Annotated in this window: 92 protein-coding genes, 2 tRNA genes and 1 riboswitch (2 of these 95 cut by a window edge); of the genes, 43 read left to right on the top strand and 51 right to left on the bottom strand. The window is 63.8% G+C overall.

Annotation, left to right across the window (positions count from 1 at the left end; genetic code table 11):
- Positions 1-16,870 carry the 5' portion of a non-ribosomal peptide synthase/polyketide synthase gene (locus EEB12_RS00745; protein ID WP_141487261.1) on the bottom strand. It extends 9,707 nt beyond the left edge of the window, so only the first 16,870 of its 26,577 coding nucleotides appear in the window; the start codon lies at positions 16,868-16,870; its stop codon lies off the left edge, out of view.
- 279 nt (positions 16,871-17,149) lie between these two features.
- On the bottom strand, positions 17,150-17,506 hold the full coding sequence (locus EEB12_RS00740; protein WP_020907776.1) for a hypothetical protein: 357 nt from the start codon (positions 17,504-17,506) through the stop codon (positions 17,150-17,152).
- 189 nt (positions 17,507-17,695) lie between these two features.
- On the opposite strand from EEB12_RS00740, the gene EEB12_RS00735 reads away from it, so the two are divergent.
- Complete coding sequence (locus EEB12_RS00735) at positions 17,696-18,034, top strand: RNA polymerase-binding protein RbpA (protein ID WP_019748472.1); 339 nt, start codon at positions 17,696-17,698, stop codon at positions 18,032-18,034.
- A gap of 358 nt (positions 18,035-18,392) precedes the next feature.
- On the opposite strand, the gene EEB12_RS00730 is transcribed toward EEB12_RS00735, so the two are convergent.
- The 6 genes from EEB12_RS00730 to EEB12_RS00705 all read right to left on the bottom strand — a co-directional run bounded on the left by EEB12_RS00730 (position 18,393) and on the right by EEB12_RS00705 (position 25,094).
- Complete coding sequence (locus EEB12_RS00730) at positions 18,393-19,571, bottom strand: PrsW family intramembrane metalloprotease (RefSeq protein WP_019748474.1); 1,179 nt, start codon at positions 19,569-19,571, stop codon at positions 18,393-18,395.
- Positions 19,568-20,221, bottom strand: coding sequence for a hypothetical protein (locus EEB12_RS00725; RefSeq protein WP_241896109.1), 654 nt, complete (start codon positions 20,219-20,221; stop codon positions 19,568-19,570). The genes EEB12_RS00730 and EEB12_RS00725 overlap by 4 nt, the downstream gene beginning before the upstream one ends.
- 136 nt (positions 20,222-20,357) lie before the next feature.
- Positions 20,358-21,188 carry a hypothetical protein gene (locus tag EEB12_RS00720; protein ID WP_080910378.1) on the bottom strand — a complete coding sequence of 277 codons (831 nt, stop codon included), beginning with the start codon at positions 21,186-21,188 and terminating at the stop codon, positions 20,358-20,360.
- A 92-nt stretch (positions 21,189-21,280) separates the two neighbouring features.
- A complete protein-coding gene (gene lnt / locus EEB12_RS00715; protein WP_141487848.1) occupies positions 21,281-22,849 on the bottom strand; it encodes an apolipoprotein N-acyltransferase in 1,569 nt (522 codons plus the stop codon).
- Positions 22,850-22,886: 37 nt separating this feature from the next.
- Positions 22,887-24,521 carry an amidohydrolase gene (locus EEB12_RS00710; protein ID WP_021333480.1) on the bottom strand — a complete coding sequence of 545 codons (1,635 nt, stop codon included), beginning with the start codon at positions 24,519-24,521 and terminating at the stop codon, positions 22,887-22,889.
- A 12-nt stretch (positions 24,522-24,533) separates the two neighbouring features.
- Positions 24,534-25,094 (bottom strand): FxsA family protein, encoded by a 561-nt coding sequence (locus EEB12_RS00705; RefSeq protein ID WP_003944915.1) that lies wholly within the window; start codon positions 25,092-25,094, stop codon positions 24,534-24,536.
- Positions 25,095-25,344: 250 nt separating this feature from the next.
- On the opposite strand from EEB12_RS00705, the gene EEB12_RS00700 reads away from it, so the two are divergent.
- Positions 25,345-26,004: a hypothetical protein gene (locus tag EEB12_RS00700; RefSeq protein ID WP_037134396.1), complete on the top strand. Its 660-nt coding sequence runs from the start codon at positions 25,345-25,347 to the stop codon at positions 26,002-26,004.
- 37 nt (positions 26,005-26,041) lie between these two features.
- Here the strand turns inward: EEB12_RS00700 and EEB12_RS00695 are convergent, their stop codons facing one another.
- Positions 26,042-26,701 carry a response regulator gene (locus tag EEB12_RS00695; RefSeq protein ID WP_003945024.1) on the bottom strand — a complete coding sequence of 220 codons (660 nt, stop codon included), beginning with the start codon at positions 26,699-26,701 and terminating at the stop codon, positions 26,042-26,044.
- 57 nt (positions 26,702-26,758) lie between these two features.
- Positions 26,759-27,922, bottom strand: coding sequence for a sensor histidine kinase (locus EEB12_RS00690; RefSeq protein ID WP_181447555.1), 1,164 nt, complete (start codon positions 27,920-27,922; stop codon positions 26,759-26,761).
- Positions 27,923-27,960: 38 nt separating this feature from the next.
- Here EEB12_RS00690 and EEB12_RS00685 point away from each other — a divergent pair, with 38 nt between their 5' ends.
- Genes EEB12_RS00685 through EEB12_RS00670 form a run of 4 tightly spaced genes read left to right on the top strand, consistent with a single transcriptional unit; the run spans position 27,961 to position 32,539 of the window.
- Positions 27,961-28,728 carry a TSUP family transporter gene (locus EEB12_RS00685; protein WP_019748481.1) on the top strand — a complete coding sequence of 256 codons (768 nt, stop codon included), beginning with the start codon at positions 27,961-27,963 and terminating at the stop codon, positions 28,726-28,728.
- Positions 28,729-28,758: 30 nt separating this feature from the next.
- Complete coding sequence (locus EEB12_RS00680; protein ID WP_029538132.1) at positions 28,759-30,279, top strand: TldD/PmbA family protein; 1,521 nt, start codon at positions 28,759-28,761, stop codon at positions 30,277-30,279.
- On the top strand, positions 30,276-31,634 hold the full coding sequence (locus tag EEB12_RS00675) for a metallopeptidase TldD-related protein (RefSeq protein WP_141487260.1): 1,359 nt from the start codon (positions 30,276-30,278) through the stop codon (positions 31,632-31,634). The genes EEB12_RS00680 and EEB12_RS00675 overlap by 4 nt, the downstream gene beginning before the upstream one ends.
- Complete coding sequence (locus EEB12_RS00670) at positions 31,634-32,539, top strand: TIGR01777 family oxidoreductase (RefSeq protein WP_141487259.1); 906 nt, start codon at positions 31,634-31,636, stop codon at positions 32,537-32,539. The genes EEB12_RS00675 and EEB12_RS00670 overlap by 1 nt, the downstream gene beginning before the upstream one ends.
- A 5-nt stretch (positions 32,540-32,544) precedes the next feature.
- Here EEB12_RS00670 and EEB12_RS00665 read toward each other — a convergent pair whose 3' ends face one another.
- A complete protein-coding gene (locus tag EEB12_RS00665; protein WP_065455754.1) occupies positions 32,545-32,925 on the bottom strand; it encodes a PPOX class F420-dependent oxidoreductase in 381 nt (126 codons plus the stop codon).
- A 203-nt stretch (positions 32,926-33,128) separates the two neighbouring features.
- Here EEB12_RS00665 and EEB12_RS00660 point away from each other — a divergent pair, with 203 nt between their 5' ends.
- The gene (locus EEB12_RS00660; RefSeq protein ID WP_020907786.1) at positions 33,129-34,784 is read left to right on the top strand and encodes a GMC oxidoreductase; all 1,656 of its coding nucleotides are present in this window, start codon (positions 33,129-33,131) and stop codon (positions 34,782-34,784) included.
- Between the two features lie 39 nt (positions 34,785-34,823).
- Here the strand turns inward: EEB12_RS00660 and cobN are convergent, their stop codons facing one another.
- Entirely contained in the window at positions 34,824-38,444 is a 3,621-nt protein-coding gene (cobN, locus tag EEB12_RS00655) for a cobaltochelatase subunit CobN (protein ID WP_029538136.1), read from the bottom strand.
- Between the two features lie 63 nt (positions 38,445-38,507).
- Positions 38,508-38,593: riboswitch (cobalamin riboswitch) on the bottom strand.
- 74 nt (positions 38,594-38,667) lie between these two features.
- On the opposite strand from cobN, the gene cobG reads away from it, so the two are divergent.
- From cobG to EEB12_RS00615, 8 genes are all read left to right on the top strand, one after another.
- Complete coding sequence (gene cobG, locus EEB12_RS00650) at positions 38,668-39,810, top strand: precorrin-3B synthase (RefSeq protein WP_019748488.1); 1,143 nt, start codon at positions 38,668-38,670, stop codon at positions 39,808-39,810.
- Between the two features lie 19 nt (positions 39,811-39,829).
- Positions 39,830-40,456 carry a precorrin-8X methylmutase gene (locus EEB12_RS00645; protein WP_007729839.1) on the top strand — a complete coding sequence of 209 codons (627 nt, stop codon included), beginning with the start codon at positions 39,830-39,832 and terminating at the stop codon, positions 40,454-40,456.
- A complete protein-coding gene (cobJ, locus tag EEB12_RS00640; protein WP_019748489.1) occupies positions 40,453-41,940 on the top strand; it encodes a precorrin-3B C(17)-methyltransferase in 1,488 nt (495 codons plus the stop codon). The genes EEB12_RS00645 and cobJ overlap by 4 nt, the downstream gene beginning before the upstream one ends.
- A gap of 26 nt (positions 41,941-41,966) precedes the next feature.
- Positions 41,967-42,326, top strand: coding sequence for an HNH endonuclease (locus tag EEB12_RS00635; protein WP_019748490.1), 360 nt, complete (start codon positions 41,967-41,969; stop codon positions 42,324-42,326).
- Positions 42,323-42,727, top strand: a complete 405-nt coding sequence (locus EEB12_RS00630) for a hypothetical protein (RefSeq protein WP_141487258.1) — start codon at positions 42,323-42,325, stop codon at positions 42,725-42,727. Before EEB12_RS00635 ends, EEB12_RS00630 begins: the two co-directional genes overlap by 4 nt.
- A gap of 223 nt (positions 42,728-42,950) precedes the next feature.
- The gene (locus EEB12_RS00625) at positions 42,951-43,520 is read left to right on the top strand and encodes a dihydrofolate reductase family protein (RefSeq protein WP_021333484.1); all 570 of its coding nucleotides are present in this window, start codon (positions 42,951-42,953) and stop codon (positions 43,518-43,520) included.
- Positions 43,521-43,602: 82 nt separating this feature from the next.
- Positions 43,603-44,634 carry a helix-turn-helix domain-containing protein gene (locus EEB12_RS00620; RefSeq protein WP_019748494.1) on the top strand — a complete coding sequence of 344 codons (1,032 nt, stop codon included), beginning with the start codon at positions 43,603-43,605 and terminating at the stop codon, positions 44,632-44,634.
- Positions 44,624-45,382: a nucleotidyl transferase AbiEii/AbiGii toxin family protein gene (locus EEB12_RS00615; RefSeq protein WP_029538141.1), complete on the top strand. Its 759-nt coding sequence runs from the start codon at positions 44,624-44,626 to the stop codon at positions 45,380-45,382. The genes EEB12_RS00620 and EEB12_RS00615 overlap by 11 nt, the downstream gene beginning before the upstream one ends.
- Positions 45,383-45,595: 213 nt before the next feature.
- Here the strand turns inward: EEB12_RS00615 and EEB12_RS00610 are convergent, their stop codons facing one another.
- From EEB12_RS00610 to EEB12_RS00570, 9 genes are all read right to left on the bottom strand, one after another.
- Complete coding sequence (locus EEB12_RS00610; protein WP_037134312.1) at positions 45,596-46,378, bottom strand: alpha/beta hydrolase; 783 nt, start codon at positions 46,376-46,378, stop codon at positions 45,596-45,598.
- A gap of 201 nt (positions 46,379-46,579) precedes the next feature.
- Positions 46,580-47,095, bottom strand: a complete 516-nt coding sequence (locus tag EEB12_RS00605) for a DUF1990 domain-containing protein (protein WP_029538145.1) — start codon at positions 47,093-47,095, stop codon at positions 46,580-46,582.
- Entirely contained in the window at positions 47,095-47,454 is a 360-nt protein-coding gene (locus EEB12_RS00600) for a VOC family protein (RefSeq protein ID WP_019748498.1), read from the bottom strand. Before EEB12_RS00600 ends, EEB12_RS00605 begins: the two co-directional genes overlap by 1 nt.
- A 10-nt stretch (positions 47,455-47,464) precedes the next feature.
- Entirely contained in the window at positions 47,465-48,106 is a 642-nt protein-coding gene (locus EEB12_RS00595) for a ScbR family autoregulator-binding transcription factor (RefSeq protein ID WP_019748499.1), read from the bottom strand.
- A 159-nt stretch (positions 48,107-48,265) separates the two neighbouring features.
- On the bottom strand, positions 48,266-49,186 hold the full coding sequence (locus EEB12_RS00590; RefSeq protein WP_230091155.1) for a HAMP domain-containing protein: 921 nt from the start codon (positions 49,184-49,186) through the stop codon (positions 48,266-48,268).
- Positions 49,187-49,331: 145 nt separating this feature from the next.
- On the bottom strand, positions 49,332-50,078 hold the full coding sequence (locus EEB12_RS00585) for a cobalt-precorrin-6A reductase (RefSeq protein ID WP_019748501.1): 747 nt from the start codon (positions 50,076-50,078) through the stop codon (positions 49,332-49,334).
- Between the two features lie 23 nt (positions 50,079-50,101).
- On the bottom strand, positions 50,102-50,851 hold the full coding sequence (gene cobM, locus EEB12_RS00580; RefSeq protein ID WP_019748502.1) for a precorrin-4 C(11)-methyltransferase: 750 nt from the start codon (positions 50,849-50,851) through the stop codon (positions 50,102-50,104).
- Positions 50,848-52,131 (bottom strand): bifunctional cobalt-precorrin-7 (C(5))-methyltransferase/cobalt-precorrin-6B (C(15))-methyltransferase, encoded by a 1,284-nt coding sequence (locus tag EEB12_RS00575; RefSeq protein WP_019748503.1) that lies wholly within the window; start codon positions 52,129-52,131, stop codon positions 50,848-50,850. Before EEB12_RS00575 ends, cobM begins: the two co-directional genes overlap by 4 nt.
- On the bottom strand, positions 52,128-52,889 hold the full coding sequence (locus tag EEB12_RS00570) for an SDR family NAD(P)-dependent oxidoreductase (protein WP_019748504.1): 762 nt from the start codon (positions 52,887-52,889) through the stop codon (positions 52,128-52,130). Before EEB12_RS00570 ends, EEB12_RS00575 begins: the two co-directional genes overlap by 4 nt.
- A gap of 30 nt (positions 52,890-52,919) precedes the next feature.
- Between EEB12_RS00570 and EEB12_RS00565 the strand changes: the two genes are divergently transcribed.
- On the top strand, positions 52,920-53,345 hold the full coding sequence (locus EEB12_RS00565; protein WP_019748505.1) for a PPOX class F420-dependent oxidoreductase: 426 nt from the start codon (positions 52,920-52,922) through the stop codon (positions 53,343-53,345).
- Here EEB12_RS00565 and EEB12_RS00560 read toward each other — a convergent pair whose 3' ends face one another.
- Positions 53,346-54,482: a M24 family metallopeptidase gene (locus tag EEB12_RS00560; protein WP_141487257.1), complete on the bottom strand. Its 1,137-nt coding sequence runs from the start codon at positions 54,480-54,482 to the stop codon at positions 53,346-53,348.
- A 37-nt stretch (positions 54,483-54,519) separates the two neighbouring features.
- On the opposite strand from EEB12_RS00560, the gene EEB12_RS00555 reads away from it, so the two are divergent.
- Positions 54,520-55,485 carry a 5'-3' exonuclease gene (locus EEB12_RS00555; RefSeq protein WP_029538151.1) on the top strand — a complete coding sequence of 322 codons (966 nt, stop codon included), beginning with the start codon at positions 54,520-54,522 and terminating at the stop codon, positions 55,483-55,485.
- Positions 55,486-55,489: 4 nt separating this feature from the next.
- Here EEB12_RS00555 and EEB12_RS00550 read toward each other — a convergent pair whose 3' ends face one another.
- The 7 genes from EEB12_RS00550 to pafA all read right to left on the bottom strand — a co-directional run bounded on the left by EEB12_RS00550 (position 55,490) and on the right by pafA (position 64,107).
- Positions 55,490-56,323 carry a DUF4333 domain-containing protein gene (locus tag EEB12_RS00550; protein WP_020907805.1) on the bottom strand — a complete coding sequence of 278 codons (834 nt, stop codon included), beginning with the start codon at positions 56,321-56,323 and terminating at the stop codon, positions 55,490-55,492.
- Positions 56,324-56,375: 52 nt separating this feature from the next.
- A complete protein-coding gene (locus EEB12_RS00545; RefSeq protein ID WP_031331528.1) occupies positions 56,376-59,087 on the bottom strand; it encodes a DEAD/DEAH box helicase in 2,712 nt (903 codons plus the stop codon).
- 48 nt (positions 59,088-59,135) lie between these two features.
- Positions 59,136-60,164: a twin-arginine translocase subunit TatC gene (tatC, locus tag EEB12_RS00540; protein WP_019748510.1), complete on the bottom strand. Its 1,029-nt coding sequence runs from the start codon at positions 60,162-60,164 to the stop codon at positions 59,136-59,138.
- Positions 60,165-60,237: 73 nt separating this feature from the next.
- The gene (gene tatA, locus EEB12_RS00535) at positions 60,238-60,513 is read right to left on the bottom strand and encodes a Sec-independent protein translocase subunit TatA (protein WP_003944836.1); all 276 of its coding nucleotides are present in this window, start codon (positions 60,511-60,513) and stop codon (positions 60,238-60,240) included.
- 134 nt (positions 60,514-60,647) lie between these two features.
- A complete protein-coding gene (locus tag EEB12_RS00530; RefSeq protein WP_021333486.1) occupies positions 60,648-61,625 on the bottom strand; it encodes a helix-turn-helix transcriptional regulator in 978 nt (325 codons plus the stop codon).
- Complete coding sequence (locus EEB12_RS00525) at positions 61,625-62,638, bottom strand: helix-turn-helix transcriptional regulator (protein WP_019748512.1); 1,014 nt, start codon at positions 62,636-62,638, stop codon at positions 61,625-61,627. The genes EEB12_RS00530 and EEB12_RS00525 overlap by 1 nt, the downstream gene beginning before the upstream one ends.
- A gap of 110 nt (positions 62,639-62,748) precedes the next feature.
- Complete coding sequence (pafA, locus tag EEB12_RS00520) at positions 62,749-64,107, bottom strand: Pup--protein ligase (RefSeq protein WP_007729869.1); 1,359 nt, start codon at positions 64,105-64,107, stop codon at positions 62,749-62,751.
- A 144-nt stretch (positions 64,108-64,251) separates the two neighbouring features.
- Between pafA and EEB12_RS00515 the strand changes: the two genes are divergently transcribed.
- Positions 64,252-65,670: a phosphatase PAP2 family protein gene (locus EEB12_RS00515; protein ID WP_021344323.1), complete on the top strand. Its 1,419-nt coding sequence runs from the start codon at positions 64,252-64,254 to the stop codon at positions 65,668-65,670.
- A gap of 37 nt (positions 65,671-65,707) precedes the next feature.
- On the opposite strand, the gene prcA is transcribed toward EEB12_RS00515, so the two are convergent.
- The 4 genes from prcA to dop form a co-directional block, all read right to left on the bottom strand.
- Positions 65,708-66,475, bottom strand: a complete 768-nt coding sequence (prcA, locus tag EEB12_RS00510; RefSeq protein WP_019748514.1) for a proteasome subunit alpha — start codon at positions 66,473-66,475, stop codon at positions 65,708-65,710.
- On the bottom strand, positions 66,472-67,350 hold the full coding sequence (prcB, locus tag EEB12_RS00505) for a proteasome subunit beta (RefSeq protein ID WP_019748515.1): 879 nt from the start codon (positions 67,348-67,350) through the stop codon (positions 66,472-66,474). Before prcB ends, prcA begins: the two co-directional genes overlap by 4 nt.
- Positions 67,347-67,541 carry a ubiquitin-like protein Pup gene (locus EEB12_RS00500; RefSeq protein ID WP_003944925.1) on the bottom strand — a complete coding sequence of 65 codons (195 nt, stop codon included), beginning with the start codon at positions 67,539-67,541 and terminating at the stop codon, positions 67,347-67,349. Before EEB12_RS00500 ends, prcB begins: the two co-directional genes overlap by 4 nt.
- 147 nt (positions 67,542-67,688) lie before the next feature.
- On the bottom strand, positions 67,689-69,188 hold the full coding sequence (gene dop, locus EEB12_RS00495) for a depupylase/deamidase Dop (protein WP_019748516.1): 1,500 nt from the start codon (positions 69,186-69,188) through the stop codon (positions 67,689-67,691).
- A gap of 58 nt (positions 69,189-69,246) precedes the next feature.
- Here dop and EEB12_RS00490 point away from each other — a divergent pair, with 58 nt between their 5' ends.
- Positions 69,247-69,804, top strand: coding sequence for an NUDIX hydrolase (locus EEB12_RS00490; RefSeq protein WP_021333487.1), 558 nt, complete (start codon positions 69,247-69,249; stop codon positions 69,802-69,804).
- 50 nt (positions 69,805-69,854) lie between these two features.
- Here EEB12_RS00490 and EEB12_RS00485 read toward each other — a convergent pair whose 3' ends face one another.
- Both EEB12_RS00485 and arc read right to left on the bottom strand, forming a co-directional pair.
- Entirely contained in the window at positions 69,855-70,532 is a 678-nt protein-coding gene (locus EEB12_RS00485; RefSeq protein WP_003944961.1) for a TIGR00266 family protein, read from the bottom strand.
- Positions 70,533-70,650: 118 nt separating this feature from the next.
- Positions 70,651-72,426, bottom strand: coding sequence for a proteasome ATPase (gene arc / locus EEB12_RS00480; protein WP_003944870.1), 1,776 nt, complete (start codon positions 72,424-72,426; stop codon positions 70,651-70,653).
- Between the two features lie 195 nt (positions 72,427-72,621).
- Here arc and EEB12_RS00475 point away from each other — a divergent pair, with 195 nt between their 5' ends.
- Positions 72,622-73,146 carry a hypothetical protein gene (locus EEB12_RS00475; RefSeq protein WP_021344326.1) on the top strand — a complete coding sequence of 175 codons (525 nt, stop codon included), beginning with the start codon at positions 72,622-72,624 and terminating at the stop codon, positions 73,144-73,146.
- A 64-nt stretch (positions 73,147-73,210) separates the two neighbouring features.
- Here EEB12_RS00475 and EEB12_RS00470 read toward each other — a convergent pair whose 3' ends face one another.
- Complete coding sequence (locus EEB12_RS00470; RefSeq protein WP_007729892.1) at positions 73,211-74,134, bottom strand: tRNA (adenine-N1)-methyltransferase; 924 nt, start codon at positions 74,132-74,134, stop codon at positions 73,211-73,213.
- A gap of 138 nt (positions 74,135-74,272) precedes the next feature.
- Here EEB12_RS00470 and EEB12_RS00465 point away from each other — a divergent pair, with 138 nt between their 5' ends.
- A complete protein-coding gene (locus tag EEB12_RS00465; RefSeq protein ID WP_372436839.1) occupies positions 74,273-75,163 on the top strand; it encodes a RecB family exonuclease in 891 nt (296 codons plus the stop codon).
- A 1-nt stretch (position 75,164) separates the two neighbouring features.
- Positions 75,165-75,974 carry a thioesterase family protein gene (locus EEB12_RS00460; RefSeq protein WP_019748522.1) on the top strand — a complete coding sequence of 270 codons (810 nt, stop codon included), beginning with the start codon at positions 75,165-75,167 and terminating at the stop codon, positions 75,972-75,974.
- A gap of 46 nt (positions 75,975-76,020) precedes the next feature.
- Here EEB12_RS00460 and hisG read toward each other — a convergent pair whose 3' ends face one another.
- The 6 genes from hisG to metH all read right to left on the bottom strand — a co-directional run bounded on the left by hisG (position 76,021) and on the right by metH (position 83,344).
- Entirely contained in the window at positions 76,021-76,872 is an 852-nt protein-coding gene (gene hisG / locus EEB12_RS00455; RefSeq protein WP_003944905.1) for an ATP phosphoribosyltransferase, read from the bottom strand.
- A gap of 97 nt (positions 76,873-76,969) precedes the next feature.
- Positions 76,970-77,233 (bottom strand): phosphoribosyl-ATP diphosphatase, encoded by a 264-nt coding sequence (locus EEB12_RS00450; RefSeq protein ID WP_003944933.1) that lies wholly within the window; start codon positions 77,231-77,233, stop codon positions 76,970-76,972.
- 59 nt (positions 77,234-77,292) lie between these two features.
- On the bottom strand, positions 77,293-78,153 hold the full coding sequence (locus EEB12_RS00445; RefSeq protein WP_410055702.1) for a pseudouridine synthase: 861 nt from the start codon (positions 78,151-78,153) through the stop codon (positions 77,293-77,295).
- A 57-nt stretch (positions 78,154-78,210) separates the two neighbouring features.
- A complete protein-coding gene (locus EEB12_RS00440) occupies positions 78,211-79,071 on the bottom strand; it encodes a rhodanese-related sulfurtransferase (RefSeq protein ID WP_003944828.1) in 861 nt (286 codons plus the stop codon).
- 12 nt (positions 79,072-79,083) lie between these two features.
- Positions 79,084-79,782: an HAD family hydrolase gene (locus EEB12_RS00435; protein WP_141487255.1), complete on the bottom strand. Its 699-nt coding sequence runs from the start codon at positions 79,780-79,782 to the stop codon at positions 79,084-79,086.
- Positions 79,775-83,344, bottom strand: a complete 3,570-nt coding sequence (gene metH / locus EEB12_RS00430) for a methionine synthase (protein ID WP_020907816.1) — start codon at positions 83,342-83,344, stop codon at positions 79,775-79,777. The genes EEB12_RS00435 and metH overlap by 8 nt, the downstream gene beginning before the upstream one ends.
- A 168-nt stretch (positions 83,345-83,512) precedes the next feature.
- Here metH and EEB12_RS00425 point away from each other — a divergent pair, with 168 nt between their 5' ends.
- From EEB12_RS00425 to EEB12_RS00395, 6 genes are all read left to right on the top strand, one after another.
- On the top strand, positions 83,513-84,367 hold the full coding sequence (locus EEB12_RS00425) for a PAC2 family protein (RefSeq protein ID WP_223257810.1): 855 nt from the start codon (positions 83,513-83,515) through the stop codon (positions 84,365-84,367).
- On the top strand, positions 84,364-85,524 hold the full coding sequence (locus tag EEB12_RS00420) for an MFS transporter (RefSeq protein WP_020969675.1): 1,161 nt from the start codon (positions 84,364-84,366) through the stop codon (positions 85,522-85,524). The genes EEB12_RS00425 and EEB12_RS00420 overlap by 4 nt, the downstream gene beginning before the upstream one ends.
- 146 nt (positions 85,525-85,670) lie before the next feature.
- Positions 85,671-86,756 (top strand): hypothetical protein, encoded by a 1,086-nt coding sequence (locus EEB12_RS00410; RefSeq protein ID WP_141487254.1) that lies wholly within the window; start codon positions 85,671-85,673, stop codon positions 86,754-86,756.
- Between the two features lie 33 nt (positions 86,757-86,789).
- Positions 86,790-88,295, top strand: a complete 1,506-nt coding sequence (locus EEB12_RS00405) for a TIGR02677 family protein (RefSeq protein WP_141487253.1) — start codon at positions 86,790-86,792, stop codon at positions 88,293-88,295.
- Positions 88,292-89,734, top strand: coding sequence for a TIGR02678 family protein (locus EEB12_RS00400; protein WP_021344333.1), 1,443 nt, complete (start codon positions 88,292-88,294; stop codon positions 89,732-89,734). The genes EEB12_RS00405 and EEB12_RS00400 overlap by 4 nt, the downstream gene beginning before the upstream one ends.
- On the top strand, positions 89,731-93,906 hold the full coding sequence (locus EEB12_RS00395) for a TIGR02680 family protein (RefSeq protein WP_046378586.1): 4,176 nt from the start codon (positions 89,731-89,733) through the stop codon (positions 93,904-93,906). Before EEB12_RS00400 ends, EEB12_RS00395 begins: the two co-directional genes overlap by 4 nt.
- A gap of 57 nt (positions 93,907-93,963) precedes the next feature.
- Here EEB12_RS00395 and mshC read toward each other — a convergent pair whose 3' ends face one another.
- Both mshC and EEB12_RS00385 read right to left on the bottom strand, forming a co-directional pair.
- Positions 93,964-95,205: a cysteine--1-D-myo-inosityl 2-amino-2-deoxy-alpha-D-glucopyranoside ligase gene (gene mshC / locus EEB12_RS00390; protein WP_020969678.1), complete on the bottom strand. Its 1,242-nt coding sequence runs from the start codon at positions 95,203-95,205 to the stop codon at positions 93,964-93,966.
- 10 nt (positions 95,206-95,215) lie between these two features.
- Positions 95,216-97,405, bottom strand: coding sequence for an MMPL family transporter (locus tag EEB12_RS00385; protein WP_258537309.1), 2,190 nt, complete (start codon positions 97,403-97,405; stop codon positions 95,216-95,218).
- 30 nt (positions 97,406-97,435) lie between these two features.
- Between EEB12_RS00385 and EEB12_RS00380 the strand changes: the two genes are divergently transcribed.
- Positions 97,436-97,897 carry a MarR family winged helix-turn-helix transcriptional regulator gene (locus EEB12_RS00380; protein WP_003946187.1) on the top strand — a complete coding sequence of 154 codons (462 nt, stop codon included), beginning with the start codon at positions 97,436-97,438 and terminating at the stop codon, positions 97,895-97,897.
- On the opposite strand, the gene EEB12_RS00375 is transcribed toward EEB12_RS00380, so the two are convergent.
- From EEB12_RS00375 to EEB12_RS00360, 4 genes are read right to left on the bottom strand one after another with little or no spacing between them, the layout of a single operon-like run.
- Positions 97,894-98,700, bottom strand: a complete 807-nt coding sequence (locus tag EEB12_RS00375) for an SCO1664 family protein (protein ID WP_141487251.1) — start codon at positions 98,698-98,700, stop codon at positions 97,894-97,896. The two genes, EEB12_RS00380 and EEB12_RS00375, sit on opposite strands and share 4 nt — an antisense overlap.
- A gap of 4 nt (positions 98,701-98,704) precedes the next feature.
- A complete protein-coding gene (locus EEB12_RS00370) occupies positions 98,705-99,304 on the bottom strand; it encodes a DUF3090 domain-containing protein (protein WP_019748537.1) in 600 nt (199 codons plus the stop codon).
- Positions 99,305-99,359: 55 nt separating this feature from the next.
- Positions 99,360-100,055 carry a histidine phosphatase family protein gene (locus tag EEB12_RS00365; RefSeq protein WP_019748538.1) on the bottom strand — a complete coding sequence of 232 codons (696 nt, stop codon included), beginning with the start codon at positions 100,053-100,055 and terminating at the stop codon, positions 99,360-99,362.
- 58 nt (positions 100,056-100,113) lie between these two features.
- Positions 100,114-100,959, bottom strand: a complete 846-nt coding sequence (locus tag EEB12_RS00360) for an undecaprenyl-diphosphate phosphatase (protein WP_019748539.1) — start codon at positions 100,957-100,959, stop codon at positions 100,114-100,116.
- A gap of 228 nt (positions 100,960-101,187) precedes the next feature.
- Between EEB12_RS00360 and EEB12_RS00355 the strand changes: the two genes are divergently transcribed.
- From EEB12_RS00355 to EEB12_RS00335, 5 genes are all read left to right on the top strand, one after another.
- Positions 101,188-102,123 carry an aldo/keto reductase gene (locus EEB12_RS00355; protein ID WP_003946175.1) on the top strand — a complete coding sequence of 312 codons (936 nt, stop codon included), beginning with the start codon at positions 101,188-101,190 and terminating at the stop codon, positions 102,121-102,123.
- Between the two features lie 92 nt (positions 102,124-102,215).
- Positions 102,216-102,902, top strand: coding sequence for a heme oxygenase (biliverdin-producing) (locus EEB12_RS00350; protein WP_141487250.1), 687 nt, complete (start codon positions 102,216-102,218; stop codon positions 102,900-102,902).
- On the top strand, positions 102,899-103,906 hold the full coding sequence (locus tag EEB12_RS00345; RefSeq protein WP_069146600.1) for a hemin ABC transporter substrate-binding protein: 1,008 nt from the start codon (positions 102,899-102,901) through the stop codon (positions 103,904-103,906). Before EEB12_RS00350 ends, EEB12_RS00345 begins: the two co-directional genes overlap by 4 nt.
- A 63-nt stretch (positions 103,907-103,969) precedes the next feature.
- A complete protein-coding gene (locus tag EEB12_RS00340) occupies positions 103,970-105,067 on the top strand; it encodes a FecCD family ABC transporter permease (protein ID WP_019748543.1) in 1,098 nt (365 codons plus the stop codon).
- Positions 105,064-105,927, top strand: coding sequence for a heme ABC transporter ATP-binding protein (locus tag EEB12_RS00335; RefSeq protein ID WP_141487249.1), 864 nt, complete (start codon positions 105,064-105,066; stop codon positions 105,925-105,927). The genes EEB12_RS00340 and EEB12_RS00335 overlap by 4 nt, the downstream gene beginning before the upstream one ends.
- Here EEB12_RS00335 and EEB12_RS00330 read toward each other — a convergent pair.
- Complete coding sequence (locus tag EEB12_RS00330; protein WP_020969683.1) at positions 105,908-106,330, bottom strand: hypothetical protein; 423 nt, start codon at positions 106,328-106,330, stop codon at positions 105,908-105,910. The genes EEB12_RS00335 and EEB12_RS00330 overlap by 20 nt on opposite strands.
- Before the next feature lie 183 nt (positions 106,331-106,513).
- Between EEB12_RS00330 and EEB12_RS00325 the strand changes: the two genes are divergently transcribed.
- The 3 genes from EEB12_RS00325 (at position 106,514) to EEB12_RS00315 (ending at position 108,933) form a co-directional block, all read left to right on the top strand.
- The gene (locus EEB12_RS00325) at positions 106,514-107,539 is read left to right on the top strand and encodes a hypothetical protein (RefSeq protein WP_141487248.1); all 1,026 of its coding nucleotides are present in this window, start codon (positions 106,514-106,516) and stop codon (positions 107,537-107,539) included.
- Positions 107,539-107,787, top strand: a complete 249-nt coding sequence (locus EEB12_RS00320; protein WP_003946171.1) for a DUF5703 family protein — start codon at positions 107,539-107,541, stop codon at positions 107,785-107,787. Before EEB12_RS00325 ends, EEB12_RS00320 begins: the two co-directional genes overlap by 1 nt.
- Before the next feature lie 75 nt (positions 107,788-107,862).
- Positions 107,863-108,933 (top strand): quinone-dependent dihydroorotate dehydrogenase, encoded by a 1,071-nt coding sequence (locus EEB12_RS00315; protein ID WP_070797042.1) that lies wholly within the window; start codon positions 107,863-107,865, stop codon positions 108,931-108,933.
- Positions 108,934-108,991: 58 nt separating this feature from the next.
- Here EEB12_RS00315 and EEB12_RS00310 read toward each other — a convergent pair whose 3' ends face one another.
- Positions 108,992-109,528 (bottom strand): YbhB/YbcL family Raf kinase inhibitor-like protein, encoded by a 537-nt coding sequence (locus EEB12_RS00310; RefSeq protein ID WP_007733394.1) that lies wholly within the window; start codon positions 109,526-109,528, stop codon positions 108,992-108,994.
- A gap of 65 nt (positions 109,529-109,593) precedes the next feature.
- A complete protein-coding gene (locus tag EEB12_RS00305) occupies positions 109,594-110,946 on the bottom strand; it encodes a M20/M25/M40 family metallo-hydrolase (protein ID WP_003946170.1) in 1,353 nt (450 codons plus the stop codon).
- A 118-nt stretch (positions 110,947-111,064) separates the two neighbouring features.
- Between EEB12_RS00305 and EEB12_RS00300 the strand changes: the two genes are divergently transcribed.
- From EEB12_RS00300 to EEB12_RS00275, 6 genes are all read left to right on the top strand, one after another.
- Positions 111,065-111,150: transfer RNA gene (locus EEB12_RS00300), tRNA-Leu, on the top strand.
- A 162-nt stretch (positions 111,151-111,312) separates the two neighbouring features.
- Positions 111,313-111,398, top strand: a tRNA-Leu gene (locus tag EEB12_RS00295).
- Positions 111,399-111,506: 108 nt separating this feature from the next.
- A complete protein-coding gene (locus EEB12_RS00290) occupies positions 111,507-113,048 on the top strand; it encodes an SDR family NAD(P)-dependent oxidoreductase (protein ID WP_242459822.1) in 1,542 nt (513 codons plus the stop codon).
- A gap of 157 nt (positions 113,049-113,205) precedes the next feature.
- Positions 113,206-113,637, top strand: coding sequence for a universal stress protein (locus tag EEB12_RS00285; RefSeq protein WP_021344350.1), 432 nt, complete (start codon positions 113,206-113,208; stop codon positions 113,635-113,637).
- Positions 113,638-113,681: 44 nt separating this feature from the next.
- Entirely contained in the window at positions 113,682-114,932 is a 1,251-nt protein-coding gene (locus EEB12_RS00280) for a saccharopine dehydrogenase family protein (RefSeq protein WP_021344351.1), read from the top strand.
- 152 nt (positions 114,933-115,084) lie between these two features.
- On the top strand, positions 115,085-115,343 hold the beginning of the coding sequence (locus EEB12_RS00275; protein WP_019748551.1) for a malate synthase G. The gene runs 1,925 nt beyond the window's last position; 259 of the gene's 2,184 nt are visible here — the first part of the coding sequence; the start codon lies at positions 115,085-115,087; its stop codon lies off the right edge, out of view.

Genomic DNA, 115,343 nt, shown 5'->3' with positions numbered 1-115,343 from the left:
TGGTCGTGTAGTAGTCGACGACGACCAACCGGCCACCGTGCAGCAGTGGCCCCCACAGCTCCCAGACGGAGAAGTCGAATGCGTACGAGTGGAACATCGTCCACACGTCCGTGTTGTCGAACCCGAATGTCGGGGAGGTGTTGTCCATCAGAGTCAGGACGTTTCGGTGGCTGACCTGGACTCCTTTGGGGCGCCCTGTGGATCCGGAGGTGTAGATGATGTACGCGATCGCGTCGGGCAGAAGTGGTGTCGTCCGGTCCGCGTCGGTGATGCGATGTGGCGCGGAGTGATCGAGGCGTACCGCGATCTCCGGCGATCCGAGTTCGACGATGTCGATGCCGGATTCGATGATCTCCGAAGGTAGGTCGCTTCGGAAGTCTCCGGTCGTGACCAGGCATACCGGCCGCGCGTCGTCGAAGAGGAATCGCATGCGCTCGGCCGGGTAGGTGATGTCGACCGGCAGGTATGCCGCCCCGGTTTTGATGACGGCGACGAGGGCGAGCACGAGATCGGTGGTTCTGGGCATCGCAACGGCAACCACGGATTCCGGACCGATACCGCGGCCGATCAGGAGCCGCGCCAGGCGGTTCGCGCGCCCGTCCAGTTCGGCGTACGTCATGGCGCCGTCGCTGTCGTTGACCGCGGTCGACGACGGATGTGCTGCAACAGCTTCGAAGAATCGGTCCGCGATGTTGTCGGCCGGAGCCGGTTCGGCGTGAGTGTTCCACTCGGTCAGCATCTGTCGACGCTCGCCGGCGCCCACGACGTCGATGTCACCGGTAGGAGTCGACGGCTCTCGGGAGACCGCCTCGAGGAGGGTGAGCAGCCTGCGTGAGAACGATTCGATCAATTTACCGTCGAACAGGTCTGTGGCGTAGATGAATTCGGCGTCGATTCCATCCGTTCCGCCATCCGCGTCGTAACGCTCGGTGACCGAGAGTTGCAGATCGAACTTGGCGACGGGTAGGTCGAACTCCACTCCCGAGACCGACAGCCCTGGCAGTTCGAGTTGCGGTAGCGCATTGTTACGGAACTCGATGAGGACCTGGAACAACGGAGTGTGCGACGTCGAGCGTTCCGGGGCGAGTGCGTCGACCAACCTTTCGAAGGGCAAGTCGGTGTGTTGGAACGCGCCGAGGTCGCCTTCGCGAACCTGGGCGAGTACGTCCTCGAACGACGCGTCGGGCGTGATCTGTGTCCGCAGCACAAGAGTGTTGACGAACATTCCGACCAGGTGATCGAGTTCGGCCTCGCCGCGCCCGGCGACAGGTGTACCGATGGCGATGTCCTCGGTACCGGCCAGGCGTGCCGCAAGTACCGCCAGTGCTGCGTGCATGACCATGAACATGGTGCTGCCGTGCTCGCGGGCCAGATCGGTCAGCGCCCGATGGGACTGCGGCGATACCGCGAACCGGTGAACAGAGCCGACCATGGACGGCTTTGCCGGACGTGGGAACGACGTCGGCAGGGCGATCGGCTCGCCCAGTCCCGCGAGTCGGTCCTTCCAGTAATCGAGCTGACGGGTCAGAGCCGAGTCCGGATCTTCCTCGGAGCCGAGCACTTCGTGCTGCCACACAGCGAAGTCGCCGTACTGCACGGCCAGTTCCGACCAGCTCGGCGCACTGCCGGCGCTGCGGGCCGCATAGGCCGCTGCCACGTCCGCTGCCAGGGGGTTCATCGAGAACCCGTCGGCGACGATGTGGTGGACGACGATCACGAGTACGTGCCTGCGCTCGTCCCCGTCGACGCGCAGGACCGCGCAGCGGATCGGAACTTCGGCCGAGGCGTCGAAGCCTGCCGAGGCCAGCTCGAGGATTCGATCGGACACTCTGGCAGCAGTGACGATTTCCGGCTCCAGGATCGGCATGACCTCGACGCTGGACATCACCTGCTGCACCGGCTGTCCGTCGATCGAGGGGAACTTCGTCCGCAAGCTCTCGTGGCGACCCAATACGTCCGCTACCGCGGCCTGCAATGCGGCGAAGTCCAGATCGCCGTCGAGGCGCACTGCCAGGGGAACGTTGTAGGCCGGCGAGGTCACGTCGAACTGGTTGAGGAACCACATCCGCTTCTGTGCCAATGACACGGGCAGTGGATCCGGGCGAGATCGCCGAGTCAACGGTGGTCTGGGGTTCTCGCCGCGGCCGACACTCTCCGCCAGACGAGACAGCTGCCGAACTGTCGGAGACTCGAACAATCCTCGAACGCCGATGTCGGTGCCGAGAAGTGCGTTGACGCGGGCGATGACGCGGGTCGCGGTCAGTGAGTTTCCGCCGATGTCGAAGAAGTGAGTGTCGATACCGATCGGGGACACTCCGAGCACGTCCTCGAAAACGCCCACCACCAGCCGTTCGAGCTCGGTCGCCGGTGCAGCGAGTGTTTCGGGATCGGTGTCGAAGCGAGGCGTCGGAAGAGCAGCCCGATCGACCTTGCCGACGCCGGTCAGTGGTAGCTCGTCGAGCACGACGACGCTCGCTGGCACCATGTGTGCCGGCAGTAGCTCCCGTGCCGCCGCCCGGATGTCCTCGGCGCTCACCGGGCGTTCGTCGTCGCAGACGACATATGTCGCCAAGGCCTGCTCGTCGGAGGGTCCGCGCACCGCCAATGTGACCGCGTACTCCACACCGGGCAGCTGACCCAACGCCGTGTCGACCTCGCCGAGTTCGATACGGAACCCGCGGATCTTGACCTGGAAGTCGCTGCGTCCGAGGTACTCGATGGTGCGGTCACTGCGCCAGCGCACCACGTCTCCGGTGCGGTACATCCGCTCCCCCGGCTCGCCGTACGGGTTGGCGACAAATCGTTCGCTCGTCAGCGGTGAACGCCCGTGATAGCCGCGCGCGAGTCCAACTCCGGCGACATACAGTTCGCCCGGAACTCCGACGGACACCGGTTGAAGTCTGCGATCGAGGACGACCTCGCTGAAGCCGCGGTTCGGCGGCCCGAGATAGACCTTCTCACCGGCTGGGATGGGGTCACTGAGGTTGCAGGAGATGGTGGTTTCGGTGGGTCCGTAGACGTTGACGAACGATCTTCCCGGCGCCCAGGTGCGCACCAGGTCCGCCGAGGGCGCCTCGCCACCGACCGTGATGGTGGTCAGTTCGTCGAGTCCCTCGGGATCCACCGACGTCAGCGCTGCGGGCGTGATGAACGCGTGCGTGACATGTCCCTCTCGGAGAACGTCGGCCAGTTCGGCCCCTCCGTAGACGGTGGTGGGAGCTACGACCAGTTCGCCGCCGACGGCGAAGGCGAGCAGATACTCGAGAACGGAGGCGTCGAAACTCGGCGAGGCGAAATGCAGTGCGCGTGAATTCTCCGTGAGACCGTAGCGATGACGCTGTTCGTCGGCGAAGTTCTCGAGACCGGTGTGCGTGACGACGACACCCTTGGGCCGGCCGGTCGAGCCCGAGGTGTAGATGAGGTAGGCAGTGTTCTCCAGCCGCGGGGTTCCCCGGCGCTCGTCTTCGCGTAGCGGTGACGTGGACACTCCGGAGAGCCGAGTGGCGTTCTCCGGGTCGTCGAGTTCGAGCCACTTCGTTGCGCCACCGCCGGCCGGTGCGTGTGCAGCCGTGGTCATTCCGAGCGATGATGCCGAGTCCTCGAGCATGAACGAGATCCGGTCACTCGGGTAGCGAGAATCGATCGGCACGAAGGCGGCGCCGGTCTTGGTGATCGCCCAGACCGCTGCGACGGATTCGAAGGACCGTTCCACACAGATCGCCACCCGTGAGTCCGGGCCCGCGCCTTCCGAGATGAGCACGCGCGCCCACTGATTCGACGCCTCGTCCAGCTCTCGATAGGTCATCTTTCTGTCACCACAGGACAGTGCGACCCGTTCGGGGAATCTGCTCGCGGTGTCCGAAAAGATGCGATCGAGTGTCCTTACCGAGCGGCCTTGCCGGCCGCGCGCGGGAACCAATTGCTGCACTTGCGAATCCGGCATCAAACGCAGTTTCGCCAGCGGAAGATCCGGTTGTGCGGCGATCAGTTCGAGGGTGCGGAGCAGCCGGTCCGCGATCGCGTCGATGTCGTGATCGCCCAGGACTCCCGGGAAATACTCGAATTTGAGCCGCAGTCGCCCGTCTGCCGCAGAGGCAACGATCGCGAGTGGATAGTGCGCGGCATCCTCGGCGTCGTGGACGTCGAGAACGTGCATTCCGGCGATGTCGGTGCCCGAGGAGAGTCCACCGCGGTCGACGGGATACGACTCGAACACAGTCAGCGTGTCGAACGATGCAGCGGCCCCCACTGCCGAAGTGATGTGCGAAAGCCCCACATGATGGTGATCGGACAACCGCGCCTGTTCCGCTTGGACACGAACGCACAGCGCTGCCAGTGACTCTCGCGGGTCAAGGCGAACTCGGACGGGGACAGTGTTGATGAACAAACCCACCATCGACTCGACGCCGGACACCTGGGGTGGTCGGCCGGAGACGGTTCCACCGAAGACGACGTCGTCGCGGCCGAGGAGTTCGGCGAGCACGATTCCCCAGGCCACCTGGATCAAGGAGGCTGTCGTCAGGCCACGGGAGCGGACGAATCCACGCAGAAGTTCCGTCTCACGTTCTCCGAGGGCTGTGGTGGTCGAGCGTGAGGTGGCGCCGTCCTCGTCGACGGCGTGAGTTCCGGTGAGCAGCGTCGGGTCGCCGAGTCCGCGGAGTGCTTCGCCCCAGGCTTCGATCGACACGCTGTCGTCGCGAGTGCTGATCCAGCTCAGATAGTCCCGGTAGGGGTGCACGCGTGGGATGGCACTGTGATCACTGTCGGTGGCGTAGAGCGTCAGTAGGTCACGGACCAGCAGCGGCATCGACCATCCGTCGAGGAGGATGTGGTGGTTGGTCAGGATCAACCGATACGCGTCGTCTCCGGTTCGCAGAAGCAGGAACCGCAGCAGGGGCGGCGTGGCCATGTCGAAGCCTCGCACCCGATCCGCATGGAGGAGCTCGCGTATCTCGGTTGCCTGTTCGGTGGGGGCCAACGGAGAGATGTCGATCTCGGTCCACGGCACGTCCACGTCGGCGCTGATCACCTGCACCGATCGCCCACCGGTGTCGGTCGTGAACGCAGCTCGCAGGTTCTCATGACGGTCGAGCAACGCCTGTGCGGCGCGGTGCAACCTGGACGCGTCGACGCCGTCGAGTTCGAGTGCGAGTTGGACGGTGTACGCGTCGACTGTGTGTTCGGCGTAGCGGGCGTGGAAGAGCAGTCCGGATTGCAGCGGTGAAAGGGACCAGACGTCGGTCAGTGTCGGGAACTCGCGCTCGAGGTGGTCGATGGACTCCTGGTCCAGTTCGATCAGGTCGATGTCCGACGGTGTGAGTCCCCCGCGTTCGCTGTGTTCGGCGTAGGTGGCCAGAGCGCGCAACGACTGCACCCAGAGTTCGGCGATGGCGCGAGCATCGCGCTCTGCCAGCACGCCGGTGGGATAGGCGATAGTGGCACCGATGTGCGGTGCACCCGAGATTTCGGTGGTGACGACATTGACGTCCAGGACCGAACCCACGGGCATCTCGGACCGAGCTGCCGCTTCCAGATCGACGTCACGGGCCAGCGCCCAGTCCCCCAGCGACTCTCCTGCCTCGGTGCCGGAAAAACGACCGAGATAGTTGAAGGAGATCTGCGGTTGGCGGAGATCTTCCAGTTCCGCTCGGCCCACCTCGTCGAGATAACGCAGAACTCCGTACCCGATGCCGCTGTCCGGAACTCCCAACAGTTCTTCCTTGACCCGCTTGAGAACCACCGCTGCCTCGGGGCCGCTGCTCAACACGTTCGAGATGTCGATGTCGGCGAGGTCGATTCGCATCGGGAAGACACTGGTGAACCAGCCGACGGTGTGCAGGACGTCCGCACCGGGCACCACGTGAGCCTCGCGTCCGTGACCTTCCATCGAGACGAGCACGTTGTCGGTTCGTATGCCCTGTGCCTGCCTCCACTGCGTCAGTGCCAGCGCGAGAGCAGCAACGAGACCGTCGTTGACGGATCCACCGAAGAGCGCGGGAAGCGTGGTCAGGACTGTGTCGGACAGTTCGACGGGCACGTCGGCGACAACTCGGCCGACCGAATCGAACGTGTCGAGCCGCGGGTCCAGCGGCCGGGTTCCGATCAGGGGGTCGTCACCTTCGAGGATCGAACGCCACCGGGGCAATTCGACTCTTCGATCGGGCGCGATGTCACGGAGCGCATGCGACCAACGACGAACCGACGTGCCCGAATACGACGGCTCCGGCTCCTCGCCGGCGTCGATCCGGTGGAAAGCGGACGCAAATTCCGGTACGAGCACGCGCCAGGACACGCCGTCCACCGCGAGGTGGTGGATCACCAGGAGCAACCGGCCGGTGTTGCGTACGCCGGACAACCAGACGACCCGCACCATCTCGCCCCGGACGGGGTCGAGTTCTCGACGTGCATCACCCAGGGCAGCGACGATCGCCGCGTCGAACACTGCGGTGCCCGGCTCGGCCTCGACCTCGACTACCCGGCAGATGTCCTCGGCTGCAACAGATCCCGGATCGCCGACTATGAGCCCGCGCTCGCCGTCGAGTTCGAGGCGCGCGCGAAGGATGTCGTGACGATCGAGAACGACTTGAAGCGCTGCGGTCAACTGCTCCACACTGCGAAGCCCGTGCGGCGCATTGAGAAGGGTCGCTTGGGAGAACGAATCGAGCCCCTGGAGATCGGAGCCGAGCCGGTCGAGCCACCACTGTGCCACCGGCAACAACGGCACGTGGCCGACGCCGCCTCCGGGAAGTTCCTCGAGCACCTCGGGTTCGTCGTCCTTGGTCGATGCCAGCAAAACCGCAAGACCGGCGACCGATTTCACCTCGAAGACGTCACGCGGGGTGAACACGAGCCCGGCGTCGCGGGCACGGGCGACGAGCTGAATCGACATGATCGAATCGCCGCCCATCGAGAAGAACGAGTCGTCGACGCCCACCGATTCGACACCGAGGACATCGACGAACAAGGCGGCCAGCGTGCGCTCGGTATCGGATTCGGCAGCCCGCGAGCGCGCTTGGGTTGCTCGCAGGTCGGGAACCGGCAGGGCTCGGCGGTCGAGCTTTCCGTTGGCAGTCATCGGCAGTTCGTCGAGAACGACCACCGCCGCAGGAACCATGTACGGGGCCAGAGCCGAGCCCGCGAACGCGATGACGGCCTCGGGATCCACAGTCTGAGCATCGTTGGCGGGCACGACGTATCCGACGATTCGCGCGGCGCCTCCGTCACGTTCGAGCGTGGTCACCACGGAATGCGCGACCCCGGGATAGCGAGCCAGAACTGCTTCGATCTCGCCGAGTTCGATGCGGAACCCACGAATCTTGACCTGGAAATCACCTCGGCCCTGGTACTCGAGTTCGCCGTTCTTGTTCCACCTGGCGAGGTCGCCGGTGCGGTACATCCGTGTACCCGCACTGCCCGCAGGATTGGGCACGAAACGTTCGGCGGTGGTGCCGGCGCGGTTGCGGTAACCGCGGGCGAGTCCGTCGCCACTGACGTACAGCTCCCCCGTCACTCCGACCGGGACGCGGTGCAGGCGATTGTCGAGGACCCACGCAGTGATGCCCGTCGACGGGCGACCGATCGTCACTCGATCGGCCGGGGACATCGGCTCGGTGATGCTGGCGACGACCGTCGATTCGGTCGGTCCGTAGGCATTGATCATGATCCGGTGATCACTGACCCAGGCGGCGACGAGATCGGGCGGGCAGACGTCGCCACCGGTTCCGATGCAAACCAGCTCGTTCAGTTCGCTCGGATCGACCGTGGCCAGAGCGGCCGGGGTGATGAAGGCGTGCGTGACGTGCTGATCGGCGATCAGGCTCGTCAGTTCGGTTCCGCCGATGATGCTCGGTGGAGCGATGACCATCGTGGCCCCGGCACCAACAGCCATCAGGAGTTCGAGAATCGAGGCGTCGAAGCTCGGTGAGCTGAAATGCAGCGTGCGCGAAGTCGATTCCACCCCGAATCGAGTACGTTCCTGTTCGGCGAGTGCCGAAAGCCCACGGTGAGTGACCATGACACCTTTGGGGACGCCGGTGGAACCGGAGGTGTAGATGACATAGGCGGGATTGTCCAGAGACACCGTCCCCGCCAGTTCCGAGGCCTCCAGCCGCTGATCTCCGAACTGTTCGAGGGTTGCCAGTGTCTCGGCCTGATCGAGCAGAACTGCGTCTGCCTCGTCGGGGACGACACCCACATGCTCGGCGGTGGTGAGGACGACGCCCGCTCCCGAGTCGTTGATCATGTGATGTACGCGGTCGACGGGGTACGCCGGGTCGACGGGTACGAATGCGGCGCCGGTCCGAGCAACCGCCCAGATCGCGACCACGGATTCCAGTGAGCGTGGCAATGCCAGGGCGACAACGGATTCCGGACCTGCCCCGCGGCCGATCAACAGTCGTGCAAGCCGATTGGCCCGGCGGTCCAGATCGGAGTACGTCAGATGTCGGTCGCCGAAAATCAGTGCAGTTCTCTGCGGTTCGTCGACGTACTTCCGCTCGAGCAACGTCGAGAAGTGAACCTGGCCGGGAAGTTCCGGTGCAGACACGACGCTCATCGTGTCGGTGTCGACCACGAGATCGATGTCGCCGACCGGCGTGTGCGGTGATTCGGTCACCGCACCAAGGATCCGAACAAGATATCGAGCGAAGCCTTCGACCGTCGACTCGTCGAACAGGGCGCTCGCGTAGGTGAACCCGGCCTCGATTCCCGCCGGCCGGCCGTCGTCGTCGAATGTCTCGGCAAGCGTGAGTTGCAGATCGAAATTCGAAACGGCGGATTCGAGTTCGAGGACCTCGACCTCGAGGTCCGTCAGACGAACTGCTGGTCGACTGGTGTTCTTGAACTCCAGCATCACCTGGAACAACGGTGAATGCGAAGTCGACCGCTCCGGAGCGAGCGCATCGACGACGCGCTCGAAGGGGACGTCTGCGTGAGCGAAGGCGTCGAGGTCGGTGCTGCGAACTCTGGCCAACAGATCGGTGAACGAGGCTGCGGGGTCGACATCGGCGCGCAGCACCAACGTTCCGACGAACATACCGACCATCGGATCCAGGAGGGCATTTCCGCGTCCGGCGATCGGTGAGCCGATCGTGATGTCTTCCATGCCGGACAATCTGGCCACGAGCACCGCGTACGCGGCGTGTATCGCCATGAACATACTGCTTCGGTGTTCGATCGCGGTTTCGCTCAGACGACGATGGATGCCGGCATCGATGTCGAATCGAACGACGCCGCCCGAGAGATCCTGTACACGCGGCCGCGGGCGATCTGCGGGGAGCGCGAGAAGCTCGGGCACACTTGCCAGCTGACGTGTCCAGTACTCGAGCTGGCCGGCGAGGGTGCTCTCCGCTTCGTCGATCCGTCCGAGAGCCCTTTCCTGCCAGATCGCGAAGTCCGCGTACTGGACCGGGAGAGGAGACCAGTCGGGTGCCTCACCTCGATGCCGTGCCGAGTACGCGCTCATCACGTCGAACGCCAACGGTGCCATCGAGAATCCGTCGGCGCAGATGTGATGGACGACCACAGCCAGGACGTGATCTTCTGCGTCGACCTCGATCAGTTCCGCCCTGATCGGTGGAGCCTGCGTCACGTCGAAGCCCCTCGCGGTGACGCGTTCGATCTCCCCGAGTACCGCTTCGGTGCTCGCGCCGACAATCGGTAGCGACCCCAACGCTTCACCGGGTTCCACGATCACCTGCGCCGGCACTCCCTCGATCATGGGAAACAGCGTGCGCAGCGATTCGTGGCGATCGAGCACATCGGTGATCGCGCCTTCCAAGGCCGCAACGTCCAACCGGCCTCTCAGCCTGATCGCTATGGCCACGTTGTACGCCGCGGAGGTGACGTCGAATTGATTGACGAACCACATGCGCTTCTGCGCCAGCGACAGCGGAATCGACTGTGGCCGCGGCAACGCCTCGAGCGGAAGAACGGTTGCTCCCCCTCGCGCCGTTGCGCACTCGACCGCCAACTGCGCAACGGTCGGCGCGTCGAACAACTCTCTGATCGACAGGTTCAACGACAGTGAATCGTTCACGCGCGCCACGGCGCGGGCAGCGACGAGACTGTTTCCGCCGATCTCGAAGAAGTTGTCGTGAACACCGACGGCCCCGGATTCCAGCAGCTCCTCGAAGATCGCCGCCAACTGTGCTTCGAGCGGTGTTCGCGGCGCCAGATACGTCTGCGAGCTGTCGAAGCTGGGAGCGGGCAGAGCTTTCCGATCGAGCTTGCCGGTCGAGCCGAGCGGAAACACGTCGAGGGCGATGACCACTGCGGGAACCATGTAGGCGGGAAGGAGACCTCTCAACTCGGCGCGCAGGCCGTCCGTGTCGATCGAGGTGCCGGTCTCGGCGATGACGTAGCCGACCAAGCTGTCACCGACCACGTCGTCGTGATGGACGAGAGCAGCAGCTTGCGTGACACCGGGCAGCCTGAGCAACGCTGCTTCGACCTCGGCGAGCTCGATGCGCTGGCCGCGGATCTTGACCTGGAAATCGCGTCGACCGACGTAGTCGAGTAGCCCGTCGGCGCGCCACCGGACGACATCACCGGTTCGGTACATCCGGGTGCCAGCCGGGCTGTACGGATCGGCCACGAATCTGTCGGCGGTGAGATCGCTGCGCCCGAGGTATCCACGCGCCAGTTGCACTCCCGCCAGGTACAGCTCGCCGTGAACGCCGACCGGAACGGGATGCAGCCGCCCGTCGAGGACATAGAGCTGGGTGTTCCACACAGGAGCACCGATGGGAACGGTGACGGTCATGTCTGGGGTGAATTCGGCGGCGCTCACGTCGACGGCAGCCTCCGTGGGTCCGTACAGGTTGAACAATCCTGCAGAACTCAGACGGGTGAACGCCTCCGCGGTGGTGGGAGCGAGAGCTTCACCGCTGCAGAACACCTGACGCAGGCTTGCGCACTGCCCGGCAGTCGCGACCGCGACGAATTCCGCGAGCATCGACGGAACGAAGTGCGCCGTCGTGACGCCTTTTTCGGCCATCAACGCCGACAGGTACCCGGGATCACGGTGCCCCTCCGGTTCCGCGATCACCAACTGCGCACCAGTCTGCAGGGGCCAGAACAGTTCCCACACCGAGACGTCGAAGGTCACCGGAGTCTTGTGCAGCACCACGTCCGACGCGTGAAGTGGGTACGCGTCTTGCATCCACAGAAGGCGATTGACGATCGAACGGTGTGATACTGCAACGCCTTTCGGCCGACCGGTCGATCCGGACGTGAAGATCACGTATGCACCATTGTCCGGGAGGAGGGGTCGGATCCGATCAGCGTCGGTGATCGGCACCGTCGTGGACACGGGACGATCGAGATCGACGTCGACGATCGGGACTCGCGCGGGAAGTGCGCCGTGGTCCTGGGGCCGGCTCAGCACACAGATCGGTGCGGCGATGTCGAAGACGTACGCGATACGTTCGGCCGGATGGTCGGGGTCCACCGGGACATACGCCGCACCGGCACGGATCACGGCGTGGACCGCGACGAGTAGTTCGGGTGACCGGCGAATCGACACCGCGACGCGCATGTCCGGGCCGACACCGTGGGCGATGAGGGTTCTGGCAAGTTCACTGACCCTCGCGTCGAACTCCGCATACGTCAGTGTCCGCTCGCCGTAGATGAGCGCGGCCCCCTCGGGCGTCCGGGCTGCCTGCTCCGCCACCAGGTCGGAGAGGGTGGTGATCGGTACGGCGTGTTCGGTGGCATTCCAGCGCTCGAGGACCAGTTCCGCCTCGCCCACAGCTGTGAGATCGACGTCGCCGACGATTGATTCGGGGTCGGCCGCTACCGCGTCGAGGAGCATCGTGAAGCGATCAGCGAGGCCCGACATGGTGTCCGAGTCGAAAAGTTGGCTGGCATAGTTCAACTGGCCGTCGAGATGGTCGCCGCGGTCGGTGAGAATGACCTGAAGATCGAACTTCGCTGCACCCGTGGACAGTTCGTCAACAGTGACGTCGAGCTCGGGCAAGGTGACCTCGGCGGGAGCAGCGCCTTGCATCACCAACATGACCTGGAACAGCGGTGCCTGGCGCTCTGCGAGGGATTCGACGAGTACGTCGTACGGCACTTCGGTGTGCTGCAAGGCCGCCACGTCGACGTCCCGGACGCGGGTGAGAACTTCACCGAAGGTGAGTCCCCCGTCGAGAACCGTCCTCAGCACCACCGTGTTGACGAACATTCCGACGACGTCGTCGAGGGCGCGCTCGCTACGCCCGGCCACCGGGGTGCCGATCGTGATGTCGTTCGCTCCACATTCTCGACTGAGCAGGACGGCCAGCGCTGCGTGGATCACCATGAACACGCTGACGTCGCATCGCGCCGCGATCTCGCCGACCCGGCGGTACGTCGCGGAGTCGATCCGGAAATCGAGATCGCCACCGCGCAGCGAGACACCTGCAGGCCGCGGGTGATCCATCGGCAGTTCCGCGAGCTCACCGCGTTCGGCGAGCGTGTGCGACCAGAACCGCAACTGCTCGGCGAGAATCGAATCCGGGTCGGACGCTTCGCCGAGCGCTCCTCGTTGCCATTCGCTGAAATCGCCGTACTGCACTTCGAGCGGCAACCACGCCGGTACACGCCCGCTCGCCCTCGACGCGTAAGCGACCATCACGTCACGAGCCAGCGGCGCCATCGACAGGCCGTCCGCTGCAATGTGGTGAACGACGAGGACCAGCGTGTGCTCGCGTTCGTTCACCTCGAGCAGAGTGGCGCGGATCGGCACCGATTCGCTGACGTCGAATCCCGTTCGTGCCAGTTCGCTCGCCCGCGCTGCGGCCGCTGCGGCAGGCACCGTTTCCACCTCGAGATGATCGAACATCTCGTCCACACCGAGAACGTGCTGGACCGGACCACGGGCGCTCTCGGGGAAAACGGTCCGCAAGACCTCGTGCCGAACGATCACGTCCCGCAGTGCGGTGAACAGTGCGTCGACGTCGAGATCGCCGGTCATCGAAACCGCGATCGGAATGTTGTACGCCGGCGAACTCGGATCGAGTTGATTGGTCAGCCACATACGTTGCTGAGCCAGAGATACCGGTATCCGGTCAGGGCGATCGATACGCGTCAGTGCTGGGGCGCGCGTGTTCCGCGAGTCCGCGAGGTCTGCGCGAGCAGCCAGAGCGGAGACGGTCGGCGCCTCGAAGAGGTCGAGAACGCTCAGCGTCGTCCCGAGTGCTCCGTTGACCCTCGACACGACTCGGGTCGCGATCAGCGAGTCACCGCCGAGGTCGAAGAAACTGTCGTCTGCTCCCGCCCTGGTGATGCCGAGCAGATCGCAGAACACCGCAGAAATTCGCTTCTCGGTCGAGGTCTCGGGGGCACGGTATTCGGCCGTGCCGCCAGCCGAATCGATGTCCGGTAATGCTTTCCTGTCGATCTTTCCGGCGGGAGTCAGTGGAATGGAATCGAGTACGACGATCCGCGACGGAACCATGTGCGCCGCCAACGAGGATCCGGCGTGGGCGATCAATTCGGAGTTGTCGATGTGCGTGCCCTCAGCCGCCGTGACGTACGCCGCCAACAGTGTTTCCCCACTCGGGCCCGAAACTCCGGCGGTGACAGCCTGCGCGACGCTCGGATGGCGGCGCAGTACGTCGTCGATCTCGCCGAGTTCGACGCGGAAACCGCGGATCTTGATCTGGAAGTCGCTCCGTCCGAGGTACTCCAGCTCACCCGCGCCGTTCCACCGCGCGAGGTCACCCGTGCGGTACATGCGCTCTCCCGCAACGCCGTTGGGGTCGGCGACGAATCGTTCGGCCGTGATCGTGGCTCGCGCGTGGTATCCACGCGCCAAACCGATACCGCTCACATAGAGTTCGCCGGCGACACCGATCGGCACCGGTTGAAGCCGCGAATCCAGGAGGACGGCCGCGGCGCCGCGCATCGGCTTTCCGATCGTGACGGGAACATCGCTGCTCAGCGGTCCGGTCAGGGTGGCGACGACGGTGGTTTCGGTCGGTCCGTACGCGTTGAACATCGAGCGTCCGTGTGACCACTGATCTACCAGCGCGGGCGAGCAGGCGTCGCCGCCGGTCACGACCACTCGTAGATCCGGTAGGCCGGCGGGATCAACAGTTGCCAGCGCGGCCGGGGTGACGAAAGCGTGTGTCACCCGGCCGACGCGCATCACCTGGGCCAGTTCGTCGCCGCCGTACACGGTGGGCGGCGCTATCACCATCGTCGCCGCGCCGCCGAAGGCAAGGAGAAGTTCGAGTACCGAAGCGTCGAAGCTCGGCGACGAGAAATGCAGGGTGCGGTCGCCTGGTTCGACTCCGAACCTGATTCGTTCTTCGTCGGCGAAGCTGCTCAGCCCGCGGTGACTGACCACGACGCCTTTGGGGACGCCGGTAGATCCCGAGGTGTAGATCAGGTAAGCCGGGTCGTCGTAGCGAACGCGTGAGCGACGTTCGCCATCGTCGAGCGGTGCGTCCGAGCGGTACGCGTTCGGTTCGTCGGTGCTGAATTCGTCCAGAAGCAGCCAGTCCACCGAATCGGCGAGCCCGGCATGGTGCTCCCCCACGCTGATTCCGACAACAGCTCCCGAATCGGTGAGCATGTGCCGAATACGATCCTCGGGGTAGTGCGGATCGATCGGAAGGAAGGCGCCGCCGGTCTTGGCCACTGCCCACGTCGCGGTCACCGATTCGATCGACCTCGACAGTGCAAGGGCGACGTAGGTGCCTGGGCCGACTCCCCTGTTGATCAGTTCGCGGGCGAGTGTGTTCGACTCGGCGTCGAGTTCCCGGTAGCTCACCTCACGATCACCGAAAACGAGTGCTGGGGCATCGGGGTTCACAGCCGCGGCCCGCCGGAGGACATCGGGCAGGGTCAACGGCGCGGACGCGGTCGCTCCCTGTGCCGGCACCAGGGACTCACGCTCGAACTCGTCGAGAAGATCGAGATCTCCGACCTGCGTTCGCGGGGCTGCCGCTGCGCCCGCAAGGATCCGCACCAGTCGCGAGAGGAAGGCTCGGGCCGTGGATTCGGCGTAGTGCTGCGTGGAGTACGCCACCTCGAGGGCGCCGGTATCCGCGTGGACGTCGATCGCCACATCGAGGCCGGCAATCGTGGTCTCCTGCGAGCCGTCGTTGAGATGGACGTGCAACTCGGGCAGCTCGGGGATACCTGCCGCCGATCGAACCAACAACGTGTCGCGTTCTCGAGCAAGAAAACTCACGAACTCGTCGAACGGCGCCGCCGGATCGACCTCGCAGCGCAGCGGCGAAGTCCCCCACTCGGTCCTCGTTCCGATCAACACGTCATGGCGCTCGGTCGATCTCGACAACAATGCCGCAAATGCCGCGTGGACAACGGCAAAGAGTGAGACATCTTCCGTACGTGCAAGTTCGGCGACCGCGGGATCGAGCGGGAAGATGAGCCGATTCGTAGTGGTCGGCTCCGATTCTGCGTCGATTCGCTCGAGCCCCAGCGCCGAACCCTCGTCGGAGTCCCCCAGATATCCAGCCCAGAACCTTTCGTTTTCCCTCCGCTGCGCACTGCGTGCCCCGGCCTCGGCGCTTGCCGGATGAATCCGGTTCATCGGCGTACCGGCCGGTGCTGCTGTCAGTTCTGCGACCAACTCGGTGAACGCCCGATGGTGTTCAACCAGTTCGTCGTGACCGTAGCGATTGGGGTTGCCACGAAAGTCGATCAACGTCTGAGCTGGGTCGCCACTCTGGTACACGTTGACCAGGAGATCCTCGACGGGCCCCGACGTGACGATGTGAAACTCGCCGGTCAGTGATCCCAGTGTTATCTCCTGCCGGAAGAGCATCACATTCATCATCGGACCGGACAGTCGTGCATCGCCGACCGCCAAGCCCGCATCGCGCCTGATGTCTTCGAGACTGCATCGCTGATGACGAAGCGCGCCGAGGAGTTCGAGTTGGACCCGCCCGACCAGATCGTCGACGCTTTCGTCGGGGTCGACGTGGATGTGAAGGGGCGCGACGTTGACCAGCATTCCGCCGGAGCGTTGCAGCGGTGCCGTGGTCCTCGCCGAGACCGGCAGATTTATCAGAACGTCGTCGTAGCCGGTGTTGCGAGACAAATAGCACGCCAGTGCCGAAATCAGCACCGCCGCCGCAGTGGCACCGGAACGCGAATTCCACTCGTCCAAGGCAGCAAGGCTGTTCGCCGACATCGCGGCACTGACGAGTTCGCTACGCGCAGTCGGAGGTCCCTCACGCGTTGCCAACGTAGAACCGTGCTCGACGCCGGACACTCGCTGGGCCCAGTATTCGCGGTCGGCCTCGAACCGACTCGATTCGCGGTACTTCTGATCGAGTTCGGACAGCGTCGTGACGTCGAGCGCCTTGTTTACCGCAGGCTCCCGGCCCTCGACTGCTGCGGTGTAGATCGCGGCAATGCGATTCACTATCGTCATTCCGCTGTATCCGTCGAGAGCAACGTGGTGAATCCTGGTGTACCACAAGTAGTCTCGATCGCCAGTTTGGAGAATTGTCATCTCGACGAGACGATCACGCGTCAAGTCGAGCGTCGTCGCGTAATCGTTGTCCATCCACTCCGACGCAGCCTGCCGAGGGTTCTCACGCTCGCGGAAGTCGAAGTAGTCGATACCCGGATCGATCGTGAAGTCCACGATCTGGCACGGCTCACCATCGGGGTACATCAACCGCAGAAATGGCGACTCGAACTCGTGGGCGGCCTCCACTGCAGCGCGGCTGAGCAGTTGCATGTCCAGGTCGCCGTGGAACTCGATGTACTGCGCAATGAAATACGGCACCGTCGGGTGAAGTTGCTGCGCAAACCACATACTGCGCTGCACCGCTGACAGGGGAAACGCCCCTGCCGGCAGGCTTCGCGATCCGGTCAGCGGATCGATCCTCTTGTCGGTATCCATCACGACCACCCCCACACAGCGTTGTGACGATCAGCGCCGGGAACTGTGGCTCGGGGATTGAAGAGAAACATCGCACCGCCTCGATATCGAGTGGAAACCATGTGGCGATCCTGCGAGAGCGCAGCCGAAGATCATCGACCTCGACGAAGGGTCGCTTCGAAGTCCGAACCTCCCCGAAGGTCCGAACTCAGGATCAGAATTTGTCGTCGTCAGGCGTCAGGCGCACCGCAGTGCTGCGGTGCTCAACGCAAGGCTAGAAACCGGTTGCCCACACCTGCTTCACCGGAAACGTTCGGCTTCTCGGGCAAGTTCGGTCAACCGTTCACACAACTGTGCGAGTTCCGAACTTTCGGCTCCCTCGGCAACAGCAGTCGCCACATCTTCGGCGGCGCAGCGAACCTCGAACATCCGATCCACCAGTTCGACGGCCTCGACGGCGGTCAAGATGACGGCGTCAGCCGGGATCGTCGTGCCCTTGACGGCATTGCGCTGCTCGTACGCGCGCTGGCGACAAGACTGGCTGCAGTACCGGCGACGACGACCCACTCCCGTCACCGCGACCTCGCGGCCGCACCACACACACGGGTTTCCGGAACGCGCAGTCTGCGGTGATCCGACGCGTGTGCTCTCAGCCATGAGTCGACACTGTACTCGAGATTCGGACGCCTTCGATGAACGCGCGCGGTACCCGGTAAGATGGAGAGGTTGCGTCTTCTCGCCACACGGGAACCAATCGGGTGCTCGTGGCGTTGTAGATGAGTGTGAGCGTCTACTCCCCAAGTCAGGGCGCCCACCAGCGGTGACGAACGAAGAGAGGACACCACCATGGCAGATCGCGTACTTCGAGGTAGCCGTCTCGGAGCTGTGAGCTACGAGACCGACCGTGACCATGACCTCGCGCCCCGTCGAATGGCCAAGTACAAGTGCGAGAACGGCGAGATCTTCGACATCCCGTTCGCGGACGAAGCCGAGATCCCCGGCACCTGGTTGTGCCGCAACGGCCTCGAAGGCGCCCTCATGGAGGGAACTGCCCCCGAAGCCAAGAAGGTCAAGCCTCCCCGCACCCACTGGGACATGCTGCTCGAGCGTCGCTCGGTCGAGGAACTCGAAGAGCTCCTCAAAGAGCGTCTCGATTTGCTGAAGGCCAAGCGTCGCGGCGCATGAACTAGCACTTCGATCAAGACCGTCCGGTTCTACACCGGGCGGTCTTTCTCGTTCTACGGGGAGTGATCGTTCACAAGTCGACGTCATACTTCGGCCCTTCTTCGACGTGGCAACTTCAGGATGCTTCGCGGTCCTCAAAGGCACTTCAGGACAACGTCATTCAGCATCCAGGCGCACTCGCGAGCCGACAGTGCGCGGATTCGCGATTCGCGCTGGAGAACCATCGGCACTGCTTCGTGCACCAGTGTGAGCTGTATCCCCCACCCCGCGACACACCAAACTTCGGTACCCCACTCACGCCGACTGGGGTGTGGGTAAATGACTTACGGTGCTGAACGGTACTTCCGCTACTTCGCGGTCATCGATCGATGCTCTGTGCCGCGGTTCCTTGGCGGAGGCGGGTGATTTCGTTGCGTGATTCGACGACCTGGGAGCTGTCGTCGCCCTTGCTGACAGCAAGGTCGCTGCACAGATCCAGCGCGGCACGAACGATATGTCGTCGTTGGCGACGTTCGGTGCGAGTGGGTGCGGCTTTCGCGTAAGTGCGTTGTTGTCGCCATCCGCCGGCGGCTGTCACCTCGGCGTCGGTCAGGACGCCGGACTCGATTTCCGGGGCGAGAATGTCACGGACGAAGTGGGACTCACGTGGGTGCGCCCAGACGAACGCGATCCACAAGGCAGTGAAAGCGAAGACGATGTCGCCGATCATGATGACGAACACGAGCGAACTGCTGCCGCCGGCGATCGCGAGCATCGAATCCCACACGCCGTGGATCAGGATGGGTGCCACGATCAACGCCAATCCGCGTCCGATCCGCCGGGGCTGGGCCGGGGTGCCGATCAGATAGATCACGCCGGCGCAGAAAAGGGCTGTAAAGAGGGGATGAGAGACGATGTCGGAGTAGGTGCGGGTGGCGATGGAACCGATCAGGCCGTCGGTTTGGTGGGCGCCGAAGCCCTGCGTCGCGCCGGCAATCGAGTAAAGAAAGTCTTCGCTGGTCTGAAATCCCAAGCCGATGAAAGCGCCGAGGAGCAGGCCGTCGGTTGCGGTGCGCACCAGTCGCGGTGCAAGCGCGAGGAGGACGACGATGCCGATGCCTTTGGCGGTTTCCTCCACGAACGGTGCAGAGAGGCCCGCATGCCAGTCCTGAGCCCATACCTGCCCGAAAATCTTCGTGTAGAGCGAGCCGACTGCTCCGTTCGCGGGTACTGCGATAGTGAACGTTGCTGCGGTGGCGCCCCAGATGAAGCCGGTGACCACTAGTCCTACGGGTTGGCGTTCGTAGCGGTCGATGTGCCGGAACCACCATGTCCAGACCGCGGCGCTGATGATGCCGACGATGCCGGCAACGAGGAGTGCGCGCCCGAAGTATCCGGCGAAGGGGGCGAACATCTGCCAGCCTTTGACGAGGCCGAATCCGCACATCCACAGGTATATCCAGAACACGACGTTGCGTGGTTGGAAGAAGTGAAATTTCTCGCCCCAGGCCGTCGTATCGAATGCGCGGGAGCGGGTTTCGAGGAGATCGCTGCTCACTTGGTGTCTCCCTCATGTGTGCCGATGGAGGCGATCATGTCGGTGATTTCTCGACTGCGGGCGGCGATCTGATCGGGTGGGCCGACTACCTGTACCCGAATTCCCTCGCCGTCGGTGACGAATGTGGTCACCGATCCGGCGGACCGCGGAGTGTCAAAGCTGACCTGGACGCCGCTCAGACCCCCGTCGGTGCTGATCGGCTGGCGTGTACCGGAGACCGCAAGCACGGAACTGCCGTTCGTCGCAAGACTCACGGCATCTGTTTGGGAGAGGAGCTCGTCGGCAGTTCCACTGAATGTGTCGGCGTCGACGCTCACGGTGACGGTGCCGCCGGTCAACGTCACACGTGGGAGCGAATCGGACGCGCCATGTTGGTCGGTTCGGAAACCACTCTCGACATTCCAGCCCGCAGGTGCGGCGAAGGAGACCGTTTCGGTCACGGCCATTCGGTCTCCGGCGCCGGTTGGATCTTCGGAGGAGACAGCGGAATCGATGGCGGGCACGATCACGGTCCAGAGCATCCACACCCCCAAGATCGCGAGGGCGTGTGGGAAGACGCGTGTGTCGAGTCCGAGGAAGCGGTGATCCGCTGGTGGACGTCGTCCGTGTATGGGCTCGTGCTTGTGTGCAGTACTCGAAATAACGCTCAATTTCCCTCGTTTCCATTGCACGGCAGGTGCACTGACTATCGCAGAAACGGACAAATTCCGTGCATCAGCCGGCACCTGCCGGTCATCGAGACGATCGTGCACCAAGTTCCCGTCGGCGCGAGATCACCGAGAGCTCCTAGTCGACGGTGAACCGTCGCATCGCCAGATGTCCGAACACGCCGACCAGAATCAACGTAACGCCTGCGGTCACGGAAACGGAGTCGGTCACCAACCCCGCGATGCCGGTCACGGCTACGAACACCGGCAAAAAGTCGAACAGCCTGAAAATCGACTGCGGTGGTTCGGTTTCGAGGCCCTGAGCCTGAGCGGCCTTGTTCGGCGCATACTCGGGGTACCACTCGGTGAAGGAGATCGCGAAGAAGGTTCCGAGCAACTGCAGAATCCATCCGGTCCAGAAGTTGTCTCCGTCGTGCAGCAGTGCGTCTCCGAACAGGCCCACTGCGGCCGACCATGTGAAGGCGAGCGCCCACACTGCGGTGATGACGTAGTTGATGCGCAGAAACAGTGGCGTCGTCCAATACTCTTCAGGCGTCGACTCTTTCGCGTACTGCAAAGTGAAAGGATTGCGGAGCAGGATCGATCCGAAGGCAAAGACCACCAGCGCGATGTTGGTCAGTTCGCCTCCCCAGAGTTCGAACCACCGAATCGTGTTCGCCGACGCGAGGAGGCCGATGGCCGCCAGAACGCCGAAGAACACGACGTCGAAGACCTCCAACAGCTTCACCGTGCCGCCGCGCCGGTGACTGGCCGCCAAGATCAGCAGCGACAACCCGAGCGCGGCGGCCGCGGATTCCTCGAACCTTCCCGGTCCGGAGAGCAAGGACAGCAGGATCCACGGTGACAGCCCCGCGAGCGGTGACTGCAGCACCGCGTCGACGACACTGGTCTTGCGAACTGCAGTCTGGGGCTCGGTCTTCTCAGGCTCGGTTTTGTCTGGCTCGGTCACAGGAGGCCGCCTTTACGCAGGAACGGGTGGCACAGCGAGTACCCGCGTAGGCGCCCCTCGGAACATCGGCAGCCCGATATCCGTTGCTCGGGTCAGATTGCCGCAGTCTCCTCAGGCGATTGCTCGGCCCGATCTCGGCGCCGGGCTACCAGCGCCATGGCAATCGCACCGACCGCGATGATGCTGAGCACGATCTCCGGCGCCGGACCTACTCGGGTAGCGAGGGTGGAGCTGGTCGAGAGCGGCACCTTGGCCACAAGTGCCGCCGGCACGAACAGGTCGGTCTGCGAAGTCACTGCCCCGTCGGGAGCGATGATGGCGCTGACACCACTGGTTGCGGCCACAACGACGGCACGGCCGTGCTCGACTGCCCGCACACGGGACATTGCCAGCTGCTGATACGTCATCTCGGTGTCCCCGAAGGTGGCGTTGTTGGTCGGTACTGCCAGCAGCTGCGCACCATTGCGCACCGATTCCTGGAACGCCCGGTCGAACGCAACCTCGTAACAAGTCGCGACGCCGATCGGTACACCCGCTGCTTGGACAACGCCGTTGCCCTCGCCGGGCACGAAATTGCCCGCACGATCGGCGTACGAGGAGAAGTTCCGGAAGAAGCTTCGGTATGGCAGGTATTCACCGAACGGCTGGATGATCTTCTTGTCGTGCTGTTCCTGAGGACCATTGGCGCCGTCCCACACGATCACTGAATTGGTGGTCGTACGATCGGCATTCACGAGTACGGTGCCGACAAGAATCGGGGCTCCGATCGCTTCGGAGGCTCGGGTGATGTCGGCCGCGGCATCGGCGTTTCGCAGGGGGTCGATGTCCGAGGCATTTTCCGGCCAGATCACGACGTCAGGCTGATCGACGCGGCCCGCGTCCACCTCGGCTGCCAGTTTCACGGTTTCGGTGACGTGGTTGTCGAGGACCTGCTTTCGTTGCGAGTTGAAGTCCAAGCCCAACCGCGGAACGCTGCCCTGGATCGCGGCGACGGTGATCGTTCGGTCGCCGGAATCCATGGTGGCAAGAAACGGCGACACCACGAGAGCAACGATCACGGGCACGATGGCGGCGGCAACGGCTCCGAAGAATCCTCGGTCCCATCGTTTTGCCGCGACAGCGACGACGACTGCTGCCAAGCCGGTACCGGTCAGGGCCACCGCGAAGCTGAGCAGCGGCGCACCGCCGATACTCGCGAGTGGGAGGAGCCACCCTTCGGATTGACCGAATGCGAGCCTGCCCCAAGGAAATCCGCCGAAAGGGACGCTGGAACGAAGCCACTCGGTAAGCGTCCAGGTCGCGGCAATCCACAAAGGTGCCCAAGGCAACCTCGCCACCAGTACCGCCAGCAACCCGAACAGTCCGATGAACAACGACTCCACCGCGGCCAACGCGATCCACGGGACCGCGCCCACGAACACACCGATCCACGGAAGCAACGGCACCAGGAATCCGAGACCGGCCAGGTACCCGTAACCGAAGCCGGCACGAAGACGCAATCCGCCTCGACCGAAGTTCGTCAACACGCACGTCAGAAGAGCGATCCCGACTGGCGCCAGAAACCACAGCGGACGAGGTGGGAACCCGGCGAAGATCAAGAATCCGCCTGCGGCTGCGTACAGCGAACGTAGCCATGCCGAACCGGTGAGCACAGCGCTCACGCGGGAGCGATCACTGCTGGGCGCCTCTGCGCCGGCCTCACTCACTCGTCGAGCCGCGCTGGTAGACGACGCGTCCGCGATGCACCGACTTGATGCAGACCGGAATCGGCGCATCTTCCGCCAGCCTGGGCAGAGCGGGTACTCGCGAGCGCGGATCGGTAGACCATCGCTGAACCGAATCGGCCGGTGCACTGACTTCGAGTTCGCCTGCCGCCCACAACACGTAGGAGGCGGGTGCACCCGGATTGAGCGTTCCCGCGGCGCCGTCCCGCACTCCGCCCGCGCGCCAGGCGCCGCGCGTTGCGGCGGAGAAGGCCGCACGCGGTGAGATTCCACTTCCGTCGGTGCGGTGCTGGACAGCGGCGCGCAGCATCGCCCACGGCTCGATGGGGGTGACCGGGGCATCGGAGCTGAATGCGAGTGAGACACCCTTACCGGCAGCAGGTGCAAACGGATTCAACGCTGCTGCGCGGTCGACTCCCAGGCGCGTGGCGTACAGACCGTCGGTACCGCCCCACAGTGCGTCGAACACCGGCTGGACGCTCGCGATGACACCCAAGGCCGCGAAGGTTTCCGCGTCGGCCATCGACATCATTTCCGCGTGCTCGAGGCGGTGACCCAACGCGGCGACCTTGGGGCCACCCAGTTCGTCGGCGACCTTGCGGAACGCGGCCGCTGCCGACGAGACGGCACCGTCGCCGATGGCATGGAAGCCGGCCTGGACACCCGCGAGGGTGCAGGCCCGGATGTGTGCGGCGATCGCGTCGACGTCGAGATAGGCGTTGCCCGTCGAATCAGGTTGGTCTGCATAGGGTTCGAGCAGCCACGCGGTATGCGAACCGAGCGAACCGTCGATGAAGAGATCCCCGCCGAGTCCGTCTGCTCCGGTTTTGTCGAGGAGTGCACGAGCATCCTCTTCGGTGTCGACGCGCTCACCCCAGTAGCCCCGAACCTCCACTCCGTGGTCGTGGGCCAGTAGTTCCTGGAAATCGGTCAGTCCCGAGATGTCCGGTCCGCCGCACTCGTGCACTGCGACGATCCCGCGGGAGGCGCACAGATCGAGCGCCGCGGTACGAGCAGACGCGCGCTGAGATTCGGTCAGCAGGTTCCGAGCCGCATTGCGCGCCAGGTGGTGTGCGTCGAAGGTCAGCGGGCCGTCGGCCGAGTATCCGGCAGTGTCGGCGAGGCCGGAGATCCCGTCGCGCAATGCGCTCGAGCACGCGGCCGAGTGAACGTCGATCCGCGAGAGATACACCTTGCGGCCAGGGGCAGCCGCGTCGAGATCCGCGGTCGAGGGCGGCGTCTGATCTGCCCACTCGGTGTCGTCCCAACCATGTCCCCAGATGACTGCGTCGGGATGGGCAGTTTCGGGGTTTGCCGCTGCGAATGTTCGTACTCGCGAGAGGCATTCGTCCAGTGAGTTCGCGCCCACGAGATCCAGACCGACGAGATTGAGTCCCAATGCAGTGATGTGGACGTGGGTGTCGACGAACCCGGGAGTGACAAACGCACCGCCCAGGTCTTCGATCTCCGCGGCGGGGTGCAACGCCCGTCCGGCGCGCTCGTCGCCGACCCACACGACGGTGCCGTCGGTGATGGCGATCGAGGTCGCGTCAGGTGCAAATGAACTGTAGATCCGGCCGTTGACCAGCAGACGAGTAGTCACGAGCACCCAGTCTGCCTGTTAGTACTGCGGCCCCCGCGAACGGGTGGGTGTATCCGTGTCCAGAATCTCACCCTCGAGGACGAGTTCCTTGCCGTTGCTTGCTACGTACTCGGTGGTTTCGGGTGTCTCGACGATGATCTCGCCGTCGATCACCTCGCCGTTTCCGCGCATGCGCGCCGCGTAGCCGACGGTTCCGGCGAAGGCGTCACCACCGGCGGCAAATGCTGCTGCGCGCTTGCCTGCCAGGAGCACCGCAAGCGGGCGGAGCGCCCACCGGGTCGGCGGAATCAGAAGCAGAAGGCCCAGAACCGAAGTCACGAGTCCGGGTACGAACATCAACGCGGAGCCCGCCGCGACCAAGGCGCCGTCGGCGACCGCCAGTGACGGCGATCCCTCACCCCTCGTTGCCTTGCGGAATCCGTCCATGACTCGTCGCCACTGTGAACGCATGAGGATCAATCCGACAAGCGAACCGGCGAGAAACAGCAGCACTGTCCAGGCGACACCGATGGCGTTGCCCACGATGACCAATGCGGCGATCTCGACGATCACGTAGAGGAGGAATACGGCGGCGATCATGACGTCCCCTTTCAGACGGTCTATCCGTTCAACGCTCGAGGGGCCGGATTTTCTCCCGACAACGACTCAGAGGTGCAAAACAGGCGAGTGCCGTGAGTCACACGGGCTTTCTCTCGCGCACGTGCGACTTGCCTGGCGTTAACTAACGCTCCGCTAACGATTCTAAACCTCAAGTTGACGTTGAGACTATGCGCGTGGTCAAGTCACTTCGGGCCGCATTTCCCGGCCTCATGAAATGAAGGAGCCCGACATGAGCCGACTCCCCGGCAAGACACTCGCCCGACGCATTCCCGCTGCCATCGCCGGCACTGCCGCCGTCGTGGCACTCACGGCCGGCAGCACGATGATCAGCGCGGGAACCGCGGCCGCAGAACCGGTAGTACCCGAAGGAATTGCCGCGCTGATCGCGCAGGCCGCAGCCATCTCCCCCGAAGCCTCTGCTGCTGTTCAGCAGTTGATCGGCACGGCAGGCGCTGATCAGATCACGACCGCCCTCGATCTCCCGGACGTCGGCGTCACCAAGCCGCAGTCGTTCATGTACCCCGCACCGACGGTCGGGTGTGGCGTGGCCGGTGAACCTGTCACCGTCACCCTCAGCTCCGCACAGGCCGGTCCGAACTTCCCGTTGCCGCCGTGGGTCGAGGCCGACCATCTCCGGTTCCAGGCAATCCCGGGTTACGTCGGCATACCCAAGACCTCAGGGTTGAGTGTTGCCTGGATCAACGTCGGCACCTTCAAGGGTGGCATCGTCCCGTTGGACGAGAAGTTGCCCGTACTCGATACGCCGTTGCTCTCGAAGGTCGTCGACACCGGCGACGGCAAGGTGTTTGCCGCTCTGTTCGGCAATGTCGATTACGCAGACGGGAAGACCTGCATCGTGCTGCCAACAGTGGGCGCTTTTGATGCCTGAGCAGAGCGAAACGCTCGCTGCATGACAGGCGGCTGGCCTACGCGCCCGGAGTTACCAGTCCGGTCTCGTAGGCCAGCACCACCGCCTGCACACGATCACGCAGATCGAGTTTGGTCAGAATGCGTCCGACGTGCGACTTGATCGTCGATTCGGACAGGTACAGCTGCTGTGCGATCTCGATGTTCGACAGTCCCGTGGCCACGTGCCCGAGGACTTCGCGTTCGCGTTCGGTCAGGACGTCGAGAACCACCGGATCGCGTCGCGGCGCCGGACCGTCCACGATGAACCTCGACAGCAGACGACGTGTCACCTTCGGGGAAACAACCGCATCACCGGCCGCCACGCTGCGGATAGCCGACACGAGGTCCTCGGGCGGGGTGTCTTTGAGAAGAAACCCACTCGCTCCGGCACGCAGGGCGCCGAGCGCGTGTTCGTCCAGGTCGAACGTCGTCATGACCAGGACCCTGGATTCGATCCCGGAGGCAAGAATCTGCTCCGTCGCTTTCACACCGTCGACAATCGGCATCCGCACATCCATCAACACGACGTCAGGCTTCAGCGCTACCGCCGCTGCGACCGCCGCGGCTCCGTCACCGGCCTCACCGATGACCGAGATGTCCTCATGTGCTTCGAGCACCATGTTCAGGCCCATCCGCATGAGTTCCTGGTCGTCGACTAGCAGCACGGTGATGGGCACGGCGTAAACCTATCGGGCCTGAGACGTCGGTGCCAATGCGATTGCGGCGAGCCGGTATCAATCGTGGATCTCGAGCGGCAACTCTGCGTACACACGCCAACTGCCGTCGGGGCGTCGTCCCGTCTCGAGTGTCCCGTGCAGTACCGCCACCCGCTCACGCATGCCGACCAATCCGTTGCCCGAACCGTGAGCGAAGGTCGAGCTCGACGTTCCGTTGTCGACGACCTCGAGCAGTACCGCGGTCTCGGTGCGGCGCACGGTGACCCGGGCCTTCGGGTTCGCGCCGGCGTGGCGGAGGACATTGGTCAATGATTCCTGAACGAGGCGATGAATGCCCAGGCTGACCGATGGACTGACGTCGTCGAGCTCGCCGGTCAGCTCGAGGCGCACGCCGAGACCGGCAGCACGCATCATCTCGACGACCTTGGCGATGCCGGCCGTTCCGTGTTGCGGCATCAAATCGCTACTGACCTCGGTGCGCAGAAGCGAGACGGTCCGGCGAAGCTCGGCAAGCGCGTCACGTCCGGTGGTGGAGATGTTGCCGAGCGCCTTCTTCGCCAACGCCGGATTGGAATCGACGGCGTACGAGGCGCCGTCCGCCTGAACGATCATCACGCTGACCGCGTGTGCGACGACGTCGTGGAGTTCGCGGGCGATCCGGGTTCTTTCCGTCGCCACCGCATCCTCGGCGCGGCGGTCTCGTTCGTATTCGGCCACTTCGAGTCTGGCGGCCACTTCCTCGTCGTAGGCACGTCGCGCGCTCAAGAACTCGGCGGTGATCCAGGCCAATGCATAGAGCAGCGTCGCGATGATGATCGTCAGGATCACGTCTTGGCGGATGACGAGCAACGAGAAAGTCATGTCCAGGGCAAGGAAGCACGCGAATATCGCCCCGGTACGCCGATCGACGTACGCAACGAGTGTGTAGAGCGAAACTCCGAGCGCCAGCAGGCCTGGATGTTCCGCAGCCGGATCCCCGGTCGCCCACATCATCAGGGTCGCGAAGTACGACATCGACAATATGGACGCAGCGGACACACGCGGATATTTGCGACGCCACACGACGGGAAGGCAGATCAGAAATCCGACGACGAGCTGAGGCCACCGCTCCTCACGCGGCGAACTGACGAACGTGACTACCTCGAGCGCGAAGAACACGAGCGCCAGCGCGCTGTCCGCGATCATCGGCTTTCCTCGCAGCCACAGGCTGAACCTCCGCATGTGCTCAAGAGTGTCACAGCTGTGAAAGAGTCACCGCCGTGGATATTGCTGATTGGGGACTGCTGATGACGGCAGCAACGGCGGCGGGTTGGGTGGACGCCGTCGTCGGCGGCGGCGGATTGATTCTGTTGCCCGCGCTCTTTCTGGTCGCCCCGCAATTGACCCCGCAGGCCGCACTGGCCACCAACAAACTGACGGCATTCACCGGGACGAGTGCTGCGGTGTACACGTTCTCGCGTCGAATCCCGATGGAATGGCGGCAGATGGCGCCGGCAGCCGCCTTGGCTGCGGTGACGTCCGCGTGCGGGGCGGCGGCCGTTTCACTGATCGACAAGAAGTACTTCATTCCGATCGTGATGGTCGTACTCGTCGCTGTCGCCGTCTTCGTGACAATGCGGCCGACGCTGGGCACCACGATCGCCACTCATCGTCCGACGCAGCGCAAGACCGTCCTCGTCCTGCTGCTCTCCGCCGGACTCATCGGGCTTTACGACGGTCTGCTCGGACCCGGCACCGGCACATTCCTCATCATCAGCTTCGCCACCTTCCTCGGAACCGAATTCGTTCGGAGCGCGGCCATGGCGAAGGTGATCAATCTCGGTTCCAATTTCGGCGCGCTCGCCTACTTCGCCGTCACCGGGCATGTCTGGTGGAGTTTGGGTTTGGCGATGGCGGTGTGCAACGTTCTCGGCGCGGTCATCGGTTCGCGGATGGCGCTGAGCAAGGGATCCGGATTCGTCCGGATCACGCTGTTGGTGGTCGTGATCGCCATGGTGATTCGCCTCGGATGGCAGCAGTTCGGTTGAGATCGGCGGTCGTCGGCTAGCGTCGTGTGCGTGACCGTCACCCGAGATGTCGATGCAGATTTCCTCGCCCTCCCGCTGCGAGCCGTCGCTGATGCAGCGCTGTCGGCAGCGAGAACAGCCGGCGCCCAGCACGCCGATGTTCGTGTCCACCGCGTGCTCACACAGTCGATCCGCTTGCGCGACGGCGTAGTTCAGGCGGTGTCCGACGGAGACGAGATCGGGGTCGCCGTCCGCGTGATCGTCGACGGCACGTGGGGATTCGCCTCGCACGCCGAGGTATCCCCTGACGTCGCGGCTGCGCTGGCACGCCAAGCGGTCGAGGTTGCGAAGGCATTACGCTCGCTCAATCGGGATCCGGTCACCCTCGCCGACGAACCCGTCTACGCCGACGCGACGTGGGTGTCCCCGTACCTCGAAGATCCCTTCGCGACACCGACGGCCGACAAGGTAGCGCTGCTGGTCGACTACTCCGGACGGCTTCAAGCCGCTGACGGTGTGGATCACGTCACGGCGAGTGTCCTCCAGGTCAAGGAGCAGACTTTCTACGCGGATCTGGCCGGTTCGTCGATCACCCAGCAACGGGTGCGTCTGCACCCCGAATTCGAGGCGACCGCCGTCGACAAGTCGGCCGGCAGCTTCGAATCGATGCGCACCTTGGCGCCGCCGGTAGGTCGCGGATGGGAGTACCTCGGGGCGCAGAGCACGTGGAACTGGGGCGATGAGCTCGCGCAGATCCCGGAGTGGCTGGCCGAGAAGACGAAGGCACCGACCGTCGAAGCGGGTCCGACCGACCTCGTGATCGATCCGACCAATCTGTGGCTCACGATCCACGAATCCATCGGACACGCCACCGAATACGACCGCGCGATCGGCTACGAAGCGGCCTACGCCGGTACGTCGTTCGCGACGCCGGACAAGCTGGGAACGCTGAAATACGGAACGCCACTCATGCACGTGACCGCCGATCGTAACGAAGAGCACGGCCTGGCCAGCGTCGGATTCGACGACGACGGCGTCGCCTCTCAACGGTGGGATCTGGTGGCAGACGGAACACTGGTCGGGTATCAACTAGACCGCGTGTTCGCGCCGAGGCTGGGGCTGACGCGTTCCAACGGCTGCTCGTACGCCGACTCCGCACATCACGTTCCCATCCAGCGAATGGCCAACGTCTCGCTCTCCCCCGACCCTTCTACGGACACCTCGACCGCAGACCTGATCTCGCGAGTCGAGAACGGCATCTACGTCGTCGGTGACAAGTCCTGGTCGATCGACATGCAGCGCTACAACTTCCAGTTCACCGGTCAGCGGTTCTTCAAGATCCGTGACGGAAAGCTCGACGGTCAGGTACGTGACGTGGCGTATCAGGCGACGACGACGGATTTCTGGGGCTCGATGGAAGCCGTTGGCGGTGAGTCGACCTGGCGCCTGCAGGGCGCATTCAACTGCGGCAAGGCGCAACCCGGTCAGGTTGCGGCGGTCAGCCACGGCTGCCCGTCCGCTCTGTTCCGCGGAGTCAACATCCTCAATACTCGTTCGGAGGCTCAGCAGTGATCGATCCGCAGCAGGTCGTCGAGCGTGCATTGGCCGCGAGGACGGTAGACGAATCGTTGGTGATCGTGACCGATGCGAGTGAGGCGTCGCTGCGGTGGGCCAACAATTCGATGACCACCAACGGAGTTTCGCTGTCCCGGACGTGGACGGTGATCTCGATCGTGCGCGAGGGTGACATCGCGAAGGTGGGCACTGTCAGTTCCAGCAGTGTCGATCCGGAGCAGATTTCCGCACTCGTACAGGCAAGCGAACAGGCTGCGCGCACAGCCACTCCGGCTGACGACGCGTCCGACCTGATCACGCAGTCGGTGGGAGAGACCGACTGGGACCTGCCGGCCGCCCTGACCGACATTGGTGTCTTTGCGCAGTTGGCTGCCGACCTGTCCACGGCCTTCGACGGTGATGACCAGTTGTTCGGCTTCGCTCACCACCAGTTGCACACCACCTGGCTCGGAACTTCGACGGGCGTGCGACGTAGAACGGCTCAGGCCACCGGCTCCGTGGAGATCAACGGCAAGCGCGGCGACGCCAGCGCCTGGGTCGGATCCGGAACTGTCGATTTCACTGACATTTCAGTGCCGAACCTTTTGTCGCAGTTGACCACTCGACTCGATTGGGCGGAAAATTCGGTCAGTCTGCCCGCCGGCCGCTACGAGACGATTCTTCCGCCTTCGGCTGTCGCGGACCTGATGATCTATCTGATGTGGACCATGGAGGGGCGCGGCGCCGAAGAGGGCCACACCGCACTTTCCACCACCGGTGGTACCCGGATCGGCGAGAAGCTCGGATTGCCACTGACACTCACCTCCGACCCCGGCGCCGAGGGCTTGCAGTCCGCGCCGTTCGTGATCACGACATCGTCGAGCGAATCCGTCTCACTGTTCGACAACGGCATGGAGATCGAGCCCGTCGACTGGGTCCGAGACGGGGTTGTCAATGCGCTGGCCTACCCGCGCCACGCTGCACGAGAATTCGGTCGACCTGTCGCAGTTCCCGGCGACAATCTCATCCTGACCGGTGGTGACGACACCTCGATCGAGGACATGATCGCAGGTACCGAGAAGGGTCTACTGCTCACAACCCTCTGGTACATCCGTGAGGTGGATCCGACGACGCTGCTGTTGACCGGACTCACCCGTGACGGGGTGTATTTGATCGAGGACGGCAAGATCGTCGGCGCCGTCAACAACTTCCGTTTCAACGAGAGCCCGCTCGATCTGCTGCGGCGGGTCACCGAGGCTGGACGCACCGAGATCACACTCCCGCGCGAGTGGAAAGACTGGTTCACTCGGACAGCGATGCCGCCGATGCGCATTCCCGACTTCCACATGTCCTCGGTCAGCCAGGCGCAGTGATGACGAAGGTCGTGATCGCCGGCGGTACCGGCGCTCTCGGCCGCCGAATCAGCGACGATCTCGCCGACCGCGGGTATGACGTCGTGGTCCTGACTCGGTCACCGAAACCCGGCAGGCACAGGCAGGTTCAGTGGGACGGTGTCACGGTCGGCGACTGGGCAGGAGAACTCGACGGCGCCGCGGTGATCAACCTCGCCGGCGAGTTGGTCGATCGCCGACCCACCCCGGCAAACATCGCACTGCTCACCAGTTCCCGAGTCGATCCGACCCGCGCACTGGTCGAAGCGTCGAAACTACTGGCGCACCCTGTTCCGGTGTGGATCCAGGCGAGCACGCTCGCAATCTACGGCGACGCCGGAGAGACCCGACTCGACGAGGCTTCCCCACTCGCTGACGGACCACCTCAGATGACCGACGTCGCAAAGGACTGGGAGGCAGCGGTCGAGGGAGCAAACACGTCACGAGTAGTGATCCTGCGAACCAGCGTCGTGTTGGAGAAGGGCACACCGGCGCTCGAGCGACTCCTGTTGCTCGTACGTCTCGGTCTGGGCGGACGCGTTGCGTCAGGTCGACAATGGACAAGTTGGATTCACATCGACGACTGGCTGTCCGTCGTTCGTTGGGCCCTCGAACCCGATTCGGCTGCCTCGGGGGTGGTCATCGCGACTGCCCCGGATCCCGTCCGCAATTCAGAACTGATGGCCGGGCTGCGCAAGCACCTTCACCGGCCACCTGCGCCGCCGACGCCCGCTGTCATGGTCAGATTCGGCGCGTTCCTGCTGCGCAGCGACGCTGCCTTGGGCCTGACGGGTCGTCACGCCGTGTCGAAAGTGCTGACGGACAACGGCTTCCCCTTCACCTATCCGCGGTTCGATTCAGCGTTGGACGATCTGCTCGGCAACTGACGCGGTCAAGCTGCAGTGATGGCAAGTCCGATCGTTCCGGTCTTGCCGCGGCGCAGGAGACTGCCTTTCATGGTGATCCAGCCAAGGATTCCGTAGCGACGCGCGATCGCGTCGCGAGCATGATCGGTGCCCGGTCCGTCGAGGATCTCGGCGACGGCGGCAACCGGTTCACCCTTCGGATTTCCCCGAGCGTCACACGCAGCCACGGTGACTGACGGGTTTCGCCTGATGCGCTTGACCTTGTAGGAATCTGTGACGGTCCACATCAGGAGCTTGTCGCCGTCCGGCGCGGCCCAGAGCGGCGTCGCCACCGGCGTTCCGTCCTTGCGGAAGGTAGTGAGTAGGACGTACTTGGCCTCGGAGACGCGCTTGAAGTCGGAGTTCACTCCTCGAGGATAGGGGCGGGAACCGCTCACTGGACACAGATGAGCCTCGGCGACTATCCGGCGACCTTCCGCAATCGGCTGAAGCATGCCACTTATGCACGTTTTATCCGGTTTCTGTGCGCATTCAACATGCCGTTTCGTCCCCAAACTCCATCTCGAGTTATTCTGAGGCAAATCGTCGAACTGGGGAGTCGAACAAACACATGCAGCGTCGTGACATGCAGCGTCGTGACTTTTTCAAAGCGGCCGGAGTGGGGGCAGCAGTTGCAGCCGCGACACCGCTCATGTCGACCTCGATCAGCCACGCCGCCCCCGCGCCTCTGCGTGCGCTACCGATGGGTGCCGATCACTACCGCGCACTCGTCCCCGAGTTGTTCGTACCCTCGCCCACTCCCCCGGAACATTCCGAAGCCATCGTCATCGGGTCAGGTTTCGGCGCCAGCGCGACCGCTCTCCGGTTGGCGCAGAGCGGCACCCAGGTCACCATCCTCGAACGCGGACTCCGATGGCCGCATGATCCGCAGCGGGAGATTCACACCTCCGACATGCTGGCCGACGGCCGCGGAGTTTTCCGGCGCACATCGTTCACCAACCTCACCGGACTCCCGGTGGTGTGCGACTACTTCAGCGGCGTCCTCGATGCCACCGACTACGAACACATCTCGGTCTGGCGCGGCGCTGCAGTCGGCGGTGGTTCCATCATCTTCACCGGCGTGATGATCGCGCCCGAGCGCCGATTCTTCGACGCAGTCTTCGGCAACTCCCTCGACTACGACGAGATGGCGTCCACCTGGTACCCCAAGGTGCGCCAGATGCTGCGTCTGAGCCCGTTGCCCGAAGACATTTACCAAACCCCGAATTTCGGCCACTCGCGTCGTTGGGATCAGGACGCTCGTCGTGCCGGATTCGATCCGCAGCGGATCGACGGGATCTGGAACTGGGACGTGGTGCGCTCAGAACTTGACGGCCGAACCCGAGCCTCGGCCACTGTCGGTGACAGCAACATGGGAAATTCCAACGGCGCGAAGTTCGACCTCACACAGAACTACATTCCCGCCGCCGAAGCCACCGGACGAGCCACCGTCTGTTACGGACATCAGGTGCTCGCGATCAGTCGCGAACGTGATGGACGCTACGTCGTCGACGTCGAATCGACGGATCCGACGGGTGGCGTTCTGGCCCGGAAGACTCTTACCTGTGACCGTCTGTTCCTCGGCGCCGGTTCGATCGGCACCTCCGAACTGCTGGTACGCGCCCAGGCGACGGGCGCGCTGCCGAACCTCAACGAACACGTCGGTAAGGGCTGGGGAACGAACGGCGACGCCGGGATGGTGCGCTCGTTCGGCTTCAGTGACGGCACTGCGCAAGCCGCACCGTCGGCATCACGCATCGTCGACGAGTCGGGAATGCCACTCTCCCTGGAAAACTGGTACGTCCCCGGCCTACCCGTCAACATCGGCATGCTCGGAACCTTGGGTATGACCCTCGATTCGCAGCGCGCCGACTTCGCCTACGACGGGGGCAACGATCGGGTGGTGCTGAACTGGCCGAAGAACGGCAACGACGCCACCGTCGAGGCCCTGCGCGCCGTCCAGAACAAGATGGCCTTCGCCGGCACCACGCTGCCGTCCGCCTTGCCGTTCGCGAAAGACGTCAATTCCTCGTTCACCGCGCATCCCCTCGGCGGTGCGGTTCTGGGCAAGGCCACTGACGGCTACGGGCGAGTCAAGGGCTACGACGGCCTGTACGTGATGGACGGCGCTGCCATTCCGGGCAGCACCGGCACCGTCAATCCGTCACTGACAATCACTGCTCTGGCGGAGCGGAACATCGCTCAGATCATCAAGTCCGGACGCTGAAACACTTCAGCGCCCGGACCTGCTGATGATTCTCGAGGTTTACTCCCCCTCGAGTTCGCCTTCGGTTTCGAGGTACACCTGACGCAAGCCGTCGAGTGTCTTCTGCTCGGGGTGCTCCCACATGTTGCGCTCGGCGGCTTCGAGGAGCCGCTCGGCGATTCCGTGTAGTGCCCACGGATTGGATTGCGTCATGAACTTCTGGTTCTGCTCGTCCAGAACGTAGGTCTCGGCGAGCTTTTCGTACATCCAGTCCGCGACCACGTTGGTGGTGGCGTCGTACCCGAAGAGGTAGTCGACCGTGGCTGCCATCTCGAAGGCACCCTTGTACCCGTGACGGCGCATCGCGTCGAGCCAGCGGGGATTGACCACGCGCGCCCGGAAGACACGTGCGGTCTCTTCCGAAAGTGTGCGTGTGCGAACCGATTCCGGCCTAGTGCTGTCGCCGATATATGCCTCGGGCGACTTTCCGGTCAGCGCGCGCACGGTGGCAACCATGCCGCCGTGGTACTGGAAGTAGTCGTCCGAATCGGCGATGTCGTGCTCACGTGTGTCGGTGTTCTTGGCCGCCACGTTGATTCGACGGTAAGCACTGCGCATGTCGTCAGCTGCCGGGATTCCGTCGAGCCCACGGCCGTACGCGAAGCCGCCCCAGTTGGTGTACACCTCGGCGAGGTCGTCGTCACCGCGCCAGGTCTTGGAGTCGATGAGTTGCAGCAGTCCGGCGCCGTAGGTTCCGGGCTTCGAACCGAAGATACGGGTGGTCGCACGCCTGGCGTCGCCGTGCTCGGCAAGGTCGGCCTGTGCGTGGGCGCGTACGTAGTTCTGCTCGTCCGTCTCGTCCAGTGCCGCGACGAGCTGAACGGCGTCGTCGAGCAGTGCGAGCACGTGCGGGAACGCATCACGGAAGAATCCGGAGATGCGGACGGTGACGTCGATGCGCGGGCGGCCGAGTTCTTCGAGATCGATGACTTCGAGGTTGACGACGCGTCGGCTTGCTTCGTCCCAGACGGGGCGAACACCGAGGAGCGCGAACACTTCGGCGATGTCGTCGCCGGAGGTACGCATGGCGGCGGTTCCCCACACCGACAGACCCACCGAGCGCGGGTATTCGCCGTGATCGGCGAGATAGCGAGCGGCGAGCGACTCGGCCATCGCCTGACCGGTCTCCCATGCCAAGCGTGAAGGAACTGCCTTGGGGTCGACGGAGTAGAAGTTACGACCAGTGGGAAGAACGTTGATCAGGCCGCGGAGCGGTGACCCACTCGGACCCGCGGCGATGAATCCGCCGTCGAGCGCGTGCAGGACCTGCTTGATCTCGTTGTCGGTCTGCCGAAGACGCGGAACCACTTCGGTGGCCGCGAACTGCAGGATCTTCACGACGGTCTCGTCGTCGCTGAGTTGTTCTGCCGCAGCGGGGTTCCAATCGGCGTCGTACATGCCGCGAACCAGTGCGTGCGCCTTTTCCTCGACGTCGTCGACACGGCTGCGCGACTCGTCGCCGTCTTCGCTGAGCCCGAGTGCTTCACGCAAACCGGGGACGCTCTGTTCGCCGCCCCACATCTGACGGGCACGCAGCATGGCGAGGACCAGTTCGATTTCGGCGTCGCCCTGGGGTGCACGGCCGAGAATGTGCAGACCGTCGCGGATCTGGACGTCCTTGATCTCGCACAGCCAACCGTCGACGTGCAGGAGCATGTCGTCGAACACGTCTTCTTCAGGCCGCTCGGCGAGGCCGAGGTCGTGGTCCATCTTGGCGGCACGCATCAGTGTCCAGATCTGCTGGCGAATAGCCGGGAGCTTGGACGGATCGAGTGCGGAAATGTTGGAGTGCTCGTCGAGCAGTTGCTCGAGGCGGGAGATGTCGCCGTAGCTTTCGGCACGGGCCATCGGCGGGATCAGGTGATCGACGAGCGTCGCGTGAGCACGACGCTTGGCCTGTGTTCCCTCGCCCGGGTCGTTGACCAGGAACGGGTAGATCAGCGGCAGGTCGCCGAGCGCTGCGTCGGTGCCGCAGTTGCTGGACATGCCTAGCGTCTTGCCCGGCAACCATTCGAGGTTGCCGTGCTTGCCGAGGTGCACAACGGCGTCGGCGCCGAATCCGCCGTTGTCCGGGGTGGCAGCGATCCAGCGGTAGGCCGCGAGGTAGTGGTGGCTCGGCGGCAGATCCGGGTCGTGGTAGATCGCGACAGGCTTTTCACCGAATCCCCGTGGCGGCTGGACCATGAGGACGATGTTGTTGAATCGCAGTGCCGCGATGACGATTTCGCCGTCCGGATCCTGCGAGCGATCGACGTACAACTCGCCGGGCGCTGTGCCCCAGTGTTCTTCGACTCCGCTGCGCAGTTCCTCGGGCAGGGTGGCGAACCAGTCGCGGTACTTCGCTGCCGAGATGCGGATCGGATTGCCCTCGAGCTGCTCGGCGGTAAGCCAGTCGGGATCCTGTCCGCCGGCCGCGATCAGGGCGTGGATCAGCGCATCGCCGTCCTTGGCTGCCAGGCCGGGAACTGCGTCAGGACCGTCGACCGGACCGAGGTCGTAACCGGCAGAACGCATTTCGGTGAGCAGATCGATTGCACTCGCCGGAGTGTCGAGGCCGACGGCGTTGCCGATACGGGCGTGCTTGGTCGGGTACGCCGAGAGCATCAGAGCAACGCGACGCTGGGTGGTCGGAATGTGGCGAAGCTTGCCGTGACGGACTGCGATGCCGGCGACACGGGCAGCGCGCTCGACATCGGGGACGTACGTGGACAGCCCGTCGGAGTCGATTTCCTTGAAGGAGAACGGGACGGTGATGATGCGACCGTCGAACTCCGGCACCGCCACCTGCGTCGCGACGTCGAGAGGCGACAGTCCGTCGTCGTTCTCGTCCCAGGTGGCGCGGCTACTGGTCAGGCACAGCCCCTGCAGGATCGGGACGTCGAGTGCAGCGAGTGCGGCGACGTCCCAGGCTTCGTCGTCCCCACCAGCGGACGCGGTGGCGGGCTTGGTGCCGCCGGCAGCAAGAACTGTCACGACCATGGCGTCGGCGCGGCGGAGCGTGCTCAGAAGTTCGGCTTCTGCGGTTCGCAGAGATGCGCAGTAGATCGGGAGCGCGGTGCCACCGGCCTCGGCGACCGCGTCGCACAACGCCTGGATATACCGGGTGTTTCCGGCCAAATGCTGGGCGCGGTAGTACAGAACTGCGATGACCGGACCGCTCGCCGAGTCGAGATCGGGCGCGAAATCAGCGATGCCCCAGGAAGGCAGGTGAGCCGGCGGCTCGAAACCGTGGCCGGTGAGCAGGACGGTGTCGGAGAGGAAGTGGTGCAGCTGTGCCAGATTCTGTGTGCCACCCTCAGCCAGGTAGTTGTGCGCCTCGGCAGCAACACCGGCGGAGACCGTCGAGCACTCCATGAGGTCGGCATCCGGCGCGTGCTCGCCGCCGAGAACGACTACGGGGAGTCCGGAGGCGAGGACCATCTCCAAGCCGTCTTCCCAGCTGCGACGGCTGCCGAGGATACGAACGATCACGAGGTCGACGCCGTCGAGCAAGGGCGGCAAGTCCTCCGAGACCAGCAAGCGTGAGGGGTTGGCCCAGCGATAGGAGACGCCGTCGCCGGCTTCCTGGCTGGCGCGGGCGCTCAGCAGATCGGTGTCGGACGTGGAGAGCAGAAGAATCACGGGTGAAGCCTTCCTGGGGTTTCGCGCCCCGTGGCACAGATCTGTCATCGACGGCGGTTGAGGGTCTGACTCGTGTTTCCGAGCGGAAACACGTCCCGCTCGAGCAACACTCACAGTGGCGCGACCGCACCGGACTTTCACCGGTTTCCTCAACTGCCGTCACTGGTGGTGGTGATGCTACCGGTCCGCAGAAGGCACTCATGACAGGTCGTACCCTGGAGCCATGCCCACGGACCGTTCACAGCCAGACGCGTGCCCGGGTGCACTGCAAGTTCACCACGCCGCCGACGGCGCACTGGCACGCGTGCGCCTACCCGGCGGACTCCTCACCCCGGTCCAATTGCAGACGCTCGCCGACGCAGCGCGCGATCTCGGCAACGGGCAGATGGAACTCACCTCGAGGGGCAACGTCCAACTGCGCTCGGTCTCGGATCCCGAAGCCTTCGCAGCGCGAATCGCGTCGGCCGGCCTGCTGCCGTCCGCGACGCACGAGCGAGTGCGCAACATCCTCGCGTCCCCACTGTCCGGCCGTATCGGGGGCGTAGCCGACATTCGTGAGCTGGTCCACCGTCTCGATTCGGCGATCCAAGCGGATCAAGCATTGGCGGATCTGCCAGGGCGAACCCTGTTCACCCTCGACGACGGGCGCGGAGACATCACCGGGCTACGGGGCGATTTCGGACTCCATGCGCGCAGCGCCACCGAGCATTCACTGGTGCTCGCCGGTCACCACACCACTCATCTCGTCCAGGCGGACGACGCCGTCGCATTGCTCCTCGAGGCGGCTCGATCATTCCTCGACGTCCGCGACAAGCACTGGCGCCTGGCCGAGGTTCCGGACGGTATCGAACGCACCCTCGAGCAGCTGGGTCTGAGCGCCGAGTCCACCGGTGCGGCGGACCTCACGCCGGATGCACGGCCCACCATCGGCTGGCTCGAGCAGCGCGACGGGACCGTAGCCCTGGGCGGAGGCTTGCGATTCGGGCTGCTGGACGCTCGGCTGGCCGAGTTCCTGGCCGCCGTCGACAAGCCCGTTGTCGTGACGCCGTGGCGATCGGTGCACATCTTCGACCTCGACGAATGGGCTGCCGAGCAGGTAGTCCGGGTGTTGGCGCCGATGGGGTTGATCTTCGACGAGAACTCACCGTGGCTCGACGTCACCGCCTGCACCGGAAGCCCGGGATGCGAGAAGTCGCTCGCCGATGTGCGCACCGACGCAATCACCGCCGTCGAGCAGGCAGAACTGCCCGTCGTCGGGCGCCAGCACTGGGCCGGGTGCGACCGCAGCTGCGGACGTCCCCGCGGGGACGTAGCGGATGTGATTGCGACGGGTGACGGTTACCGGGTGAATCCGGCCGATCGGTGATGCCTCTATCGTGTGGCACATGATCGAGTACATCCGTGACGGCGCGGAAATCTATCGCCAGTCCTTTGCCACCATTCGGGCCGAAGCCGACCTGAGCCGTTTCCCGGCGGATGTCTCGCAAGCTGTAGTGCGCATGATTCATGCAAGTGGCCAGGTCGATCTCGTCGACGACGTCGCCTTCACACCCGGTGTCGTCTCGGCTGCGCGCGCAGCTCTGCGCGACGGCGCGCCGATCTTCTGCGACGCCCAGATGGTGGCTGCCGGCATCACGCGCAAGCGTCTGCCCGCCGGTAACGACGTCATCTGCACCCTCGGCGATCCGCGGGTTCCCGTGCTGGCGTCGACCATCGACAACACTCGCTCGGCGGCTGCTCTCGAACTGTGGGGAGCCAAGCTCGAGGGCGCTGTTGTCGCGATCGGAAACGCACCCACCGCACTGTTCCATCTCCTGAACCTCATCGAAGCCGGCGCACCCCGTCCGGCCGCCATCGTCGGAGGTCCGGTCGGCTTCATCGGCGCTGCCGAGTCGAAGGAAGCCCTCATCGAACACGCCAGCGGGATCGATCATCTCGTTCTCCGCGGCCGACGCGGCGGCAGCGCGATCACCGCCGCCGTCGTCAATGCGATTGCGAGCGAAGTCGAATGAGTGCAGGCAAGCTCTGGGGTGTCGGTATCGGCCCCGGCGATCCCGAATTGGTGACCGTCAAGGCCGCCCGCGTCATCGGCGAGGCCGATGTGGTTGCGTTCCACTCCGCGAGGCACGGCAAGAGCATCTCCCGCGGAGTTGCAGCGCCGTACATGCGCGAAGGACAGATCGAAGAACACCTCGTCTACCCCGTGACCACCGAGACCGTTGATCATCCCGGCGGATACCAGGGCGCGATGGACGAATTCTACGAAGCGGCTGCCGAACGGCTGGCAGTTCACCTCGCGGCCGGTCGAACCGTTGCCCTGCTCGCGGCCGGCGATCCGCTCTTCTACAGCTCCTACATGCACATGCACAAGAGGCTGGCCGATCGCTTCGACGCCGAAGTGATTCCCGGCGTCACCTCCGTCAGCGCGGCATCTGCTGCACTCGGAAAGCCGCTGGTCGAGGGTGAAGAGATCCTGACGATCCTACCCGGAACATTGCCGCAGGCTGAGCTGACCAGGCGGCTCAAGGAAACCGACGCCGCAGCCATCCTCAAGCTCGGACGCACGTTCCCGCCGGTCCTGCAATCGCTCGAGGATTCCGGCCGCTTGGATGAAGCGCACTACGTCGAGCGCGCGAGCACCACACGTCAACGCGTCGAATCCGCTGCCGAGGTCGACCCGGACGGAGTTCCGTACTTCTCGATCGCCATCGTTCCGAGCCCGTCGAACAACCCTCGACCCGCAGCCGAGTCGCGCGGCGAGGTGGTCGTGGTCGGACTCGGGCCGGGCGACACCGCCTGGACCACACCCGAAGTGGCGCATGAGCTTTCGTTGGCAACCGACCTCGTCGGCTACGGCCCGTACGTCGATCGCGTGCCGACGCGTCCGGGCCAGCGGCGCCATTCCAGCGACAACCGCGTCGAAGCCGAACGCGCCGCGATGGCGTTGGACCTGGCGAAGAACGGCGCCCGTGTAGCTGTCGTCTCGTCGGGAGATCCCGGCGTATTCGCCATGGCTGCAGCAGTTCTCGAAGTTGCCGCCGAAGACCAGTGGCGCGGGGTCCCGGTCCGCATCCTTCCCGGTATGACGGCGGCAAACGCTGTCGCCAGTCGCGTCGGCGCTCCCCTCGGGCACGACTATGCGGTGCTCTCCCTCTCTGATCGCCTCAAGCCGTGGGATGTCGTCGCTCGCCGTATCTCGGCAGTTGCAGCCGCAGACATGGCATTTGCGGTCTACAACCCGGCGTCGAAGTCCCGGACGTGGCAGGTCCAAGCCATGAAAGACCTCGTGCTCGAGCACCGCTCCCCCGAGACTCCTGTTGTCATCGGGCGCGATGTTGCCGGCGCCGAGGAATCAGTTCGCGTCGTGACCCTCGGCGAGCTCGAGCCTTCCGAGATCGACATGCGGACGCTGCTGATCGTCGGCTCGTCGATGACCACGGTCGTCGAAACCGGTTCGGGCCGTCAGGTGTTCACCCCGCGGCGGTACCCGGAGTAACCACCACTCGGCGATAACATGGCGCCATGCCCGTCAACCGGACCCGGAAAGCCAGATACGCGCGCAAACGCAAACGCCGAATGGATCTGGTGGAGCACGACCTGTCCGTCGAGCAGTGGTCCGCGCTCAAAGCGGCCTGGGGTGGCTGCGCGTACTGCGGCGAGCCGGACGAGTCGCCGCAGCGTGACTGTGTGCTGGCGATCTCCCGCGGTGGGCGCTACACGCTCGACAACATCGCACCGGCGTGCCGCTCGTGCAATGCAAGCAAATGCAACAGCGAGGTCACTCTCTGGTTGCGGCGCAAGGGGTATGACGAGAAGGCCTTCCTCCTGCGACACGCGGAGATAGGTATCGAGATGAAGGCGCAGTTCTCGGAGCAGTCGTGACGACCCCGCACGAGTTGCGCCCGATCCTCGACGAGTTGATGGAGTTCGAACCTCTGTTTCACCGAACTCGAGTAGCGATGTCACGAGACGAGTTCGATGCGGTCGTCGACCCGGAGTTCCGGGAGATCGGAGCCTCGGGTGCGCGATACACCCGCGATTACGTGCAATCGGTAGTCGCGAGCCGGCGACTCCGCGGCGAAGTGAACGACGCCGCCGAACTCGGGTGGAGGGTTGACCGGCCGGCGCTGAGCAGGATCGCGCCTGACACGTATCTGGTGACGTACCGGCTGGCGCAGGCGCATCGGGTTACCGAGCGATCATCCATCTGGCGGTTCGCCGAGAATCGATGGAGCGTGTTGTTTCATCAAGGCACAGTCGTCGAATGTGGTCTGGAAGCGTGAACGAATCGACCCACAACCCCACCGTTTCACTATGGGCGGACATCACCTTCACGGTCTTCGTTGTTGCCTGGATCCTCATCACGATAAGCGCGCTCGCCTGGTTGCTGTTCGGTCGACCCCCGCGTGACTCCAGGTCCCGAACCTGATCTACACCGACGGCCCGGCAGTAGTCTGAGTACGGTCCGGTGCTGTCACTCTGCGCATATCAGGGGAGAACAACGAGATGAGACCACTTCGATACTCGATCAACGTCACCCTCGACGGCTGCTGCCATCACGAGGCGGGGCTCCCACCCGACGAGGAGTCGATGCGCTACTGGACCGCCCAGATGGAACGAGCCGACGCCCTTGTATTCGGCCGGGCGACCTACGAGATGATGGAGTCGGCGTGGCGGCGGCCCGCAACGGGCACATGGCCTGACTGGATGGACGAGTGGGAGATCCCGTTCGCCGAGACCATCGACGAGGCGAAGAAGTACGTCGTGTCGAGCACGCTGAGCGGGGTCGATTGGAATGCCGAGCTGGTGCCGGGCGACTTGGGGCCAGCAGTTCAGCGACTCAAGGAGCAGCCCGGCGAAGGCCTGTGGGTTGGCGGAGTGACACTCCCCCTGGCATTGGCAGACCTGGGACTGATCGACGAGTACGAGTTCCTTGTTCAACCGGTCCTCGCCGGACACGGACCGACGTTGCTCGCGGGCCTGCGCGAGCGCATCCAACTCGAGCTCGTCGACCGCCACGAGTTCCAGTCGGGTGCAGTCGCCGTGCGATATCGGCCCGCTCAAGTACCGACATGATGTGAATGCGCGAAGAGCTGCAATCAACCATGTTCGGTGTTCGGTATTGACCGAACACCGAACATGCTGAAACGATACACGCGTGAACAACCAGGCTTCCGCCGTTGAGGCTTTCGTGATCGACGCCTTCGCAGAATTGGGCATCGACGCCCAACCACCAATCCGCGAACCCGGCACCGGCATCGACCTTGTGCTGGACCCAGACGGTCTTGCCGTCCCAATCCAGATGAAGTACCGCTCTCTGGTCACAGACCAGGTTGCCGAACGACTACTCACCGAAAACCAGTCCACGGACACGACATTGTTTGTCGTATCGGACCGCCTCACCGAAACCGCGCGCGCGATCCTCGTCCAGCGACGCTGCGGCTACCTCGATCTCCGCGGACGACTTGCCATACGTACAGGCAGCATGGTCATAGACGCCGAAGTAAAGACGCTCCAGAAACGCCTTGAACGGTCGGAAGCACTCAGCGGCAAGGCCGGCCTCGAGGTCGCAGTTTCAGTGCTCATGCATCCCGAGCGAACTTTCGCGGTGCGTGAGCTCGCGCGGGAGTTGGGTCGTTCCCCCAGCACGGTCTCGGAGATACTGGCTGCCCTGCGCCGCGACGGTTTCGTCGATGCGAGGAATATGCCGACGAGCACCGACCTGTTCTGGCAGGTCGCCGAGCGCTGGCCGAAACCCCGCGTTCACTTAGCTGCGCTCCCGTCTCGGGGCGATGCAACTTTGATGCGACCACTGCGGCTCAATCTCGACACACTCGAGAAGGAACCGGGTTGGGCTTTGACCGACTCTGCGGCGGCCGCTATGTACGGTGCGCCCTTGGCTTTCCGCTCAGACCAAACCCTCGACTTCTTTGTCCCCGACCCTTCGACCCTCCGGCGCGCTACTACCCTGCTGGGAACTTCAGCCTCTGCGATGCAGGCGAAGGCCACGTTGCGGGTCGCGCCTGTACCCGCAGCCGTGAATCACCGCGTCAATTTCGACTCCAACGCGCTCGAATGGCCACTCACACATCCGTTGTTCGTCGCACTCGATCTCGCCCAAGACGCCGGACGCGGCCGGGAGATCTTGGACGCATGGACACCCGACGTCCGGTGGACCCGTGTCTGGTAGCCGAGTTACCTTTGCCGGTGATGCGATGGCCGCCGTAGTTCAGGGTGTTATCGAGGTCCGCTCACTGCTCGGGGGGCCGCCTGTCATCGTAGGCGGACTCGCCGTATTGTCGCGGTTGTCGAATCCCCACCGAGCCACGGTCGACCTCGATCTTGTGGATCGACTTCTCGGCGATATCCCCCAACTCGAAGTCCTGCGTTCTGCCAACGGCGCTGAGCCTGTCGAGCCGGCAGCCGTCTTACTGCCCACGCCGTACGGATCAGTGAAGGTCGACGTGCTCGAAGTCCGTCAGATCGAGATCGACCACCCCAGCGACGATCCTGGCGATCGTCTCCACGCTTCAGCGCACGCGTGGGCCAACGACACCGCCAGCGACATGACCATCGCGGTGATCCGGGCCCACGGCAATCTTGTCGAGGTCACCACCCCAGTTGCCGAGCCGGGCCCACTTATCGCGATGAAACTTCAGGCGGTGATGAATCGTTCCGGAGACAAACAAGGCACTGACCTTCTCGACATCGTGCACCTCGCGCTCGACGCAGCCACCCGCCCCGCGGCGATGGCGCAAATCAGCTCCGTCGATATTGCCGTTGCCCGCGACATCGCCCTTCACGTCAATCTGTGGTTCAAGGAGAGACGAGAGCAATCTCTCCAGCGGATCCGAGCAGCGGGCGACCGAGATATCGCCGCCGACGACTTCGATCTGGTCGCCGAATTGCTAACTGACGCAACAGATCATCAACGCTGACCACAAACGGGCTATGTCGGACGCGGGAACCGGCCCGGGTGACATTAGTGAAAAACTCCCGTCAGTACGGTGTCGACGTGTTCGACGATCTGCTCACCGACTGGGCCTGTGTCCTCCCCGTTGTGAGCGCGTCGCGGAGTCCGGGCGGTCACGCCATAATGGTCGACTTCGTATCGGCGTCCGACACAGGCCGGACGCCGATACGTGTTCACGTCAGCTCACAGGAGCGCCACCGCTCCCGCCGAGGTGGCGGGCGAAGAACCGAGCCGAACTGTCGCGCTCGTAGTCGGGCACCGGATAGTGCCTGCCCGAGTAGGCGTGCAGCGTCTTCTCCTTCGAGCCGAAGGCATCGAACAACGCCACCCCTGACGTGCGGTCGTAATCCTTGTCGTCCCAAGGGATCCGGTACTCGACCGGGACCGTGAGCTTTCGCGCTGCCTCGATGAGGGAGTCGTCCACAAAAACTCCCCCGAAGCTCACGGCAGCGATCCTGGATTCGACCGGGGCCAACATCAGCCCGGTCACGACCCCTAGCGACACGCCGCCGAAGCCGATCGGAGCGTCGGCGTCGACGTCGGGCAGTGTTTGCAGAGCGTCGATGGTCGCCTGCCATTCCGGCACTGCACGCTCCGCCAACGATCGGTTGTACTCGACGACGATCGGGGCGATCGGCTCGTGGGCCGCCCTAGCCTGGTGGATCGCCTCGACCCACTGTTCGTCCTGTGTGTTCCGCGGCCGGTCGCCGTGTCCGGGCGCGTCGATCGCGGCGACTGTGAACCCGTGGGAGCTCACGCTGTGGAGCGCACTGGCAACCAGTCCTGGTGCCTTCTTGTGCATGCCGCCGGAGTGCCCGGACAGCAGAAGGGGTGATTCGACAGATCCGGACGCGGGTGACCAGAGCACACCGGTGATGTCGTCCAGAATGAAATGGCGTTCGACGACACCGTTCAACGTCGTCTCGGAAGTGAATTCGATGGTCTGAGAATTGGATTGCATGGTGTTACCTTTCGGGATTGCCTACTCGAGGCGCTCCCGGCGACACCTACGTCAATCGCCGATCCGTGAACACGAGTGGGAGCACCCACATGGTTACAGCGTTCATGGGTCTCACCTCCTGGCGTGTTGTCACGGTCTCGCACAAGCTATCAACCCGAACCGAAGCTCGTCCAATCATTTTTCCAGCGCGCCCGACAGCGGTCAGACCCGCGATCGGTCGACGCTCGCGCGGACGGCACGGATGTAGCGGCGCGTCACAAACGCCTGAACTCGACGTCCGATCGGAGCGCCGAGACGCACCCACCACGTTCCAGGCTTGGAGAATGCGACGATCTCGATACGAACCGCTTGGCTGGTCTCGTCGAACTGGACGACAAACAACTCCTCCCCGCATTCGGGGTGGCCTGCGCGGGTTCCGTACGCGAAGCCCTTGCGATTGGGGTCGTCGACGACATAGACGATCCGAACCGGGATAGTCACCGGACCGAGTCCGAAAGTCGCATCCTGACCTGCCACCGCGGTCGGGGCTGCCGTACGGACGGTCAGACCGGCTCCGCGGTGCATTCCCCATTCCAGGACGGTACGAGCTGCGACCTCGAAATCTTCACGTCCGGATCCGACGGTCGCGCTCTCGTGAACGTGGTGATAGCCAGCGGGGAGAACGCCTGCCGTCGCGCCCACCTCGAGGTACGTCAGTCCGCCCGGGCCGGACACCATCACTGCTCGCGTCGGTGGCTGAGGATGTTGATCACGTGACCGTCGGGGTCGGCAGCGAAGAACCTGCGCACACCCCACGGCTCCTCGGTGACGGGGTAGACGATCGTGTCGCCGCGCTGCACCGCGGCCTCGTACGCTGCGTCGAGATCGTCCACCTCGACGGAGACGTCCGGCACGACGGGGGCATGAGCGTCGTGCGTCATGACGCTGATCTGCAAGGACGGATCCGTCGGCGAAGCCAACGTCACGATCCACCCGTGATCCATGACAACTTCGAGGCCCAGCACTTCGGTGTAGAAGCGCTGCGCGGCCTCGAGTGAACTACTCGACAGATCCGAAACTATCCGCGTGACGGCCATGTCCCGCAGGCTACGCCGCCGCCGGAGTCCACCGCGACTTGACGAGGCGCTCGATGTCACCGGAAAGTTCGTCGCTGACGATTCCCGGAAGCAGGATCTGCCACATCTCGTCGACACGATCCGGAAGGTCCGAGCGTCGGGTGAGAACGTTCGAAACCAGCTGTACCCCGGTGAATGCCGAGGGCATGAACCTGCCGAACGATTCTGCGCTGACCGATTTTCGGATTTCACCTTCCGCCTGAGCTCTGGCGGTGAGATCCGTGATTGCCGAGATCCATTCGGCGTACGGTTCCACCGGCCCCTCGTACGTGCTCAGTTCCAGCGTCAGGCGAATGCCCGCGCGAACGATCGGCTCGTCGACAATCTGACGTGCCATTTCGTGCGTGAGCATGATCATCTGTTCCAACGGGTCCTTGCCCGTCGCGGAAATCGCCTGCACCGATTCGATCGAGAGCCGATGCTGTTCGGCAATGATGAATTGCGCGAGCTCGTCCTTCGACGCGAAATGGAAGTACAACGCGCCCTTGGTAGTACCGGCCCCCGAGACTATGTCGGCCATGCTGGTGCTGCCGTAACCAGTCTTCTCGAACTGCGCGGCCGCGCCGGCAACGATTTGCTGCCGAGTCAGCTCGGCGCGTGCTTGCTTGACCACTGAATCCCTCTCGTCCTCCAAAGGCCCCCGCCCAGCAAACCCCACGGTTCGCGCCACACTCCAGCTATACCCAAAAACTTCACAATTGCCCCACATTACCAGCGCTCCTTCCATTGCTTCAATTACGAATGCAACAAAGGCGCTGGTCAGACGTCCGATTTAGAGGGAATCTCCTCTCCCCAACGTGCTTTCGTCAACCCGCGCACGGTCCACCAAGTCTCCGACTAGGAGCGTCAACTCCATCATCTGGTCCGTGATTTCCTCACGCAACTGCGTTGCATCTGCCTCGGAAATCGCGCCGGACTTGGTATCGAAAGACATCAACAACTCGATATTGGTGCGAAGTGCAGTCAACGGAGCCAGAAGGTCCTGGCCCGCTTCGGTGATCAGACTTCTCTGGCGCGCCCGCGATTCCGACAACGTCCCGAGCATCCGATTGAAACTGACTGTCAACGACGCCAACTCGTCGTCGCCGGTCACCGGAATCGGCGCAAGATCGTCCGTTTCGGCAACCCGCCGCGTTGCCGCAGTGAGTCGCGCAATTGGTCGTAATCCTGTGCGTGCCACAGCATCTCCGGCCGCATAGGCGAGTGCGATGCCGGCCGCCCCGAGTGCCGCCAACACCACTGCGAGTCGCTTGAGGACCGAACGGGTCGGCCCCAAGGATTGGGCGACAACCAAAGTTTGGCCCGCAACCGAGGGCTCGACAAGAATTCGATACGCATCGACGGTTGCGATCGTCTGCGACGAATTGCCGTCTGCGATCGACCTGATGGCGTCTGCGCTGGTGCTGAACGGCGGCAGACCGGGAGTCGCCGTCACCAAGGCGCCGTCGGCAGTGAGAAGCCCCACCGCCTGGATGACCGCTGTATCCGCGCCGGCCGTCAATCCCAGAACCGGTGTGACACCGCCGAAATTGACGGTGTCGGTGATCGCGTCACTCGTGCGCTCGAGTTGTCGATCGACGTTGCCTTGCAAATACGCGTTGAACACGATGTACACCGCCGACGCCGACACGATCACCGCGATCGCCACCAGCCCTGCAGTCAGCAATTTTACTCGCGCATGGAGCGTCCGCACGTGAATTCCCGATGGTTTTCGACGGCTCATTCCGGGAACCGACACTCTCATGCGCGGTCCCGCAGTGCGGCGTCGAAAGATCCCAACATCCCTCCAGTATGGTCGCGGAACCTTAGACGAACCTGAAGCGAACGCGATGTCGGCCTCACAGCGCCGTTCCACTACCGAAAGCCGTGAGCCAGTCCACCGCCCCGGCTTCGGTGTCGAATGCCGGGGCGGTCGCCGGGATCGGTGATCGTTCGACGACGATCACCGGGATCGACAATTTCCTGGCGGCGGCGATCTTTGCGTACGTCTGCTCGCCGCCGCTGTTCTTGGTGATCACGACGTCGATGCCGTGAGTTCTCATCAGATCGACTTCCGCTTCGACGTCGAATGGGCCACGTGCGAGCAGCAATTGCGAGTGAGGTGGCAATGTCCCTGAAGGCGGATCGATGGAACGCACGAGAAACGAGACGTCCTTCACACGGTCGAACGCCGAAACTCCTTGCCTCCCGATCGTCAGAAAAGCGCGTGAGCCGACCGTCGGCACCAATTCTGCGGCGTGATCGAGATTGCGTACCGGAAGCCAGGTGTCGCCGGGTTGCTCGCGCCACGGGGGGCGTCGATACATGGCGTACGGAACGGAATTCGCGAGGCACGCGTCGAATGCATTTTTGGTGATGCGAGCGGCAAACGGATGCGTGGCGTCCAGCACTGCACGAATATCGTTGGCCGACAACCACTCCGAGAGCCCTTCGGCTCCCCCGAACCCACCGATGCGCACTTCCCCCTCCGGCCATCGAGGATCACGAACCCGGCCGGCCAGCGATGTGACAACTTCGAGGTCGGCTGAATCGGCCAACCGAGAAGCGATCACTCGACCTTCACCCGTGCCGCCGAGCAGGAGCACGCGACGACGAGTACCCGTCGGGGTCAGTGTGTGCTTCTCTCACGCGCCGCCGAGTAGAGATAGCTGTCTGGGAATCCTTCAGCAGTCAACACTCGGCCCACGATCACAACGGCCGTCTTCGTGATGCCGGCTGCATGAACAAGTTCGACGATCGTCTTCAAAGTGCCTCGAACAACGATCTCCTCGGGCCGCGAGGCGAAGGCGACGACCGCCACAGGGCAGTCCTCGCCGTAATTGTCGGCCAACTCGGATGCGATCTGTTCGATGCGATGAGCGCCGAGGTGAACCACCATCGTTGCGCCGCTGCGGCCCAGGGACCGCAGATCCTCGCCCTCCGGCATTGCCGTCGACAAGGTGGAGACTCGGGTGAGAACAATGGTCTGCGAGACGCCTGGAACGGTCAGCTCACGCCTCAGCGCTGCGGCGGCCGCGGTAAATGCAGGAACACCGGGAATCATGTCGAAATCGACACCCGCGGCGTCCAGGCGACGAGCCTGCTCGGCTACCGCGCTGAAGATCGACGGATCACCGGAATGCAGACGCGCGACGTCCAGCCCGGCCGAATGCGCTTCGACAAGGATCGCGGTGATCTCGTCCAGGCTCAGGCGAGCGGTGTCCACGACCTGCGCCCCGACCGGGCACCACTCGAGCAACTCCGCTGGGACAAGGCTGCCGGCGTACAAGCACACAGGGCTCGCAGCGATGATGCGTTGCGCGCGGACAGTGATCAGATCTGCCGCACCGGGACCCGCACCGATGAAATGAACGGTCATTGTGTGGATTCCTCCGGCGTATCTGTGCCTGCGCCTGCAGACGGCTGACTTTTTGTGACGGACCATTGGACCACCGGAAGTTGCGGTCGCCAAACGTTGAACGCGCCCAAAGGCTCGGCGCGCTGCACCTGAAAGCGTCGCAGCGTCCCACCCTGGCGACTCATCCAGCCGAGCAGCAACGATTCGGACTCGGCGGTCACGGCGTTGGCAACCAGACGCCCGCCCACGCTCAACTGCTCCCAGCACGCTTCGAGCATTCCCGGTTGCGTGACGCCGCCGCCGACGAACACCGCATCGGGACGCCGAACCTCTTCCGCAAACGCCTCGGGCGCGGTCCCTTTCACTGCCAACGCAGGCACGCCGAGATTGAGTGCATTGGCACCGATCTGCGATACCCGGCTCGCCACCTTCTCGAATGCTGTTGCAGTGCAACGCGGGTGGGTTCTCATCCACTCGATGGCGACGGTTCCCGACCCTCCGCCGACGTCCCAGAGGTGTTCTCCCGGCGCCGGTGCGAGTGCACACAACGTCAATGCGCGGATCTCCTGCTTGGTCATCTGACCGTCGCCGACAAACGCGGCATCCGGTAGACCCGGGATTCGAGTCAGCCGCAACGGATGATCGACCGAGATGCACTCGACGGCCAGAACGTTCAACGCGTCCACGTCCTCGTCCGCGTGATCCCACTCGTCTGCCACCGTGACGGTCCGCGATTCCTCGGCCCCGCCCAGCTGGGCCAGCACGGTCACGATCGATCGTCCGAAGCCCGCGGCGGACAACAGACGAGCCACCTCCCCCGGTGTCGAGCGCCCGTTGCTCAGAACCAACAGGCGCGCGCCATCGACCACTGCCGCCAAGACGGTCGCCGAGTCTCGGTTCACCAGACTCACGACGTCGACCTCGGCCGATGCCCATCCCATTCGCGCGCTCGCCAACGCCACCGACGACGGGTGCGAGATCACTCGCACGTTGTCCGCGCCGAGCAGCCGGACCAACGTGACGCCGAGGCCGTGGAACATCGGGTCACCGCTGGCGAGCACACATACTTTGCGGTCCGCGTTCTCGGCGAACATCGACGGCAACGCCGGAATCATCGGAGACGGCCAGGTGAGCCTGGTGGGCGCACGCCGTGCCCCGAGATGTGCCGCCGGGACCAAGTCCAGCTGGCGCGGCGACCCCATCAGGACCTCCGCACCGAGGATTGCACCCTGCGCGCTCTCGGACAGCCCTTCCCAGCCGTCGGCGCCGATGCCGACGATCACCACCGGGTGTGCGGTCATCGCGGCATCCGGCGCCAGATCGTCTGAGGCAGAAGCCGCATGACGAAGAACACCGGCTGCAGAATTCGCGGAACCCACACCCGAGTCGCCCCGGAGTTCAGTCCCCGTACGACGGCGTCGGCGACCTGCGACGGAGTGCTCGACATCGGGGCAGGCGACATTCCCTCGGTCATCTTGCCGATGACGAACCCTGGCCGTACCAGCATCAACTGCACGCCCGAACCGTGCAGCGCGTCGCCCAGACCGCTGGCAAAACCGTCCAAGCCGGCCTTTGCACTCCCGTAGACGTAGTTGGCGCGGCGAACCCGAACGCCGGCGACGGACGAGAACACCACGATCTTTCCGGTTCCCTGTCGGCGCATGATCTCCGCGAGGTGCGTGAGGATGCTGATCTGAGCCACGTAGTCGGTGTGCACCACCGCGACCGCATGCGCCGCGTCGGTTTCGGCACGCGCCTGATCGCCGAGAATTCCGAAGGCCAGCACTGCAACCGAAACCCGACCGTGCTCGGCGACTACGGCGCCCAGGAGGTCTCCGTGCGTGTCGACGGCGTCGGCGTCGAACTCGACGGTGGAGACGCCGACCGCTCCGGCGTTCCTGAGCATCTGCTCCTGCTCCGACAGCTCGCCGCTGCGTCTGGCAGCCAGAACGATGTTGCGGCCCGGCGCGAGCCTGACCGCGATCTCGAGGCCGATCTCACTTCGTCCGCCGAGGAGCAGTACCGTCTCGATGTCATTCACGTTCGCACCCGCAGTCACCGCTCCAGTGTCCTGGATTACCGTCGTGGCATGACGCTCACCCCCTCCACCACGCCATCGGCACAGCAGACTCTCACCGAAGACGGGCTGAAGTTCGTCGGTGAATACCACCTCGCGACGCTCACGACGTTGCGTCCGAACGGCACCCCACACGTCGTGGCCGTCGGGTTCACCTGGGACCAGGAAGCCGGAAAGGCGCGCGTGATCACCAGCGGTGGTTCACAGAAGGCGATAAACGCAGCGCGTGGCGGATACGCCGCAGTCAGTTCGGTCGACGGTGGTCGCTGGCTCACGCTCGAAGGGCCGGCACGCGTGCTCGCCGACGAGGACTCCGTGGCCGACGCCGTTCGGCGCTATGCCGAGCGGTACCGCCAGCCACGGGTCAACCCAGCGCGCGTGGTCATCGAAATCGACGTCACCCGCATCCTCGGGTCCGCGGCGTTCAAGGAAAGCTGATCAGCCGAGGACAGTCAGGCCGTGCGGACGGTTGTTGAACGACTCGCAACCGTCCGCGGTCACGACGACGATGTCCTCGATACGGGCACCCCAACTGCCGCGGAAGTAGATTCCCGGTTCGATGCTGAAGGCCATACCTTCGACGAGTTCGATGGTGTTGCCCTCGACGACGTACGGCTCCTCGTGCACGGACAGCCCGATACCGTGACCGGTGCGGTGAACGAAGACCTCCGCAAGACCTTGTGCGGCAAGCACTTCGCGGGCGGCAACGTCGACGGATTCTGCGGATACTCCTGGCCGCACCGAATCGACGGCAGCCTGCTGTGCCGCTTCGAGTACCGCGAACTGCGCTGATACCTCGGCGGACGGCTGTCCCATGCTGTACGTGCGGGTGGAATCCGAGTTGTAGCCGGGCTCGACCGGTCCGCCGATGTCGATCACGACGACATCGCCGCTCTCGATCACCCGGTCCGAAACCTCGTGGTGCGGATCGGCGCCGTGCGGGCCTGATCCGACGATCACAAACGCGGCCTCGGTGTGCCCCTCTTCGAGAATCGCCTCCGAAATCGCCTCGCCCACTTCGGCTTCCGTACGGCCGACGATCAAGAACTCGGCCATGCGGGCGTGAACACGGTCGATCGCCGCACCGGCCCGTCGCAACGCCTCGATCTCGGCGTCGTCCTTGACCATCCGCAATTCACGCAAGACGCTGGTAGCGAGGATCGGCAACGCGCCCAAGGTGTCTGCGAGCGGGATCAGGTGCAATGCAGGCATCGCATCCGTCACCGCAACCTTGGCGCCGGTCGGGAGTTGCGCCGCCACAATCGCATACGGGTCGACACCGTCGACCCAGTCGAGGACGGTCAGCCCGAGATCGCCCACCGCCGATTCCTTCAACGACGCCAACTCCAAGCGAGGAAGCACGACAGACGCCTTCGCCGTGTCCGCAGCGATGACCAACGCGGTCAAGCGCTCGAAGGAGTCGGCCCGAGAACCCGTCAGGTACCGAAGATCCGGGCCTGGAGTCACCACCAGACCGTCGAGCCCTGCTGATCGAGCCAACTCCGCGGCGCGGGCGATACGTGCGCCGTAGACGGCGCTGGAGAATCGGGAATCCTGTTCGGCTGGAGACGTCATGGCTTACAGGTTAGTGCCGACTGGCAGGATGGTGACCATGAGTGGGCCATTGCTTCTCCTCGACGGTGCCAGCCTGTGGTTTCGTGCGTTCTACGCGCTGCCCGAGTCATTCGTCGACCCCGACGGAAGACCTGTCAACGCCGTGCGCGGTTTCACCGACATGGTGGCTTCCCTGATCACCAAACACCAGCCGAGTCGTCTCGCGGTGTGCCTGGACTTGGATTGGCGACCGCAGTTCCGCGTCGATGCAGTCCCGACGTACAAAGCGCATCGCGTCGAAGAAGGCTCTGACGGTTCGTCCGAAGAAGTTCCGGACACGTTGACGCCTCAGGTCGACATGATCATGGACGTGCTCGCAGCAGCAGGAATCGCGACAGCGGGTGCCGTCGGACTCGAAGCCGACGACGTGCTGGGAACGCTCGCCGCCACCGAGCGCGAAGATCTCACCGTCGTCGTCAGTGGTGACCGAGACCTTTTGCAGGTCGTCACCGACGAGTACGTGCCCGTTCGTGTCCTCTACGTGGGCCGTGGCTTGTCCAAGGCCGAACTCTTCGGACCGGTCGAGGTTGCCGAGAAGTACGGAGTACCCGGTGACCGTGCGGGCGAGGCATACGCCGAACTCGCGGTACTGCGCGGAGACGCCTCCGACGGTCTACCCGGCATCAAGGGTGTCGGTGAGAAGACTGCGTCGACGCTGATGCTGCGCTACGGCTCGTTGGCCGGACTTCGCGCGGCCGCAGCTGATCCGGAATCCGACATGGCCAAGGGAATTCGCGCAAAACTCACCTCACCAGAGGCCATCGCTTACCTTGATGCTGCGTTGCCGGTAGTACGAGTGGTTCGCGACGCGGACGTTCAGTTCTCGAAGGACGACCAACTCCCGGCGGCCCCCGTCGATCCCGCACGCTTCGAGGAAGTGGCGGCCTCGCTGAACATCGAGCGTTCGGCCGGACGGCTTGCCGCCGCGCTCGAGGCTGCGGCGGCAGGCCGTTCCGACCAGTAGAGCGTCAGCTCGGGCGGCTGACCTCGTACGTGCCGTTGTCGTCGACAAACGTCACAGTCACGTTCGACTTCACACCCGCGATCGAAAGCGTGCAGGTGAACTTGTTGCCTGACTTGACTTCCTGATCCGCGGGGCACTGAACGTTGCTCACGTTCTTTGCCCCGTAGGACTCGGTGACGATCTTCTCGACGCCGGCCTGAGCCGCGCTCTGATCGAGTGTGTTCTTGCCGAAGACACCGAACACCAGGGCCACCACGACAGCAGCAAGAACGACGAGAACACCGATCGCACCGAAGATCAAGGGCTTCTTCGACTTACCCGACTGGTTTCCGGGCGCACCGGGACTCGGGAACGGCTGAGCCTGGTTCCACTGATTCTGCTGTCCCGGCGCTTGGCCGGGAGCGGCGGCGCCCCATGCCTGCTGAGGTGCGGCAGCAGGCGGCTGACCCCAGGCCTGGGTTGCGTCAGGTGCCTGCTGTTGCCCCGGCTGACCCCACGGCTGAGCGGGAGGCTGCTGCTGAGGTTGTCCCCACGGCTGTTGCTGGCCGGGTTGTCCTTGTCCAGGTTGCTGCGGCTGACCGTACGCAGGCTGACCACCAGGCTGCCCGGGCTGGCCGTAGGCAGGTTGTCCCCACGGCTGTTGCTGGCCGGGTTGTTGACCGGGCTGCGGTGTTTGACCAGGCTGACCCCACGGCTGCTGCTGGCCGGGCTGCTGACCAGGCTGCTGCTGACCGCCCGGCTGCTGAGGATTCTGCCCCCACTGCTGCTCGTTCGGCTGCTGCTGATCACCAGGACCCCATTGCCGATTCGGATCGTTCGGTCCGTAAGGCCCGCTCATGTTCGCCTCCCACTCGAAATACCAGTCTGCGAATCAAACCACATAGTTGCGGTCATGCTGCGTCGACAGCAACTACCCCGCGACGAATTGCAGCTACCGCCCGCGCCGCAGTCTTCGCGACGTCGGCATCCGTCGATGTCAGGCGGACCTGATCGAGCAGATCGATCACCTGACGACACCAACGTACAAAGTCACCCGCAGACAACGCACGGCCCTGCACTCCGGCCGCGATCAGTGCGTCGACAAGCGAGTTCTCACTCGCCCAGTGATAAACGGCGGTGACGAATCCGAGATCCGGTTCCCGCGTCGGCGGCAGCTTGTGGCGAATCTCGTCCGACCGCAGTTCGCTCCACAATCGTTGAGTGTCGTTGAGGGCGTGACGAAGCGCCGCTGTCGGCACCCGATCAACGGTGTCGCCGTCCCGACGTGATTCGTAGACCACCGAGGAGACGACGGCCGCCAACTCGGCCGGGCTGAGACCTGTCCACGCCCCGGTCCGCAGGCACTCGGCGACCAGAAGGTCGCTTTCGGAGTAGATGCGGCTGAGTCGTCGTCCGGATTCGGTGACTTCGGGCGCTGCTTCGGCAGTCATGTACTCACGCTCTTTGAGTAGCGCAATGATGCGGTCGAACGTCCGCGCCAACGAGTTGGTGGTGGCCGCTGCCTTTTCCCTCATCGACTGCGTTTCCCGGGCCAGCCGGTTGTAGCGCTCACCGATCCGGCTCAGATGTTCACGATCGGGCCAGCTGTGGCACGGATGCGAGCGAATAGCGCGTCGCAAAGTAGCGACCTCGGCGTCCTCGGACGCGCCCGCCTTGTGACGCTTCTTCCGCCGGGGAGCACTGATCCCGGTACTACGCAATGCCGAGGCCAGATCGCGCCGGATCCTTGCGGTGTGGTGATCGACATGCTTGGGCAGGCGCATCTTTCCCAGAACGTCGGCTGCTTCCGGGAAATCACCCGAGGAGAGTCGGCCGGCCCACTGATCGGCAGTCAGAACCAGCGGACGCGGGTCCTTCGGATCGTTGTCCGGGACGAGAACCACTGCCACCCCGGAATGACGACCGATGGGAATTGCGATCACGTCACCGCGGGCGAGTGCACGGAGGGACTCAACCGCATCTCCGCGTCGGTCTTCGCGGCCCTTACGTTCGAGCGCGCGCTCGCGCGCACTGAGCCGCTCACGCAACGACGCGTATTCGAAGTATTCGCCGTCCGCACCGCCGAGTTTCTCCTGCAAACCCTTCAGTGCTTCTTCGTTCCGCTCGATGCCACGCACCAGGCCGACCACCGAGCGATCCGCTTGGAACTGTGCGAAGGAACGCTCGAGCAGCTTCCGTGAATCGGCCGCGCCCATGCGTTCGACGAGGTTGATCGACATGTTGTACGAGGGGCGGAACGAACTGCGGAGCGGGAACGTCCGGGTCGACGCCAAGCCGGCGACATCCGTGGGCTCGACCCCGGGCTGCCACAGGACCACAGCGTGCCCTTCGACGTCGATGCCGCGTCGGCCTGCCCGACCGGTCAGCTGCGTGTACTCCCCCGGTGTCAGTTCGGCATGCGATTCACCGTTGTACTTGACCAGACGTTCGAGGACCACCGTGCGTGCCGGCATGTTGATGCCGAGGGCCAGCGTCTCGGTCGCGAAGACCGCACGCACGAGACCTTTGACGAACAATTCCTCGACTGTCTGGCGAAATGCCGGCAACATGCCGGCATGGTGAGAGGCCAGTCCGCGTCGCAGTGCCTTGCACCAGTCCCGATATCCGAGAACTTCGAGATCCTCCTCGGGTAGTTCCCCGGTGTGTTTATCGATGATGGTGTCGATCTCGCGAACCTGCTCCGGCGAAGTCAGATCCAGTCGGGACCGCAGGCACTGTGCAAGAGCCGCATCACAACCGGCGCGGCTGAAGATGAAGGTGATCGCCGGGAGCAGTCCGGACTGGTCCAGCTGCGCGATGACGTCAGGTCGTGGCAAGGGTCGGAAATCGTTGGAACTCTGGTAGCTGCCACGACGCCCGCGGCCACGCGGCTGCCAGCTCTCGACGCGTTCGAGAGCCTGACGCTGCTTGACGTGGCGAACCAGATCCTGATCGACGAGCACGGTCTTCGGCCCAGCGGCAGGATGACTGCGGCTGTCGAAGAGATCGAAGATCCGTCGACCGACCATGATGTGCTGCCACAGCGGGATCGGCCGCGTCTCGTCGACGACCACGGTGGTGTCGCCGCGGACAGTTTCCATCCAGGAGCCGAATTCTTCGGCATTGCTCACGGTCGCCGACAAACTCACCAGCCGAACATCCTCGGACAGGTGCAGGATCACTTCCTCCCACACCGCACCACGGAACCGGTCCGCCAGGTAGTGCACTTCGTCCATGACGACGTGCGAAAGCCCGCGCAGTGCCTCGGAATTTGCGTAGAGCATGTTCCGCAGGACTTCAGTGGTCATGACGACCACCGGTGCGTCGGAGTTGATACTCGAATCACCCGTCAGCAGGCCGACCTCGCTCGGGCCGTACCGCTCGACGAGTTCTGCGTACTTCTGATTACTCAACGCCTTGATCGGCGTCGTGTAGAAACACTTGCGGCCCGCCGCGAGAGCCAGGTGGACAGCGAACTCGCCGACCACGGTCTTGCCTGCGCCGGTCGGCGCGCAGACAAGGACTCCGTGGCCCGCTTCGAGCGCAACGCATGCCTTCACCTGGAATGGATCGAGTTCGAACTTCAGGCTGGACGCAAACGTGCTCAGTTCACTCTTGTTCATAACCACCTCGTCAGGGTTTCACACGCCGCCGACGTGGTGGCACGGCGCTCAGAGGGTGTCAGTGAAATCCTGACCGGGCGCGTTGTCGCCGCCGGTGTCGGATTTCTCCGCAACCGGAGCCTTGGACTTGGACTTACGTCCGAACAATCCACTCGATTCGGCCTTGGGTTTGGTCGGATTGTCGAAAGCCTCGTTCAGATCGGACGGAGACGAGATGGAGGACGCTTCCTCGTCGGACAGTGCGCCCCAGTCTTCACCGGCTCGCTTGGCCTTACGTTTGTCGTTGAGGCGAGCGATCTGAACAGCGACCTCGAAGAGAAGCGTCAGGGCCAGCGCGAGCGCCAGCATCGAGAACGGATCCGAACCCGGCGTGGCGACTGCAGCAAATACGAAAAGCCCGAAGATCAATCCTCGACGCCAGGCCTTCAAACGCTCGTACGTCAGAATGCCGGCAAAGTTCAGCACGACGACGAGCAGTGGAATTTCGAAGCTGACACCGAAGATGAGCAGCAGGTTGATGATGAAGCCGAAGTACTCCGAACCACTGAGCGCGGTGATCTGGACGTTGTCACCGATGGTCAGGAGGAAGTGCAAAGCCTTCGCCACGACGAGGTACGCCAGGATCGCGCCGAGAATGAAGAGAGCGGCACCGGCGGTGACGAATCCGACCGCGTATCGACGTTCTTTGGCGTAGAGGCCCGGGGTGATGAATGCCCACAATTGGTAAAGCCACACCGGGCAGGCAAGAACGATGCCGGCGGTGAGCGCCACTTTGAATCGCAGCATGAACTGCTCGAACGGCCCGGTCGCCAGCAATCGGCACGCGTCGTCGGTGCTGAGGTTGGCGCGACTCTCGGACGGAAGCTCGCAGTACGGTCCACGAAGCAGATCGCCCAGACTCTCGAGACCGAGTATCGAGTGTGAGTACCAGAAGAAGCCGAACGCCGTGGTGATGATCACGCCGAGGAATGCGAACAACAAACGAGTCCGCAATTCGTACAGGTGGTCGACCAACGACATGGTGCCGTCTGGGTTGACCTTCCGCTTGCGGTTACGCGGATCTAACGGAATACGCACTGTGCATCCTGGTCTTGGTCAGCAGACAACCGGGGTGAACGAATATTTCACCCCGGCTAGAACGCAGTGTGTACTAGAGCGGCTTGACTTCGGTCGGCTGCGCAACAGGTGCTGCTGCACCGTTTGCGACCACCGCGGTGTTGGCCGTCGGCAACTGTGCCGGAGCAGGCTGTGCGACCGGCGCGCTTGCGGGCGCCGCATCGTCGTTCTGCATTTCCTTGACTTCGCTCTTGAAGATGCGGAGTGAACGACCCAGACCGCGTGCTGCATCGGGAAGCTTCTTCGACCCGAACAGAATTACGACGACAACAGCGACAATCAGCCAATGCATCGGCTGCATTGCACCCATAACGACCTCCCATGATCAGATTCCTCGATGCTACCGGACACAACCGGCGCTCGGAGGTGTCAAAGCACTTACTTCAGCTACCTTTTACCTGTTTGTTTCCTGCGAACCCACTGAACGCGGAGTTTCCCCAACTTTTACGAACCGATTACGTCGTAGGCGTCGAGTGCCGCAACGGCCCGATCATGGACTTCGGAGACCAGTTCCGGCGGATGAAGGGCCCGAACTCCCTCACCGAATCCCAACACCAGCCTTGCCATCCATTCGAGTGTGCCGAAACTCATCGTCGCCTCGACCGACCCGTCGTCGTTCACGTGCTCGACGTCCATCGGGTAGTAGTCGAGCATCCACACCCACTCTTTGGTGATGAACAACCGTGCTTCCGGAAGGGAACCGTCGCCGCTGAACAACTCGAGATTCGAATCCTCCTCGAGGGCCTGCGGCGGCGGGTCGGCCGGCTCGTCGAGTTGGACGGCGGCATCGATCCGATCGAATCGGAACAACCGCACACCCTCGGCCTGACGGCACCAGGCCTGGAGGTAGCTGTAGTTGTCGACCAACACGATACGAACGGGATCGACGATGCGCTCGGAGACCGCGTCACGCGAGGCCGAGTAATACGTCAATCGCAGGGCGGTCTTGTCTGCGAGCGCGGCTCTGACCGTCGCGGCGATCGGGTCTTCGGCGATGTCCGGCGCCGGCGATGTATCCCGGCCCTGACCGATAGCTCGTGCCGCGGCCGAGCCTGCTGCGTCCTCGATCTTCGCGATAGCGCGCTGGGCCGACGACGGATCGACCATGCCCGGCATTTCCACCAACGACCGAAGCGCGATCAGCAATGCCGTCGCTTCGGTAGAGGTGAGGCGCAGCGGGCGATCGATCCCGGCCGAGAACGTGACCTCGATACTTTCCTCGGAGAAGGACAGGTCGATGAGATCGCCGGGACCGTACCCGGGCAGTCCGCACACCCACAGCTGATTCAGATCGGTCATCAGTTGAGTCGTGCTGACGCCGAGTTCCTCGGCGGCCTCGGCGGGACTGATGCCCGGATTCGCGATGAAGTACGGCACGAGGTTGAGCAGCCGTGCCAACCGCGATGACAGTCGATTGCTCATCAGTTGTCCCCCTGTCCGTCATTGCTGGTGGCCGGGCTCGCCGCGGCGGCGCGAAGCTTCGCGACGACCTCAGCACGCAAATCCGGTGGGTCCAACACCAGTGCATCCAAACCGTGACCGGCGATCAACCGAGCGGTCCATTCCCAGGATCGGACGGGAATGGCCAGCACGCTGCCATCACGATCGGTCAGCCGCCGATCGGACGACGACGTCGCAAGCCGCCGAAGCTCATGTGCGCGGCCGTCTGCGACCCAGACCGTGGCGGTTCCGGTGACGACTCCCGATCCGGTCACGCGGTCGACGACCTCGCGAAGATCAACACCTTCGGGTTTGTGAACCGAACCGGCCGGGCCGAACTCCCTGACATCGTCACCGATCCGGGAGAGCCGGAAGGTCCTCACCGCATCACGGTCGACGTCGTGCCCGACCAGATACCACTTGCCGTTGTGCGTGACGACGCCCCACGGCTCGACGGTGCGCTCGGTGAACGGTTCGTTCAATGCGCCGCGGTGCTGAAAATGAACTGCTCGGCCGGCGTCGACGGCTGCAAGCAGCTTGCCGAGCGCGGGCTCCGAACCCCGGGTGCGCGCGGGAATCGCCGTGACCGGCGCGGCACTGACTTCTGAGTCGACCTGGACGCCGGCCGCTCGGAGTTTGAGTAGTGCACTCTGGGCTGCCGAAATCAGTTCCGGCGACTCCCACAACTGCACGGCGACAGCAACCGCAGCAGATTCCTCGCTGGTGAGGTCCACGTCCGGAAGCTCATAAGCGTTGCGATTGATCCGATAACCCTCGACCGTCGAGAACCGTCCTGCCAGACCGGTTTCCAACGGGACACCCAGGTCACGAAGTTCGTTCTTGTCGCGTTCGAACATGCGACTGAACGCTTCGTAGTTCGCGGAATCGTTGTACCCGGCCACACTGTCGCGGATTTTCTCCGCCGTGAGGAACTGTCTGGTGGACAGCAATGCGATCACCAGGTTCATCAACCGCTCGATTTTTGATGTCGCCACGCCGAAATCCTAGTGGCTATCCGATAACCGAACGCGCGCCGGACACTTTCGTGCCCGGCGCGTCGCCGCAAAACAGACCTGCCGTGTTGTAAATCGTGAAAATGGGTGACCTACATCGAAGCGATCAAACGCTCGACACGCTCGTCGACGGAACGGAACGGATCCTTGCACAGCACCGTTCTCTGCGCCTGATCGTTGAGCTTGAGGTGAACCCAGTCGACCGTGAAGTCCCTGCCTGCGGCCTGGGCTGCAGTGATGAAGTCGCCTCGCAATTTAGCGCGCGTGGTCTGCGGCGGATTCTCGACGGCATCGTCGATCGTCTCGTCCTCGGTGACCCGCTTGACCAAGCCCTTGCGCTGCAGCACGTCGAAGACACCCCGGCCGCGTTTGATGTCGTGGTACGCCAAGTCGAGCTGCGCGATCTTGGGATCGGACAGGTCGAAACCGTGACGGTCCTGGTAACGCTGGAACAGCTTGCGCTTGATGACCCAGTCGATCTCCGTGTCGACCTTCGCGAAATCCTGAGCTTCGACGGCATCGAGGGTGCGACCCCACAGGTCGACTACCTGCTCGACCTGCGGGTCCGGTTCGCGGTTACGCAGGTGTTCGACTGCCTTGGCGTGGTATTCGCGTTGAATATCGAGGGCACTGGCCTGACGACCACCAGCTAGACGGACAGGCTTTTTACCCGTCACGTCGTGACTCACCTCGCGGATGGCACGAATCGGGTTGTCCAAAGCGAAATCGCGGAACGAAACCCCGGCTTCGATCATCTCGAGCACGAGTGCTGCAGAACCGACCTTGAGCATCGTCGTTGTTTCGGCCATGTTCGAATCGCCGACGATCACGTGCAGTCGGCGGTACTTCTCGGCGTCGGCATGCGGTTCGTCGCGGGTGTTGATGATCGGACGCGAGCGCGTGGTCGCCGACGAGACACCTTCCCAGATGTGTTCCGCACGCTGCGAGAGGCAGAACGTCGCGGCCTTCGGCGTCTGCAGCACCTTGCCGGCGCCGCAGATCAACTGGCGCGTGACGAGGAACGGCAACAAGACATCCGAAATGCGGGAGAACTCACCGGCGCGCGCGACGAGAAAGTTCTCGTGGCATCCGTACGAGTTTCCGGCCGAGTCGGTGTTGTTCTTGAAGAGGTAGATGTCGCCGCCGATCCCCTCCTCGGCGAGTCTCGCCTCGGCGTCGATCAGCAGTTCTTCGAGCACTCGCTCACCGGCACGGTCGTGATTGACCAACTGGATGAGGCTGTCGCACTCTGCGGTCGCGTACTCCGGGTGCGAACCCACATCCAGGTACAAGCGGGCTCCGTTACGGAGGAAGACATTGGAGCTGCGACCCCACGACACGACACGACGGAAGAGGTAACGAGCAACCTCGTCGGGGCTCAGTCGCCTGTGCCCGTGAAAGGTGCAGGTAACGCCGAATTCCGTCTCGATACCCATGATTCGTCTCTGCACACTTCGACACTACAACCAGAATGCGAGGTTCACCCGTGTACTTCGATCGCGTCGTAAGTCACGACTCGACAACGTCGGGCGGCGGCATAGTGTGACGGTGTGAGCCTTATTCGCCGAAAAGTTGTCCGAAGCGACGTCAAAGTCATGGAAAGCACTGGAGCACTGCGCCCTTCCGTGCTCGACCCGACCATGCGGTTTCTCTCCAGAGCTGCCGATCACGGCGTTTTGTGGATGGTTGTCGCGGCCTTGCTCGCGATGATCGGTGGCCGCCCCAGGAGGGCAGCGGCACGTGGGATGCTCGCGCTGGCAGGTTCGAGCGCGCTGGCCAACGGCATACTCAAGCCCCTCTTCCCCCGCCGGCGCCCACCGGCGCGTGTCTGGCTGAGCCCGAAGCGAGGCGTCGACATTCCGACGTCGTCCTCGTTCCCCTCCGGGCATTCGTCTTCTGCCGCGGCATTCACCGCGGCAGTGGCCATGGAGTCCCCGGCGGCGGGCGCCGCACTCGCGCCACTGGCCGCAGCAGTGGCGTACTCACGCGTTCACAACGGAGTGCACTGGCCGTCCGACGTCTTCGCAGGCCTCGCGGTCGGCGGCGCAATCGCTGCCGGCACACGTCGTTGGTGGGCGGTGCGAGACGAAGAACCCGCCGAACTCGGACCCGAGTGTGTGGTTCCCGCGCTCGCGCGCGGAGAAGGCTTGTTGGTCTTCACCAATCCTGGTTCAGGCTCCGAGGACGACGGGATCGTGGAATCGATTCGAGAACTGCTACCGGAGGCCATCGTCTACGAGTTCGACGCGGACATCGACTTCGACATGCAGATCGATGCCAAGATCCCCGAACTCTCGCCGAAAGCGTTAGGAGTATGCGGCGGCGACGGAACAGTGGTCACGGTCGCGACCGCGGCGACAAAGCACGAGCTACCACTTGCCGTCTTTCCCGGCGGAACGTTGAACCATTTCGCCCGCGACGTCGGGGCGGTGAATGTCGAGGAGACCGCACAGGCAGTCGAGTCCGGTCAGGCGGCATTTGTCGACCACGCGGTGGTGCGCACGGATTCCGGAGTGACTGCACGGTTTCTCAACACAGCCAGCCTGGGAGGATACCCGGACGCTGTGCGTCTGAGGGAAAAGTGGGAACCGCGTTTCGGTAAGTGGCCGGCCGCTGGTGCTGCAATGATCCGGGTTCTCGCAGCGGCAGAGCCGATGACTGTCACCATCGACGGGAAGCGGACCACCATCTGGATGCTGTTCGTCGGAAACGGGCGATACTCCCCCGCTGATCAGGTGCCGATGTCGCGTCCGGAGATGAACCGTGGACTGCTCGACGTCCGCTACTTGCGCGCGGACAAGAAGTTCTCGCGTTCACGCCTGCTGTTTGCTGCTGCCACAGGAACATTGGGCAGCTCGCGGGTCTACGTTCGCGAACTCGTGTCCTCGATGTCGGTTCGAGTGGCCGATTCACCGGTCGCCATCGCCACCGACGGTGAAGTGGTGGCAGACGCGCGCCGGTTCGATTTCGACACCGAACCGGGCGCGGTGGCCGTCTACAGAATCACTCAGTAACTCCAGACCTGCAGTAACTCCCAGACCGACGCAGCAACTACGAGGGTGCGTCGCCGTTTGCCGGCGGCGCGTCCTCAGTTGCTGCCGGAGTTGGAAGCATCTCTTCCAATGCCGAACCAGCGATTCTTTTGAACGCACGGCGTGGACGGTTGCTGTCGAGAACGGCAACCTCGAGTGCACTCACATCGAGTGTTCGCGGTTCCGCCTCAGTGGTTCCGGCCGGCGCCGGACCGCCCTTTTGAAGCGCCCCGACCGCGAGCCGCACCGCGGATTCGAGGTCGAGGTCTCGCTGGTAGGACTCGCGCATCGCCGTCACGATCGGTTCGGTTGTACCGCCCATGACCACGAATTCCTGCTCGTCCGCGATGGAACCGTCGTACGTGATCCGGTAGAGCTGAGCCGGCGTACTACTCCCGAAACGGCCGATCTCGGCAACGCAGATCTCGACCTCGTACGGCTTGGGCTGCTCGGTGAAGATCGTTCCCAAGGTCTGTGCGTACGCATTGGCGAGGGAACGCCCCGTGACGTCCCGACGGTCGTACGAGTACCCACGCATGTCGGCGTGGACGATGCCCGCGCGGCGCAGATTCTCGAACTCGTTGTACTTGCCCACTGCCGCAAATCCGAGACGGTCGTACAGTTCACTGACCTTGTGCAGCGCCCTCGACGGGTTCTCGGCGACAAAGAGCACTCCGTCGCGGTAGGTGAGAACGACGACGCTGCGTCCGCGGGCAATTCCCTTGCGCGCCAATTCCGAACGATCGCGCATGATCTGTTCGGCTGATGCGTAGTACGGCATCGTCATAGCGCAGACTCCCCTTCCGGACTCGCTGTCGCAGTACGAGCCGCGACGATCTCCCTTGCGATCTCGGCAGCCTTGGCCGTCGACAACTCCACGGCACCGGCCGAGGTGATGGTGACCGCTGTCGGATAGATCCCGCGTGTCAGATCAGGACCACCGGTAGCCGAATCGTCATCTGCCGCGTCGTACAGCGCCTCGACCGCGAACCGAAGCGCGGTGTCCTCGTCGATTCCCGGGGAATACAGCTTCTTGAGCGCCGATTTCGCGAACAGGGAACCGGATCCGACTGCGTGATAGCCCGCGCGCTCCTCGTATCGCCCACCGACGACGTCGTAGGAGACGATGCGACCGGCCCTCGACGGATCGACGGCGTCCAGGTCGTAACCCACGAGCAATGGCACGACCGCCAAACCTTGCATCGCTGCTCCGAGATTTCCTCGAACCATCGACGAAAGTCGATTGGCCTTGCCGTCGAACGTGAGTGGGACGCCTTCGATCTTCTCGTAATGTTCGAGCTCGACCGCGAAGAGCCGGACCAGTTCGATTGCGATCCCGGCCGTACCGGCGATACCCGCAGCCGAGTAGTCGTCCGTGACGTACACCTTCTGCACGTCACGGCTGGCGATGAGGTTGCCCATCGTCGCTCGGCGATCACCCGCGAGCAGAACTCCACCCGCATAGCTGATCGCGACGATGGTGGTGCCGTGCGGAGCTACGTCTCCCCCGCCCATGACAACACCTCCTGTGTCGGCGAAGCGGTTCTGCGGAAGATGCTCCGGTGCATGCACCCGAAGGTATTCCGAGAATGACGACAGATTCGAGCCGAAGCTCAACCGTGTGTCCCCGTCGGTGATCCGGGGCGCGCGATCCACCGTCACTGGCCGCCCTTCTGGACATAGGCACGGACGAAGTCCTCGGCGTTCTCTTCCAACACGTCGTCGATCTCGTCGAGCAGGTCGTCGGTTTCTGCAGCGAGCTTCTCACGACGTTCCTGGCCGGCACTGCCGTCGCCACCAGTGGTTTCGTCGTCTTCGCCGCCACCGGCACGCTGCGTCTGTTCTTGAGCCATCGCCGTCGACCTCCTTGTGTGAAGGGAGCTCTCGCGAGCATCCTGTTCGGCCCAGCAGAGTCGGTAACTGATCCCGCTCGGACCTTCACCCTACCGAGCGGCACCGTCAGGTGTGGAGAGACGCGACGGCGAGCCGCATCGGCTGTTTCAGTGAGTGAGCTGATCAACCAGTTCCGCGGCGCTGTCAACGGAGTCGAGCAACGCTCCGACGTGCGCTTTGGTACCTCGAAGCGGCTCTAGGGTGGGGATGCGGATCAACGACTCGCCGCCGAGATCGAAGATGACCGAATCCCAGCTCGCGGCCGCGATATCGGCACCGAATCGGCGTAAGCACTCGCCACGGAAGTATGCGCGAGTGTCGGTGGGAGGGTTCGTGACCGCGTCGAGAACCTGCTGTTCGGTGACAAGCCGCTCCATGGAGCCGCGAGCAACCAGACGGTTGTAGAGGCCCTTGTCGAGTCGCACGTCGGAGTACTGCAGATCCACCAGATGCAATCGCGGAGCCGACCACGCGAGTCCCTCACGATTGCGGAAACCTTCGAGCAGACGCAGTTTGGCCGGCCAGTCGAGGATGTTCGCGCACTCCATGGGATCGCGCTCGAGGAGATCGAGAACCATCGCCCACTTGGCGACGATATCGTCCGCTCGCGGATCACGATCCGCCTCGCGATCGAGGAACTTCGAGACCCGTTCGAGGTAAATACGTTGCAGCGCAAGCCCCGTCAGTTCACGACCGTCGGCCAGCGCAACGGTCTTGCGAAGAGTGGGGTCGTGGCTGATGTGGTGGACGGCGGTGACCGGACGTGCCAGTTGCAGATCGGTGAGGTCGACGCCCGCCTCGATCAGGTCGAGTACCAGCGCGGTTGTTCCCACCTTGAGGTAGGTCGACATCTCCGCGAGGTTCGCGTCACCGATGATGACGTGCAGCCGGCGGTACTTGTCCGCATCCGCGTGCGGTTCGTCGCGGGTGTTGATGATTCCGCGCTTGAGCGTGGTCTCGAGGCCTACTTCGACCTCGATGTAGTCGGATCGCTGCGAAAGCTGGAATCCGGCCTCGTCGCCGGACTGACCGAGACCCACACGACCGGAACCGCAGATCACCTGCCTGGACGCGAAGAACGGCGTCAAGCCGGTCACGATCGAGGCGAACGGGGTGTCACGCGAGCAGAGATAGTTCTCGTGCGTGCCGTACGACGCACCCTTGCCGTCGACGTTGTTCTTGTACAACTGCAACCGTGGGGCACCCGGCACGCTGGAGGCATGCCGCGCAGCTGCCTCCATCACTCGTTCGCCGGCCTTGTCCCAGATCACGGCATCGAGCGGGTCGGCGACCTCGGGGGCCGAATACTCCGGATGGGCGTGGTCGACGTACAACCGTGCCCCGTTGGTGAGAATCATGTTCGCGGCGCCGATCTCGTCCGCGTCAATCACCGGAGCGGGACCGCTCATTCGCCCCAGATCGAAGCCTCGGGCATCTCGCAGCGGAGATTCGACCTCGTAATCCCAGCGTGTGCGCTTGGCCCGTGGCACGCCCGCTGCGGCGGCGTAGGCAAGCACCGCCTGGGTTGAAGTGAGAATCGGATTCGCCGACGGCTCACTGGGTGAAGATATTCCGTATTCGACCTCGACACCGATGATCCGCTGCATGACACAAGAGCCTATGTGATTGCGGCGCGGCACCCACAGGCGTGGCACAGTTGGAGGAATGCACCAACCTCTCACCGCAGACCTGAATCCCGCGGACGAGGTAGTCGCCGTGTACGACCGGACGGGTAATCCGATCGGCCGAGCACCACGTTCCGTCGTCTACTCGGGTGGGCTCTGGCACGCGAGTGCGGGCGTCCTGGTTCGCACCGGGGACGGCTCCCGCATCTACGTCCATCGCCGAACCGACATGAAAGCGGTGTTCGGTGGCTATCACGACTGTCTTGCCGGAGGTGTCGTTGATCCAGGTGAGACGCCGCAGGAAACCGCGATCCGTGAAGTCGGTGAAGAACTCGGAATCTTCGGAACAGCAGATCAGCCACTCCAACTGACGGAGATCGCTCGAATCTCCTGGGACGGCGAGTGGAACAACTCTCCGTTGCGCTGTCACCTGTTTGCGTTCGAACTCAGATACGACGGGCCGATGGCACATCAACCCAGCGAGATCGCCGAAGGTTGGTGGTGGACGCCGAAAGAACTCGGCGCCCACCTGCAGGACCCGTCGTGGCCGTTCGTTCCGGACTCACGCGCTCTGCTGGCCGACTATTGCTGGAGTTGAACACCGCTGGAGTTGAACACCGCTGGGACTGAACACTGCCGCGACCGTGATCAGCCCGGGGTGATCGCCGAGAGCCAAGCAGCAAACGCGCTGGGGTTGCGGGTCTGCGCGAGAACACGTCCTGGGCCGGTGAAGTCGAAGACAAATCCTTCACCGGACTTCATCGACTGAATGGTGCGCCCCTGAACGGCGCGCCGCATGTTGAAGTTCATCCCGAGGTCGTAGGCGACCACGTGACCGGTATCGATCGTGACCGTCTCGCCTGGCTGCAAGTCGATGACGTCGATCGCGCCGTAGACGGCCAGCACTACTTCACCGTCGCCACTTGCCCGCAAACCGAATCCACCCTCACCGCCGAAGAGGTTGGACATGCCTCCCCATTTGGACTCGACGGTCACGCCGTAGGAGTTGGCCAACCAGGTTCCACGGTTGAGGAAGAACGGGCGATCGGACGTGATGGTCAGTGGGATCAGATCGCCGGGAAGCACGCCGGTCACATCGACCCAACCACCTTGCGGCGGAGCGGTATACGTCGTGACGAAAAACGACTCCCCACTGAGCATCGACCGCTTGAGTCCCTGCAGGACGCCGCCCTGCGCCTTCGCTTCGAGAACTACGCCGGCGGAATGCGCGAGCATTGCCCCGCTCTCCACGCGCAACGGTTCGCCGGGCGCGAGGTAGCAGCGAGCGACAGTGGACGACGGATTGTGTCGAAGATGTATCTGCACGGCGGGACTCTAAACCAGCGCGACCGACCGGTCCAATCGCAACGGAGGGAACGGCAGCGACGCACAGATCGGGCCGACGACTCCCGTGGAGTGGCCGGCCCGATCGGTGTTCGTTTCGCTACAGGTACTGGCCCGTGTTCGACTCTGTGTCGATCGCGCGGCTGGCACTGGCGTTCTTACCGGTGACGAGTGTGCGGATGTAGACGATCCGTTCACCCTTCTTGCCCGAAATACGTGCCCAGTCATCAGGATTGGTGGTGTTGGGCAGATCCTCGTTCTCGGCGAACTCGTCGACGATGGAATCGAAGAGGTGCTGCACACGCAAGCCAGGAGCACCGGTGTCGAGTACCGACTTGATCGCGTACTTCTTGGCGCGGTCGACGATGTTCTGGATCATCGCACCCGAGTTGAAGTCCTTGAAGAACAGAACTTCCTTGTCGCCGTTGGCGTAGGTGACCTCGAGGAAACGATTCTCTTCGCTCTCCGCGTACATGCGATCGACGACGCGAACGATCATCGCCTTCAAGCATGCGGTGCGATCGCCACCGAACTCGGCGAGGTCGTCCGCATTGATCGGCAGACCGTCCACCAGGTACTTCGAGAAGATGTCCTGAGCGGATTCCGCGTCGGGGCGCTCGATCTTGATCTTCACGTCCAGTCGGCCCGGACGCAGGATGGCCGGGTCGATCATGTCCTCACGGTTGGAAGCGCCGATGACGATGACGTTCTCGAGCCCTTCCACACCGTCGATCTCGCTGAGCAGCTGCGGGACGACCGTTGTCTCCACGTCGGAAGAGACTCCAGAACCACGGGTACGGAAGATCGAGTCCATCTCGTCGAAGAAGACGATCACCGGCGTCCCCTCGGACGCCTTCTCACGAGCACGCTGGAAGATCATCCGGATGTGACGCTCGGTTTCGCCGACGAACTTGTTCAGAAGTTCCGGGCCCTTGATGTTCAGGAAGTAGGACTTGGCGTCCTTGCTGTCCTGACCGCGAGCTTCGGCGATCTTCTTGGCCAACGAGTTGGCGACGGCCTTGGCGATGAGCGTCTTACCGCAACCAGGCGGACCGTAGAGCAGTACACCCTTCGGCGGCCTCAGCGAGTACTCGTGGAACAAGTCCTTGTGGAGGAACGGGAGTTCGACGGCATCACGGATCTGTTCGATCTGACGCCCGAGACCACCGATGTCGTCGTAGTGAACATCCGGAACTTCCTCGAGAACCAGATCTTCGACCTCGGCCTTCGGGATGCGCTCGAAGGCGTACCCGGCCTTGGTGTCGACGAGCAACGAGTCGCCCGGACGCAGTTTCCTGGTCGGAGAATCGGCGTCGTACGCGATGATGTCGGCTTCGGGGTCGGCGAAGACGGCTGCCAACGGTGCTGCGAGCCAGACGATGCGCTCTTCGTCGGCATGACCGACCACCAGTGCGCGCAAGCCGTCGTCGAGTACCTCACGGAGCGTGCTGATCTCACCGACCTGCTCGTAGGTGCCGGCCTCGACGATGGTGAGTGCCTCGTTGAGGCGCACCGTCTGTCCGAGGGCAAGGGTGTCCGTGTCGATGTTCGGTGAGCACGTCAATCGCATCTTGCGACCCGACGTGAACACGTCGACGGTCTTGTCCTCGTGTACCGAGAGAAGGACTCCGTAACCGCTCGGCGGCTGACCGAGTCTGTCGACTTCTTCACGAAGTGCGATGAGCTGCTGACGGGCCTCCTTGAGGGTGTCCATCAACTTGCTGTTTCGGATGGACAGCGAGTCCACCTTCGACTCCAGCTCACGCACCTGCTCCGGCGATTGTGCAAGTTGTCGGCGCAGTACTTGTGCTTCCACTCGTAGCGCGTGGAGTTCTTCTGCTGCCGCAACCGAATCCGGGTTCTCTGTCGAGCTCATGTGCGTCTCCTCCCAGTGCGATCCATCAACGCTACCGGCATAAGGCCCCAAGTGTCGCCAGACACGGTGCGCGAGTGCGAATTCACACCTGAGTACGGACCGTGCCGACTGGTCTCGAGCCAGGTTTTGGTCATGTTAGCCTTGCCTACAAGATGGAGACAGCGCCTGTCTCTCTTTACAACGAAAGGTAACGCTGTGATCATCCGCAAGACTCTCATCAGCGCTTGTGCCGTCGCTGCCGTCCTGACCATGGGTGCATGCAGCTCGGACGACAACAAGGATTCGACGGCTGCCAGCTCGACTTCGGTCGCCGCCTCGAGCACCACGGCCAAGGCCTCGGCTTCCGCTACGACGCCTGCTGCCGCTGCTGCAACGGCTCCGACGGCCGAGGAGCTCAACGCTTCGCTCGTCGCTCTGATCGATCCGGCCAAGCCGATCGAGGAGAAGACCGCTCTGGTGGTCGACGGAACCAAGCGTCAGGCCAACATCGAGACGATGAGTGCTGCGCTGGGCGGTAACCCGGCCTACGCAATCACGTTCAACGTGGACAACGTCAAGGTCGACGGTCAGACCGCAACCGCAGACGTCGCCGTCGTCAGCCCGCACGGCGCCGCACCGGCCACCCCGTGGACCTGGGAGCTCGAAGACGGATCCTGGAAGCTGTCCGACACCTCGGCATGCGTGCTACTGGAAATGGGCCGCGCTTCCTGCACCGCATAACTTCCAGCTACGACAAGAGCGGCGATCCGGTATCCGGATCGCCGCTCTTGTCGTTTTCGTGTGACTACTTGGCTGCCGTGTTCGAGCCCTTGCCCGCGCGCCGCTGCGGCTTCGGGGTGACCGTTCCTTCGGCCAGACGACGAGCGCTCACGAGGAACGCGGTGTGGCCCTGCATCCGATGCTCGGGACGCACCGCCAAACCGACGACGTGCCAACCGCGCACGATCGATTCCCACGACCGTGGCTCGGTCCAGCATTCCTGCTCACGCATCGCTTCGACGACCTTCGAGAGCTGAGTAACGGTCGCGACGTAGACGATCAACACGCCGCCTGGCACGAGCGCCTTCGAGACGGCGGGCAGGACGTCCCATGGAGCCAGCATGTCGAGTACGACGCGATCGACCTTGCCGCCGTGCGCTTCCGGATCGAACTCCGCCAGATCGGCGATGGTCAGTTCCCAGTTCGGCGGACGTTCACCGAAAAAGGTCTCGACGTTGCGAACCGCGTGTTCGGCATGATCGTCGCGGACCTCGTAGGAGATGACCTTGCCCTCGGGTCCGACGGCACGCAGTAGTGAACACGTCAGTGCGCCGGAGCCGGCTCCGGCTTCGAGCACGCGTGCTCCTGGAAACACGTCGCCTTCGTGGACGATCTGAGCTGCGTCCTTCGGGTAGATGACCTGTGCACCGCGCGGCATGGACAGCACGTAGTCGACCAGTAGCGGGCGCAGGGCGAGGTAGGGCGTGCCGTTGACCGACTTGACGACGCTGCCCTCGTCGGCGCCGATCAAATCGTTGTGAACGATTCCGCCCTTGTGGGTGTGGTACTCGCGGTTCGCCTCGAGAACGATCGTGTAGTGGCGTCCCTTGCCGTCGGTCAGCTGGACTCGGTCGCCGACGCGAAACGGCCCCGACGGCCGCTTGCCCGGCGCAGTGAGATCAGCTTCTGGAAGCTCTTGTTCGGGAATCTCGGCGACAGCGGACTGCACAACCTCATCCACTTCGGTCGTGCCTTCTTCTGGTTGCAGCTCGTTCGCCATGCGCAGATGATCCCTGTTCGCTTGTTTCCGGTGTCCTCGCCACCGGCTCCGACGGAGTTGTCGGACCAACCGCATAGCCTGCCAGGTGTGAGCTCTGTCGAATTGCCAACCCCCACTCCAACGGGTGCAACATCACAGGAGCGCCCGCGTAGTCGGCCGGCGCTCTCTCCTTCGCGTGCGGGTGACTACAAGCAATGCCCCCTGCTCTACCGGTTCCGAGCGGTCGACAGAATTCCGGAAACACCTACCAGAGCCCAGGTCAGAGGCACCGTCGTCCATGCGGCCTTGGAAGCGCTTTTTGCACTCCCGACCGGTCACCGGGTTCCCGATCGCGCAGCCGAACTCGTCCGTCCCGCGTGGGAACGTGTCAGTGCCGAGTCTCCCGAGGCAGCTGATCTGATTCCGGAAGACGAGCTGGACGCGTTTCTCGGCGAAGTCGGCAAGCTCGTCGCGACGTACTACACGCTCGAAGATCCCACTCGATTCGATGCCGAGGCGTGCGAGGTCTACGTCGAGACCGAATTGGAGAACGGCGTTCGACTCCGCGGCTTCGTCGACCGGATAGACGTTGCACCGACCGGTGAGGTGAGGGTGGTCGACTACAAGACCGGAAAGGCACCCCGCGAGTTCACCGAGTCCAAAGCGCTCTTCCAGATGAAGTTCTACGCGCTCGTACTACTGCGCACTCGCGGAATCGTTCCCGCGCAACTGCGCCTGATCTATCTGGCCTCCGGCTCGATTCTCACGTACGCCCCGGATCACGACGAGCTCATTCGATTCGAGCGGACCCTCTCCGCCATTTGGAAGGCGATCCTCGCGGCAGGTGCGACCGGAGACTTCAGACCCAAGCCTGGCAAACTGTGCGACTGGTGCGATCACAAGTCACTGTGCCCCTCGTTCGGCGGAACACCACCGCCGTATCCAGGTTGGCCGGACCTGCTGAGCGCCGAACCTGTTGTTGCAAAGGAGAATTCATAACATGACGGACAGTTCGTACTACCGCTACCTCGGAACCACGGAGGAAGGGCACGAGCGGTTCGCGAGCACGCAGGCGACAGTCAGCATCTGGGGCCCGACACTGCAGCACGGTGCTCCCCCGTCGGCGCTGTTGGTACGAGCCCTCGAGCGGTGCGGTGCGCGCGACGAAACCCGTCTGACGCGCGTCGTCGTCGAGATTCTCGGGCCCATTCCGATTGCCGACCTCGAAGTCCGGTCGTGGATCGAACGCCCCGGTCGCCGAATCGAATTGATCGTCGCCGAGCTGTGGGCAACCACCGCCGACGGATCTGCCCGCGCGGTTGCGCGCGGTACGGCATGGCGGATGGAGACCGTCGATACCGGCGAGGTCGTCCACGTAGTCGATCCCCCGCTCGAACCCCGTGACAGCGGCACCCCGGGCGTTCTCGAGGGTCTCTGGAGCGTCGGCTATCTCAAGACCCTCGACTGGTCCTGGATTGCTCCGATCGGGTGCGTGGGAACCGGGAAGGTATGGGCGCGCCCCAAGCCCGAGCTGGTCGAGGGCGAGAAGATGTCTGCCCTCGAGCGTTTGTTCGCGGTGGCCGACATCTCCAACGGCGTCGGCGCCAAGCTCGACCCTGAGCACTGGACGTTCCTCAACACCGATCTCACGGTGCATATCTTCCGTGTGCCCGAGGGCGAGTGGGTCGGTGTCGCCGCCGAAACCACGACCGGTCCGGACGGCGTCGGCATGTGTGCGGGAGTGCTCTACGACGAGCAGGGCGCCGTCGGCCGTATCGCCCAGACTTTGCAGATTCGCGCCCGTTCCTGATTTCCGGGAACGGGCGCGAATGCGCGTAAATCTATTCAGACAGTGATCAGAAAGCGCGTACCGAGCGGATGTTCGACGCGAGGATGGCCTTGGCGCCGAGTTCCGCCAAGGCATCCATCACCTGGTTGTGTCCCTTGATCGGAACCATCGCGCGAACCGCGACCCAGTCGGGGTCAGCCAACGGCGAGAGGGTCGGCGACTCCATACCCGGAGTCATCTTGATGGCGTCGTCGAGGATGGTGCGCGGGCAGTCGTAGTCGATCATCAGATTCTGCTGCGCGAAGACAATTCCGCGTACGCGTTCGATGAGCTGATTGCGTGCGGGATCGTCTTGCGGAGCGCCGGTGCGCTCGATCAGGACACCTTCGGAATCGCAGAGCGATTCACCGAAAGCAACGAGGTTGTGTTGGCGGAGAGTACGACCCGACCCGACCACGTCGGCGATCGCATCGGCGACACCGAGCTGAATCGAAATCTCCACTGCTCCGTCGAGACGGATGACGGTTGCGTCGAGTCCGCGATCGGTGAGGTCCTTGCGGACAAGGTTCGGGTACGACGTCGCAATGCGCAGGCCGGACAGATCCTCAACGGCCCAGTCCTTGCCTGCCGGTGCTGCGTAGCGGAACGACGAACGGCCGAAGCCCAGTGACAGACGCTCGGATACGGGAGCGCCCGAGTCGCCGGCGAGATCACGACCAGTGATGCCGAGATCCAGCTCACCGGAGCCGACGTAGATCGCAATGTCCTTGGGACGCAAGAAGAAGAACTCGACCTGGTTGGCAGGATCGAGGACCGTCAGATCACGGGAATCGGTGCGTCGGCGGTAGCCGGCCTCGCTGAGAATTTCGGCGGCGGACTCGGACAGTGAGCCTTTGTTGGGAACTGCTACGCGCAGCATGGTGGATGTCCTTTCGGAAGGTGTGGGTGACGTGAGACGACATGAATCGGAAGCCCTGGACGAGCGAGATGGCGAACATCTCGCTGGTCAGCTCCGATCACAGATGTCGGTACACGTCCTCGAGGGTCAGTCCGCGACCGACCATCAACACCTGCGTCCAGTACAGCAGCTGGGAAATTTCCTCGGCTAGCTGCTCATCGCTCTGGTATTCCGCAGCGATCCACACTTCACCGGCTTCCTCGATGACCTTTTTGCCCTGAGCATGCACACCGGCGTCGAGGGCGGCGACAGTGCCGGACCCCTCGGGGCGAGTAGCAGCACGCTCGGTCAATTCGGCGAACAAGGATTCGAAGGTCTTCACGGGTACACATTCTTTCACGAGGACGGAAGCGGTTTGCACACGCCCACGAACAGCGGTGTTCACAGGCCTGCGTCGAGGCTGCGCGAACTCACGAACCTGCGAGTCTGCCCGGTGATCGGATCCGGGTATTCCAACGCCCGCGCCAACAATCGCAACGGACTCGAGAAGTTGCCGGGCACCGCGGGAAGGTACTCGGGGTAGTAGTTGTCACCGACGATCGGGACGCCCAGCGAGTTGAGGTGCAGCCGAAGCTGATGGGTACGGCCGGTCCGTGGGAGCAACCTGTATCGGCCGAGAGTCCGGCCGGCCGAGTCGGTGATCGTCTCGATCAGTTCGATCGAAGTCTCACTGTTCGGCTCGCCATCGATCTCGGTAGCCGTCATCTCGCCGTGAACTTTGTTGATGCGGCTACGCACCGTGCGAGGGAAAGTCAGTTCCGGATCGAAGCCTGCAATCGCCTCGTATTCCTTGACGATTCGCTGCTCGGCAAAAAGTTCCTGGTACGGCCGTCGTAGGTCCGGTGTCACCGTGAACACGATGACGCCCGCCGTCATTCGGTCGAGGCGGTGAACGGGCGCAAGGTCCGGAAGATCCAGATCACGACGCAGTCGCACGACGGCGCTTTCGACGATATGCGCTCCCCGTGGAATGGTCGCCAGGAAGTGCGGTTTGTCGATCACGAGAATGGAGTCGTCGCGGTACAAGATCTCGATCTCGTGCGGAACCGGAATCTCGGGGGCCGGTTCGCGGTAGAAGTACACGAAACGGGTCGGCTGGTAGGGCGTTCGGCTCGTGATCTTCCGCCCGTGCTCGTCGACGACGTCTCCGGCATTCACGAGGTCCGCCCACAGGTCCCGCTCCCCCGGGTGCTCGCCGATCAGATGCTCGAGGACGGTATGCGCCGACGACTCCGCCGGCATCCGCAGCCGGTCGGGTCCGAGACCGTTTCGGATCGGCAACGGAGCCTTGGGCACTACTCAGTCCTGCTCGAGGTCTGGTGAACAACTCTCGCAGAGCAATTCGAGGGTGCGGCCGTCGCCGTCGATCCGATTGCGGTACCGCGGTGTCGGAGTACCACAATCGACACACACGCCGAGTGTCTTGGCTTCGGATGAGAACTCGATGTTCATCCGCTTGTCGAACACGTACAGGGAGCCGTCCCAGAGGCCCCGGTCGCCGAAAGTCTCGCCGTAACGGACGATTCCGCCGTCCAACTGGTAGACCTCGTCGAAGCCGCGTGAGCGCATCAGCGAAGACAACACCTCACAGCGCACTCCGCCAGTGCAGTAGGTGACTACGGCTTTGCCCTTGAGATGGTCGTATTTTCCACTGTCGAGTTCGTCGACGAAATCGCGGGTGGTGGCGACGTCCGGAACTACCGCATCCCGGAAGCGGCCGATCTCGGCTTCGAAGGCGTTGCGGCCGTCGAAGAACACAACGTCGTCACCGCGACTGTCGACGAGTTCGTGTAGTTCCTTGGGCGCCAGATGAACTCCGCCACCGACAACACCGTTCTCGTCGACTTTCAGCTCGTCGGGGGCTCCGAACGTCACGATCTCCGAGCGAGCCTTGACGCTGAGGCGAGGGAAGTCGTTTCCGAGTCCGTCCGACCACTTGATGTCAGCGGTACGGAACGGCTCGTAGCCACGCGTTCCGCGGACGTATCGCTTGACATCCTCGATGTCTCCGCCGACCGTCGCATTGATTCCGTGAGGCGAGACGATGATCCGGCCCGTCAGGTTGTTGGACTCGGCCAGGCTGTGCTGCCACAGCTTGATCGCTTCCGGGTCCGCCAACGGCGTGAACTGGTAGAACAGAACAATTTTCGGAATAGCCACAGCAAATCCCGCCTAACGTGCCGCGCTCGAGTGAACGTCGTGAAGATCGTGAATGGACAAGTCCACCAGAGACTCTCGAAACACGCGTCCAGGACCCGCCGGGACATCGACCTCACACGGAACGACGAGCACCGCGCAACCCGCGGCGCTTGCCGACGCAGTACCGGTCGGCGAGTCCTCGATCGCGAGGCACTGCGCCGGTTCGAGTCCGAGCAGATGCGCTCCGCGCAGGTACGGATCCGCCGCCGGTTTTCCGTTGGGAACCTCGTCGCCGCACACCGAGTGGTCGAAGAATTCACGGCCGAGCATGCCGAGTGCCCGATCGACCAGTACTCGCTCGGTGTTGGTGACCAGTGCAGAACCCAGACCACCGTCACGCACGGTCGCCAGTGCATCGCGAGCACCCGGCCGCCAGGTCACGCCGTCCTCGAACAGATCGCCGACGCGGGTGTACATCCAGTCCTTCGCCTCGGCGACGGCATCGGGATGCTTCTCCAGGCCGAGCGCGTCGAACACCGTCGCCAGAGCGAAGGGGCTCGACGCACCGATGACGGCGATGCGTGTCGCTTCCGTCATCGGTCCGCCCAGGCGTAGGGACAACTCACGAAGCGCGATGTCCCACAGCTTCTCCGAATCGAGCAGGGTGCCGTCCATGTCCCACAGGACACCACCGAGGGTCGATTCGGATACCTCGGTCAACAACTCAGACATTGAAATACTTTGCTTCCGGGTGGTGCAGGACAAAAGCGTCCGTGGACTGCTCGGGATGCAGCTGCAGTTCTTCGGACAATTCGACGCCGATTCGCTCGGGTTCGAGCAACGCCACCAACTTGGCACGATCCTCGAGGTCCGGGCACGCGCCGTATCCGAACGAGTAACGAGCGCCGCGGTACTCGAGATCGAAGTAGCCGGCAACCTCGGTCGGGTCCTGCTCCGCGACGGTATGCCCCTCGGGGAGCACAAGCTCTTCACGAACGCGTCGATGCCAGTACTCGGCCAGAGATTCCGTGAGTTGGACGCCGATTCCGTGAACCTCGAGGTAATCACGGTACGAGTTCGACGCGAACAACTCGTTGGCGAAGTCCGCGATCGGCTGACCCATCGTCACCAACTGGAACGGAAGAACGTCGACCTGACCGGTCGCTTCTGCTTCCTTACGCGAGCGCACGAAGTCAGCGATGCACAGGAAACGGTCGCGATGCTGACGCGGGTAGGTGAACCGGAACCGTTCAGGTGCATCCGGTTTCGGTTCGGTGAGCACGATGACGTCATCGCCCTCCGAGATCGCCGGGAAGTAGCCGTACACAACCGCGGCGTGCGCGAGAATGCCCTCGGACGTCAGCCGATCGAGCCAGTACCGGAGCCGCGGACGGCCTTCCGACTCGACCAGTTCCTCGTACGTCGGACCGTCGCCCTTGCGCTGACCGCGAAGGCCCCACTGGCCGAGGAAGAGAGCGCGCTCGTCGAGCAGCCCCGAGTACTCGGACAGAGAGATTCCCTTGACGATGCGCGAGCCCCAGAACGGCGGTGTCGGCACCGCAATGTCGGTAGCGACATCGGAACGCTCCGGCAGGACGACGGGAACCGCTGCAGCTTTACGCTTTTCGGCGATGCGCTTGGAACGCTCGTGACGAGCCTTACGCTCGGCAGCCTTCTCGCGAGCAGCGATGGCCTCCGGGCTGTCCGGCGCCGGGCCGCCGCCGCGCTTGGTCGTCATGATCTGGTCCATCAAGTTCAGACCCTCGAAAGCGTCGCGGGCATAGCTGACGTCGCCCTCGTACACCTCCTGCAGATCGTTCTCGACGTACGAACGCGTCAGCGCGGCACCACCCAGCAAAACCGGGAACTGTTCCGAGACACCGCGAGAGTTCAGTTCCTTGAGGTTGTCCTTCATGACCACTGTCGACTTCACGAGCAGTCCGGACATGCCGATGACATCGGCCTTGTGCTCGATCGCAGCATCGAGAATGGTCGCGATGGGCTGCTTGATGCCGAGGTTCACGACGTCGTAACCGTTGTTACTCAAGATGATGTCGACAAGGTTCTTGCCGATATCGTGGACGTCGCCCTTGACCGTCGCAATGACGAGGCGGCCCTTGCCGTCGTCGTCCGTCGCTTCCATGTGCGGCTCGAGGAACGCAACTGCTGCCTTCATGACCTCGGCGGACTGCAGAACGAACGGCAACTGCATCTGTCCGGAACCGAACAGTTCACCGACGGTCTTCATGCCCGAAAGCAATGTCTCGTTGATGATTTCGATCGGGGACTTGACCGTCATCGCTTCGGTGAGATCGTCGTCGAGGCCGTTGCGCTCGCCGTCGACAATGCGACGCTCGAGCCGGTCGAACAACGGAAGTCCGGCGAGTTCCTGCGCACGGGACTCGCGCGCCGACGCAGCCGAGACACCCTCGAACAGAGCCATCAGCTTCTGCAGCGGGTCGTAGCCCTCGCTACGACGGTCGTAGACCAGGTCGAGTGCGGTTTCACGCTGCTCGTCCGGAATTCGCGCCATCGGCAAAATCTTGGACGCGTGAACGATCGCCGTGTCCAAACCTGCCTCGGTGCACTCGTGCAGGAACACCGAGTTGAGGACCTGCCGTGCGGCCGGGTTCAAACCGAACGAAATGTTCGAGATACCCAGGGTGAAGTGCAGTTCCGGGTACGCAGCCTTGAGCTGACGGATGGCTTCGATGGTCTCGATGCCGTCGCGTCGCACCTCTTCCTGACCGGTGGAGATGGGGAAGGTCAAGGCGTCGACGATGATGTCGGACTCGGCGAGTCCCCAGTTTCCCTTGATGTCCTCGATCAGACGCTTGGCGATGGCGACCTTGGTCTCGGCGGTGCGAGCCTGGCCCTCTTCGTCGATGGTCAGGGCGACGACCGCCGCGCCGTGCTCCTTGACCAACGTCATGATCTTGTGAAAACGCGATTCGGGGCCGGCGCCGTCCTCGTAGTTGACGGAGTTGACAGCGCAGCGGCCACCGAGGTGTTCGAGACCGGCCTGCAACACGGCAGGCTCGGTGGAGTCGAGCATGATCGGCAGCGTCGAGGACGTCGCCAGACGGCTGGCCAGTTCCGACATGTCGGCGGCACCGTCGCGGCCCACGTAGTCGACGTTGAGGTCGAGCATGTGTGCGCCGTCGCGGGTCTGGTCCTTGGCGATGTCCAGGCACTTCTGGTAGTCCGCGGAGAGCATTGCCTCGCGGAAAGCCTTGGAGCCGTTGGAGTTCGTGCGTTCACCGATCATCAGGATGCTGGCGTCCTGCTCGAACGGCACCGCCGAGTACAGCGAAGAGGTACTCGGCTCGTGGATCGGGGTGCGCTGGGCCTTCTCGACCTGACGGACCGCGTCGGCGACCGCGCTGATGTGCTCGGGTGTCGTACCGCAGCAGCCGCCTACGAGGCCGAGTCCGAACTCGGAAACGAAACCACTGAGGGCTTCGGCCAATTCGTCGGCGGTCAGCGGGTACTCGGCGCCCTTGGGGCCGAGCTGCGGCAGACCTGCATTGGGCATGACCGACACCGGCAGCGTCGAGTACTTGGACAGGTGCCGGAGATGTTCGCTCATCTCGGCCGGCCCGGTGGCACAGTTCAGGCCGATCATGTCGATACCGAGTGGCTCGAGTGCCGTCAGCGCCGCACCGATCTCACTGCCCAGGAGCATCGTTCCAGTTGTCTCTACCGTCACGTGCGTGATGATCGGCAACCGCAGTCCGAGTTGCTCCATCGCGCGCTGACTGCCGAGAATGGCCGCCTTCACCTGAAGCAGGTCCTGGCAGGTTTCGACGAGGATGGCGTCGGCGCCACCGTCGATCATGCCGAGCGCAGCTTCGGTGTACGCGTCACGAAGGACTGCGTACGGTGCGTGCCCGAGGCTGGGGAGCTTGGTTCCCGGTCCCATCGAGCCGAGTACGAATCGGGCCATGCCGTCGCGGCCTGGTCCCATCTCGTCCGCTACTTCACGGGCGAGAGCAGTGCCTTTTTCCGCGAGTTCGCGGATCCGGTGAGAGATGTCGTAGTCGGCGAGGTTGGGCAGGTTGCATCCGAAGGTGTTGGTCTCGACGGCATCGGCACCAGCGGCGAAGTACGCACGGTGGATGTCTTTGAGCACGTCGGGACGGGTGTCGTTGAGGATCTCATTGCACCCCTCGAGGCCGAGGAAGTCGTCCAGGGTGAGGTCCGCGGCCTGCAACATGGTGCCCATCGCTCCGTCGCCGATGACAACGCGCTGTTTCAGCGCATCAAGCAGGGCAGAGTTAAATGGGGCAGACATGCCGTCCAGAGTAGTGGGCGCACCGACAAGCTCTGGCCGTAGGCTGGGTGGGTGAGTCCAAGTGAGTTCCCCGTCACTCCCGACGGCCCGGTCGATTTCGACGATTCCGCGGCCTTCGAGAGCCCTGACGGCTTTGCCGTCGACAGCAGCGACCGCCTCGAGGGCGACATCCCTGTCCTACGTGATCCCATCCTCGTTGCAGCTTTCGAGGGCTGGAACGACGCCGGTGACGCAGCCAGCGGTGCGGTCGAACATCTCGAGCTGATCTGGGATGCCCAGCCGCTCGCCGAACTCGATTCCGAGGACTACTACGACTACCAGGTCAACCGTCCCACGGTCCGTCAGGTCGACGGTGTCACTCGCGAAATTGTTTGGCCGGCAACACGTTTGTCGGTCTGTTCGCCTCCAGGCAGTGAGAGCGACATCGTCCTTCTTCGCGGGATCGAACCCAACATGCGGTGGCGCAGTTTCTGCGAGGATCTGCTCGAGTTGATCGACCAACTGAACGTCAAGACCGTGGTCATCCTCGGAGCCCTGCTCGCCGATACTCCGCACACCCGCCCGGTGCCGGTCACGGGCACGGCGTACAGCAGCGAATCCGCGGCACGATTCAACCTCGAACAGACCCGATACGAAGGTCCGACAGGCATCACCGGAGTTCTTCAGGATGAGTGCGTTCGTGCTGGTGTACCCGCTATTTCGTTCTGGGCAGCGGTTCCGCACTACGTCTCGCAGCCACCCAACCCGAAGGCCACAGTGGCCCTCCTTCAACGAGTCGAGGATGTTCTCGACATCGAGGTCCCCCTCGGTGAACTCCCAGCTCAGTCGGAGGATTGGGAGGAAGCGGTCAACGAAATGACTGCGGACGACGAGGAAATCGGCGAATACGTGCGCACCCTGGAAGAGCGGGGAGACGCCGAAACCGACATCAGCGAAGCAATCTCCAAGATCGACGGCGACGCCATCGCCGCGGAATTCGAGCGCTACCTCAGACGGCGAGGCCCCGGCAGCTTCGGACTGTGAGCAAGAACACTCCAGAAGAAGGTGGAAGTACACAGCGCCCACTGCGCCTCCGGCTTCAACTGATCGCGCTGTACGCCGGCGGGTTCCTCGGCCCGTTCGGCGGCGGCGTGGTTGCTTCGATCCTCCCCGAGATCGGTGACGATCTAGGGGTCGGACCGTCGGCGGCCGCCTCCTCCCTCACCGCGTACCTGCTCCCCTTCGCCGCTCTGATGTTGGTGTCGGGGACGCTCGGGACACGGTGGGGCAAGGTCCGGACGGTGCGGATCGCATACGGCGTCTACGTCTTCGCGTCGTTGGCATGCTTTCTCGCCCCGACACTCGAGATCTTCCTGGCCGCCCGGGTACTGCAGGGCTCCGCGAACGCATTCACCACGCCGCTGTTGCTTGCTTCGTTGGCGGCCGCAACTCCGCAGGCTCGATTGGGTCGAGCCCTCGGTGCCTTCGGCGCATTCCAGGCTGCAGGGCAGTCGTCGGCTCCGTTGATCGGCGGACTGGCGGCCGAATTCGACTGGCGTCTGGCCTTTCTCGTCATCGCAGTGGTCGCGGGCATCCTGGGAGCCGTCGGGCTCCCGAAGTCCGAAGCACCGGCAGCGACCACTCCCGCCCGTCTCCGCGATGCATTACGCCCCGAAGTGCTCCGCATCGGTATCGCTGCATTGCTCGGCTGGGGCGCCCTCGGTGGACTGAGCTTCCTGCTCGCCTTCCGCTTCGAAGACGAGTTCGGGCTGTCCCCCACCGTCCGCGGCCTACTGCTCACCGTCTTCGGCGTGGCCGGCATCCTCTCGGCCCGGCGCATCGGAATCCTCATCGATCGCATCGGCGCACGCTCCTCCGTGATGATCGGTGCACTGGGCGGAGCAGTTCTGGTCTCCGTCGTCGGCCTTGCCGGCTTGGTGCCGGTGATCGCGATCGCATGGTTTGTCGCAGGTGTCGCGAGCCAGTTCGTCCTTGTCGGCGTCAACGCGGCGGTGCTCGGATCCGCGGGGCCCAACCGTGGCGGCGCTGTCTCGGTCGTCCAAGCGATGCGCTTCGGCGGCGCCGCTCTTGCTCCCCTGGCCCTGACACCGATTTACGACTCTTCGCCTGCCGCGAGCTTCCTGATCCCCGCACTATTGCTCGCCGTCGTCGCTCCCCTGATCATGCCGAAGCAACGCTGATCGGTCTCGGCAGTTTCGAATTTGAAGTTGTGTAGGTAGTGAGTTTGTCGGCGAAAGCGACCACCGTTGTCGCGAGGCTGTCAGGGCGAACATTGTTCGGAAAATCTTGTGTTTCCGTCGTCGACAGATATTGATACCATTGGAACATGAGCGAATCTGAGTCGGAACCGGAACGGCCGATCGACATTTTTCGGCGATCGGTTGCCGTCATCGAAGAAAATTTGCCTCCTACCTGGTCTTTGTCGACACAGCGCTCCCCCGACCTGTCCGAGGCGCCACTCCGACTCGACCTCCGCTCCCCTGACGGCGCGGTGGCCAAATTCGGCGTCTACGCCGCTCACGGTGTCCTGAGCAGCGACGTTCCCGGTATCGCCGATCGCTTCCCCACCGGTCAACCCGGCTTCGTGTGCGCAAAATATCTGTCCGAGCCGGTCCGCCGGCAGCTCGATTCCCACGCGATCTCGTACGCAGACGCCACGGGCAACGTGTCGTTGACCGCTGATCGACCCGCCGTCTGGGTGCGTGGACGCGGAGCCGACGCCGATCCGTGGCGGGGGCCCGGACGTCCTTCCGGACAGTTGACGGGCGATCCGTCAGCTCGCGTCGTGCGTGCGCTTGCCGATTTCGCGGCGCCACTGGCGATCACTGCCTTGGTGCGCCTGGCCGGTGCGTCGACGGGAGCAACCTATCGGGTGGTTCAGACACTGTCGGATCGTGAACTGGTGACCAGGCTCCCCCGCGGTGGGATCGGTGACGTCCGCTGGCCGAAGATGCTTCGTGAATGGGCGGCTGAAGCCGGCGCCAAAGCGCCGACGCCTCACGGCTTTCACGCGCCGGACGGGTTGGAAGCACTCTTCGATCAACTGCGTCAGCTCAGCGGTCACATCTACGCCGGTACCGCCTCGGTGGCCGCGGCACCCTTTGCTCGGTACGCGCCCACTCGACGTGCCCACTTCCATGCCGACAACGTCGATCAGTTCGCCGACGCTCTCGGACTACGGCGGGTGGAATCCGGCGGTGACGTGTGGATCACCGCTCCCCTCTCACCGTCTGCCTTCGACCGATTGCTCACCCGCGACGGCATCCGCATCGTCGCCCCCAGCCAAGCGTTCGCCGATCTGCTGGTCGGCCCGGACTCCGACGAGGCGGCGGCCGGGCACCTGCTCACATGGATGATCGAGAACGAATCGCAGTGGCGACGCGCCGCATCCCCTGCTACGGATCGCCCGTAGGAAAAAGAGGGGGCGTCTCTCGCCTACCCTGTCATGGTGGAAGAAACGAGTGCGCCCGATTACGCCGCGTACGCCGACACCAATCGACTGAAGCTGTTTTCGTTCACGATCGCGGAAAAACGGGCCGAGTACCTCTGGGTACTTCGTGCCTTCGACCATGCTCGCGCCAACTACACCGTCCTGCTGCATGCCGGAGCCGTCGCGCAAATCCTCGAGAAGATCGGTGGATCGGATCCGGCGGCCGATCTGTCGGCAGCAGAGGTCACTCCCCTGTTGGATCAGCTCCATGTGTGGGAGATCCTCGAGCGCAGCTACGACGGCACCCGAGCGGCCACGCTGGCCGAGTACCGCAATCGCCACTTCGTCTACCAGTTCGGTCAGGCCGGATACCAGGTCTATCGATCAGTCGAAGACGTTCTCGCCGCACGCCTGGACTCGGCCTCGCTCTCGCGCCTCGCTCTGCCGGACCTGCTCGCAGACATGTCCGAACTCGCCGAGGCCAACCGAAGCTCCGACGGCGACCTGATCTTCCGCAAGCTCAAGCGCCTCGACTCGACGCTCTCCGACATGGCCGATCGAGCCGCGCACTTCTATCTGACCCTCGGCGACCTCGTACGGACCACGGAGATCACTCCGCAGGCTTTCCTCACGCACAAGGACGCTCTGCTCACGCACATGCGGGAGTTCAGCTCCGATCTGGCGCGCTTCGCCCCCAAGCTCAAGGAAGCGATCGAGCACGTCGAATCCACCGGGGTCGATCGCATGATCCGCCTCGCCGCCGCCAGTGACGAACGGGTGTTCGTCCCGATCACCGAACGCGAAGACGACTGGGCTGCGCGTTGGCGAGGATTGACCGCCTGGTTCGTCTCCGCGGAATCGGGGATCAGCGAGTCCGAGCGTCTACGTGAGGGCACGATGAGCGCGATCGCCGCGGTTCTGGCGCTCCTTCGCCGCGTCACGGAAACCCGTCGCGGCGGCGTCAGCCGCGAGAGCCAGCTCCGGCACCTCGCCGGCTGGTTCGCCGCCACGCCGTCCGAAGACGCAGCTCATGCTCTGTTCCAGGCAGTGTTCGACCTCGGCCGTCCACGCCACCTCTCGATGGTGCATCCGGACGCCGACATCATTTCTCACTCACGTTCGTGGTGGGAGGCACCGCCGGTCGAGATCGCGCGAACACTCGCCGAAACCGGTCGCCCGCCCTCACCAGGATTGCCGAGCAAGGTCGCCCGCAACGACGGCAGCATCCGCCGCCTACGCGAAGAGCAGTTGGCAGCGCAACGTACGCGCAGCGCTGCGGCGCAATCACTCGCGTCCAACGGCGTCTATCAGCGTGAACTCAACGAGCAGGAGACCGAAGTTTTGCTGAGTCTGCTCAATGCAGCACTGACCGCGCGGGTTCCGGTGGTGGGACGCGTCAAGAGTTCCACCGGTAGTGAGAACGGGGTGAAGCTGACGCTCAGTCCCTCGGACGGTTCGACCACCATCAAGACCGCCCGCGGGCGTATGCACCTCGACGGCATCGAGGTCAGTGTTCGATGAGAGCTCGCGAGATCACGCCCCTTGCCCTCGACTCGTATCAACGCGCGGCGCGAGTGATCCTGTCCAACCACCTGATCACCTCGACGTACCCGGATCGAATTGCGTTGCCGCTCTTGCGCCGGTGGGCCACCGAGCTGCGTGACGACCTACTCGAACTGTTCGGCTACCGCCTCGAGGTGACGGAGACCACCGCGCGCCTGTTCACGGTGTCGGATCGACTCAACCCGTCGGCACCGGCCCGAACTGCCTCCGAGCGAACCTTCGATCGCACGCGCTACGCCTACCTGGCACTGTGCCTGGCCGCGTTGGGCCGCGCCGGGAACCAGATCACGTTGTCGGAGTTGGCCGATCACGTCGCGGCCGACGCTGCACAAGTCGACGGCGTCGAACTCTCTACCGATCGTGCGTCGGACCGCGACGCCTTCGTCGACGCAGTGGGCTGGCTCGGCGTCAGAGGCGCCATCGCACTCGCCGACGGTGACGCAAACGGCTGGGCGTCCAATCCCGAAGCGGGAGAAGCGCTCTACGACATCGACCGTTCCGTCGTCGTAGCCCTGTTCCGTCCGCCGCGCGCACTGCAGCACCTGCACTCCATCCGCGGACTCCTGGCCACGGAGACCTCGAGCGCTGCCGAGGACGACGGAATTCCTGTGGACGCGAAAGAGATCGGACGCCGAGTGCGTCGGGCACTGGTCGAGCGGCCGGTCGTACTGGCGGGTGAACTCGATCAGCACGAATTGATCGCCTTGGCGCAGCCCAAGACCGCGTCGGAAGTCGAACTACTGACGGGGTTGGTGGCCGAGCGTCGCGCCGAGGGAATCGCGATGATCGATCCCACCGGTCGCCTCTCCGACGTCCGCTTCCCGAGCACCGGAACGATCGCCCAGGTAGCGCTACTCCTCGCCGGCGAGATTGCCGACCGCGTACTCGACGTCGACGCTCCGGAGCTGCCGAAACTTCCGATCCCGCACGTGTCGGACGATCACCTGATCGAACAACTCGATGCCGCCATCCCCGAGGCCGGGATCTTCGAGGACCTCGCCGACGAGGACGACGATTTCGTGCTGCCCGCCGGCGAACCGGCCGAGCCCCCGGAACCCGTCACGTACCCGATGATCGACGACGACTGGCTCGCCGACAAGGTCACCGAGTTGGTGGACCAGTTCGGTCGCACGTTTGCAGCGCAATGGCAGGCCGATCACAACGGGCTGCGCAAGCAGGCGCTCGGGTTGCTGCAACGTCTGCGCCTGACGCATGCGGTCGACGGCGGCGTACTGGTGTTGCCCGTCCTTGCCCGGTACCGCGACGTCGTGGTCTCCGTACGCGAACGCGATCCTCAGATCGACTTCGCGGTAGACAACTCCGCACCGGATCCGGTCGACGAATTCGGCCCCGAATCTTCCACCAACGGCGAACTATCAGAGGTAGAGAACGTATGAGCAACGCCCGCTTCCGACCTACTCGGGCTGGAATCATCAACCTCTGGGATTACCGAGACCAGGAGTTCTCGTTCGCCGACGGTCGACTGGTCCTACGAGGGCCAAACGGATCCGGTAAGACCAAGGCCCTCGAGGTCTTGTTCCCGTTCGTTTTCGACGGCCGCATCGAACCGCGGCGCCTCAACCCCTTCGCCGGTGAAGAGCGCACGATGAAGTCCAACCTTCTCTACCGGGGCCAGGACAGCGCGCACTCCTACGTGTGGATGGAGTTCTGCCGCGGCTCCCTCGAAGATCCCGAGTCGGTGACCGTGGGAATCGGCATGCGGGCAACCCGTACCAACGACAAGGTCACCCGCTGGTACTTCGTCGCCGACGGCCGCGTCGGAGTCGACTTCTCGCTGATCGGCAACGACGATCGTCCTCTCACCAAGAAGCAGTTGGCCGAACAACTCGGCAGCGATTCCATCACCGACCGTCCCCTCGACTACCGCACCGCGATCGACGCGCGAATGTTCGGTCTCGGAGTGCAGCGCTACGACCAGCTGATCAATCTCATTCTCACGCTTCGCCGTCCCCAGCTCGCGAAGAACCTTGATCCGAAGGGCCTTTCGCAAGCGCTCACCGACGGCCTCCGTCCACTCGACGACCAACTCGTCCTCGAAGCTGCACGTTCGTTCAGCGATATGGAAGAGGTCGGCCGCGCGCTCGAGGGGCTCGCAGCCGCCGATCAGGCAGCGCAGAGTTTCATCGGCGTCTACACCAAGTACCTGCGTCAGCAGTCGCGCGGAGAGATCGAACAGGTCAGCACCCGCCTCGCAGCAGTCACCAGAGGCGTTGCCGCCATGGACGAGTCGTCGCTCGCCCAGACCCGCAGCCGTGAAGCCCGGGCAGCAGCCGAGGAGCGCTTCAACCAGGCCGAGCAGGCACTCGAGAACGCGCGCGCCAATGTCGAGGCGTTGCAACGCTCGAGCGCCTACGAAGGCAAACAGCAACTCGACGATCTCGCCCAGGCCGTCTCGACGCTCAAGCTCTCGACCGAGCAACAGGCAGACAAGTCGAGGAAGGCGCAGGCTGCACTCGCGCAGCGCGGCGACGAAGCCGACAAGGCTGCATCGTCGGTCAAGCGTGCAGCCGAGGCACTCTCACGTGCCGAGGACGAACTGCAGGCAGCAGCCGAGGACGCCGGAATCGTCTGGACTCCCCTGCCCGACGGCTCACGCAGCGACCAGATCACCGCAGCAGTGCGTGGCCATGCCGAGGAGCGTGACGGCGACGTACGCGTCGTCCGCACTGCGCTCGCGACCGTCGAGAAGGCCGCTACCGAACGAACCCGGGCCGAAAACAGCTCGCGCCGTGGACAAGAGCTGCTCGAAGCGTCCAAGGCCGCTGTGCTCGAAGGCGAAGCTGCCGTGGAACTCGCACGCAGTCAGTGCGCCAGTGGGCTGCGCGCGTGGTGGACCGATCACTCTTCCTTGTTCTCAGCTGTCGGCGCAGACACGTCGCTGTTCGAGGCTCTCGACGCGGCGCTCGCCGAGGTCGGCGACGAGGACGCTCCGGCGCTGTCCGCAGTTCTCACCGAGCACACCGAGGCAGGCACCGAGACGCTGCGCGAGCGACGTCGTGAGGCCGAAGCTGAAATATCTGCATCGCACGCCTCCATCGCAGCTCTGAAATCCGAGCGCAAGGCCGTCTCGGCGGAACACGACGACGCTCCGCCGGCCTTCCACGCACGCACCGACAACCGCAGTGATCTGGGTGGGGCACCGCTGTGGCAGCTGGTGCGCTTCGCCGATTCCGTCGAACCAGACGTGGCCACGGGAATCGAATCCGCACTCCAGGCGGCAAATCTGCTGGACGGCTGGGTCTGCCCCGACGAGACGATTCCCGATCACGTCAGTGAGCAGTTCCTGACCGCTCTGCCGGTCAAACAGCGCCCGAAGGGACGAACGCTGGCCGACGTCCTCGAGGTCGAAGGCAATGCCGACGTACCCGACGCTCGGGTACAGGACATTCTCGCGTCGATCAGTCTCGTCGAGGCACCGGGCGACTCCGATGCCAGCGTCGCGATCGGCGTCGACGGGCGCTTCTGGCAGGGCGTCGCGCGTGGCCGGCACGTCAAGGCCGACGCCGAGTACATCGGCACGACAGCGCGGGCGCGTCGACGCGAAGCTCGGATCACCGAGATCGACGCGGCTCTGGAAGAACTTGCCGCGGCAGTCGATGCAGCCAAGGCACTGGTGACGCAGACCAACGAGCAGCTGAGCCGAATCAACTCTGCGGCAAAGGAATTGCCGAAGACAGGATCGATCCTCCGCGCACTCAAAACCGTCACCGAATCCGCCGGTGCACTCCGCACTCGCTCGGAGGCCACGGAAACGGCACAACGCGAACTCGATGCGGCGATCGCCGATCTCGCGGCGAAGGAAAAGCAACTCCGGGCGACGGCGTCGCAGCACCGGACCCCGCACGTCGGCCGTGAACTCGACTCCCTCGCGGCGGCGATCCGTCATTTCGAGAAGCAGGGCGAACTGGCGCTGCGCTGCCGACGCGAACATGCCAAGGAAGTCGAACTCGAACGCGAGTCTCGCGACCGTCTCGACGAATCACGCGCCAATGCGGAGGAATTCGCCGAAGAGGCCGCCATCGCCGAGGAGAGTCTGCTTCAGCAGGTCCAGCGCCTCGAGACACTGCGCGACACCCTCGGGGCCAGCGCCGAGCAGATCGACCTCGACCTGGCAAAAGCCCGCGCGAAGATCGAAGAATGCAAGGTCGAACAGCGTGCTGCGCGAAAGGCGTACGACGCTGCGGTACTCCAGATCGGCACGGCAGAGGGTGCGTACAACACCGCCGTCGAGACGTTGCGCCACACCCTGACCGAAACCCGCAGTGATGCAGAGCGACTCGCACCCTATGCTCGCCCGGACCTTCTCGAGTTGTTGGGCGTCAAGGAACATCTGAGCTGGCCGGCAAGTTCAGCGGCGTGGATGAGCCCCGATCAGTTGGTCTACCGCATCCAGAACGAAGACCGCAGCGAGGACGCGGCCCATCCGCCCGTCCTCCCCGAAGACGTCGACAAGTTGTACCGAGCGCTCGAGGCTGCGACCTCGGCGGTACGCGTCACCGACGGAGCCCGCAAGGCAACCCGCACGGCACTGACCTCGGCGTTGCAGGACTTCGACGCCCAACTCGCAGCGGCCGGACAGGACTACCGCCTGCAGTGGGACGCACCGGACGGACTGACCGTCGTACGAGTGCAGGACGATCAGGGCTATTCGTCGATCGGTGAATTCGCAACGCGGATCCACGATGCTCGCGGCGATCAGGAGCAGTTGCTCACCGAATCCGAGCGTCGCATTCTCGAAGATGCCCTGCTGACCGGATTGGCTCAGCAGATCCACGAGCGCACGGTCGATGCACGCGTGTTGATCGCACAGATGGGCACAGAGATGCGTGAGCGTCGGATGTCCTCGGGCAACACCATCGGCGTTCACTGGGTGCTCGCCGACAACCTCGACGACAGCTCGCGGGCGATCTCCAAGCTGCTGGATCGAGATGCGTCGGCCCTCGGCGTCGATGAACTGGCTACTCTGCGAGCTCATTTCGCGACCCAGATCCGTACCGCCCGCGCGGCGCACCCCGAACGCTCGTACCCGGAAATCCTGTCCTCGGCGCTCGACTACAGGCAGTGGCGCGTGTTCTCGTTCACCCTCATCAGCGGTGAGGGCAAGGAAGACCGCCTTACCGTCGCGCGGCACAGCGCGCTGTCCGGTGGCGAGCAGTCGGTTTCGCTGCACCTTCCTTTGTTCGCCGCGGCGCACGTCATGCTGGACTCGGCCGACCCGCACGCCCCGCGTCTGCTGGCACTGGACGAGGCCTTCGCCGGTGTCGACGACAACGGACGCAGCGAGCTGCTCGGCTTGAGCGTTCAGTTCGACCTGGATCTCTTCATGACCGGCTACGACCTGTGGATCACGTACGCAGACGTCCCCGGCTGTGCGCACTACGACCTCGCGCACTCCACGGCCGAACAAGCTGTCAGCGCCGCGCTGCTGGTGTGGTCGAACGGTGAGCTGCTCGCCGAGCACGACGGAACGGATCTGGCGCGGGCATTGGGCTCGCCGCTACGGCGCCGGGTCCCGACACCAGCCGAAGGTGCGTTGGACTACGCCTAGAAACCACTGTGCGCCTTTATTAACCGCCCGCGGTTAATAAAGGCGCACAGCAGGGATTCAGCGAAGTGAAATACCCAGCAGAGCGTCGACGGCATCGGCGAACTCGCCGGGTGCCTGCGTGTCGGATCCGCCGCCCTCGATGGCGCGGCGTGCCCAACCGTCGAGCGCGTCGAGCGCCTTCGGAGTGTCGAGATCGTCGGCCAAATGCTGACGCAAACGCGCAACAGTGTCGGTGGCTGACGGCGCGGAATCGAGAGCCGCGGCCTCGCGCCATACCTTCAGACGCGACTGAGCATCCTCGAGGACCTGATCGGTCCACGCGCGATCCTGGCGGTAGTGGCCGGAGAGCAATCCGAGACGGATTGCCGCTGGGTCTACCCCCTCGCCGCGCAGCTTGGAGACGAAGACCAGGTTTCCGCGACTCTTCGACATCTTCTCGCCGTCGAGGCCGATCATGCCGGTGTGCACGTAGTGCCGCGCGAAACGGCGATCACCCGTTGCCGATTCGGCATGTGCTGCCGAGAACTCGTGGTGCGGGAAGATCAGGTCGCTGCCACCGCCCTGGACGTCGAAGCCGGAGCCGATGCGGTTGAGAGCAATGGCCGCGCACTCGATGTGCCAACCGGGGCGCCCCGGTCCGAAGGGTGAGGGCCACGAAGGCTCGCCCGGACGCTCCGCCCGCCAGACAAGAGCGTCGAGCGGATTGCGCTTTCCGACGCGATCGGGATCTCCGCCGCGTTCGGCAAAGAACTTCTCCATCGTCGCGCGGTCGTAGCCCGACTCGTAGCCGAACTGCTCGGTCGCGTCGGCGCGGAAGTAGACGTCGGGGAACTCCGCGTCGTCGACAATGTACGCGGCGCCGGACGCTACGAATTTCTCCACCAACTCGACTACTTCGTTCACCGATTCGACGGCCCCGATGTAGTCCTTCGGCGGAAGCACGCGCAGCGCTTCCATGTCCTCCCGGAAGAGCGCGGTCTCACGCATGCCGAGGACGATCCAGTCCTCGCCGTCGCGATTAGCCCGCTCGAACAGCGGGTCGTCCACGTCGGTCACGTTCTGGACGTAATGGACGTCGTGTCCGGCGTCGCGCCAGATGCGGTTCACGAGGTCGAACGTGAGGTAGGTGGCGGCGTGACCGAGGTGGGTGGCGTCGTACGGGGTGATGCCGCAGACGTACATCGTCGCTTTCTTGCCCGGGGTGACGGGGCGAACCTGACGGTCGGCTGTGTCGTACAGCCGCAACGGCGGCCCCTGACCGGGAACGGACGGGAGTGCGGTATCGGACCAAGACTGCATGCTGCCGAGCCTAGTGGAGACTGCTCTGAGGCTGGGAAGGTGCTGGCTGATCCTGCTCCGGTTCGGGCGTCGACGCGAGCTTGCTCGGCCACCAGATCTTCTGACCGATGTCGTAGGTCAGGGCCGGGACCAGCAAGGATCGGACGATCAGAGCGTCGAGCAGGACACCGAACGCCACGATGAACGCGATCTGCGCGAGGAACAACAGCGGGATCACCGCCAACGCCGAGAAGGTTGCTGCCAGAACAACTCCGGCAGAGGTGATCACCCCGCCGGTCACGGTGAGTCCCCGCAGCGCACCCGCCCGAGTGCCGATCTTCAGCGCTTCCTCACGCACCCTCGTCATGAGGAAGATGTTGTAGTCGATTCCCAGAGCCACCAGGAACACGAACGCAAACAGCGGGACCACCGGATCCGCGCCGGGGAACCCGAAGACGTGGTCGAACACCAGCGACGAAATGCCCAGTGTCGCAGCAAACGAGAGCACAACGGTGCCCATGAGAAGCAGCGGTGCGAGAAGCGAACGCAGCAACAAGGAGAGAATCACGAACACCACGATGATCACCACGGGAATGATGAGTGTCCGGTCCCGTGTCGAGGTGGTCTTCGTGTCGAGGTCGGTCGCAGTGACGCCACCGACCAACGCGTCGGCGCCGTCCACGGAGTGAACTGCATCACGTAGCCGCACGATGGTGTCTTCGGCCTCGAGTGAGTCGGCAGCGTCAGTCAGCGTCGCCTGCAGGGAGACTCGTCCGTCGACAACCAGTGGGGCTCCCCCGTTTTGTACGACGCTCACGTCGCTGACGCCCTCCACGCGACTGGCTGCCGCGACGGCGTCCACCTGATCAGCATTCGCGATGACCACGGCCGGGGAACCCGAACCCGCGTCGAAGTGCTCGCCGAGAATCTCCTGGCCTGCAACCGAATCGACGTCGAGCAAGAAGATGTCGGACGAAGAGACACCGCTGGCTTTGAACTGCGGCATCATCAGCGCGAAGATCACAAGCACCAGCGTCGACGCCACCCAGAAGCGGCGCGGGTGCCGTCCGATTCGAGCAGCGAGCCCGGCCCAGAACCGGTGATCGTTCGCCTCGTCGTGGTGCTCGCGGTCGGCGTCGAACTTCGGCTTGGTCGGCCAGTACGCAGTCCGCCCGAACAGAACGAGGACAGCGGGTAGGAACGTCATCGACGCGAGGAAGGACGCGGCGATACCGATGGCGGCCACCGGGCCCAGCCCGCGGTTCGAGTTCAGGTCGGAGAGCAACAGGCACAGAACGCCCGCGATGACCGTTCCGGCAGACGCCGCGACGGGTTCGAGCGTCGCGCGCCACGCAGTCCGCATTGCTGCGTACTTGTCCTTCTCGATCCGCAATTCTTCCCGGTAGCGAGAGACCAGAAGCAGCGCGTAGTCGGTGGCGGCACCGAACACGAGGATGAACAGGATGCCCTGGCTCTGACCGTTCAGTGCGATGACGTCCGCGTCGGCGAGCAGATACACGAGCAAGCTCGACAATCCGAGTGCGAAGATCGCCGAAAAGATCACTACGAACGGCAGGATCGGGCTCCGGTAGACGATGATCAGGATCAGTATCACGACGGATCCGGCGACCAACAACAGCAGTCCGTCGATACCGGCGAATGCTGCCGACAGATCCGCAACCTGCCCAGCGGGGCCGGTGACCTTGACTGTCAGTCCGCCAGGGCTCGACTCCAGCGCAGCGCGCAGCGCTTTCACGCTGTCCTTGACCTCGAGGGTGCTGTCGACCGGCAGGAACATCTGCAACGCCTGGCCGTCGGCCGACGGGATCGGCGGCGATGACGCGTCACCGAATCCCTCGGTACCGACAAACGAATCGACGGTCTGGGACAGGAAGGTGGAGTCGGTGGGCTCGAGGCCACCTGGTCGTTCCGCCACGACGATGGCTGGCACGAAGCGGGTGTCCGTGAAGCTCTCTTGAAGCTTTGCCACCTCGGTGGCTTCGGCCGACGCAGGCAGGAACGACGTGTTGTCGTTCTGCTGTACGGTGCTGAGCTTTCCGGCGAACGGGCCGCCGAATCCTCCGATTGCCAGCCAGCCGATCACAAGGAGAGCTGGCACAATCCATCGAAGGCGACGAACAGGACGATTTTGTACTGGTGTGCTCACTGGGTCTCCAGGGATCGGCAGCAGAGAGGACTTGCCGACTATTTTGTTCAGCATGCTGAGTAATTGCAAACGGAAGGCAAAAACATGAGCAGCGACGGCCTGGACGACTGGCCAACCGGCCGGCTGTTGTCCACCGCTGCGCGCCTGGTAGAGCACTCGTGGGAGAAGGTTCTGCGGTCTCAGGACATGACGCACGCGGGCCTGATCGTGCTCCACTCGATCGCCGGTGGGGCGGCGTCTCAACGCGACATCGCGAAGAACGCCCGCGTCACCGATCAGACGATGAGCCGCACGATCGACCGTCTCGAACGAGCGGGTTACGTCACGCGTGACACCGATCCGCGGGACGAGCGTCGGCGCGTGATCGCGATAACCGACGCCGGAAGACTGACGTACGAGCGACTACTGACGCTCGAGAAGGAAGATGCGGCGTTGACCGTCGGCGTCGGGGACGTCGCCGCGCTGCGCGAACAACTACTGCGATTGGTTCGCTCACCCGGATTGAAGACGGCAACTCGCGAACAGCAGGAAACGTCTCGAGACTAGAAAGCCGGCCAGGGAATCGTTCGATGGCCGTTCGGTTCGGGCATTACCGCGGACTCGGCGAACTGCATCGCCCGGACCGCCAAGGCCACGATTTCCTCTTCGGTGATCAGTTCGGACAACTCGTCCCCGAGATCTCCATCGAGAGTTGTCGCGAATTCGGCGACGTCGGCGATCAAAGCACCGGGTACGGGCTGCCCGGCCCACCCCCACAACACGGTCCGCAGCTTGTTCTCCGAGTGAAGACAGATTCCGTGATCAACGCCGTACACCGAGCCGTCGACGCCTTCGAGGGCGTGACCACCTTTGCGGTCGGCGTTGTTGATGAGGACGTCCAGAACGGCCATTCGCTGCAGCCGTGGATCGTCCGCATGGATCAGAGAGACTGGTTCGCCCTCCGAGTCGAAGGCCTGCAGGACCTCGAACCACCCTGGCGGAACATTGCCGGGACTGCACAGGTCGACCATCTCGAGTCCGCCGGATCCATCCGCGCGGCGATCGACGGTGTCAATCCAGCGCTGCACCATGCCTGGCCCGAAAGGGCCGTCCCGCAACACTGTTCGCGGAATCACTCCCCAGCCCAGCGCCTCGGACACGCGGTACGACGCAACCTCACGCCCGGCCAGAGTGCCGTCCGGGAAATCCCATAGTGGGCGTTCACCCCGCACCGGTTTGTAGACCACACGGGTGGACTGCTCCCCCAGAGTCGACTCGCACACCAGCGTGGCGTTGCTTGCCGTGGTGATCTGGCCGATCAGGGTCAGATCACCCTCGAGCAGAACGTCCGGCACACCACGTTCGGACACGACGTCAGACCTCGTCGTCGTCTGCGTCGTCGATCGCAAAACCGAAGGACTCGCCGCGTCGGTACCCGTTGGTGCGGATGCACACGTGTCCCTCGGGCGCCAGCGGCTCACCACACAGAGGGCATGGCGCGCGTCCCGCCGCGATGACGCGTTCGGACCGCAGCGAGAATTCACGCGCTTGCTCCGGGGTCAGGAACACACGGACCGCGTCCGGACCGTCGTCGGCGTCGTCGAGGACAACCGATTCGTCGAACTCCGTCTCGCTGACGGCAAGCAACTCCACGACGACCGCACCGGCATCGGCGTCCCAACCGAGCCCCATCGTGCCGACCCGGAACTCCGCGTCGAGCGGTGTGACCAGCGGGCTGAGATCGGAGACATCGTCGGCCTGCGGCGGAACCTCGGTTCCGAAGCGTCGATGTACCTCTTCGAGGAGAAGGCCCATGCGATCGGCGAGGACCTGAACCTGCTGCTTCTCGAGCAGCACACTCACCACCCGTGAATCGTGCACGGCTTGGAGATAGAAAGACCTGTCACCGGGCTCGCCCACCGTTCCTGCGACAAATCGGTCAGGAGTGCGAAATACGTGAATCGCGCGCGACATTGCACCTCCTCGAGTTCGAGCAGAACATCACTGAATACCCATTATCCGTCACAGCTCACGCACCGACCTCTCCACCGGGGACGGACTCCTGCGCGGGAGCCGAACCGTTGGTCGCGGTCTTCGCTGCACTGATCGCTGCGAGCACGTCTCCGGTGTCGTTGACTCGAAGAACGAACGGCAGTGTGGCCGTGTAGCGAATCACGCTGACCGAGGCCGGCTCGGCGACGATCCGCTGGAACGAATCGAGGTGCATCGCAAACGCGTCGGCGAGAACCGATTTGATGACGTCACCGTGTGTGCAAGCGATCCAGACGACGTCCTTGCCGTGCTCTTCGGCCAGCCGTGCATCGTGCTCTCGGATCGCGGCAACGGCTCGCGCCTGTACCTGGGCCAGCCCTTCACCGCCGGGAAAGACCGCACCGGAAGCGTGGCGCTGCACCACTTTCCAGAGCGGTTCTTCCAAGAGCTCCTTGAGCGGGCGACCCGTCCAGTCGCCGTAATCGACCTCGATGAGGCGATCCTCGACCACCGGCGTCAGACCACGGTCGACGGCAATGGGGCCGACCGTCTGCTCGCACCGCAACAGCGGCGAGCGGACGATCTCCGCGATGTCCAGACCGACCAGCCGATCGACGACGCCTTCGGCCTGTTTCCGGCCGTGGTCGTCGAGTTCCACACCCGGCGTTCGACCGGCCAGGGTATGGGCAGTGTTGGACGTCGACCGCCCGTGCCGCAGTAGGACAACTGTCATTCCACAACCCTAATGGGGCGGTGGCCGCACGGACGGGTGGTCGACGTCGAAACGGGCTCTATGTCGCGGACACGACCCCTGTGGCCAGCAGCGCAAGGACGACTACGCCGAGAGCGATTCTGTATCCCACGAACCAGTACATGGAGTGATCGACAACAAATCGAAGCAGCCAGGCGATCGCTGCGTAACCGACCGCGAAGGCGATGACGGTTGCCACCAGCAACTGCGGACCGCTCGCGTTCAGACCCTCACCGGCCGGCTCGAAGGCATCCGGGAGGCTGAACAAACCGGAGGCGAGAACCGCCGGGATCGCCAGCAGGAACGAGTAACGAGCTGCGGCCTCACGGGTGAGTCCGAGGAAAAGACCGGCACTGATCGTGCCACCCGAACGTGAGACACCCGGGATGAGCGCTAGCGCCTGAGCCGAACCCATGATGATGCCGTCGCGCGCTGTGAGCGATTCGATCGGGCGCGTCTTGCGTCCGTAGTACTCGGCAGCGGCGATGACGAGCGCGAACACGATCAACATCGTGGCAATCAGCCACAGATTGCGTGCGCCGGTACGGATCTGGTCTTTGAACAGAAACCCGAGGATGCCGACCGGAATGGTACCGATGATGACGTACCAGCCCATCCGGTAATCGAGATCGCCCCGGTGCTCGGCATTGAACACACCCCGAAACCAGGCAGTGATGATCCTCACGATGTCGCGCGCGAAGTAGATCAACACAGCCAGTTCGGTGCCGAGCTGCGTCACCGCGGTGAACGACGCACCGGCGTCACTGCCGAAGAATATCTCCGACACGATTCGCAAATGTCCGGAAGACGAGATGGGCAAGAACTCGGTCAATCCCTGCACGAGGCCCAGGATCACGGCCTGGAGCCAGGTCATCGCTTCGCCCATCACTCACCGATCCCGGCTGATTCGAATGGGGTTACTGCACACAGGTTTCGTGTGTCGGGTTCACGTTTCACCGGCGCCACGCTACCGGGGCCCACGACGCCGCGCCGCGCCCGGCACGTCCGTGTCCGAATACCCCGACTCGAGGCGAGCGCCTACTAGTCTGCACGTGGTGAGATCTCTCGGGTGCCGCACTTGCGCACACGAGTCGGGCGCGAGATGCAGGCGGTTATGAAGCACAGATCTGTCGGAACGAGCGGACTTCGGGTCTCGCGACTTGGGCTCGGCACACTGACATGGGGACGCGACACGGACGGCGACGAGGCTGCGGCGCAGCTGCTCGCCTTCGCCGAGGCCGGCGGAACCTTGGTCGACACCTCGCCCGCATACGGCGCCGGTGCGGCGCAACGGATCCTCGCCGAGTTGCTCGACGACGTCGTTCCACGTGACGAACTCATCATCAGCTCGAGCGCCGGCATCGATCCCACTCCGATCGGCACCGACCGCGTCGACTGCTCGCGGCGCGGATTGCTCCGCCAGCTCGACGCGACTCTTCGTGAACTCGGAACCGACTTCCTCGACATGTGGCAGGTCGCAACCTGGGATCCGCTCACGCCCGTCGACGAGGTTGCAGCAACCCTCGACTACGCGGTCTCGAGCGGCAAGGTGCGGTATGTGGGCGTGCGCGGCTACCTCGGCTGGCAGCTCGCGACGGCCGTCGGAGCCGGTGGCGCAACAACACTCGCCGCGACGCAGGCCGAGTACTCGTTGCTCGCGCGCGGCGTCGAGGAAGAATTGTTCGCAGCGGCGGCCCACCACGGCGTCGGAGTGTTCGCCGCAGTACCCCTGGCGGGCGGTGTTCTGACCGGCAAGTACCGCGACGGCATTCCCGTCGATTCCCGCGGCGCCGACGAAGCACATTCGCAAGATGTACAGAGCTATCTGACCGATTCCTCGATCCGGGTGGTCGACGCCGTCGTTACCGCCGCCGACGGTCTGGGTACTTCCCCACTGGCGGTGGCACTGGCCTGGGCGCGCGATCGCGCCGGGGTGGCCAGCGCCGTCGTCGGCACGCGGGATCTCGCCCAGTTGACAGGAGTACTGGCAACCGAAGAATTGGAACTTCCGAAAGCGATTGCCGCGGCTCTCGACGATGTGAGCGCTTGATCTGTCCCGCTGATCGAAATACCGAAGGTATCGTGTTGGCGAGGGCAGGCTAACCTAGTAGGCAACGCTTGACTACAGCCTCAGGAGAATCAATGACCACGCTCGACGTAGACAGCCTTTCCGCAGACGCAGGCCCCGCCTTCTCCGAACGAATCAAGACCGAGACGGACGCAGCACACCGCGAGACGGAGCAGTCCCGATTCGTAGGCGCGCTTCTCGGCGGTGAGCTGACCACGGCTGGCTACGCCGCTCTTCTGCGACAGACGTACCTCGTCTACACGAGCCTCGAAGAGGCCGGCCGCACACACGCCGACAACGAGTTGGTCGCTCCGTTCCTGTCCGAGGATCTGTTGCGGGTGGCTTCGCTCGAAGCCGATCTCGAGTTCCTCGGCGGACCGAACTGGCGCGACGAACTCGTGGCCTTGCCGGCAACCGAGCGTTACATCGCCCGCCTGAAGGAGGTGGCGTTCGACTGGCCTGCCGGCTTCGTCGCACATCACTACCTGCGATACATGGGTGATCTCTCGGGCGGACAGATCATCCGCCGGATGCTCGAGCGCGCCTACGGATTCGAGACCGACGGACTTCGCTTCTACATCTTCGAAGGCATCCCCAAGCCGAAGCCTTTCAAGGACGACTACCGCTCGAATCTGGATGCGCTGCAGATTCCGGCCGAAGAACAGCAGCGTTTCATCGACGAGGTGAATCTGGCGTACCGCCTCAACGGTGACCTGTTCGCCGACCTCGAAGGCGACATCGAGAGCTACCTCGTCAAATGATGAAGCGCTTGGCCGCGGCGGCACTGGTCGCAGCAGCCGGTTTCGGTCTGGTGGCTTGCGGATCCAGCGACAACTCCACGACATCTCAGGGTGCCCGGACCGCAGTACTCGAAGATTCCAGCCCGGTTCCCGTGTCCGACAACCCGACCGCAACGCTGCCCGTGACGGTGAAGAGCTTCGACGGCGTCGACGTGACCATCACCGACAACAGCCGGATCGTTGCGGCCGACCGCTACGGGACGCTCGCAACGACAACGGTGGCGCTCGGCCTCGGTGACAACCTTGTCGGCCGCGACACCGCCGCCAAGTTCCCCGCGGTCGCGGACGTACCGGTTGTCACGGTCGGCGGCCAATCGCTCAATACCGAAGCCATCCTCGATTTGAATCCCACCGTGGTTCTCACTGACACGAGCATCGGGCCCAAGAGCGTGCAGGATCAGTTGCGCGCCGCCGGTGTTCCCGTGGTGTTCTTCGACCCGACCCGAACCCTCGAAGGTGTGCCGGGGCAGATCCAAGCAGTCGCCGACGCGCTCGGCGTTCCGGCCCAGGGCGCAGCGCTGATCGATCGAACCGAATCGGAGATCGCTGCTGCGCGCGATCTCGTTCCCAACGACGGCGATCCACTGAAGATCGCGTTCCTCTACATGCGCGGATCGGCCATCACCATGATCGGCGGTGCAGGTTCGGGTGCCGATTCCTTGATCGAGGCCCTCGGCGCCACAGATGCGGGTACCGCCTCGGGCATCACACAACAGTTCGTACCCATCACCAGCGAAGCGCTCATCGCCGCAGCGCCTGACGCCCTGCTGATGATGACGGACGGATTGGCATCGATCGGCGGAATCGACGGCCTCGAAAAGGTCCCTGGCATCGCTCAGACGCCGGCCGGAAAGAACAAACGAGTAGTCGACATGGAGGACGGTGTCCTGCTCAGCTTCGGGCCGAACACCGGACGCGTCATGGCGGCACTCGCCGAAGCGATCTACGAGCCCGGTGGATCGTGAGCAAAGATTTGTGAGTGCTGATTCGTGAGTACAGAAACAGGTAGTTCCGAAGCAGGTAAGTCTGTGTCCGCAGCCGAGGATTCACACGATGTCGGGGGCGCCGACAAGTCGGCGTCTGGCCCCGCGTCGCGGTCGCGGGTGAGTGCGGTTCTGGTCAGCTTGACTCTCGCCCTGGTGATCGTCGCAGTGCTGTCGGCGTGCATCGGTCAAGTTCCGACATCGCCTCTCGAGGTTTTGGGCAGCATCCTGCACCGCATCGGGATCGATCTCGGTCCGATGCCCGCCCATCCCAGCGGTGAAGTGACTTTGTGGGAGGTTCGCTTCCCCCGCGTCGTGCTCGCCATCTGTGTCGGCGCGGCGCTGGGATGTTCCGGTGCGCTCCTGCAGGGTGTGTTCTCCAATCCACTCGCGGAGCCCGGGGTGATCGGAGTGTCCGCGGGCGCTGCAGTTGGCGCGAGCGCTGTCATCGTCGTCGGCGGCACGTTCGTGGCCGGCTGGGCCGTTGCTGCGGCAGCGTTCGTCGCCGGGCTGTTCACCACCGCGGCGGTCTACCTGCTTGCGCGCCACGAAGGCCGAACCGAAGTAGTGACATTGGTGCTGACCGGCGTCGCGATCAATGCGTTCGCCGGCGGACTCATCGCGTTCTTCACCTTCGTCGCCAGCCCGTCCGCTCGCGATCAGATCGTGTTCTGGCAACTCGGCTCACTCAACGGAGCGTCGTGGAATGCCGTCATGATCGTGGCGCCGATGACCGTTGTCGGAATTGCCGCGACGGTCATGATCGCTCCGCGTCTGGACCTTCTCGCACTCGGTGAACATGCAGCTCGTCACCTGGGTGTCAACGTCGAACGGCTGCGCCAGTTCGCGGTTCTGATCGTCGCTCTCCTGGTCTCGGCGAGTGTTGCCTTCACCGGCATCATCCTCTTCGTCGGACTGATCGTTCCGCACCTGATGCGCATTCTTGTCGGCCCCGGCCACCGCGCGCTGATTCCGGCGAGCGCCCTTGCCGGCGCACTGGTTCTGCTTGTCGCAGATCTCGGCTCGCGGTCGCTGATCGACAACGCAGACCTGCCCCTCGGAATGCTGACCGCTCTGGTTGGCGGCCCCTTCTTCTTCTGGCTTCTCCGACGAACACGCGCGCAACAGGGCGGGTGGGCATGAGCAGCCTCGTAAGAAACTGGCGCGAACTGTTCGGCCGCGTCACCCCCGAACCGGAAAGCCCTGGCGTCGGTGATGTCACCCTCGAAGCGCGCGACATCACCGTCGAACGCGGTGGTCGACACATTCTCGAAGGCGTATCCATCGAAGTCCGGGCAGGCGAGCTCGTCGTCCTCGTCGGACCGAACGGCGCCGGTAAGTCGACTCTTCTTGCGGCGTTGGCCGGTGATCAGCCCGTCATCGCTGGGCGGGTGGTCGTCGAAGGCACTGACCTCACTCAGTGGTCGCCAATCGACATGGCGCGCCGACGCGCGGTGCTCCCCCAGAAACACACCATCGGATTTTCGTTCAGCGCTCGCCAGGTCGTTCGCATGGGACGTGCGCCATGGGCCGGAACTCGCCGAGAAGACCGCGACGGCGCTGCTATCACCGCGGCGATGAAGACCTGCGATGTCGAGGGGTTCGCCAATCGGCCGTTCGCCGTGCTGTCCGGTGGCGAGCAGGCGCGGGTCGCTCTTGCCCGGGTACTGGCACAGGAAACGTCGACCATCCTGCTGGACGAGCCGACTGCAGCACTCGATCTCGGACACCAGGAAGCGGTGATGTCCGTGGCGCGCGCTCGCGCTGCGGACGGCGATGCCGTCGTCGTCGTGTTGCACGATCTCGCGTTGGCAGCGGCGTATGCCGACCGAATCGTCGTACTCGAGAATGGACGCATCGCCGCCGACGGTCCCCCGGAATCGGTGCTACACGAAGAGCTTCTGACCCGCGTCTACGGTTATCCGGTCGAGGTGTTCCCGCATCCGACAACCGGAGCAACGCTGGTTATCCCGCGCCGAGAATTCACCGAACAGAATCGATGATCGATCCCAGCCTGTTCAGGACTGCTCTCACCGTCGGCAGGCTGCGACCCTCGCCCTGACGAACGCCGTCACCGACGTCCGGATGTGACCAATCAGTCTCGGTCGAGAGAACTGCGTCGCGAACCACACCGGCGATGCTTCGCTCGTCGGTCAGATCGATGTCGGTGACCGATCGCTCCGCCGTGGCGACAACGTCCGAAGGGGTCGGCACACTGTGCTCGCAGTATTCGCCGTAAACCTCGACGAACAGCACGCTCTTGCGTACGCGGAACGCGAAAGTTCGACCGTCGGACCTGCCGAAACCGTGTGCATGAGCGCCGACGGTGAGGTCCTCGATCTCGAAGCCCGGCCGCGCCGGTTCGGGCGGCTGTGCGCCGGAATCGGTGGGTTCTGTGGGAATCACAATGATCTCCTCGGTGATTGCAGCGTCAACCGCAACCGCTGTTCGTACGGTATCGCGTCAAGGGTGTGAGCGGAATGGTCGGTAGTTCCTCGACGCGATGAACGGCGCCCGACTGCGATCAGGGATGATCGATGACAGTCGCACTGCGTGAAGAACAGATGACAAGAAAAAGAGGAACTACACATGGCTCGCCTAGGGATCCGCACCACTGCAGCAGCAATGGGGGCGGCGGTTCTGCTGGTCACAGGATGTTCTTCCGGAGATGGCGGAGACGACCTCATCACGATCGATCCCGCTACGGCAGCGGTCTCACCGGCCACCACCAGCACCCCGGACGGCGTGGTTCACCCGTATTCAGGTCTGATCGATTCCATCACATTCGACCCGATCACGCGCAGCGCTGTTCTGGTTGCCAACGACCCACGATCGGTGCTGGTCGTTCCTTCGGACAGTTTGGCCGCCGCCGACCCCGCCTCCGCAGGTCGTCCGATAGCTCTGGATTCAGACGTACGCGACGTTTCGATCGGCTCCGACGGTAGCGCTCTGCTGGCGATGGATCGCCAGGTAGTGAAGCTGAATCTGGCATCGGGCGAACAGACCTCCATACCGGTCGACGGCCAGGCGAACTCCGCGGTCGAGCTGACCGACGGCCGCATCGCGATCGGCACGGACAATGGTTCAGTTCACATCGTCGACCCGAAGACCGATCAGTCACAGACGGTTTCGGGGTTTGCATCCGTCGACGAACTTGCGGTTACCGGCGACAACCTGAGCGCCCTCGATCACCGTCAGACCTCGCTGACGGCGATCAATCTCGAAGACGGCAAACTCGGCGTCGCTCTTCGCGCCGGTGAGGGCGCAACTCATCTGGCCACCGATCGCTTCGGACGCATCCTTGTCACCGACACCACCGGCAACGAACTGCTCGTCTTCACTGCCGATCCGCTCCTGATGCACCAGCGCTACCCCGTCGGCGAGTCGCCTTACGCCGTCGCCTACGACGAGACCGCGGATCGGGTGTGGGTGACACTGACGGCGACCAACGAAGTGGTCGGCTTCGATCTGTCGTCCGGCATCCCCGTGGAGACCGGACGGTTCAAGACGGTGCGACAGCCGAATTCGTTGGCCGTAGACTCTTCCAACGGCAATCTGATCGTCGGATCGGCAACCGGTGACGGGCTGCAGGTCATCCCGTCACGGGAGAACTGATGGAAAAGCGTACGCGCGGGATCCCCGCGCAGTGGGAGACGTCGGACGACAAGTTCGACTACGTGCCGCTCCGGCTACCGCCGAACGTTTCGCGGGTCACGGCGTCGATGCGTCTGGCGATCTCCGCCGAGTTCGGCGGGTGGGAACTCTCCCGAGTCCGTCTCTACCCCGACGGCAGTCGTCGCGTGCTCCTCAAGCGAAAGAAGACGCCGCTGCACGTGACCGATCCGGACGGCATTCAGCACTGATCGTTCAACAGACGACCAGAACCCGCCGCTATCGAAACCGCTGACAAAATCACACCATCGAAGAGCTGGAGAATCGTGTACCAACTGCTGCTGAGCCTGATGTTCCGAGTCCCACCGGAACGCATCCACCACATTGCCTTCACCGCGATGAAACTGGTGACACGGTTCGCTCCCCTTCGCTGGCTGGTCGCAAAAGTCCTTGTCGTCGACGACCCGGTTCTGCGCAGTCAGGCTTTCGGTCTGACGTTCCCGGCACCTCTCGGCCTGGCCGCAGGATTCGACAAGGACGCCACCGGAGTCGACGCCTGGGGCCCGTTGGGCTTCGGTTTCGCCGAGGTCGGAACAGTGACAGCCCAAGCTCAGCCCGGTAATCCCGCGCCACGTCTCTTCCGACTTCCGGCCGACCGCGCTCTGATCAACCGAATGGGCTTCAACAACCACGGCGCTGGTCACGCGGCGAATTTCCTGCGACAGCGCCGCGTCACGGTGCCGATCGGTGCCAACATCGGCAAGACCAAGATCGTCGAAGCTGTCGACGCCGCTGCCGACTACACCGCCAGCGCACAGCTTCTGGGTCCGCTGGCCGACTTCATGGTCGTGAATGTCAGCTCGCCGAACACGCCCGGACTCCGTGATCTGCAGGCCGTCGAATCTCTGCGCCCGATCCTGCAGGCCGTGCTCGACACCGTCAGCGTGCCGGTACTGGTGAAGATCGCGCCCGATCTCTCGGACGAGGACGTCGACGCTGTCGCCGATCTGGCAGTCGAACGCGGGCTTGCCGGAATCGTCGCGACCAACACCACGATCCGCCGCGACGGTTTGAAGACCCCGGATGCCGAGGTAGCTGCACTCGGCGCTGGCGGGCTGTCCGGCGCACCGGTGGCCGACCGCTCGCTCGAGGTGCTCCGGCGCCTGTACGCCCGAGTCGGCGACAAGCTGACCATCATCTCGGTCGGCGGTATCGAGACAGCCGACCAGGCGTGGGAACGCATCCTCGCCGGCGCGACGCTGGTGCAGGGGTACACCGGCTTCATCTACGGCGGACCGTTCTGGGCTCGCAGCATCCACAAGGGCATAGCCAAGCGGGTCCGCGCAGCCGGTTTCTCGTCAATTGCACAGGCTGTGGGAGCTGAGAACCCTCGCTAGAGAGTGCTGTGCACCTTTATTAACCGCCCGCGGTTAATAAAGGCGCACAGCAAAGTGACTATTCGACCTCGAACGTCCCGGTCAGGGTTGCACGCGCAATCGCGTGATGGAACACGTTGAAACCGAGGAACGCCGGCGACGAGTCAGGGGTGACTCCGTCGAGCGTCTCCACGTCGAGGGCATGCACCGCCACGATGTAGCGATGCGGACCGTGCCCGGGAGGCGGGCCTGCGCCGATGAAACCGAACCCGCCACCGTCGTGGCGGAGGGTGACGGTTCCGGCAGGCAGGACATCGCTGTCCGCCGCGCCGGCACCGGCCGGGAGTTCGGTGACGGAAGCGGGGATGTTCGCCACGGCCCAGTGCCAGAATCCTGACGCCGTCGGTGCGTCCGGATCGAACACCGTCACCACGAAGCTCTTCGTCTCGGCTGGAAAGCCGGACCACGAGAGTTGCGGTGAGATGTCTTCGCCACCGGGAACTCCGAAGGCTCCACTGGCCTGAGCAAGCTTCAGCGGCTGGCCCGCAGTGATGTCGTCACTGGTCAGCTCGAAACTCGGCAACTTCGGCAATGGTTCGTACGGATCGTGCGCCATGCGAATCCTTTCTGTGACAAGAGAGCTCGATGTGCGTCGAGCTCACGGATCTATCTACGTGCTCGTCAGGAATTGAGCAGGAAATGTTCCAGAACACGTGTCCCGAACAGTAGTGCGTCCACCGGAACTCGCTCGTCGACGCCGTGGAACAGCGCGCTGAAATCCAGCTCGGGCGGCAACTGCAAAGGTGCGAAGCCGAAGCAGCGAATGCCGAGTTTCGCGAATGCCTTCGCGTCGGTTCCGCCGGAGAGCATGTACGGAACTGTGCGAGCCTCCGGATCGTGGGCGAGGATCGCCTCGTTCATGGCGTCGACGAGATGGCCGTCGAACGTTGTTTCGTACGAATCCAGCTTGGTGATCCACTCGCGGGTCACGTCGGGGCCGATCAGCTGGTCCACCGTGCGCTCAAATTCGGCCTGCCGTCCCGGCAGCACGCGGCAGTCGAAGACCGCCTCGGCAGTCTGCGGAATGACGTTCGCCTTGTATCCGGCCTTGAGCATCGTCGGGTTCGCCGTGTCACGGAACGTCGCCCCGATGATGTTGGCTATCGTCCCCAACTTCGCGAGAGTCCCGTCGATGTCAGGTGATCCCGGATCGAAGTCCAATCCGGTCTCTTCGCCGACGGCGGTAAGGAACTCGGCAACCGAATCCGAGATCACGATCGGGAACTGATGAGCAGCGAGTCTCGAGACCGCGCCGGCGAGTGTCGCGACTGCGTTGTCGTCGTGGAGGAAGGAGCCGTGCCCGGCACGTCCCTTGGCCGTCAGACGCATCCAACCGAGGCCCTTTTCCGCAGTCTCCACGAGGTAGAGCCGTCGGTCGGTTCCGTCCGGCCGCGGAACCGTCAGCGAGAAACCGCCCACCTCACCGACGGCTTCGGTCACTCCCTCGAACAGATCCGGGCGGTGCTCGACCAGCCACTGGCATCCGTACTTTCCGCCCGCTTCCTCGTCCGCCACGAAGGCGAACACCAGGTCACGCGGCGGTACGACGCCTTCCGCCTTGAACTGTCTGGCGAGGGCCAGGATCATCCCGACCATGTCCTTCATGTCCACGGCGCCGCGCCCCCAGACGTAACCGTCCTGGACGGTGCCGGCAAAGGGATGGACGCTCCAGTCGGCGGGCTCGGCCGGAACGACGTCGAGGTGACCGTGAAGCATCAATGCACCTCGACCCGACTCAGCTCCCTTCAAGCGAGCAAAGACGTTCCCGCGGCCGGGCGCACCGGACTCGACGTATTCCGTCTCGTAGCCGACTTCTTGAAGCTGCGCGGCAACCCACTCCGCGCACGCACGCTCACCCTTGGTGGTTTCGAGTTCTCCCGTGTTCGAGGTGTCGAAGCGGATGAGAGAACTGACCAGTTCGACTACTTCTGCTTCGGCTCTGCTCGGATTCGGATTATTCGGGGTTGTGGTCATTCCACTTTCCTACCATCGAATCAAACGACGCGGGCGACCGGAATGCCCCGCAACCTGGCGATTTGGGGCAGCTGACCTAATCGGATACTCTTTCCCAGCACCGAGAAATCGGGGCCGAGTCCGAGTGGCGGAATGGCAGACGCGCTAGCTTGAGGTGCTAGTGTCCTATTAACGGACGTGGGGGTTCAAGTCCCCCCTCGGACACTCGAATACAGCAGAAAGACCCCAGCCTGATCAGGTTGGGGTCTTTTTGCTGTGCGCCTTTATTAACCCCCGGCGGTTAATAAAGGCGCACAGCAGTGGGGCGATTTGGGACCTGGCGATGGCATCGGATACTCTTTCCCAGCACCGAGAAATCGGGGCCGAGTCCGAGTGGCGGAATGGCAGACGCGCTAGCTTGAGGTGCTAGTGTCCTATTAACGGACGTGGGGGTTCAAGTCCCCCCTCGGACACTCTGTGTTGAGACAGACAGGAAAAGCTCCGGTTCATCGAACCGGAGCTTTTCTCGTAATTGGCGAAGTTCCCGCACCAGGGAACAGTCCGCGCGAGCGGCGATCGAGATGGAACAGAAGTTCGAAGTGGATACAGACACCAAGAAGTCGGATGCACTGCAGGCAGATTCGCTGGAAACAGCCGATTCAGAATCTGCTCGAGCCGAACTCACCGGCCTCGACCCCGCAGAACTCGAAATCTGCCTGAAGGTCCTTTCCGAAGCCGCCGAACTCGACGACGAGCATCCCGATTCGATCACCATGCAGCGCGCTGTCGGCCATCTGTTCAAGCGACTCAAGAAGAAGCGACGCCTCGCCTCGCGCGCAGCCGTCAACGAAGCGGACCGCCAAGTAGTCGCCGCGACTGCCACAGGTTCACCCGATCGCATCGACGACGAGACCGCAGGCATTCCGATCAAGTCGAACACCGCCGGCGCTTCCGCCGGCACGCTCATCAAGGCGCGACCGTGCTACATCTGCAAGCAGCGCTACACCGCAGTCGACGCCTTCTACCACCAACTGTGCCCCGAGTGCGCTGCCACCAGCCGCAGCAAACGTGATGCGAGCACTGATCTCACCGGCCGACGCGCACTTCTGACCGGCGGCCGCGCGAAGATCGGTATGTACATCGCGCTGCGCCTGCTGCGTGACGGCGCACATCTGACCATCACGACGCGATTCCCCAACGACGCGATCCGCCGATTCAAGGCGATGGAAGACAGCAACGACTGGATTCACCGTCTGCGCATCGTCGGCATCGACCTCCGCGACCCCGCCCAGGTTGTTGCACTCGCGGATTCCGTTGCCGCACAGGGTCCGCTCGACATCCTCATCAACAACGCCGCGCAGACCGTCCGACGCTCCCCCGGTGCCTACGGCGCTCTGGTTGACGCCGAGTCCGGAGCACTACCCGCCGGTGAACTCCCTGATGTCCTGACCTTCGGCCAGACGAGCGACGCCCACCCCGCGGCTCTGGCCGGATCGCTGTCGGACGTCGCAAGCATCACCTCCGGAAATCTGTCCGCCGACGCGGTCAGTTCACTCGCACTCGTCGCCAAGTCGGCTTCACCCGATCGCATCGAGCAAGGCATCGCCATCGACGCCGGCGGGCTGCTGCCGGACCTCGCGCACACCAACAGTTGGGTCCAGACCGTCGAGGAAGTCGATCCGATCGAGCTTCTCGAAGTCCAGCTCTGCAACTCGGTCGCGCCCTTCATCCTCGTTTCACGCCTGCGCCCGTCGATGGCCGCGGCAGCTGCGCGACGCAAGTACGTCGTGAATGTCTCCGCCATGGAAGGCCAGTTCAGCCGCGCATACAAGGGCCCTGGCCACCCGCACACCAACATGGCCAAGGCAGCACTAAACATGCTGACCCGCACCAGCTCCAAGGAAATGCTCGACGACGGCATCCTCATGACCGCCGTCGACACCGGCTGGATCACCGACGAACGCCCGCACTTCACCAAGATGCGGTTGGCCGACGAAGGTTTCCACGCACCACTCGACCTCGTCGACGGTGCAGCCCGCGTCTACGACCCCATCGTTCAGGGCGAACTGGGTATCGACCTGCACGGCTGCTTCCTCAAGGATTACAAACCCTCGCCGTGGTGATGGGCGGCACCCCGCAGTGGTGACAGGCAGCACCTAGGCGCCCCGATGTGGCGATCTCGTCACCGCCAAACCCCCGTGTCGAGTAGCTCAATTCAGGTAGGGCACAGCATTGCAGGCGATAATGGACTGCGAACCTGCTCACCGACTCGGAGGAACCATGACGATCGCCGTCGTACACAAGGACAGCCCGGAAGGCCGCGCCGCAATCGTGGCCGCCGCACGGGAATCCGTGGGTCGAAGCGAGGAACTGCTGGTTCTGCACGTCCTGGACGATGTCAACATCGGGGACACGGCCGACACCGGAGACACCGAGGACGATCGGGCCGCTCTTCGCGGCGAGATTCAGTCAGCGCTCGACGCCGGTGGATTCTCGGAGACGAAGTGGGATCTGCGCACCACCGAGCACGACGGCGATCCGGTGACCGCGCTCGTGAACCTGGTCCACGGCGCGGGTGTCGATCTCCTGATCGTCGGAACACGCCGGATGTCCCCCATCGGCAAGTTCCTCCTCGAACGCCCACTGCAGCGTCTCCTGCTCGAAGTGGAGGCTCCGATCCTCGTCGTCAAGGAACCCCTCCCTGTTGAGTGACCTCGGTCACATCACTTTCGAGTGCGCGTTTGTAGGCTGGCTCCATGACTGGAACCTCGCCCGCCCGAGAACTCGACATCATCGTCTACGGAGCGAGCGGCTTCGTCGGAAAGCTACTCGCCGACTACCTCGTCAAACATGCTCCCGAAGGCACGAAAATCGGCCTCGGTGGCCGCTCCCTCGAGAAGTTGGCAGCCACTCGCGCCGATCTGGGTACCGCCGCTGCCGATCTCCCCCTGATCATTGCCGACGCCGACGACGCCACCGCATTGAAGGCGCTCGCGCAGCGAACTCGGGTCGTCGCCACCACGGTCGGCCCGTACGCCAAGTACGGTCACACCCTTGTTCACGAATGCGCCTCCGCCGGAACTCATTACGTCGACCTCACCGGTGAGGTGCTGTTCCACCGCGAGAGCATCGACGCCAACCATGAGCTGGCGGTCTCGACCGGCGCAAAGATCGTCCATTCCTGCGGATTCGATTCCATCCCTTCCGATCTCGGAGTTCACGTCCTCCACGAGAAGGTCACTGCCGACGGCGCCGGTGAGCTCACCGACACAACGCTGGTGGTCACGGCGCTGCGCGGCGGCGTGAGCGGTGGCACGATCGATTCGCTTCGCAATCAGATCGACGTGTCGAAAGACGATGCGCGCCTGCGGAAACTCGCGGCCTCGCCGTATTCATTGAGCCCCGATCGTGACCGGGAGCCCGACCTCGGACGACAGAGCGACGTGAGCGTGGTCGACGGCAAGAAGATCGATCCGTCGTTGAAGGGTTGGAAGGCACCGTTCGTGATGGCGTCGTACAACACACGAGTCGTCCGTCGCAGCAATGCGCTCCGAGAGTGGGCGTACGGCAAGAAGTTCAAGTACAGCGAGGTGATGAGTGTCGGTTCCTCGGTGGTGTCACCGGTAATCGCGGGCGGTGTCGCAGTCGGCCTCGGCGCGCTGGTCGCCGGACTCGCTCTTCCTCCGACGCGTTTCCTTCTCGACAAGGTATTGCCTGCGCCCGGCGAGGGCCCGAGCGAGAGCACCCAGAAGAAGGGGCACTTCACGCTCGATGTGTTCACCACGACCACGACCGGCGCTCGATACACCTCACGAGTGAAGGCGAAGGGCGACCCGGGATACAGCGCGACGGCGGTAATGCTCGGCGAATCTGCGTTGTCATTGGCGAAGGACCACAAGGATCTCCCCGCGGCCACCGGCGTATTGACTCCATCGACAGCGCTCGGCGACGTCCTGGTCGAGCGTCTAACCAAGGCCGGTTTCGAGATTTCCGCGCGCAAACTCTAGACAGAACGAATTTCACTTGATCGTTTCAGCTCTTCGCGCCCGATTATCGCAGCTCAGGGCGCGGACAGCGGTGGGAATACTCCCAGGTAACATTGATGTTGGTTCATGGCATCCATATGTGGTGCTCCGCTTTCGGAAAAGTGAGGCTATTCATGACTGAGCGCGTTCAGGTCGGCAGTCTTCAGGTTGCCAAGGTTCTCTACGACTTCGTGGTCGAGGAGGCTCTTCCCGGCACCGGTGTAGACGCCGAGACGTTCTGGGCCGGCGCCGACAAGGTCATCACCGAGCTCGCACCGAAGAACCGCGATTTGCTTGCCAAGCGTGACGATCTGCAGGCTCAGATCGATCAGTGGCATCGCGATCATGCCGGCGCTCCCATCGACGCTGCCGCATACAAGGCGTTCCTGCAGG

The sequence above is a fragment of the Rhodococcus sp. WS1 genome (genome assembly GCF_003797745.1).
Lineage (GTDB): Bacteria > Actinomycetota > Actinomycetes > Mycobacteriales > Mycobacteriaceae > Rhodococcus_F > Rhodococcus_F erythropolis.
The sequence above is the reverse complement of the archived record's forward strand: the minus strand, read 5'-3'. Positions and strand labels throughout refer to the sequence as shown.

What these genes read in the sequence shown, in the direction of transcription:
- EEB12_RS00460 (WP_019748522.1), top strand. Translation starts at nt 75,165, where the DNA reads ATGACGGACAGTTCGTACTACCGCTACCTCGGAACCACGGAGGAAGGG.
- mshC (WP_020969678.1), bottom strand. Translation starts at nt 95,205, where the DNA reads ATGCAGTCTTGGTCCGATACCGCACTCCCGTCCGTTCCCGGTCAGGGG.
- EEB12_RS00635 (WP_019748490.1), top strand. Translation starts at nt 41,967, where the DNA reads ATGCCCGTCAACCGGACCCGGAAAGCCAGATACGCGCGCAAACGCAAA.
- EEB12_RS00735 (WP_019748472.1), top strand. Translation starts at nt 17,696, where the DNA reads ATGGCAGATCGCGTACTTCGAGGTAGCCGTCTCGGAGCTGTGAGCTAC.
- dop (WP_019748516.1), bottom strand. Translation starts at nt 69,188, where the DNA reads ATGCAGCGGATCATCGGTGTCGAGGTCGAATACGGAATATCTTCACCC.
- EEB12_RS00395 (WP_046378586.1), top strand. Translation starts at nt 89,731, where the DNA reads ATGAGCAACGCCCGCTTCCGACCTACTCGGGCTGGAATCATCAACCTC.
- EEB12_RS00645 (WP_007729839.1), top strand. Translation starts at nt 39,830, where the DNA reads ATGATCGAGTACATCCGTGACGGCGCGGAAATCTATCGCCAGTCCTTT.
- EEB12_RS00610 (WP_037134312.1), bottom strand. Translation starts at nt 46,378, where the DNA reads ATGCAATCCAATTCTCAGACCATCGAATTCACTTCCGAGACGACGTTG.
- hisG (WP_003944905.1), bottom strand. Translation starts at nt 76,872, where the DNA reads ATGCTGCGCGTAGCAGTTCCCAACAAAGGCTCACTGTCCGAGTCCGCC.
- cobG (WP_019748488.1), top strand. Translation starts at nt 38,668, where the DNA reads ATGCCCACGGACCGTTCACAGCCAGACGCGTGCCCGGGTGCACTGCAA.
- EEB12_RS00600 (WP_019748498.1), bottom strand. Translation starts at nt 47,454, where the DNA reads ATGGCCGTCACGCGGATAGTTTCGGATCTGTCGAGTAGTTCACTCGAG.
- EEB12_RS00605 (WP_029538145.1), bottom strand. Translation starts at nt 47,095, where the DNA reads ATGGTGTCCGGCCCGGGCGGACTGACGTACCTCGAGGTGGGCGCGACG.
- EEB12_RS00285 (WP_021344350.1), top strand. Translation starts at nt 113,206, where the DNA reads ATGACGATCGCCGTCGTACACAAGGACAGCCCGGAAGGCCGCGCCGCA.
- tatA (WP_003944836.1), bottom strand. Translation starts at nt 60,513, where the DNA reads ATGGGTGCAATGCAGCCGATGCATTGGCTGATTGTCGCTGTTGTCGTC.
- EEB12_RS00305 (WP_003946170.1), bottom strand. Translation starts at nt 110,946, where the DNA reads ATGACCACAACCCCGAATAATCCGAATCCGAGCAGAGCCGAAGCAGAA.
- EEB12_RS00405 (WP_141487253.1), top strand. Translation starts at nt 86,790, where the DNA reads ATGGTGGAAGAAACGAGTGCGCCCGATTACGCCGCGTACGCCGACACC.
- EEB12_RS00290 (WP_242459822.1), top strand. Translation starts at nt 111,507, where the DNA reads ATGGAACAGAAGTTCGAAGTGGATACAGACACCAAGAAGTCGGATGCA.
- EEB12_RS00385 (WP_258537309.1), bottom strand. Translation starts at nt 97,405, where the DNA reads ATGCTGAACAAAATAGTCGGCAAGTCCTCTCTGCTGCCGATCCCTGGA.
- EEB12_RS00660 (WP_020907786.1), top strand. Translation starts at nt 33,129, where the DNA reads ATGCAGCGTCGTGACATGCAGCGTCGTGACTTTTTCAAAGCGGCCGGA.
- EEB12_RS00515 (WP_021344323.1), top strand. Translation starts at nt 64,252, where the DNA reads ATGGAAAGCACTGGAGCACTGCGCCCTTCCGTGCTCGACCCGACCATG.
- EEB12_RS00560 (WP_141487257.1), bottom strand. Translation starts at nt 54,482, where the DNA reads ATGACGTCTCCAGCCGAACAGGATTCCCGATTCTCCAGCGCCGTCTAC.
- EEB12_RS00700 (WP_037134396.1), top strand. Translation starts at nt 25,345, where the DNA reads ATGAGCCGACTCCCCGGCAAGACACTCGCCCGACGCATTCCCGCTGCC.
- EEB12_RS00355 (WP_003946175.1), top strand. Translation starts at nt 101,188, where the DNA reads ATGAAGCACAGATCTGTCGGAACGAGCGGACTTCGGGTCTCGCGACTT.
- metH (WP_020907816.1), bottom strand. Translation starts at nt 83,344, where the DNA reads ATGTCTGCCCCATTTAACTCTGCCCTGCTTGATGCGCTGAAACAGCGC.
- EEB12_RS00410 (WP_141487254.1), top strand. Translation starts at nt 85,671, where the DNA reads ATGAGCGAATCTGAGTCGGAACCGGAACGGCCGATCGACATTTTTCGG.
- EEB12_RS00320 (WP_003946171.1), top strand. Translation starts at nt 107,539, where the DNA reads ATGGAAAAGCGTACGCGCGGGATCCCCGCGCAGTGGGAGACGTCGGAC.
- EEB12_RS00705 (WP_003944915.1), bottom strand. Translation starts at nt 25,094, where the DNA reads ATGATCGCCGCCGTATTCCTCCTCTACGTGATCGTCGAGATCGCCGCA.
- EEB12_RS00360 (WP_019748539.1), bottom strand. Translation starts at nt 100,959, where the DNA reads ATGGGCGAAGCGATGACCTGGCTCCAGGCCGTGATCCTGGGCCTCGTG.
- EEB12_RS00490 (WP_021333487.1), top strand. Translation starts at nt 69,247, where the DNA reads ATGCACCAACCTCTCACCGCAGACCTGAATCCCGCGGACGAGGTAGTC.
- EEB12_RS00530 (WP_021333486.1), bottom strand. Translation starts at nt 61,625, where the DNA reads ATGAGCAATCGACTGTCATCGCGGTTGGCACGGCTGCTCAACCTCGTG.
- EEB12_RS00690 (WP_181447555.1), bottom strand. Translation starts at nt 27,922, where the DNA reads ATGCGGAGGTTCAGCCTGTGGCTGCGAGGAAAGCCGATGATCGCGGAC.
- cobJ (WP_019748489.1), top strand. Translation starts at nt 40,453, where the DNA reads ATGAGTGCAGGCAAGCTCTGGGGTGTCGGTATCGGCCCCGGCGATCCC.
- EEB12_RS00550 (WP_020907805.1), bottom strand. Translation starts at nt 56,323, where the DNA reads ATGAGCGGGCCTTACGGACCGAACGATCCGAATCGGCAATGGGGTCCT.
- prcA (WP_019748514.1), bottom strand. Translation starts at nt 66,475, where the DNA reads ATGACGATGCCGTACTACGCATCAGCCGAACAGATCATGCGCGATCGT.
- EEB12_RS00555 (WP_029538151.1), top strand. Translation starts at nt 54,520, where the DNA reads ATGAGTGGGCCATTGCTTCTCCTCGACGGTGCCAGCCTGTGGTTTCGT.
- EEB12_RS00445 (WP_410055702.1), bottom strand. Translation starts at nt 78,153, where the DNA reads ATGCCGGCGGAGTCGTCGGCGCATACCGTCCTCGAGCATCTGATCGGC.
- EEB12_RS00400 (WP_021344333.1), top strand. Translation starts at nt 88,292, where the DNA reads ATGAGAGCTCGCGAGATCACGCCCCTTGCCCTCGACTCGTATCAACGC.
- EEB12_RS00370 (WP_019748537.1), bottom strand. Translation starts at nt 99,304, where the DNA reads ATGTCGCGCGCGATTCACGTATTTCGCACTCCTGACCGATTTGTCGCA.
- EEB12_RS00350 (WP_141487250.1), top strand. Translation starts at nt 102,216, where the DNA reads ATGACCACGCTCGACGTAGACAGCCTTTCCGCAGACGCAGGCCCCGCC.
- EEB12_RS00625 (WP_021333484.1), top strand. Translation starts at nt 42,951, where the DNA reads ATGAGACCACTTCGATACTCGATCAACGTCACCCTCGACGGCTGCTGC.
- EEB12_RS00545 (WP_031331528.1), bottom strand. Translation starts at nt 59,087, where the DNA reads ATGAACAAGAGTGAACTGAGCACGTTTGCGTCCAGCCTGAAGTTCGAA.
- EEB12_RS00740 (WP_020907776.1), bottom strand. Translation starts at nt 17,506, where the DNA reads ATGGCTGAGAGCACACGCGTCGGATCACCGCAGACTGCGCGTTCCGGA.
- EEB12_RS00335 (WP_141487249.1), top strand. Translation starts at nt 105,064, where the DNA reads ATGAGCAGCCTCGTAAGAAACTGGCGCGAACTGTTCGGCCGCGTCACC.
- EEB12_RS00565 (WP_019748505.1), top strand. Translation starts at nt 52,920, where the DNA reads ATGACGCTCACCCCCTCCACCACGCCATCGGCACAGCAGACTCTCACC.
- EEB12_RS00575 (WP_019748503.1), bottom strand. Translation starts at nt 52,131, where the DNA reads ATGACCGCACACCCGGTGGTGATCGTCGGCATCGGCGCCGACGGCTGG.
- cobM (WP_019748502.1), bottom strand. Translation starts at nt 50,851, where the DNA reads ATGACCGTTCATTTCATCGGTGCGGGTCCCGGTGCGGCAGATCTGATC.
- EEB12_RS00365 (WP_019748538.1), bottom strand. Translation starts at nt 100,055, where the DNA reads ATGACAGTTGTCCTACTGCGGCACGGGCGGTCGACGTCCAACACTGCC.
- EEB12_RS00325 (WP_141487248.1), top strand. Translation starts at nt 106,514, where the DNA reads ATGGCTCGCCTAGGGATCCGCACCACTGCAGCAGCAATGGGGGCGGCG.
- EEB12_RS00500 (WP_003944925.1), bottom strand. Translation starts at nt 67,541, where the DNA reads ATGGCTCAAGAACAGACGCAGCGTGCCGGTGGCGGCGAAGACGACGAA.
- arc (WP_003944870.1), bottom strand. Translation starts at nt 72,426, where the DNA reads ATGAGCTCGACAGAGAACCCGGATTCGGTTGCGGCAGCAGAAGAACTC.
- EEB12_RS00310 (WP_007733394.1), bottom strand. Translation starts at nt 109,528, where the DNA reads ATGGCGCACGATCCGTACGAACCATTGCCGAAGTTGCCGAGTTTCGAG.
- EEB12_RS00435 (WP_141487255.1), bottom strand. Translation starts at nt 79,782, where the DNA reads ATGTCTGAGTTGTTGACCGAGGTATCCGAATCGACCCTCGGTGGTGTC.
- EEB12_RS00380 (WP_003946187.1), top strand. Translation starts at nt 97,436, where the DNA reads ATGAGCAGCGACGGCCTGGACGACTGGCCAACCGGCCGGCTGTTGTCC.
- EEB12_RS00345 (WP_069146600.1), top strand. Translation starts at nt 102,899, where the DNA reads ATGATGAAGCGCTTGGCCGCGGCGGCACTGGTCGCAGCAGCCGGTTTC.
- EEB12_RS00670 (WP_141487259.1), top strand. Translation starts at nt 31,634, where the DNA reads ATGACGAAGGTCGTGATCGCCGGCGGTACCGGCGCTCTCGGCCGCCGA.
- EEB12_RS00280 (WP_021344351.1), top strand. Translation starts at nt 113,682, where the DNA reads ATGACTGGAACCTCGCCCGCCCGAGAACTCGACATCATCGTCTACGGA.